This window comes from Clostridium paraputrificum AGR2156, from assembly GCF_000424025.1.
Taxonomy (GTDB): Bacteria; Bacillota; Clostridia; order Clostridiales; family Clostridiaceae; genus Clostridium; species Clostridium paraputrificum.
In genome coordinates this window covers 1-115,343 of the sequence record NZ_AUJC01000010.1, presented here as the reverse complement: position 1 = coordinate 115,343, position 115,343 = coordinate 1, and the positions used below count along the sequence as shown (strand labels likewise).

The following is a 115,343-nucleotide window of genomic DNA, read 5'->3' as shown; positions in this document are numbered from 1 at the left end:
TTACAGCCATAGCACTTGCTAAAAGTTGATGCTTACTAGCAGTAGCCTTAGATTGTGCATCACGCGAAGGTACTCCAGCTGACATCCATGCCCCATGTGATAAACAGTTTATTTCATTAAAAGTTAACCAATACTTCACTTTTCCTTTATATCTTTTTCCTACTGTATCAACATATCTAACAAAGCAATCAATAGTTCTTTCATCAAGCCATGATCCCCATTTATTTGTTAAACTAATTGGTGTTTCATAGTGAGATAATGTAACTAATGGTTCGATTCCATATTTTAGACATTCAGAAAATACAGCATCATAGAACTTTAATCCTTCCTCATTAGGTTTTTCTTCTAATCCTGTAGGGAATATTCTAGTCCAGTTAATACTCATACGAAATGTTTTAAAGCCCATTTCTGCCAATAATGCAATATCCTCTTTATATCTATGATAAAAATCACTAGCAACATGACTTGGATAATCATAACCATCATATACTCCAAATTCCGTATAATTAGCTACATTCATTCCAAATAATCTTTGTTCGCATAGATTATTATCCTTATCCATATATGTTACAACTCTAATTTTATCCTTTGAACCTCTAGTACAGCAGTCTGCACTACTTATACCTTTATTTCCTTCATTCCAACCACCTTCGAATTGGTTAGCAGCAGTAGCGCCACCCCATAGAAAGTCTTTTGGAAAGCCTTTACTCATCTTTGTCATATTGAATATTATGGCTGTCTATAAATAACAGACAGCCTCCCCCTTTCAATTAATAATTAATTAATTTCTTCTTTATAAGAAAAATAAACTAACAAGAATGTAGCTACAAAACCAACTACACAAGCTAAAATTGCATATAAAACATTAGATGCGCCACCTTCTAAATAGGCTGGGAATGCAAATAATCCATTTGTTCCAGCTCCCATAATATAAACATATACTTTTAATAATCCTCCTACAAGAGCTCCAATGAAATTACCAGCTAATATTAAATAGAAAGGTTTTTTTAATCTCAAGTTTATACCGTACATTGCCGGTTCTGATACACCAGCGATAATTGCTGTAGTAGCTGCTGATATAGCAGTACTTTTTAAACTCTTATCCTTTGTTTTTAATGCTACAGCTAGGCTCGCAGCCCCTTGATTAAAATTATTTATTAATGTTCCTATAACGTTTGGCAAGAAACCATATGTCTGGAATGATTGTAATCCATATGGAACCATAGCTACATGCATACCAGTTAACACCATAATTGGTTGTAAGCAAGCAAATACTGCTACACCAAAGCCACCAAAATTAACATAGATAAAATTAATAATTGCACTTAATACTACACCAATATTTGCTCCTAAAGGTGCAATGAAACAAAAAGTAATTGGAATCATAATTAATATAGAAAATAGTGGTACACAAATTGACCTTAAGATTTCTGGAGTATATTTATTCAATACCTTTTCAAGCTTTGATAACACATAAATTGCTAAAATAGATGGAAATACTGCATTAGCATAATTACCTGCTTTAATAGTTAATCCAAATACTGACATTGGAGTTCCTTGCGCTACCATGGAAATAAATGTTGGATGAATTAGCATTGCCCCTAATAGCATACTTATTGCAATATTTGCTCCAAACTTTCTAGAAGCAGTTGCTCCTATAAATACTGGGAAAAAGTAGAAACCAGCATCTGCTACAAAGTTAATTACAATAGATGTTGGTGAATCCATAGAAATCCAACCTAATGATTGACCGACTAGGATGATTACTTTTATCATACCTACACCAATCATTATTGGTAATAATGGAACAATACAAGCTGCGATATTTGTAAAAATATCACTAAGCCCTTTCTTCAAACTAAATGATTCCTTTTTTACATCATCACTAACTGTATCTTCTTGTGCCAAACCCGTTTTTTGACAAATTAATTTGTATACGTCACTTACTGCTTGACCAATAATAATTTGAAATTGATCTCCAACCCATTGACAGCCAATTACACCTTCTATTTTTTCAATTTCTTTAACATTAACTAGTGATTTATCTTTAACTGTAAGTCTTAATCTGGTTACACAATGTGTAAAGAAAGTTATGTTTTCTTTTTCTCCTACTAAACCAATTACACGATTAGATAAATCTTCATACTTATTTTTCTTAGCCATTTTTTCCTCCTAAAAAAATATAATTATATTGCATCCGATATATCAAGATTATATGATATATGGTTATTGCCAAAATAAATCCCTCCACAAATAAGTCTATAAAAAGACTAATTTGTGGAGGGTAATGCCCTTAATGGTAACAATCCTCTCTTGTACATAAACGATTAATATGTAGCATTAGATATAATAGTTCTTCTTTGTTTAAATTCAAATTTATAGTTTTATTTAGATATTCATTAATATGAATAGCACATATACAAATATCTGGGAAGTCTTTGCACATTGAATCATATAATTTAAGATTTTCACTTGATACCTCAATCTCTTTTTCTTTTCTTTTTAAAAGATACTTAAGATGTGAAACAAATCTTGAATAATTAAATTCTAACTTGTTTATATGTAGGTCAAATTCTTTTTCAACAATTTCTGTAATATTTAGAATAAGGTTAGATTCATCTGTAACAAAATGAGTACCTGTTTCTATATTTTCGGCATTAATAAAGTGTAGTGCGATACTTACTGCCTCATTCTCTGGTAAATTAATATTTAAATCTTTTCTTATTTGCTTGACTGCCCATTCACCAACTGACATTTCAGCTTCATAAAGATGATTAATATCATAAGCAAATGGTAATTTTAGATTTATCTTTTTTTCATATCTTTGAATTGCAAAATTAATATGATCTGCAAGAGTAAATACAATATTTGAATTAACTTCATTTTTTATTTTTGTCTTAGAATAATCTACAATTTTTACTGATATTTCAAAAATATTTTCGGGTATTTCGTTAATAAAATTAAAATATAATGAATTAACTCCATAAAATGTTCTCTGAACTTTACTTAAGTCACATAGTTCATATGGGGTAGCCGGAAATCCAATTCCTTTTCCAAAAGCAATTAATTCATTATTATTATTATCTAAACATATAGCAACGTTGTTATTGATTTTCTTTACAACTATCATAATTAATACCACCTTCTTATATTTGGAAACAATATCAGTACTTATTTAGATTACAATTAATGATAATAATTTATTAAATTTGTTGGAACGTATTGTTCAATATAAAAGTTTTTACTAAAAATTGAAATCTACTATTTGTACTTTTGATAAATAAAAAACTCCCTTATTGGCGACACAAAAACAATGATACTATTGTTTTGGTAATGCCTCTAAGAGAGTAACAAACCTATTAGTTAATACAGAAAATATGTTAACACCATATGAAAGCGTTGTCAACAATGTTTTATATAAAAATTAATTTAATATTTTCTTTACCCATAATAGCACCAAGAGGATAATCTATATCATATTTCAATTAGTATATGTTTTTTTGTGAGTGGAATAAGGAGAACATTTCTTCGGGAGTACGTATATAAATATAGCTTCTTATTTCTCTAATTAATTTCAAACTATAAATTGTTACAAAAAACTACAAAATATTCTGATAATAATACAATTTACCAATAAAGTATAATTTTATTTAAAAACATTGATAAAATATTAACTACATGATATCATTGTCATTGTCTAAAAAATAACATAAGATGCGGGGGATAATAATGAAAAAAGTAAAAAGAATAGTTACTTTAGCATTAGCAAGTTTAATGTCAATAGCATTATTTGCTGGATGTAGTGCTGACAAAAAAGAAAGTTTAAAGACTGAAGAGGCTGATTTTGTAGTAGTTGGAGGTGGAGCTGCTGGTCTAATGAGTGCTCTTGAATTAGGTGGTAATGGTAAAGTTGTATTACTTGAAAAAATGCCAGCTTTAGGGGGAACAACTATTAGGTCAAAAGGATACCTATGGTCTGTAGATTCAAAAATAAATAAAGAAGCTAATGTTGGTTTATCTGGAGAAGAATTAACAAAGTTCTATAAAGATATGGCTGGAGAAGAAAATTTTAATGACGAACTATTTAAGAAAATGGTAGAAGTTTCTGGAAGTACAGTTGATGAATTAGTGGAATTAGGAATACCATTTAGTAAAACTAATTTTGCAGGAGGCACTCCTAATTATCCAGAGTTACAAACTTTAACTGTAGAAGGTGAAGGTCCTGCATTAATTAGTGCTTTCAATAAGTTACTTAAAGAAAGAAATGTAGAAATAAGAATGGAATCTTCAGCAGAAGAATTAATAATAGAAAACGGGGAAGTCAAAGGGGTTGTAGTAAAAAAAGGAGATGAAAAATATAATTTAAAATCTCAAAAAGTAATTTTATCTACTGGTGGCTTCACTAGAAATGAAGATATGATGGATCAATATAATAATGAGTTTATTAACAATATTCCATTTAGTGGAGTTGGAAGTACTGGTGATGGAATATTAATGGCTGAAAAAGCAGGAGCGCAATTAATAGGTGATGGTGTTCTAGGTATTTGGGGAATGAATGAAAAGTATGGTTACGTAGGGGATATCGGTAGCTTAGTAAGACAAACAGCTTTTTACATAAATAAAGATGGTAATAGATTTGTTAATGAAAAAAGATATTATGCAGAAGTACATAACGAGCTAAATAAATTAGAAGATAAGCATGCATATGGATTATTAGATTCAAGAGATGAAAAGTTGGTAGAAAACTTAGAAAAAGGTGTTTCTGAAGGATTAGTTGTAAAAGCAAATACAATTGAAGAATTAGCAGATCTATTAAAAGTAAATAAGGATAATTTAGTAGGTACAGTTAATAAGTATAATGAAGCATTCAACTCTGGTAATGATGCAGAATTTGGATTAAAGAATAAACAAATGACACCAATGTTAAAGGCACCATTCTATGCTTATGATGTAAAGCCTACAATAATAGGTACTATAAAGGGTGTAAAGGTTAATGATAATGCACAAGTTTTAGATAAGGATAACAATCCAATAAAGAATCTTTATGCTACAGGGGAAATGATAATAGGTAACTTTATAAACAAAGCATATCCTGCTACAGGTACTGTTGTTGCAACAGGTATATACTCAGGAAAAATTGCAGCCACTCATGCTAAAGAAGGTGTAACACCAAAGTTTGAAAGTGAAGTTAGCAATGAGTCTAGTAATAATGAATCTGAAAAAGTAGAAGCAGATAAAACTGTTTATAAAGATGGTATATATGAAGGACAGGCTAAAGGAATGAACGATGCTGTAAAAGTATCAGTTGAAGTTAAAGAAGGTAAAATTTCAAAAGTAGAAATATTAGATAGTAAGGATACAGCTGGAATATCTGATGCTGCAATAGAAAAATTACCAGAAATGATAGTAAGCAAAAATTCACCTGAAGTTGATAGTATATCAGGTGCTACATCTACAAGTGATGCTATTAAAGAAGCCGTAACAGAAGCTTTAAAACAAGCAAAATAGTATATAGATAATTTATTTAATTAAGAGATATTGCAAAATGGAAATACATTTAGCAATCTCTCTTTTTATTATAATAATGAAAAAATTGAGTTTATGTATATCTCTTATAATGTGGGATAAAATCTTTCATATCAAAGGGAAAACGTATATCTGTTTTTAGAAGATTGTATGAATACTCTAATCATATAAGCTAGTGATTATGTGGATTAGTATAATATTATCTAAATTAGGTTAATGTAATTTTAATAAAAGCTTTATTAGGAGGCATTAAAAATGTGTACAGCATTAACTTTAAGAACAAAAGATGGATATAGCTTGTTTGGAAGAAATATGGATTTGTCATACTCATTTAATCAAGCAGTTACCTTAGTACCTAGAAATTATGAATATAGAGATAGAGTTACTGGAAATATGAAAAAAACTAAATACGCAATATTAGGTATGGCAAGTGTTATAGGAGATTATCCAGCATTTGCAGATGCATTTAATGAGAAGGGGTTAGGGTGTGCAGGCCTTAATTTTCCTGGATATTCTTACATAGAAGAAAAGACAGTTCCAGGAAAAAAAAATTTAGCTCCATACGATTTGATTATATGGATACTATCAAATTTTGAAACTGTAGATGAGGTTTTTAGAGAATTGAGAAATGTAGAATTAGTTGCAGTTCCAATTGATGAAAAAACACCACTTCCAACTCTTCATTGGATTGTTGCAGATAAAAATGGAAAATCTATAGTTATAGAAAAAACAAAAGAAGGTTTAAAATTTTATGAAAATCCAATTGGAGTTATGACTAATTCCCCAACATTTGATTGGCATTTAACTAATTTGAATGAGTATATGAAAACTACTCCAATTCAACCAGAACCTATAAAGTGGGGAGATAAAGAATTAAAACCATTAGGAGTAGGTCTTGGAAGCAATGGATTACCAGGAGGCTTTTCAGGAGTAGATAGATTTGTAAGAATAGCATATTTAAAATCAACTTTTTCAGAAGCAGAAGATTTAATGACTGGGATAAGTCAATTTTTTCATATGCTAAATAATGTAGCAATGCCAAGGGGCGCTGTTATAAGTGATAATTTAGATGATATAACCTTATATACTTCATGTATGTGCCAACAAAAAGGTATCTATTATTATACAACATATAATAATAATGGAATAAGTGCTATAGATATGAATAAAGAAGATTTAGATGCTAAGGAAATTAAGAGATTTGAGTATTTAGATAAATTAAATATTAAATATCAAAATTAAAGCTTATTATTAGATTTTTGTTAATCTATTTTATATAATCATCTTAGAGTTATTTATAAATATAGATTTAGTGGAGGAAAATATGTATTTAGTATCTTTATATTTTGATGATAAAGCAGCAGTAAGAATAGAAAGCTTTATAAATAAAGTATCAGAGAAAAGTGGCAATACTTTTATGACTGATAATAATGTTCCACCACATATAACTATTGCATCATTCCAAACTAATGAGGAAGAAAAAGTTATAAAAATATTAGATGAAAGAATTAGAGAGATTAACAGAGGAATAATAACTTGGGCATCAATAGGAATATTTAAATCATCTGTTATATTTTTGGCACCAATTTTAAATGAATATTTGCATAATCTATCAGTTAATATATATGAAGGTATATCTCTTATAGAAAATATATCTATTAGTAAATATTATCTGCCATTTCAGTGGATGCCACATACAACTATTGCAAAAAAGTTAGCTAAGGAAGAGTTGATCTTAGCATTTGAAGAGTTAGAAAAGAATTTTAATATTTTTAGTGGAGAAATAACTAAAATCGCATTATCTAAGACAAATCCTTATGAAGACATTATTGTATGGAATTTAGATAATAAGTAATACGTATAAAAAAACTGTACTTGTTTTAGTACAGTTTTTCTTATGAAAAAGCAAATAATCTAAGTTTCTTTTCGTTTATCACTTCTACCTTTTTATATCCAAGGGATACTAGTCCTTCTTTTTCAAACTTATTTAAAAACTTAGTTACAGTTACTCTACAGCTACCAATAAGTTGAGCAATTTCCTCATGGGAATAATCAATAATATATGTAGAGTCATTTTGATTTTTCTTAAAATATACCCCAAGGCGTAATAGTAGTTGAGCAAGCTTTTTATCAGAACTTAAAAATGCCATACTATTAACCTGAATGGATAAATTTTGTATGGATAGAGACATAAGATGGAACATTTGAATCATTAACTCAGGATATTTAGTAAGATAGGGATACAGCTCATTTAAATTTATTGAAATTAATTCAACATCTGTAGCAGCACTAACAGAGGTTAATCTAGAGCCATAACAAAAATATGAAGACTCACCTAACAGCTTTCCCTGTCTTAATATTTCAATTGTAAGTTCAGTTCCTTGATCTGATATTAAAAATATTCTAACACGACCAGATTTTATTAAGTAAAAATTATCAGCTCTATCGTCTTGAAAATATATAATCTCATCTTTTTTGTATCTTTGTATTGTACCTGCGCTTTCAAAGACTTCATAAAATTCAGGTGTAATATCTATTGAAGAGCCAGGAAGAAATTTATAGCTTGTACCCATTGTAATCACCATTAATATAAAAAATTTATTTATTAAATTGTAGTATAGACTACAATCTATTTTCAAGTATGTTATTAAAATAAATAATGTTAAAAATAAAGAATGGAGATATAGCGGTGGAAATGAAGGAAAGATTATGGACAAGAAATTTTATTTTAGCTTTAGTTATTACAATAGGAGTGAATCTTGCATGTAACTTGTTATTATCTACAATCTCAATTTATGCAAAGCAAATTACTAGTACTGATGCATATGCAGGTGTTATGACTGGGGCATTTACTTTAGCGGCATTATTTATAAGAATAGTAGCGGGAAAAATGTTAGATAAGATTGGTAGAAGAAAAGTATTGATGTTTGGTGTTGGAATTACAGTATTATCAACTGTTGTATATTTACTTACAAATAATATTTATATAATTATTTTTTTAAGAGTGATGCAAGGAGTTGGTTTTGGTATATCGTCAACAGCAATTGCTACAATTGTAACAGATGTTACTCCAGAATCTAGAATGCTTGAAGGTATTGGTTATTCAGGAGTAGGAATAACTATTACAACAGCAATTGGACCATCTATCGCCTTAGCCTTAGTTGGGGAGAATTATGATAAATTTAATGTATTATTTATAGTAACAGCAGCTGTAGCTTTATTTACTATTTTACTTTCGTTTAAATTATCTTATAAAGAAGTTGTTTCTAAGAAAGAAGAAGGAACTTGTGATGGTGAAGGAATTTCTATTAGTAAAATAATTATTCCATCAATAGTATTATTTATAGCAGCAGTTGCAGAAAGTACAATTTTAGCCTTTGCTGCATTATATGGAATTGAGCTTGGCTTTAGCAATATTGGATTATTTTTCACTATTAATGCTATGGGGATACTTGCATCAAGATTATTTATAAATCAAATAGTTAATAAACTAGGAACTAATGTTGTAGTATCTAGTGGGGTACTTATATTTGCAGCTTCTATATTTGGAATTGCTGTAACTAAAACTTATATAATGTTAATAATCATGGGATTTTTATGTGGTGTTATGGTTGGTTCATTGTTACCTATAGTTAACCTTTTAATTTTAGACTCTGCAAGTAAAAGTAGTAGAGGTATGGCAAATGCTATATATTATGCATTAATAGATGGGGGATACGGTATAGGTTCTATAATGTGGGGGCAAGTTGTTGTATCTTGTGGATATAGATTGATTTATGCATATTCATCCATTTCTCTAGTTGTGGCATTTTTAATATTTGTAACAAGTATAGTTAAGAGTAAAAGAAAAAGTAGCGAAGCTTTAGGGTGTTGATAAAATTTTGACAAAGTTGCAAGCTTAATATAGAATATTTGATAGAATTTAAAATATTACAAAAAAGATATTAAAATGGGAAAGTTGTAGCACGAAATTCAGCAAAAAATAAAGCAAAGGGTGAAAAAATTGAATAAAGCAATTAATTTAACCAAAAGACTAATATTATTTTTTATAGGAATGAGCATTATACAGTTAGGAGTAGCATTATTTCTTAAAACAAATATTGGTTCAGACCCATTTACAGTTTTTACTCAAGGCTTAGCAACTATTTTAAATAGGACAAGCTTAAAGGAACTTTCAATAGTACAGTTAATAGCTGGAAAGACTGAGGTGACTCCAGGAGTTGCTAATATGATAATATTAATAGTTTTATTTACTATTATAATTTTAGTAGATAGAAAGAAAATAAAAATAGGTACTTTAATATGTGTTGTTGGAGTTGGTCCTATAATAGATTTTGGGGTAAGGATAGTTTCTTACTTTCCAGTAGAATCCTATAATTACTTAATAAGGGCTCTATTAGTATTGTTAGGATGTCTTATTATTGCAGTAGGATTTTCAATAATGTCTGAAAGCGATCTAGGAGTAGCACCAAATGATATTGTTCCCTTTATTATTCAAGATAAAACTAAAATAGAATATAGGTGGATAAGAATTATTTTTGATGGAGTATTCCTTTTATTGGGGTTTGTTTTAGGTGGAAAAGTAGGAATAGGGACTATAATTTCAATGTTAAGTACAGGACCTTTTATACAATTCTGTTTACCTTATGGAAGTAAGTTAGTTAAATTCATATTAAATACAAAGAATCATTTAGATAATGAAACAGTTATTGCTGATTAAAAGAAAATAGAATATTTATATGTATTTTTATAGTATTTAGCCTAATAATATTAATAAATAAAATATTTAAGGAAATTTATTATGAGTAAAATAACAAGACGAGGCTATGTACCTACAGATGAGAAAGAATTTAAAAATCAAAACTTATATAAATTATATAAAGCATCAGATGATTTATTGTATTTATTAAATAGAGGATACAAGATTAAGGGAGCTTCAACTTTCGTAGGCAATCATTATCTTTTATCTGAAAGACAAAGGCTTGCATTAGTAAGAGGAATATCTAAATATGATGATGTTATAAAAAGAAAAGCTAAGGAAATTACTAACCTTTCAAATATAGAAGTGGTACATATAGATGGATTTAATACAATAATAACATTAGAAGTTGCTTTATCTAATTCTTTAATTATTAAGTCTATGGATGAAACTATAAGGGATTTAGCAGGACTTAGAGGGACTTATTCAGTTATAGATAAAACTGAGGTTGCAATTAAGTTAATAGGTGAATTTTTATTAGAACATAAAATTAAAAAAGCTATATTTTATTTAGATAGGCCAGTTTCCAATTCTGGTAGGTTAAAAATGAAGATTCTAGAGATGTTTGAAGGTTTAGAACTTCAAATAGAAGTAGAGAATATTGATAATGTAGATAGTGTTTTGAAATCAAAGGAAAATGTAGTATCTAGTGATGCAATAATTCTTGATAATTGCATTAGTTGGGTTAATTTAAATAGAAATATTATAGAAGAAAAGCTATCAAATGAAAATTGTATAGACTTTAGTAAAAAATAGTAGCTTTCACATAATAGGTGAGGCTACTATCTTTTTATTCATTTAAAGGTTTAAGAAATTGATTAGTTTTACCCATATTGTAAGCTAATTTTATCATGCTTATTTCTTCAGAAGTTAGTTTTCTATTATACATTTTTTCAATTTGTATAATTAGACCATCATAATCAATTATTTTTTTAGGCTCCGATTTTATTCTAATAGTGTTATGAGAATAAGTTTTTGCTTCTATTGAATCATTATATAATTTTTTGAAAATCTCAGTTGTATAATAGGCATCATTAAAAGCATCATGAAGTTCATCACTTATAGAGATGTTTAAAAAATCCAGAGCATTTTTTAGTCCAATCCTTTTTCCACTTGGAAGTTTAAAATATTTACTTGCATAGTCTTGAATATCTATATAAAGTTTAGGAAGATTTTCAATTGGAAGCTCAAAGTAAAGAATGTTTTTATACAATTCCTTTAGGTCTACAGTTCCCCAAATAATAAATGTAATATCTTCTTTTCCTATAAAATTCATAAAGTCATAATAAACCTCTATAAAGTTCTGAGAAGTAGAAACCATTTTATCAGTAATCTTTGTTAATTCTTGAATGTAAGGAAGAATATATTTATAAACAGTAGGTTTAATTAATTTATTAAATGTTGAAATAGTTTTAAAGTTTTCATCAAGTTTTAAAGCTCCAATTTGTATTATTTCAAAGGGTAATTGAAGAACTTTATCTTCTTTATTACAACGTTGATTAAACTCCAAATCAAATATAATATATTTCAAATCTACCACCTCGCTTAAGAATAGTATACACAAATTTAAAGGGATAAGTAATTTTTAAGTATTTTATAAAGCTATAGGTATTATAATTATAGGTAGGTATATGCATTAAGTAAAGGAGTAATGTCATTATGAAAAGGAAAGTTAATAATAAGGAAGAAAGAAAGCAAGAACTTCAAAAACTAAATGAACCACCAGTTTTGACTATTCTAGAGGAAGTAGGAAATGCTATAACACATGGTGTTGGAGCAGTATTAGCATTAGTTGGTTTCATATTGCTATTACTAAAATCAGATACTGGGATGAAGGTAATGGCATCTTGTTTTTATGGAATTAGTTTATTTATTTTAATGTTGATGAGTTGTTTATATCATTCATTTAAAAGTGGCTCTAAGGTAAAACGAATATGGAGAAGGTTTGATTATGCATCTATTTATCTTCTTATTGGTGGTACTTTTGCTCCACTATATCTAGTTTATTGGGGGAATACCTTAGGAATTGTACTTTTTTGCATTCAATGGTCATTAATTGTTTTTGGAATTATAATGCTTGCTATCTTTGGTCCAGGAAAGTGGAAATGGATACATTTTACTTTATACTTCACTATAGGATGGAGTGGTCTTATAATGTTACCTGACTTCTTCCATAATAATATACCATTATTATTTATGATTTTAATTGGTGGAATTGTTTATACAGTTGGAATGGTTCCATTTGCAAGAGATAAAAAGTATGATCATTTTATTTGGCACTTTTTTGTGTTAATAGGGGCACTATTGCATTGGTTTGGAATTTATTTATTTGTATATTAATATAAAATGGCATATCTATCTAATTATGATAGTATGCTTTTTTTTAATATATTTTGATGATATAATATTAGGCGCTAATAGTTAGATTATAGGAGGTGAATATATGGAAGAATTACTAAAAAAACAAAATGAAATAATAAAAGATATAGAGTCTAGATATGCAGAAGAAAATTATACAGAATCTAATCCACTTATAGTATTGAATCCATTTGACACTTGTCCATTATCAGCTTTAATGAAATTTCAAACTGAAGAAGAATGCTCAGTAACTATATTTATTGAAGAAGATATTGAGAAAGAGTTTAAAGAATTGAAAAAGGATCATGAAATACCTATATTAGGTTTAATTGAGGATAAGGATAATTGTATAAGAGTTATATGTAATTATGAGGGGAATAGAAAAGAAGAGTTTGTGTATTACATAAAAACTTCAAAGTTACCTGAAGGATATCCTAATATAGAGTTAATTACATGTGATGAAAGTAATATGTATGATGGTATGATGGCTATGTCTTTAGGAAGAGCAGAAGGTGTAAGAACTGTAGAGCATTTATATTCTATCATAGATAATAAAGCACAAGTGAGATGGCTTTATACTGGAGTATCTTGTCACGTGTTTATGAAGCTAAAGAATGGGAATTTAATAGTAGATGCGCCAATATCAAGTGGTATTTGTGGAGCCTATACTGCAGCTGGTTTTATAGAGATTGATATGCTTGGAAGAATTATAAATTTCTTTCCTATAAAATATGGATTACATCATGATGTAATTGAATTACCAAATGGAAACTTCTTAGCTATTACTCAAAGAGAAAATACTAAACAAGATTTATTGGTAGAGATAGATAGAAATACTAAAGAAGTAATAAATGAATGGGATTTTAGAAAGATATTAGATTTTAATAGAGAAACTGTTATTGATAAAATATCTGTAAATCATCTATTGGATTGGTTACATCTAAATTCATTAGTATATGATGAAGAAAGTAATTCTATAATTGCGTCATCAAGAAATCAAAGTACTGTAGTTAAATTTGATAAAGATACATCTGAAATAAAGTGGATATTAGCTCCTCATTATGGATGGAATGATGAACTTAAAAAATATTTACTTAAACCAATAGGGAATGATTTTGAGTGGAGCTATGCTCAACATACACCTTCATTAACTAAAGATGGGAATCTTGTTATATTTGATAACGGAAATTTTAGGAGTTATGAATTAGAAAAGGCAGTTTTAGCACATAATAACTATAGTCGTGCAGTTGAGTATGAAATTGATGAAGAGAATATGACTGTTAATCAAGTGTGGCAATATGGTAAGGAAAGAGGAAATGAGCTATATTGTGCATATTTAGGAGCTGTAAGAATTCTTGAAAATAATAATAGATTAATATGCTTTGGGGGGATAACTAAGGATATATTCGGTAACCCAATAGATGATATGAAAAGTAATAGAATGAAAAATCAAATTACTATAGTAGAAATATCAAAGGGCAAAGTGGTTTTTGAAGTTAAATTAAGAGATACTGATATAACTAAGCCAATAGGTTATAAATGTTATAGAGCAGAAAAAATAAATTTATATTAAAGGAGAAACGTTATGAAGAAGATTAGAAAAAGCTTGTTATTAGTAGCAATGTCATTAGTTATGATCATTTCATTAATAGGGTGTACTTCTAATAAAGGAACACAAGATGAAAACACTACAATTAGATTAGGAGTAATGTCTGCAGCTGATTCAGCACCAATTTTATTAGCACAGGAAAAAGGATACTTTGAAGAAGAAGGGGTAAATCTAGAACTAGAAATTTTTACAAATGGAGCTACAAAGCAAAGTTCAATTCAAGCTGGAGAGCTTGATGCTGCAATGCTTAGTATGATTCAATTTTTAAATAATGTTAAAGGTGGATTACAAGCTAAGATAACTACAACTACTGATGGAATGTTCCCAATTGTATTATCAAAGAACTTCCAAGAAAAGAAGGATGTTAAAGTTGGATTAATGGAAGTTAGTGTAATAAACTTCTTAGCTGATCAATATTTAACTGATTACAATGTAGAAAAAGTATTCATTAATGAAATGCCTTTAAGAATGCAAGCATTAATGGAAAACAAGATAGATATGGCAGTTTTACCAGAACCACTAGCTTCAAATGCTCAACTTAAAGGATTAGAGAAGAGAGTATATGGTAAACCTGATGACTATACTCCAAATGGAATAATCTTTACAGATGAGTTTATAAAGAATAACCCTAACACTGTTAAGGGATTCCATAAAGCTTATAACAGAGCTGTTGAAGATATAATAAATAATCCAGAAGAAGCTAAGGATATATTAGTTTCAAAGTTAGAGTTAAATTCAAAGGTAAAAGATTTAATGGTATTACCAACATATCACAAAACAAGAGTTCCTGATGAAAGCTACTTAAAGGAAATCGAAGATTGGACTGAAAAACTACAAGGAAATGAATTAAACTTAGAATATAAAGATGTAGTAACGAAGGATTTTGTATCTAAATAATGTTAGAAGTAAAAGATCTATATGTTAGTTATGGGGAAAGAGAGATATTGAAGAACATCTCTTTTTCCTTATATAAAGGGGAAACACTTTCAATAATAGGTCCATCAGGATGTGGGAAAAGTACATTGTTATTATCTCTTGCAAATCAAAAGGAAATAAAAACGGGAAATATTTCAAATGAATTTAAGGATACTAATCTCATATTACAAAGCAATGGTCTTTTTCCTTGGAAGACTGTAAAGGAGAATATAAAGTTAGGTCTTATAGTAAAGGGTTCATCAAAAGAAGATATGGAAAAATCCATAGATAAAATAGCTTTAGATTTAAACATAAAACATGTTTTAGATAAATATCCTGCTGAAATAAGTGGAGGAGAAAAGCAGAGAACGGCTTTGGCCAGGGCGTTAGTTTTAAATTCAGATCTTTTATTAATGGATGAGCCTTCATCAGCTTTAGATTCAATAAACAAAGAAAATTTTCAAAATATACTATGTAAAATACAAGAACAATATAATATGTCATACATCATAGTTACTCATAATATAGAAGAGGCTGTGGTGTTAGGTAAAAAGATAGCTGTTGTCATAGATGGTGAGATAAAGAAGGTTATAGATAATGAATTTTATGGACAAGGGAATATAAGAAAAAGTTATAAGTTTTTTGATAAGTGTAATGAAATAAGAGATGTTTTAGAGGGATTTAGCAATGAAAAAGTTTAATAATGTGTACAAATATATTTATGCAATAACAGTAGTATTTATATTTTGGTATCTACTTCACATTATATTAAATTCTTTTGTAATTCCTAATCCAATAGACGTTATATCAAGGCTTTTTAAAGTAGGATATGGTATTATTTCAACTCACCTTATAGCAAGTCTTTTAAGATTACTTATAGCATTATTAATTACAACTATACTAGGATATTCTATAGGAATACTAATTGGGGTTAATGATAAACTGGATAATTTAATAAGCCCTATAGTATATTTGTTTTTTCCAGTTCCAAGAATAGCATTTTTACCAGTATTTATGATCTTATTTGGTCTTGGAAATACTTCTAAAATAGTATTAATTGTAGCAATAGCAATATTTCAAATAATAATATCAGTTAGAGACGGAGCAAAGGAAATACCTAATGAGCTTATATTATCTGCTAAGTCTTTGAAGCTTTCAAAATCTCAAATGATGAAGCATATTTATATTCCAGCAACCTTACCCAGATTATTTACAGCTATGAGAATAGCTTTAGGTTCAAGCATGGCAGCACTATTTTTTGCAGAAAATTATGCCACAAAGTATGGGATAGGATATTATATTATGAATTCTTGGATTAAGGTTGATTATGAAGGAATGTATTGTGGAATAATTATAATAAGCCTTTTAGGTATAGTTATGTTTAAGGTAATAGATATTTTACAAAGTAGAATTTGTAAGTGGCAAATTAAGTAGTTATAAATAGCACAACTATTTTTATGAAAGTAGTTGTGCTTTAATATTTGTTATATAATATTTATATAGTTTTATAGGGGATAGTGGGAGTTATGAAGATAGATAGATTAATTTCTATAATAATGATTTTGAATAATAAGGAACGAGTTACAGCCAAGGAGCTAAGTGAGAGATTTGAGGTTTCTATAAAAACAATTCAAAGGGATATTGAAACTATAGAGATGGCAGGTATACCAATAGTTTCTTATAAAGGTCATGAAGGTGGCTATGAAATAATAGAAGGTTATAGGGTAAACAAAGCGTCTATGACAAAAAATGAAGTGGCTTTATTAAAGAATTTATTAGATGGAATAAATGAAACCTATAGAAATAAAGATGTTTTATCATTAATTAATAAGCTTGAAGTTATAGATAGTAATTCAACTGAAGGGAATAGATTTATTATAGATTTTTCTAGGTGGGGAAATAGTAGTGAATTAACAGATAAAATAAATATTATAGATAATGCTATAAGCCAAAATAGGTGCATTGGATTTAAATATAACAATAGTAATGGCGAAAGTAGTAATAGAAAAATAGAGCCATACAAAATAATTTTTAAGGCTCTTAATTGGTATGTTTATGGGTACTGTACCTTAAAGGGTGATATGAGAGTATTTAAATTAAAAAGAGTTAAGAATTTGGAAATGTTAGAAGAGAAATTTGAATTTAAAGATATAGATATAGGTAATTTATTTAAAGAGTCAGAGTTAGAAACAATAGATGTTATTTTAAGAGTGGCTAAAGAAATAAAAGTAATATTAGAAGACAGCTTACCAACTTATGAAACAATTGAGGAAGGAAATAGTTTTGTTATTATAAAAACAAGTTTGCCATATAACAATTGGGTTGATAGTATGATTTTAGGATTTGGGGACAAAGTAGAGGTTTTAGAACCAAAGTTTCTAAGGGAAAAGATTATAGGAAAAATAAAAGGTATATATGAAATATATAAGTAATAAGACACAGAGATGTCTTATTACTTTTTCTATATTAAAGGTGAAATAATAATTATAAGGAGTGAATTAATTATGGCTACAAAAGTAGATTTAAAAAAGATAAAAAAAGAGTTGTTTAATGTGAAAGTGGGGCAATTTAAGAAGGTGTATTGTGATAAATCATATTATATTGCATTAGATGGAGAAGGAGATCCCAATAATAATGAAGATTATAGTAATAAAGTAGGGGCTTTATATAAGTTAGCTTATGGAGTTAAAATGGTTTATAAAAAAGAAGAAAAAGATTTTGTTGTTATGCCTTTAAATGGTTTATGGTGGTCTGATAACTATGATGATTTTATAGATAATTATAAAGAAGGCTGGAAATGGACTATGATGATTGAGCTTCCAGACTTTGTGAAGCAAGAGAATATAGAAAAGAAAAAGGAAGAGTTATTAAAAGATGAGTTGGGTAAATATATAAAAGAAATAAGGTATATGGAATATACTGAAGGAGATGCCTATGAGACATTATATGTTGGACCATATAGTGAAGAGGGAGAGGTAGTAAAAATGCTTCATAATACTATAAAGGAGAATGGATATAAGTTATCCGGAAAGCACAATGAAATATATTTAAGTGATCCAAGAAAAACAGAACCTTCAAAATTGAAAACAATAATAAGGCAACCTTTTTCTAAATAAATTAATAGCTAAGTAAAAATTTCTATATTTCAATAAATTTATATATTTGTTTTTTATAGATTTGGAGGGGTAAGTGTATTTGGCAAGCATTGACTATTGTCGGACTGGCCGACAATAGTCATCTTGTTTAGGAAAGTTTCCTAAGACCTTTTTAAATAAAATTAATAGGTATAGTGTATTAATTTTTGTTATTTATCGTTAAATTTTATTATATAAGATTAATAAAGTAAAGTATTTTAAATAGATAAATTATAATGTTCATTATAATTCGTTATAAGTAATTATTTATCATTAAAAATACTAAACTAAATTCTTTAATTTTATAAAATTTCATGCCTTACAAATGGCATAAAACCGTTAGGATCTTTGACTTCGCAAAAATTCCATTTAACGAAAAAGTTTAACAATTAAAAAAGTGAAAATACCTCTTTTACTTAGAACTACTATAAAGCAAATATTTAAGAAGTATTTAAGTTAAGTATAACATATCATTGAATAATGAATAGAATATCCCTCCAAGTAGAGGAAAAGCAGTTAAGGAAAGAATTAAGTAAGTTTTATTAAGATCAAAAGTGAAATAAGAAAGAATTCCACAAAGTAATGTTAATATAAATCCTTTCATAAATTTTTTGAAAGAAATTTTTTCTTTTAATTTTTTTAGAATCATAAAAATCACCTCAATAAATATTATAATTTCACATATTTTTATTATAATATTTAGTTTTAATTTTCACTAAAGATACTTTTAACGAAGTTGTTAGGGGATAATATAATATTAATTACGCTTTTGTTAAAAGCAGGATGTAAGACAAATATAAAGAATACTACATAGATTATAACAGAGACTATATATTCTACTTCTACTAAAAGAAACTAAATAAAATTAAGGTGGAGATTAAAAAAATTATAAGTGCTACAGAGCAGATCAGAAATAATTTTTTTAAAAAAAGAATATGAGGATATTAGATGTATTGAATTAACTTATTTAGAATTATGTGTGTATTTAACTCTAACTTATAGAAATATATAATAAAAAAGTATATATAAATGTAGCAATAACACCTATTTTAGTAATAATTTTAAGTTACTTATTATTTGTAAGTGAATAATAGAAAATATATAAAAAGTTAAAAAATATCCATATATACAAAAGAATGAAATAATTGTATTATTATGTATTTTGAGTTGAAATAATCATAAAATTTATTTTTGTAGGAGGTATTTTATGAAATTAAAAAAAATTATTTGTGTTCTAATGAGTGCATTAATATTAAATACTTGTACAATTCCTACAGTAACTCATGCAACAGAAGTTTATAATAATGAGGAAAATGTAGAAGTATTAGATGATGCTAAAGTAGAAGAGGTTGCAGAGATGATTAGATTTTTAGTTCAGGATGCATCAATCTATACAGAAGAAGGAGATTGGAAAAACTATAATTTTGAATTAATTAGAGAAGTTTATGGGAATGATCCATTATTAGATGATTTGGAATCAGCATTAGCACTTAGTGAATATCTAACATCTAAAAATTCTAGTAATATAGAAGAAAGAACGTTAGTAATTGATAGTACATGTGTATTTAATTATTTAACAAGTAAATGGGGAGAAGCTACACTAGATTCAGTTGCATCTAGTAGTCTCATCGCTTTTTTAAAGCAACAATCTTTTAAAGAAGCAGCTAAACTTTTAGTGAAAAATCTTCCTTATACATCAGTAGGAGTTATAGCAGTAGACTTAGCTCGTGCTACAAATAAATGTGGAACTAAGACTACTGAAAAACCTAATTACTGTTCTACTAATCCAATGCATTCACAAGGTGGATGTCATTAAAAAGTAAATAAAAAAAGCCATTAAAACTTGGTTTTAATGGCTTTTTTTATTTACTTTTATTTTGAAGATTCAATAAATTTATCTCTAAGCTTTAAATATAAATAGTATAAGAAAATAAATATAACTGCTAGCTTAATATATCTAATCAGAAAAAATATTATATCAGGATAAAAATTTTTAAATTTTAAATCATCAGGTAAATTTAGCCACTTATTAGTTAAGTCATTAAATACTTTTGATAATATTGTTAATATAATGATGATAGCAGGTTTTATTTTTGTTTTTATTTTCATTTCTCCCCCTTCATACAAAAACATTTTTATCTATTTAATATATAAATTACCATAAATGTCCATCAAAAATAAAGACTATTGTTTGAAAAAAATCCTAATATGGTAAAATATTCAATTATAGAATGTATTATAGGAGGCTTATTTATGAAAAAAGTTATTTGTATGCTAATTAGTGTATTATTATTAAATACTTTTGCCATTTCTACAGTAGTTCATGCAACAGAAGCTTCAAATAATACTGAAAGTGTAAGTGAGGTTGATGAGGCAAAAGTAAAGGAAGTTGAGGAAATACTTAGATTTTTGATTGAGGATGCAGGAATTTATGATGAAGAAGGATATCTAGTTAGCTATGACTTTGATTTAATAAGAGAAGTTTATGGAAATGATCCTTTATTAGATGAGTTAGAAGCTACAGTAGCATTAAATGAGTATTTATCTGGAAAAAATTCTTCTAATAGAATAGAAGACAGAGGTTTTATTCTCGATAGGACATGTGTATTTAATGAATTAACGTCTAAATGGGGAGAATGGGTTAAAAAAGCTTTTGTTACAGGTGGAGTTATGGCTTTATTACAAAAAGCATCTTTTAATGAAGCGGCTAAAATTATTGCAAGCAAACTTCCATTTGCTACAGCTATTCCAGTAGCGTATGATTTATTAGTTGTTGCTAATACATGTGGAACTAGAGTGCCTTTGGAACCAAATTATTGTTTAACTAATCCAATGCACTCACAAGGTGGATGTCATTAGAAAATAAATATAATATAAGAAAGGAGTATCCTTCTGGAATACTCTTTTCTTATATTATAAAACTAATTATTCTTTGATTTTTTTCTTATTTTTAATATTATAGTATTTAAAATAAAATATATTACTAGTAATTTTATTGTGCTAATTATTAAATATATATAATCAATTGGAAAGGTTTTGGGAATAGGATATATATTTAACCAACAATCAGTTATCCCATTAATTATTACAGCTATAAAAAAAATTAAATAAAAGTATTTAGATGAATCAATCTTTTTCGGATTAACTTTATTCATATATTTTTACACCTCTCAATATAGTATATAAATTTTACATTATAGAATTAACACAAAAAAGAATAAAAGTAAATAAATTACTATTCAACTCTAAAACCTTCGTATTTATTTCTTCGTAAAAATTCGATTTAGCGAAATTATAATTATTTAATAATTTTATATTTTAGGACTATATATAAGTTTATAATATGCCACATTATTTTCAATTCTAAATGATTCAAAATAGTTTTCATCTATTTTATTAAAAAATATAAATGAATCTGATGGAAGAGTATTATTAAAATAATTTCTCACATATTCGTTTATTACATTATAATCGATAGTTTCTTTTATAAATGAATTTCTAAATTCATTTAGTTTAGAATCTTTAAAATTAAAGGTTTCATCTATTTGTTGAATTGAAGCTTTATACGAAATGTTTTTAAATAAACTACTAATATTTTCATGTGATGTTAAAGGTATTTCTATATCTACATTAAGAGAATCGCTTTCAGTATAGTAGTGGTTTGATTTTACAGATGATAATGAATTTAATAAGGCAGAATCAGTTTTATTATTTAATAAATCATTCTTGTAGTCATCTATTGAATATTGAAATGTCAAGTTTAGAGAGTTACTATTTGAAAATTTGATTGCTGTTGAAAGATCTTTTTTATATTTAGATGAAAGTTCTGCATTTCTTAAATTAAAATTATTAACTTCTATTTGTGTAACATCTGCAAGTTTATAATTTGATATAATAACATTTTTAAAGTCTGGATTTATAAAATTACTTTCAATAAATGCAGATTCTGTTTTTGTATTAGTCTCCTCATTAGATGATGTATCAGTACATGAAACTAAAAAAAAAGAAACTAAAATAGCAATAAGTGTTAAATTAAATTTTTTCATAAATAAGTACTCCTTATTTTCTAATATATATTTATTTTATACTATAAAGTTTACAATAAACAACTTTTAAGGCTTTAAATATATGAATAAATGAATAAGGAGTGATTTTTATGGGAAATCAACTTGGTGAAAGTTATTTTGCAATTAATATGTCAGGAGCAATAATACCTGTTTATTCTCCAGACAAATGGCCAAGTAAAGTACAGATAGGTGTATTAAATAAAAAAGAAAGGTGCGTAGTTATTCAAGATGGACCTATAGTTAGAAAGATTAAATTTCTTAATTCTGCAGGAAGCTTTGTTGATGGTATACTTGATATGAATGCTCCAATAAAGGATTGGAACGATTATGTGTTTCATGATATTAGTCCACCGTATGTTTTGTTATGAAGCCAAAAAAATCCTATTACAAGACTTGAAAAGAAGAAAATTTTTAAGTCTTGTAATAGGATTTGTAGAAATGTTATGTAGTTTTTATTTTCTATTATATAAAATAGCAGTATAATATCTAAAAGTATTTTTGAGAAAATATATTAGGGGGAAAGATAATGTATAGTAATTATGAGGAGTTTTGGGATAAGGTTTCTACAGTTGAAGAAAATGATTATGATGACGAGAAAGTAAATAGACTATTAAGATGGAAAGCTATTAACGAAAATTTAGGTGGAGTAAGAACGATACTAGATATAGGGGCTGCAACAGGAGCTTTTTCTATCCCACTTTCAAAAATGGGATATGAAGTAACACATTTTGATTTGTCACAAGATATGATAAATAAAGCGATACTTAAATCAAAAGATATGGATAATATTAAATTTGTTAAAGGAAATGCTGTGGATCTTAGTCTTTTCGAAGAAGATGAATTTGATTTAGTTCTATGTTTTGATGGTGCAATATCTTTTTCTGGTAAGAATTCTAATAAAGTAATAAAAGAGAGTTGTAGAGTTGGAAAAAAAGTAATGTTAACTGTATCAAGTAAGAGCTGTATGGTGGCAACTTGGTTAAATTACAGTCTAAGTAAGTTTGGAAGAATTCACCCTTCAGTAAAAGATATGATGGTAACAGGGTATTTCAATAAAGCTAATTATGATGATGTTAGTGAGTTAACAAGTATAGATGAAATTAAGGCATATGATATAAAAGAATTATCTGATATTTTGATATCAAATAATATGAGAGTTATTGAATGCAGGAGTTTAGGTAGTTTGACACACTTATATTTATTACACCTATATAGGCAATATAATTATCAAGAAGTGAACAAAAAGATTAATGAAATTAGTATAGATAATGATTTTATAGAACTATGCGATTATTATGATAAAGAAGTAATGAATTGTGGAATGGGAAGTTTTAGAAGAGCGGGAATAATTGCAATTGCAGATAAAATAAATGATAATAGTATAGAAAAAAGCAAGTAAGGAGTAATGTTATGGCAAAGGTTATTGTTGTTGGAGGAGGTCCAGCTGGTATTATGGCTGCACTGACTGCATCAAAAACAAATGAAGTAATATTAGTAGAAAGAAATAATGAAATTGGTAAGAAATTAAGACTTACAGGTGGTGGTAGATGTAATATCACTAATAATAGAAGTATAGATGAATTCTTTGATAAGGTAGTAACAAATAAAAAGTTTTTATATAGTGCTTTTTATACTTTTAGTAATGATTCTTTACTAGAGTATCTTAAAGAAAATGATTTCGAATATAAAATAGAATATGATAATGATAATAAGGTTTATACAAAGAGTGATAAAGCTGATGACATTATTAGATTATTTATAGATAATTTAGAAAAAAGTAACGTAAAGGTTATGTATGATACTAAAGTTGAAGATTTAATTGTTGAAGATAATATAATAAGAGGTATAGTTACATCTAATGGGAATAAGATTTTGGGTGATAAAGTAATTATATCAACAGGTGGTAAGAGTGTGCCAGCAACAGGATCTGATGGAAGTATGTATGATATTTTAAGTAAATATGGTCATAAAATAGATGCACTTTATCCAGGGTTAGTGCCTTTAGTAATAAAAGAAGGCTTTGTAAAAAATCTTCAAGGGGTATCAATGAAGAATGTTGTATTAAGTGCCAAGGTAAAAAAGAAAAAGTATGAGATTATAGGAGATATGATATTTACTCACTTTGGAATATCAGGCCCTGGAGTTTTAAAATTATCTTCATATATAAATAGAGCTTTAGAAAATGGAGAAGTGGAAGTTACTTTAGATTTCGTACAAGATAAAAGTAAAGATGAAATTTCAAAGTTAATAAAGGAAAATACAAATAAAACAGTTTTAAATAATTTAAAAGGCTTATTGCCAGGTAATTTCTTGAAGGAAATAGTTGGATTACTTAACCTAACAGAAACTAAGCCAAGTGAACTTAAAAAAGAAGATGAAATAAAACTTGTAAATTATATAAAAGAAATGAAACTAACAGCAATAGAAACATTAAGCATTAAGGCAGCTATGGTTACTAGCGGTGGAGTAGCAGTAAAAGAAATAAATGCCTCAACAATGGAATCTAAACTTATAAAAAATCTTTATTTTGCTGGAGAAGTAATTAATGTTGATGCTGAAACTGGTGGATATAATCTTCAAATAGCATTTTCAACTGGATATTTAGCAGGAAGTGATTTTTAAAATGTATGGGTACAATTGACTGATTTTCCTTAAATTTATAAAATGAATTATAAGTTTTATAATTTAAAGGGGGCAATTATTTTGAAAAATGAAATCAGATTTAAAAAGCTAATACAAACAGCATTATTAGCAGCATTATGTTTTGTATCATTTACTTACTTACAAATTAAAATTCCAGTACCAGGCGGAGATGCTACTTCTCTTCATATTGGAAATGCATTTTGTGTTTTAGCAGCATTGTTACTTGGAGGATGGTATGGAGGTATTGCAGGTGCAATAGGAATGACAATTGCAGATTTATTAGATCCTGTATATATATTAGTAGCACCTAAAACATTTATTCTAAAATTATGTATTGGACTAATTACAGGATTAATAGCACATAGAATTGCGAAAATTGGGGATAGCAATGATAAAAAATATATTTTTAAGTGGAGTCTTCTTGCATCAGTTGGAGGGTTAGCCTTTAATGTGGTTGCAGATCCTGTTGTAGGATTCTTTTATAAGCAATATATATTGGGACAACCTCAGGATGCAGCTACTATTTTGGCTAAATTAAGTGCAGTTACTACATTTGTAAATGCAGTTGTTTCTGTGATATTAGTAGTAATTATCTATAATGCAATAAGACCAATATTAAAGAAATCAGGTTTATTACTACCAGTGGCATAAGAATTTTCGAGTGGGTATATTAAAGTGAAAAACTTTAATATACCCACTTTTTCTTATAACGAGAAGTGGAATATAAAATATATTATTAAAAAATATCAATGGTAAAGTTTATATAGAGAGAGGAAATAGATTATGGAGTGGATATAGGATCATTTCATGTATTTCTGGTATTTCTAAATTTTGTAGAGTTAACTTTTTTAATTGTTTTCAGTGTAATAGGGTTAATTTTTATATTATAGCAATGTTATGTTTTAATATTTTTCACTTTTATGCAAAGTTTTTATCATTATTAGTAAAAGGGTTTTAGAGATACAAAAATTAATATAACATATAAATATGGTTTATACAAAATATGTATATTTATTTATATTTTGTTAATTAAATTGGTGGGTGGAAAATGAATATAGAGGAGGGGATAGAGAATAGAGTTATGAATTTAAATTTTAAGGGGAAATTAAATAATGGAGGTTATATAATGAAATCAAAAAAAATTTTGAAGATGTATATTTCATTAGCTTTAAGCTGTAGTATAGTATTCTCTAATACATCAGTTTTGGTAAATGCTATAGAAAGCAGAGACAGAAAAGTTTTTGCTAATATAGGGAAAGATAAAATAAGTATAGGTAATGATTATATCAAAAGAGAATTTTCTATAGATAATGGTAAAGTATTAACTAATCTAATAGAAAATAATAGAGCTAATACTACATTGATTCCTGGTAAGGGATCGGAAGATTTCATAATAAATACTATACAACCCGAAGAAGACACTGATGTAGAAGTTCCAATTGAAGTTATTGATCGTACATCATGGAATGCAACTCTTACAACTAGTTCTAATACTGAATTTTTGCAAGAAAATGTAAAGCTTTTATTTGATGGAGATGCTAATACTTACATTGATCAATATACTATTACAGGATATCCAATTTCTTTAAAAGTTGATTTGGGTGAAGAGAAGAAAGTATCATCTTTTTCATATTTAAAACGTCCAGGGTACGAGGATGCCGCATATGGAATAAATGGAACAATGGGTAAGTACAAGCTATATGTAAGTGATGATGGTGTGAACTGGAAGGAAGCTGGTGAAGGCGAATTTAAAAGGGAAGACTATAATCTACATCAAGAGGGTAAGCTACAAAATGTAGGAGATGTAGTTTATGGAAATTTTAATAAGGAGTATACAACTAGATATATTAGAATTGATCAATTATCTGATTCACTAGGAAACACTCAAGAGTTTTCAGCTTCAGAGATAAATTTATATTCAGACAAATATATGGAAGAAGAAAGTACAGTAGATGATAGCAAGATTGAGTCTAGTGAGTTAACAATAGATAATGAAACAACAAAGATTGAAAATATTGAAAGTGGTAAAAAGCTTACTATTTCATATTTACCTTATAAACTTAATGGAATCGAATACAATATTGATATGGTAACAGTTCTTAAAAGTAATGAGCATTATATGAGATCTTTTCTAGAAATTAAAGCTGATAATAGTAAAGCACAAATTGATTATATTGATTTAGATAAATTTGTTTTAGAAGATGAAATTAGTGATACAGTTTGGTCTCATCCAGATTTAAAAGATGTTTCATCAATGTGGATTGGTAAGAATGAATTAATGCTTGGACAACCTATATATGCAAATGGTATGTTTTTTGGTTCTGAATTCCCAGCAGCTGATACAGATGTAGTAGATGATGAAATACAAATAAGATATTACTCTGGTAAAACATTTGAAAAGTTAGCCGAAGATAATCAATTGACAACTGATGGGAAGTTCGTATCTTGGCAGAATGTTGTAGGAGCAGCTAAAGGTACAGATACGGACGTAGTGCAAACTGATTTTTACGAATATATTTCTGATATTGCTACACCAACTGAGTTTAGAAAGCAATATAATTCTTGGTATGATAATATGCTTGAAATAACTGATGAAAGTATTGCAAAATCTTTCTATGGCTCAGAAAAAGGATTAACTGAGAATGGTGTAGAGCCAGTTGATTCTTATGTTGTAGATGATGGATGGAACAACTATAGAGATGAAAAGTATAATCCAAACATTTCGAGTTCTCAGTCAGGAGAAGGCATGAATCGTACTGGATTTTGGGAGTTTAATAGTAAGTTCCCTAATGAATTGTATACATCTACAGAGCTTACAAATAAGTTCCAATCAAAATTTGGAATTTGGCTTGGACCTCAAGGAGGATATAATTATTTTTCAGGATTTGCAAAGTATATGGAGGAAAGTGGAACAGCTTATGCTCAAAATGATTACTGGACTAATATTTGTGTAGGTTCGGATAAATATGTAAAGAATTTAACATCTATGTTTATTGATAATCAAAAGAGATTTGATGTTGATTACTGGAAGATAGATGGTTTTGCTGTTAGACCTTGTACGAATCAAAAACATGATCATATGACTGGTGGTACTAACAATATGTACTATACAACTGATCTTTGGGAAAAATGGACTGATGCTTGGGAAGAAATGCGTGCAAGTCGTGCAGAAGAAGGTAAAGGATTATTTATTAATGCAACTTGTTATGTAAACTTAAGCCCATGGCTATTACAATGGGTTAACACAATTTGGGTTCAAGACTCTGGCGATACAGGACAAGCTGGAACTGGTGAAAGACATCAACAAAAAATAACTTATAGAGACAATGTGTATTATAACTTATTTAAAGTAAATCAAGTTCAATTTCCATTAAAGAATATTTACAATCATGATCCTATTTATGGGGTATCTGATGGAAGTTCAGCAACTACAGAAGATTTTAGAGATTTTTTATTTTCAAATTCAGTTCGTGGTACAGCATTCTGGGAGTTATATTATTCTCCGTCTATAATGGATGATGAAAAGTGGAAAGTAAATGCAGATGCATTAGAATTTGCTGAAACTAATTCTCATATATTGGAGAAGGCAAAGCTATTTGGTGAACGTCCAACACAAGGTGTATATGGATACTCGTGCTGGGATGGAGATGAAGGAATAGTTTCATTTAGAAATCCAACAGAAGAAGAAAAAGAATATACTTTAGAGTTAACTGATATGGTAGGTGTTCCAAAGTCTGTAAAGGATATTAAAGGAAATCAAGTACTACCATATGTTGTTGGAGATTCTAGCACTGTGTCTTATGGGGATACATTAACTGTTAAATTAGCACCTTACGAAACAAGAATATTCCAATATGGCAAGAATGATAGTACAGGAGCAGAGATTATATCTGCAAAAGTAACTGGAAATAATGAAATCACAGTAAAATATAATGAAAGAGTTGAGAATGGTAAAGAGGTTTACTCCGTAGAGGGTAATAATATAACAGAAACTAAGCTATTAGATGACTATAGAACAGTTGTTATAACTACTAAAAATAGAATTGTAGATAAAGCTAAACTAAATATTACTGGTGAAAGAGATGCTGTAGGAAATAAAATAACAAAGAGTTTAGAAATTCCAGCATATAGCAATGGTAAAGTTGCCAATGTAACTAGTGGGAATAATCTAGTAGATGGAGAAAATATAGAAAAGTCATATAATGGAGATTTGGATATGTTCTTATTAAACTTAGATAAAGATTATACACTAGAAGATAATAAGAGTTTTACTGGAACAAATGATTTTGCAATTTCCATGGCAGTAAAAACTACATCAAATAATGTAAACTTATTATCTCAAGGAGATGATATATCATTATCAATTGATGAAGAAGGATATGTATCATTTAAAGTAAAAGATTTAAAGGTAAATTCTAAATCTGAAGTTACTACAGTAATTGAAAAGGCTCATGGAATTTTTGGCACTGATAAATATGTTCCAACATCTACAAGCAGTAGTTTTGTAGGTAAGGTTAATGATGGTGATTTGCATCAAGTTGTAGCGGTTCGTGAAGTAAATGGAATGCTTAAGATTTATATTGATGGTGAATTATCAAACTCAGTTTATGATGAGAATAGAATTAATCAGTCAATTGAATCAGGTAAGATTGTTGTAGCAGATAATAGCTTTAAAGGAATTTTAGGTGGTATTGAACTTAGAAATAGTTCTATTTATTATGATGAGGCTAAGTCTATGTACGAACCATTTAAAGGATCTGAAATTATTGAAATAGATAGAAGTAATTGGAAGGCAAGTGCATGTTCAGAAATGCCAGCAACATCTGGAGATGGGCAAGCATCTACAGCTATTGATGGTAATGAATCAAGCTGGTGGCATACAAATTATGTTGGGGGAGATAGTCATGAAGGTAACCACTGGATTCAAGTAGATTTTGGAGATGAAACAAGTTTTGATACTATAAATGTATTATCACGTGGAAAAAATTCTAATGGTACAATTAAAGATTACAAGCTAGATGTAAAAGTAAATGGTCAATGGAAAGAAATAAAAACTGGAACATTTGAAAGTGGAATTAATGATTCAATTATTTTTGAAGAAGCTATAACAGCATCTGCTATTAGGATAACAGCACTTTCTACATTTAATGGAAAAGATTTTGCTGCTATAAAAGAAATAACACTTACTAATAAGGACAGATTAGCAACTAAAGAGGAAATAGATGATGCTAAAAAATTAGTAAAGGATATTGACGAAAATAATTATACCATTGTAACAGCAGAGAGATATAATGAAATAGCATTAAAGCTTAACTTAGTATCTGAAATAAATACAATTCCATTAAAGAAATTAATAGCTCAATTAGAAGAAGCATATTCTTCATTATTAGATGCTAAGGAGTTAAATGCTTTGTTAAAAGAAATAAATTCTTTAAATAAAGAAGAGTATACTTTAGAGTCATGGTATAACTTAGAAAATGAAGTGTTAAAAGCAAATGCTGTAGTTAGAGACATTTATTCTACTGAAAAAGATGTAAGCAATTCTTATAAAACTTTAAAAGAAGCATATAACAATCTTAAATTAGTAGGTACGGGGAACAATTCTAATCAAGGAAATGATACAAATAATGGTAGTGGATCTGAAGGTAATAATACTAGTAAACCAACTCAAACTGGAGATTCATCAAAGGGAAGTTTAGCTTTACTTGGTGCATTATTATCGGTAATATCAATATTTATTTTCGGTAAAAAGAGATAAACATTATAAAAAATAAAATGTAGTAGAAATTTTCTGCTACATTTTATTTTATTATATGAATGTAATATATTCAATAAAATGGATTGTTTGGAATAAATATCAATGGTAAAATTTATATATGGGTAAAGGAGGGGGAAAATGAGTGAATTATTAGATAATGCTTTTAGAGGGGCAAATATTATACCTACTTTTTTATTAGGATTTGTCTTATTTTATTGGTTAACTGTAATAATAGGGGTTATAGATTTTGATTTGTTTGACTTTGATATTGATGGGGATTTTGATATTGATGGTGGAGCAGATATAGGCCCATTTCATGCATTTCTAGCATTTCTAAATCTTTCAGAACTACCTTTTATGTTAGTTTTCAGTGTAATAGTTTTAGTTTTTTGGATTTTAGCAATGTTTATGTTTTTACTACCAATAACGCCAGGAGGTTTAACAAATGGTTTATTGCTAATTCCTGCATTTATAGTTAGTTCATTAATTGCAAAGATAATAACCAATCCTCTTAAAAAAATATTTAAGAAAGTATACCAAGAAGAGTTGAATCAAGGTGAACCTATTATTGGACAAATAGTTACCTTAATGTGTGACCTTAAAGATGGTAGATTAGGACAAGGAGAAATAAAAAGGGAGGGGGCTTCAATATTAATAAATGTTAAGCAATATGATGAAGATGAAACCTTTATAAAAGGTGAAGAGGCTTATGTAACAAAGAAAAATGATGAAAAAAATGTTTATTATATTATAAAGATTAAGGAGTGAATAATATGGCGTATTCAACACAAGTTTTATTGTTTAGCGTAGGGGCGGCTTTAGTTATTATTATAGGTTTACTTGCGTTATTTTCAAGATTTTATCACAAAGTAGACCAAGGTAAAGTAATAGTTAGAAATGGTGTAGGTGGACCGGTTGTATGTTTTGGAGGTATTTTTGTAGTTCCTATTATTCATAAACATGAAGTTATGGATATTTCAGTCAAGAGAGTTGAAATAGCTAGAGAAGGAAAAGACGGATTAATATGTAAGGATAATTTAAGAGCTGATATAAGAGTTGCATTCTTCGTTAGAGTTAATCAAACAAAGGAAGATGTACTTAAGGTTGCTCAATTATTAGGTTGTAAAAAGGCATCTGATCCTGCAACTTTAATGGAATTTTTTGATGCTAAATTTTCTGAAGCATTAAAGACAGTTGGTAAAAAGTTTGATTTTGTACAGCTTTATACTGAAAGAGAAACCTTTAAGGATGAAATTCTTCAAATAATAGGAACAGATTTAAATGGTTATGTTCTTGATGATGCAGCTATTGATTATCTTGAACAGACTGATATTAATTTATTAAACAGTAAGAATATTTTAGATTCAGAAGGTATTAAAAAAATTACAGAGCTTACTTCTCAACAACTTATTTTAGCAAATCAAATTGAACAAGATAAGGAAAAGACAATAAAGAAGCAAAATGTATCTGCTAGAGAAGCTATATTAGAGCTTGAAAAACAAAATGCAGAAGCAGAAGCAAAGCAGAAGAGAGAAATTGCTATTATTCATGCAAGGGAAGAGGCAGAAGCAGAAAAAGTTAGACAAGAAGAAAGATATAAGGCTGAAATGGCTAGGGTTAAAGCAGATGAAGAAATTGAAGTTGCAGAACAAAATAAGGAAAGACAAGTTATAATTGCATTGAAATCTAAGGAAAGCACAGAAGCTATTGAATCAGAAAGAGTAGATAAGAAGAGATTACTTGAAAAGACAGATAAAGAAAAGCTTGTAGAGCTTGCTAGTATTGCTAAGGAAAAGGAAGTTGAGGTAGAAAAGAAAAATATTCAACTAATTATAAGAGAGAGAGTAGCTGTAGAGAAAGATACTGTTATTGAAGAAGAAAAGATTAAGGATACTAGAGCTATTGCAGAAGCAGAAAGATTAAAGGCTGTAGCTATTAAGAAGGCAGAAGAAGAGTCTGAAAAGAATCTTATTATTGAAGTTAAAACAGCAGAAGCTTCTAAACAAGCAGCAGAAAAAATTGCAGAGAAAACTATTATTGATGCAGATGCTAAATATAAAGCATCACAAAAAGAAGCAGAAGCAATTAAGATTCTTGTTGATGCTAATGTATTAGAGGAGTCTACTTCAGGTATTGCAGAAGCTAAGGTTATTGAAGCTAAAGCAAGTGCAGAGGCTAAGGCAATTGAGGCTAAGGCTATAGCACAAGTTAAGGGTGACACTGCAATGGTTGATGTTAAGGAGAAAGAAGGTACAGTTGAAGCTGATATCTTAAAGAAAAAATACATGGCAGAAGCTGAAGGAATTAGAGAAAAAGCTAATAGCATGAAGGCTCTTGACGAAGTTGGTAGAGGACATGAAGAATTTAAACTTAAACTTGAAAAAGATAAGGAAATTCAACTTGCTAATATTAATATACAAAAGGAAATTGCAGAATCACAAGCTTCAGTTATTAGAGAAGCTCTTAAGACAGCTAAAATTGATATTGTCGGTGGAGAGACTATGTTCTTTGACCAAATAATTGGTTCTATTTCAAAGGGTAAATCTTATGATAGATTAGTTGAAAATAGTGATGTTCTTACAGATATTAAGGAGACATTTATAACTGGTGACCCTGAATATTTTAAGAAGCAATTACAAGAATTTGTTGGTAGATTCAATTTAACTTCGGAAGATATTAAGAATCTTTCAATAGCAGGTGCTATTAATAAGATGATGGGGAATGCAGATAAAGAAGATAAAGTTGCATTAAGTAAATTATTAGATACAGTAAATAAAGCAGGGGTAGCTAATTTACCAGCAAAAACTATAGAAATTATAAACGAATAAGGAGAATAATTTTGAATAGTATCGATGAAAAAGGCGTAAATAAAAGTTTCCATGATAATAGTAAAGAAGATATGGAGAATGGAACATATGAAGTTATTAAAAATCGTCTTTTAAAAAAAGGTTCTGATTTAAAAGAGAGGGTTGAAAAGCTTAATAAAGAAAGAAAAAGTGTTTTTGGTTCTATTGAAACAAAAGTTCTTGGTAGTGAAAGAATAATTACTGATAATAATTGTATTCCAAGAGATATGGCTCCAGTAGAAGATTACTTTATTTTTGGATATAACGTTCATATTGGACTTAAATCTAAAGTGGAACTAAGTGATGTTTTTTCAATTTATAAATATGAAAATAGGAGTTTTGTAAAACAATCCTTTGATTTGATTAGTGATAAAGACTTTATTAATGACTTTGATGAACTATATAAATATTATAAAAATACTTTTTTTGCTAAGTTTACTATAACAGAGCCTTATTTCTATATGATTTTTCAAACAGGAAAAGATCCTACAGATATTAAAGTATTTAAGTGGGTAATTGAAGGAAATAAGTTAGTTTATGTTGATAGTAGAAGTGAGCATGAAATTAGATTTAAAAATAAAAGTGAATTTAGATTTATTAAGGCCACTAGAGATGATCAAAGAAGTGGTATTCATCCCCATGTTTCAATATTGGACAAGGTTTTTGTTGAAACATTAGAAGGAGATTTAACTATTAAAGTAGAGGATAATACCACAACAGGTAAAGGTATATATTCTGAGCCTGTTGAGTATATGGATCAAACCCTTGATGATGCAGAAATATACTATGCAGATTTAGAGCAAATTATAATTTTGAAAATTAAACCATATAAGGAAGAAGAGTATAGATATTTTATTTTCAATAATAAGTTGAAAAATGTTGTTAGAATAGATTCTATAAAAGATACTTGTATTCTATTACCAGGAAACCATGGGATTATATTTCCAGAGGGATATTATCTTCAAAATGGTGAGTATAAGATTTTTGATGTAGAAGCAGAGAATTCTATTTTTGATAAAAGAGTTTCGTCTACTAATGGAGAGGATTATCAATATATTTTTTATAATACTTATAGCGGGTTGTACTTAATTTATTCATATAATATTATTGAACAGAAAATTGATACACCAATTGTTTGCAGTGGATATTCTCATTTTAATAATGGCGAGATGATTATTTTCAAAAATGAAAGTGAGCCAAGAAAAAATCATATTATACAAATATGGCAAACACCTTATGTTGGAAAGAACTATGTAACTGAAGGCAACAAAGATTCTTTGTTATTTAAGATTGGAAACAAGGATATAGTTAATGCAATGGCTGACTGCAAAGGGGTATGTAAGCTTATCCAAAAGGGTGAAGGATACCAAAGTATATATGTTGATATTGTAAAAGAAAGTGAAAGAATAATAGATTCTTATTTCTGGTTAGATAAAGAAGAGATATTTAATTTAAAAGAGGTACTTATAAATATCAAGGAATCTGCTACTTTTGCCATAGGCGAGTTTGAAAAAGTAACGAGAATAAAAACTTCTACCAAAAAACAGGTTGAAGAAGTTAGCACAAGAGCAGAGGAACTATTGAATAATCTAAAGTATGGTTCCTTTGACTCAATTAATGAATATGTTAAGGCATTAGCAGATATAAGAAACTTAAGGGGAGGGATTTCTTCTCTTAAGGACTTAAGATATGCAGATCTCAATATAGTTAATTCTCTTGATGTAAATGTTAAGGAAAAGTATGAAGAGTTCTCAAAAAAATGTGTTGAATTTTTAGTTGCTCCAGAGGGGTTAAAGCCATATGAAACAAATGTTAATAAGTTAGCTTTGGAAATAAATAAAGTTAATAAATCTAAAGAGGGTAGAGAGCTTGAAAAAAGGATGGACGAAACATCCAGTGAATTAGAGCTTCTTATAGATATAATATCTAACTTCAAAATTGAAGATCCCACTATGACCACACAAATAATAGAGAAAATTTCCTCATTATTTTCTTTAATTAATAATGGTAAAGCTAGGCTAAGCAATAGAGTTGGAGATCTTACTAAAAGTGAAATGACAACTCAGTTTAATGCTCAGTTAAAGTTACTTAGTCAATCAGTTGTAAACTATCTAGATATATCAGATACAGTAGATAAATGTGATGAATATTTAAATAAAATTATGATTATGATTCAAGAACTTGAAGGAAAGTTTGCTGAATTTGATGATTATGTTATTCAATTAAGTGAAAAAAGAGAAGAAGTATATAATGCCTTTGAAAGTAAAAAGCAGACAATTTTAGATAAGTTAAATAAAAGAATACTCTCTTTATTTGGTTCTTCAGAACGTATACTTAATGGAATAAGTAATAGGTTAAAAAGTTTTAATACTGTAGATGAGATTAATGGATATCTGGCTACAGATATAATGGTAGAAAAGGTTAGGGATATTATTTCTAGCTTGAAAGATCTTGGGGATAATGTAAAAGGTGATGAGATTACTTCAAGATTAAAGAAAGTAAAAGAGGAAGCTATCCGACAACTTAAGGATAGACAAGAACTTTATATAAATGGAAAAGATATTATTAAATTAGGGAAACATTATTTCTCTGTTAATAACAAACCTATTGATTTATCTATAGTGCAAAAGGAAGATGGACTAAATTATCATATTACAGGAACTGATTTTTGGGAGAAGGTAGATATTAAAGGAATTGACAAATATAATCATGTATTCTCTCAAAGTGTAGTATCTGAGAATAATGAAGTGTATAAGGGGGAGTACCTAGCTTATTTAGTTTTTGATGCAGCAAAAAGAGGTGAAAATGAGTCTTTAGATAAATTACATTCTATGTCTGAAGGACAACTTATTAAAGTGGTGCAAAAATTTATGGAACCAAGATATCAAGAAGGATACACTAAAGGTGTACATGATATTGATGGGGCAAAAATTTTAAAGGCATTATTAGAGTTGCATTATAAAATAGATTTACTTATATATAGTAGTGAAAGTAGGGCATTAGCAAGGTTATTCTGGAGTTCTTTAGCTAAAAAAGATACAAAGGATTTGTTAAGAAAGAGGTTAAAAGAATTATCAAAAGTTAGTTTGTATTTTAATTCTTCTCCTAATTTAGATAGTTATATTCCATATGTGTCTGAAAAGATTGAAGAAGAAAATAATAAGTTTAATCTATTCCATAAGAGATGTGTAAAAGAAGCATCTGAATACCTATGCTTGGAAATTATGAGAGGAGAAGACTTTGTAGTTAGTAAAGATGGTAAGAGTATATATGATGGATTTATTAACTACCTAAAAGGAAAGGGATTGTTAAGTGAATTTTTAGCATCCATAGAAGAGAGTAAAGTAGATATAGAAGGGCTTTACTATTTCATAAAGGAATGTATTAATGCTTATAAAGAAAGTGTTATAGATGATAATAAAGAACTAAGAGACATTAATGCTACTATATTTGAAAACTTAGATGACTATGAAATAGAAGGATTGCTTAAGGAAGTAATTATTTTATTAATGAATGGTGATAGAAGTTTTGGAAGGGTTATATATGTTGATTCAAAAGTAAATATAGAAGGCCTTATAGGAAGTCATTCTGTAATAGAAAGTGGTAAATATATTCTATCTTATACAAAATTTATGAATAAGTTAAAGTATTTTGGTGAGATTTGTGTTAAAGAGTTTATTGAGTTCCAAGATATAAAGAAGGGTCTTATTAAAAACTTTAAGGATAAAATTCATTTAGATGAATATAAGCCACAAGTACTTACTTCTTTTGTAAGAAATCAATTGATAGATAAGGTGTACTTGCCTTTAATTGGTGATAATCTAGCAAAACAAATTGGTGTTGTTGGAGAGAATAAAAGAACAGATTCAATGGGATTATTATTACTTCTTTCTCCACCTGGATATGGTAAAACAACCTTAATGGAATATATAGCAAGTAGGCTTGGAATTATATTGGTTAAGGTAAATGGACCATCATTAGGTTATGATGTAACTTCATTAGATCCAGATAAAGCTAATAATACAGGATCTAGAGAAGAACTTAAAAAGTTGAATATAGCCTTAAAAATGGGTAACAATGTAATGATATACTTAGATGATATACAACACTGTAATCCTGAGTTTTTACAAAAGTTTATTTCTTTATGTGATGGACAAAGAAAAATTGAAGGTGTATATAATGGAATTGGTGAAACTTATGATTTAAGAGGTAAAAAGGTAGCTGTTGTTATGGCTGGAAATCCTTATACTGAAAGTGGAGAAAAATTTAAGATTCCAGATATGCTTGCTAATAGAGCAGATGTATATAACCTAGGGGATATGCTTATGGAAAATGAAGAAGCATTTAAACTTAGTTATATTGAAAACTGTTTAACTTCAAATCCTATATTATCTAAGCTATCTAATACTAATCAGAAGGATTTATATGGACTTGTTGAAATGGCTAATGGAGTGGAAAGGGAAAATGTAACCCTTGAATATGATTACTCAGTAGATGAACTAAATGAATATATAAGTGTTCTTAATAAGTTAATGAAAGTAAGAGATATAGTAATAAAGGTCAATATGGAGTATATCCATTCAGCAGCTCAAAGCGATGAATATAGAAAAGAGCCACCATTTAAGCTTCAAGGGTCATATAGAAATATGAATAAGATAGCTGAGAAAGTAGTAGCTATAATGAATGATGAGGAATTATTCCAAAGAGTTCTAATTAACTATGAAAATGATGCTCAAACATTAACTTCAGGAGCAGAAGCTAATATGCTTAAATGGAAAGAGTTAGTTGGGTGCATAACTGAAGAAGAAAAGAAAAGATTTGAGGAAATAAAAAATACTTTTATTAAAAATAAGTTAGTTAAAGGTGAAGACAAATTAGGACAAGCAATTCTAGTTTTAAGTAATCTTACAGAAAATATAGAAATGATTAAAGAAATATTAGAAAAAAGATAATTTTAAAATCCATAGCAAAAATGCTATGGATTTTTTGATATGAAATTAAAGTAAATATATTATTCACTTTGTTATTTAAGTAGATAAGAGGATAGAAGGCTGATATAATAACTTTTAGAATGTTTAAGAAGGAGTTATTATATGAGATTTTATTTAGCCCCAATGGAGGGGATTACTGGATATATATATAGAAATGCTTATGAGAAGTTCTTTCACAATATTGATAAATACTTTACGCCATTTATTGTACCCAATAAAAGCAGAAGTCTTAAAACAAAAGAGTTAAGAGATATTTTACCTGAAAATAATGAAGGAATGAACATAGTTCCTCAAATACTTACAAATGATTTTGAGGGATTCATTGTTACTGCTAGAAAGTTACAGCAATTAGGATATAATGAGGTGAATTTAAATTTAGGATGTCCAGCAGGGACAGTTGTTTCAAAAAATAGAGGCTCAGGTTTTCTTGCATTAAGAGAGGAACTAGACAAATTTTTAGAAGAAATATACAAGATTGAAGATATGAAAATTTCAATAAAGACTAGAATTGGAAAGGATACTCCAGAGGAGTTTTATAAACTGATAGAGATATATAACAAATATCCTTTAGAAGAATTAATAATCCATCCAAGAACTAGGCAAGATTTTTATGGAAATAAGCCTAACTTAGAGATTTTTAAGGATGCACTATCATTAAGTAAAAGCCCTGTGTGTTATAATGGAGATATTTTTATAGTTGAAAATTATAATAAATTAGTTAATAGTTTTCCAGAAGTAGACAAAGTTATGCTTGGTAGAGGTGTTTTAGCTAATCCAGGTTTAATTGGAGATATTAAAGGTAATGATTTTATTACTAAAGATACATTAAAAGCCTTCCATGATGAAATTTTTAATAACTATATAGAACTTTTTAATGATGATAAAAATGCAATGTTTAGAATGAAAGAACTTTGGGGGTATATGATATATATGTTTACTGATAATAAGAAGTATGCAAAAAAGATAAAGAAAGCTCAAAAAGTTATAGATTATAAACAAGCTGTTTCAAGTTTATTTATGGAACAAGAGATTGTTAAAGGGGCTGGCTTGTTTAATAGTATATTTTAAAAGAATAATTATTTATAAAAAAACCTTTAGTTACTTATTTAAACAAAATGAACTAAGGTTTTTTTTATTATAGTTAAAAGATTGTTGTAAATGTTTACTAAAGGGGGAGAGTTGTCTGAATTTACTTATTATATATCATTGATGCTGTAAAAATATGGAATTATAATTAGATTAAGGAGTTCAAGGAAGCTTTAATAAGTAATGTCTAATACATATTTTCTTTAAAGAAAATAAAATAATTGGAGGGAGTTAAAATGAAAAAACGACTAAGTCTATTATTATCACTATTTTTAGTTGTTGGAAGTGTAGGTTTAACATCAGGAACAGTAACAACTTCTGCAAAGGAGAATACTGACCAAGCAGTTGTTGCTAGTACAACTTCAGCAGCTACAAACAAAAGAGTTATCACATATTTCCCAAGTTGGGGAATGTATGAGGCGGGACAACAAAATATAACTGTAGATGACATTCCTTGGGATAAAGTATCTCAGGTAAATCATGCTTTCTTTGAAATAACAAATGATTTTAAAATTCAAACTACAGATTCCTATGCAGATTTTGAATGTGCAGATTTTAAACATTCTCCAGAGTGGGGAGAGGGGTTAGCAGGACATTTTGGAGAATATCAGTATTACAAATCAAAATACCCAGATGTAAAAATAGTAATTGCAGTTGGTGGCTGGACTAGGAGTGATAAATTCCATGCAGCAGCTTCTACAGAGCAAAATAGAAAGACATTAGCACAAAGCATGGTTGATACCATGAAAAAGTATCCGTTCATTGATGGTATTGACATAGATTGGGAGTACCCAACAGAAACTAGAGCTCCAGAAGATCAATATGATAGAGGTAGCGTTGGTGGACCAGAGGACAAGCATAATTTTACCTTGCTATTAAAAACAATTAGAGAAACATTTGATCAAAATGGTATGAAGGATAAACTTTTAACAGTTGCAGTATCAGCAGGAGAGTCAAAAATTCACAATACAGAGCCAGATCAATATGCTCAATATGTAGATGCTATTGGAGTTATGACATATGATTTTGCTGGAGATTGGGATGATGTAACTGGTCATTTAGCTGGTTTATATCATAACCCTGAAGATACAACAAGACCTAAATTTGACACAGATGATGCAATGAAGATTTATTCAGAAGAATATAATGTTCCTAAGAGTAAATTGTACGCAGGTTCACCACTATATAGTAGAGGGTGGGGAAATGTAGCTCCAGGTCCAAATGGAGATGGATTATTCCAACCAGGAAATAAGAATTTCACAGGTAACTTAGGTACTGGAGGTCAATACTCTTGGTATGATATTAAAAATATTGAAAAAACAGCTGGATGGGTTAAATATAGAGATCCAATAGCTAAAGTACCTTATTTATATAACTCTTCAACCAAGCAATTCTTGACTTATGAGGATGAAACTTCTCTACAAGATAGAATAAATTATATAAATGACAATGGCTATGGCGGTCTTATTGTTTGGGATTGCAGTGGTGATGACGTTAAGGGTGGATGGCCAATGCACACAATAATGTTTAATGGATTAATAAAAGATGGTTCAGAAACTCCTCCTACACAAAATACACTTAAAGCTGCTAGTTTAACAGCTGGACCAGTTTCTAATGGAAAGTATACTTTAACAGCTATTGTGCCAGCATATAATACAGCAACAAGTTATCAAATATTAGAAGGAAATACTGTGATATCAAGTGGTACATTGAATTCAGGAAGTCAAACACCAATTACTATAAACTATGATATAACAGGTAAAGAGAGTGGAACTTATAATTATACTGTAGTTTTAAGTGATGGTAGTAGTAAAGTTACATCCACAGAAGTAAAGGTTACAGTATCAGCTCCAGTAGAAAACACTTTACAAGCAGCCTCTTTAACTGCAGGACAAGTTAGCGGTGGATCATTTACCCTAAATATTCAAATACCAGCAAATAATACAGCAACAAGTTATCAGATATTAGAAGGAAATACTGTAATATCTACTGGTAGTTTAACTGTAGGTAGTGCATTAAGAAATATAAGCTACAATGTAACAGGAAAAGGAGAAGGAAATTATAATTATACTGTAGTTTTAAGTGATGGTAGTAAAACAGTAACTTCTAATATAGTTTCAGTTTCTGTACAAAAACCATCAAGTTATCCAGCATGGGAAGCATGGGTAAGCTATAAAACAGGTGATATAGTAAGTTATAATGGAAAAAATTATACATGTAGACAAGGACATACATCATTAGTAGGATGGGAACCATCTAATGTACAAGCATTATGGAGCTTAATATAGTAATTTAAATAGAAGGAGTGTTTATTTTATATGAACACTCCTATTTATTTAAGTTTATTTTTATAGAATGTACACATGTAAGAAAAAAATATATTGACTTAGAGTTTACTCCAAGAAGTATACTGATTAATATACTAGTGGAAAGCATAGGAGGAATTTAATATGGTCTTAAATAAAATTAATGAACCTAAAGATTTAAAATCTCTTAGTAAGGATGAATTATCATCTTTAGCTAATGAGATAAGGGAGATTTTAATAAGAAAGGTAAGCACAACTGGCGGTCATTTTGGCCCTAACCTAGGAATGGTGGAAGCGACAATAGCAATGCACTATGTATTTAATTCACCAATAGATAAAATAGTATATGATGTATCTCATCAATCATATACTCATAAAATTTTGACAGGAAGAAAAAATGCATTCATTAATCCAGATGAATATAAAACTGTTACAGGCTATACTGAGCCTAGTGAAAGTGAACATGATTTCTTTATAGTAGGTCATACATCTACTTCTGTTAGTTTAGCATGTGGATTAGCAAAAGCAAGAGATATAAAGGGTGGAAAAGAAAATATTATTGCTGTTATAGGGGATGGTTCTCTAAGTGGTGGTGAAGCATATGAAGGATTAAATAATGCAGCTGCATCAAGGAAAAATATTATAATTTTAGTTAATGATAATGATATGTCTATAGCAGAAAACTATGGTGGGCTTTACAAGAATTTAGAATTGCTACGTGAATCTAATGGAAAGGCTGAAAATAATTTCTTTAAGGCATTAGGATTTGAGTATCATTATATTGATAATGGAAATGATATAGAATCATTAATTGATACATTCTCTAAGGTAAAGGATATAGATCATCCAGTAGTTATTCATATGCATACAATTAAGGGAAAAGGATATAAGGATGCTGAAGAAAACAAGGAGGCATTTCATTGGGTTAGTCCCTTTAATTTAGAAACAAAAGAGCCAGTAAATAAACCAAGTTTTGGAGAATCTTATAGGAGCATTACTGAAGAGTTTTTAATGAAAAAAGCAAGTGAAGATCCTAAAGTGGTAGCAATAACAGCTGGGACCCCATCATCAGTTAGCTTGGGGAACTTTAGAAATAAATTTAAAAGTCAATTTATAGATGTTGGAATAGCAGAGGAGCACGCAGTTGCTCTTGCATCAGGAATAGCATCACAAGGAGGTAAACCTGTAGTTGGATTTTTAAGCTCATTTATCCAAAGAACTTATGATCAGTTATCTCAAGATCTTGCCATAAATAATAATCCAGCATTAATAATGGTTTATGGTGGCGGAATAACAGGGGGAGATGTTACTCACCTTGGAATATTTGATATACCTTTAATAAGTAATATTCCTAATATAGTCTATCTTGCACCAACTAATAAAGAAGAATATATAGCTATGATGGAATGGGGAATTGAGCAAGAGAAATATCCAGTTGCAATACGTGTTCCAAATATAAATGTAGTATCTACTGGGATTTCTATAGAGTCTGATTTTCATAATATAAATACTTATAAAAAAGTTGAAAGTGGGAAAGATATAGCAATAATTGGGCTAGGAGATTTTTATCATCTTGGAAAAAAAGTAAAAGAAAAATTAAAGTCTGAAATAGGGGTTAATGCTACCTTAATAAATCCTAGATTTATAAGTGGTATAGATAAGAAGTTATTATATGAACTTCTGGAAGAACATAAATTAGTAATTACTTTAGAAGATGGAGTTATTAATGGTGGATTTGGTGAAAAGATTTCAAGATTCTATGGTAACAAAAATATTAAGGTATTGAATTTTGGAGCTGATAAGGAATTTACTAATGGGGTTTCTAAAGATGAACTATATGAGCGTTATCATTTAAAAGAGGAGCTAATAGTAGAGGATATAAAAAAAGCATTAGAATAGATAAAACTGTATATAATAGTATTAATTAAATTATAAACAAAGGAGAAAAAAATGAATTGGAAGTATGAAAAAGAGCGTATATATAGTGAGAATGATAAAGGGGAGCTAATGGCTGAAGTAACTTTTAAACGTGAAAAAGGTGAAGAGGTAAATATAGATCATGTTTATGTTAACCCAGTTTTAAGGGGGCAAGGAGTTGCTTCAAAAACAATGCTTATCATGGTAGAGTATTTAAGAAAAGAAAAGCTTAAAGCAACAGCTACATGTTCATATGCTAATGATTGGTTTAAGAAAAATGAAAAACAATATTTAGATGTAGTTTCTGATAATAATATAGATGCTGTTGTTGCCTGTAAAATAGGTGGTAAACATTAGCCCAAAGAGGGTTATGTACTGATAAGTACATAACCTTTTTTTTATAAAAGTATGAAAATAATTTCATAAAAACATAAAAAAAAGAAAGATAATACTAAAGATAGTAAAAATGTTTACATAAACCTTTACAGGTGTAATAATATGAACTGTAAAGAGGAGGTAGAGAGTAATGAATAAAAAAATAGTAGCAGTTACAGCTTGTGCTGCAGGTATAGCACATACTTATATGGCGGCTGAAAGTTTAGAAAAAGCAGCAAAGAAAGCTGGATATAAAATTAAAGTTGAAACTCAAGGTTCTATTGGAGCAGAAAATGTTTTGACAGAAAAAGATATTGAAACAGCAGACGTAGTAATAATAGCAGCAGATATAAATATAGATTTAATGAGATTTTCAGGTAAGAGAGTATTATCAGTAAAATCAATAGATGCAATAAAAGCACCAGAAGCATTAATTAAAAGAGCTTATGACGAAGCTAAAGTCTTTGGAGCAAAGGGAACTAAGGTTGGTAAAGTGACTTTAGGAAAGACAGAAAATAATTTTGTTAAACATATAATGAGTGGAATATCATATATGACTCCAATGGTTATAGCATCAGGTATATTATTAGCAATTGCTAATATATTTGCATTCCAAGCAAATGAACTTGGTCAAATAGTAAATTGGGGATTTGATACATCAACTCAAATGGGATTCTTCATGTCTAAGCTTTTTGAAGTTGGACAAGTTGGATTTAAATTAATGATTCCTTTATTTGCAGCTTTTGTTGCTAACTCAATAGCAGACAAGCCTGCAATAGCACCAGCAATGATAGGTGCATACTTAGTAAATGATGCAACATATTTAGGAACTCAAACAGGTGGTGGTTTCTTAGGAGCAATCTTAGTTGCATTCATAGTTGGATATTTAGTAAAAGGACTAAAGAAGATAAAATGGCCTAAGATATTACAACCATTACTTGCTATTATGATTATTCCTTTAATAGCTACTTTTGCAATAATGGTTATAGTAACATACTTAATTGGTAATCCCATAGCAGGATTAATGGATAGTTTATATAGTGGATTAACAACTTTAAATGAAACATTCGCTGGAGCACCATTTATAATTGGAGCAATTATTGGTGGTATGATTGGATTTGACTTTGGAGGTCCAGTTAATAAGACAGCACTTATATTTGGTACAGCTGTTTATACAGATACAGTGGCTAAGTTTGGTATAGCAAATGCTAACTTTGTACCTCAAACAGCAACACAAGCTGCAATTTCAGTTGCACCATTAGGAATATGGCTTGCATCAGTATTATTTAAGAATAAATTTACAAAGAATGAAAAGATATCAGCTAGTTCAGCATTTGGTATGGGTATGGTTGGAGTTACAGAAGGAGCAATTCCATTTGCAGCATCTAATCCAGTTCAAATGATTACTGCATCTGTTGCTGGTTCAGCATTAGCAGGTGGACTTGCTTCTATAACTGGATGTAAGTTCTACGGTGGTATTGGATCTCCACTTGGAGCAGTTATAGGATATATTGAACAACCAGTTCCATTTATAACTTGGATATTATGTATATTTGCAGGTATTTTAGTAACAGCATTAATCATTGGATTCTGGAGAAAGCCAGTATCTGAAGAAGAGGAAGAATATATAGAAGTAGAGCCTAATGAAATTATTGAGGAATCTATAGTAGAAGCTAAGGAATTATTTAGTGAAGATCACATATACATTGATGAAAATTCAACTACTCAAGATGAAGCATTTAAGTTTATAGCATCAATAGCTAAGAAGCATGGATATGTAAAGAGTGAAGAAGATTTTTATCACGGGTTACAAAAAAGAGAAAAAGAAGCTACAACTGGATTTAATGATGGTATAGCAATACCACATAGTAAAAATTCAACAGTTATTTCACCAGGTGTATTCTTAATTAAATTTAAAAATCCAATAGAATGGGACTCATTAGATGGAAAGAAGATAACTACAGCTTTTGCGCTAACTATTCCTGAGGATGGAGCAGAAAATCACTTAAAGATATTAAGCACAATAGCAAAAGAATTAATAGATGATGATTTCAGAAATACAGTTATCAAAGAAACAGACTCCCAAAAACTATACAATTTAGTTAAGGGTATACAACTATAATTTAAAAATCCACTGGTGATTGTAATAAGAACCAGTGGATTTTTACTATAGAAAAGATTTAATTCATAAAAGGAGATATATAATGAAAAAAATACATGTTTATCCCCACACACACTGGGATTATGAATGGTATTTTACTTCAAATGAATCAATTATACAGCTAGTATATCATATGGATGAAGTAATAAAGGCACTAGAAGATGGAGATTTAGAAACATATTTATTAGATGGACAATTAAGTATTTTAGATGAATATATAAGGTTTATGCCAAGTAACTTTGAAAGAGTAAAAAAACTTGTTGAAGAAGGAAAATTAATAATAGGACCTTGGTATACACAAACTGATGAGCTGATTATAGATGGAGAATCAATAGCTAGAAATCTTTTTTATGGTATAAAAAGTGCATCAAAGTATGGAGATTATTTAAAGGTTGGCTATTTACCAGATTCTTTTGGACAAAGTAAGGATATGCCTAAAATATTAAATGGTTTTGATATTAAGAGAAGTATTTTCTGGAGAGGGGTATCTAAGGATGTCTGTCCCAATAGAGAGTTTATTTGGAAGGGTGAAGATGATAGTTCACTTTTAGTTTACAACATAAAAAATGGATACTTCTATGGTGGAAATTTAATTTATACTGATGATGTAGAAAAAGTAGAAAAAACAATTTTAGATGGATCACAAACTGACAATATTCTTCTACCAGTAGGGGGAGACCAGAGGTTTGTAGATTTCAATTTAAAAGAGAGAATAAAATACTATAATGATAGAACTAAAAATGATTTTGAATATGTTGAAAGCAGTTGCGATAAGTTCTTTGATGAATTAGAAAAGTCAGAAGGGTTAAAAGAAGTAAAAGGTGAATTTGTAAACCCATCTAACTCTAAAATTCATAGATCAATATATTCTTCTAGATATGACCATAAGTATTTAAATGATAAGATTGAAAGAAGATTAATTTATCAATTAGAACCATTAATGGTTATAGCTCAAAATCTTGGATTAGATCCAAAGGTTGAAATGATAGAAGAAATTTGGAAGAAGTTACTTATGAATCATGCTCATGATAGTGCTTGTGGATGTAATAGTGATAAGACAAATAGAAGTATAATTTCAAGGTTAACAGAAGCAGATCAGTTATCTTACTCAGCTTGTGATTATATTATAAGAAAGATAAGTGAATCTATTGAAGGTAAAGAGGAAAATGACATAATTTTATTTAATACTCTTCCTCATAGAAGAGAAGAAGTGGCAAAAGTGATTGTTACAACTAAACTTAAGAATTTTAAAATTACAGATAAAAATGGAAATGTAATTGAGCATGAAGTATTAGATGTAGTTAAAGAGTATGCAGGTAGCATTAAGAAGGATGAGTCTCAATACGATAAAGATCTATACTATTATGTTTCAAAGGTGGCATTAAAATGCAACTTAGAGCCATTAAGTATAGAAGTATTAAAATTAGTTGAAATTGATGAAGAAGTAGAAGCATCAGAAAATAAAAAGGATAATTATATAGAAGATAATTTCTATAAGGTTGAATTCATTGATGGGAAAATTAATATCTTAGATAAAGTTAATAATAGAAAGTTAGAGGATTGCTTATACATTGAAGAAAGTGGAGATGATGGAGATACATATGACTACTCCCCTCCAGAAGAAAAGTATGATTTTAGATATAACTTAAGCTTTGAGAATGGAAATGTAGAAGTAAATAATAGAAAGCTTCATAAAGATATTAAAATATGTGGAGAATTTATTGTACCAGAAAATCTTAAAGAGAGAGAATTAAATAAGAGAAGTACAAGCATACCATATAAATTAAGTTTATCATTGTCCAATAAGGGTGCTATAGAATGTCATTTAGAGTTGGATAATAATGCAGATGATCATAGAATGAGAATAGTTTTAAAAACAGATGTTTTTTCAACAGAAAGCATTTCAGATACTGCTTTTGGGGTAATAAAAAGAGACAATGTTCCTGAACATATTAATGATTGGAGAGAATTAGGATGGAAAGAAGAGCCATCACCAATATATCCAATGCTTCATTTTGTAGGAATTGAAGATGAAAACTCATCAGCTACATTCTTAGCAAAAGGAATAAAGGAATATGAAATATTAGATGATTCTAAGATTGCATTAACTTTATTTAGAGGGGTTGGATTTTTAGGAAAGCCTGATTTAATTAGAAGACCTGGTATAGCATCTGGAAATGAATTTAGATATATAGAAACGCCTGATAGTCAATTAAGGGGAAAAATGAAATTTAAGTTTGCTATATATCTTAGCAATAAAATGGATGCTACAGTAGTGAATAAACTTTGGAAGAACTATAGTATAACTATTCCAAGTTATCAAATACAAGAAATAAACAGGTTTACAAATACCCTTAAATATTTTGTTATGCATCCTTTAAAAGATAGTGTGGAAGCAATAAAGAATATAGTAGATTGTAGCCAATTAAAAGATATTGTAGTTACTTCTATAACACCTGTAGATAAAAAATCATTTACTATTAGATTTGTAAATTATAATGATAAATTAGTTGATGGAGGCAAGCTTAAGACTAATAAAGGGACTAGTTATGAGTGGGTTAATATGAATAATAGGGTTATAGTTAGTGAAGAGAAAATTAACGGACATATAAATCTAGGAAAATTTAAGAATGGTGAAATTAAGACATTAAAAATCAATATATAGTTGAAAAAGATGGGGGAAATATATAGTATTAAATCATAGTAAGATTTGGGAGAGGTAGGAATATGAATAAAGAGATTATATTGAGGATAACTCATGCAAAGTTCAAATTTACCTATGTAGAAGAGCAGATTGCTGAGTATTTTCTAGGAAATAATAAACCAATGTCAATAAATGATTTGGCTGATTTACTATGTGTTTCCCCTGCATCAATCACAAGATTTTGTAAAAAGATAGGACTTAATAACTATAAGGAACTTATATATTTATATAATGAGCATCTTAAAGAAAATGATAAAATTAATATGAATAATATTTCAGTAGATTTACAGAAATCATACTTTAAAATCTTTAATCAAATTGATGGAAGCTTTAACAGAGAGAAGATTGAGGATATTTGCGATTTAATACATAGCTATAGATTTATGCATATTTTTGCATTAGGTTTAAGTGCAACAGCAGCTCAAGATTTTAAATTTAGATTTTCTAGAATGGGGAAATTTATAGAAGTAATTTATGACAAAGATGCTATAGATATGGCTACGGCAGTAATAGAAGAAGGAGACTTGGTATTTATATTTACTTTAAGAGGGAATAAATACCTACAAAAATGTGCAAAAGCCTTAAAGGAAAAGGGAGCTAAACTTGTAGTTATTACAGGAAATGAACATACTAAATTAAATGAATATGCAGATATAATTATAGTTACTGCTAATCTTTCTGGGGAAGAATCAACAGGAATGATATCGGCTCAAATTCCTATTTTAATACAAATAGATTTAATTCACTATTATTATGTAAGGAAATATAAAGAAGTTTTAGAAGCATGGGTTTCAACGGAAAAGGTATTTAATAAAGAGTAATATATGGGGAGGATTTTAGATATGTATGCATGTTTAGATATAGGAGGTACTTCTATAAAAGTAGGTATTTCTGATAAGAATGGTAATTTAACTAATAAAGGTAATTTAAAGATTTCTGATGAGTTTAGTGTTATTATAGATGGAATTGTAAATTGGATTGAAGAAATAAGAAAAAGCTATGATATAGAAGGTATAGCAATTAGTGCTCCAGGAGCTGTAAATAGTAAAACTGGGGTGATTGGGGGAGCAAGTGCACTTCCATGTATTCACGGACCAAATTGGAAGGAAGTTTTATGTGAAAAAACAGGATTACCTATAAGTATTGAAAATGATGCAAACTGTGCAGCTTTAGCAGAGTCTTTTTCAGGTAAGGGAAAAGATTTAAATGATATATTATTTGTGGTATGTGGTACTGGAATTGGTGGCGCAATAATAAAAGATGGGAAAATTCATCATGGCAAACATCTTCATGGGGGAGAAGTTGGATATATGCTTATGGAAGAATCTAATGGTGAATATTTAAACTTTAGTGAAGTTGCATCTACAATGTCTTTTGTTAGAAAGGTAAGAAAGCACTATAATGATGATTCATGGAATGGAGAAAGTATTTTTGAAGCAGCAGAAAAAGGCGACGAAGTATGTAGGGGGGCTATAGATACTTTCTATAAGAATCTAGCAAAAGGAATATTTAATTTACAACATATTTATGATCCAGAGATAATTTTGTTAGGTGGGGCAATTAGTAATAGGGAAGATTTTATTGATAGAATAAATGAAAAGTTATTGATCATAAGAGAAAAGATAAATATAGATACCCTTATGCCAAATATAGATACATGTACTCATAAAAAGGACGCTAATTTAGTTGGAGCTTTAGCTAACTTTTTAATGGAGCATGGAGAATAATAATAAAGCTTCTATGATATAAACTCATAGAAGCTTTATTATTATTCTAATATTTCAAGTATTTCTACAGTATAATTTGTACCAGGAGCATTAACTTCAACTATATCACCAGCTTTTTTACCAGCTAGTGCTTTTCCTAAATCTGATTCTATACTTATCATCATATTTTCAGGATCTAGATCCATTGTAGTAACTAATGTAATTACATCTTCATCATTATCTTCAACAAACTTTATTCTAGCTTTACTGTTAATTCCTAATACAGTTTTATCTACATTTTCATCATCAATAACTGTAGCAGTTGAAATCATAGATAATAAATATTGTATTCTGTTATCATTTTCTCTATAGTTAGCACAAGCTTCTTTATACTCAGCATTTTCAGATCTATCACCATGAGCTGCTGCAATTAACTTTTCTTTTGCTATTTCAGCCCTTTTAACAGTCATTCTATAATCTAATTCTTCTTGTAATTTTTTCATATTTTCGTGAGTAAGTATATTATTCATAGATATAAACCTCCCCTAAATCTATTACCTTAATATTATATAAATATATATAAGAAAATGAAAGGTATTTCTAAATAAGTGTGGTTGAATTAATAGTATATAATTTACAAAGGGTGCTTAAAACCCTTGTGTTAACTTAATATTTTAGGAACTGATATGTTTTTATGTATAGAGAGGAATTTATAGTTTATAATTATAAAAGAATTATTATGTATTGAAGGAGAAATAAATGATTAATTTAGATGAACTAAAGCTGATAACTTCCCAAGAATTATTAGAACAGTTATATGGTAAAAATTTAGAAACAAAGAAAGATGTTTTAGAATATATTGAGAGAACAAAAATACTTAAGGGGGAAGGAGTACCTCAAGAGCTTATTGATGATACTTATAAATTAATTGATGAAAGTATAGATAATATTAAGTCTAAGGTTAAGCCTAATACAATAATGTTCTTAAAGAATACTCTAAAGTCTTCTCTAGGAAAGCTAGTGAAAGAAAAGAAAGAAAATAAACCTGAAAGTGGGTTTATTAAATTCTTTAAAAAAGCATATCCAGAAGGGAAGAGAAATAGGAATTTTACTTATGTATTAATGGATAATAGTAAAATTTCTGCTGAACAAATTTGGACTACTTTAACTTATATAAATAGACAGTATTTAAAAGATAATCTAACTATTTCTAGTGAAGAGAAAAAAGAAATTATAGATATGATTCAAAGAATGTTAGATAAGAGGGATATTAAATATGTAAATCAAATAAAGAGTATGGATAAACTTCTAAAAATGCTTAATATTAAAATAAAAGAAGAAAAAGGAAGTTTTAAAGTAAAGTAGCAAAGGCCGTCAATACTTATTGACGGCTTTTATAATGTTACTAATTAGGAAAAGTATGGTATATTTATAAGAGATATCTTGGAAGTTAGTGGTAGGGGGATTATTATGTTAGACATGACAAAAGGGAATAGTAATAAGCTTATAATTAAGTTTGCATTACCTATGATTTTGGGAAATATATTCCAGCAATTATATAACCTTGTAGATACTATTGTAGTTGGAAGGTTCGTTGGACCAGAGGCATTAGCTGCTGTTGGTTCTTCTTTTGCAATAGTAACTTTTATAACATCAATAATAATTGGCTTATCTATGGGGGTAGGAGTTATACTGGCTCAAAGCTATGGTTCTAAAGAAAATGATAAATTTAAAGAAATATCTATTACCTCTTTTATATTTATTGGGGGTATTACTTTAATATTGATGGTAATTTCTCTAATATCCATAAACTTATTGTTGGATTTATTTAATATGCCATCAGAATTATTAGGGGCAGCTAAAGAATATTTAATAATAATTTTATTAGGACTTGGATTTACTTTTATATATAATTTAGCAACTGCTATTTTAAGAGCAATAGGGGACTCTAAAAGACCTTTATATTTTTTAATTATTGCTTCAGTAATTAACGTAGTGATAGATTTAGTTTTTGTAATAAATTTTAATTTAGGTGTAAAAGGAGTTGCACTTGCAACAATAATTGCTCAAGGGGTTTCAGCAATTCTGAGTATTATATATGTATTTAAGAATATATCCTTTATAAAATTTGAGAGAAAAGATATTAGAATTAAAAAGGATACTTTGAAGCTAGTAGCTAATTATTCTATTCTAACTTCAGTTCAACAATCAATAATGAATTTTGGAATACTTATAGTTCAAGGGCTAGTTAATACATTTGGAGTAACTGTAATGGCAGCTTTTGCAGCAGGAGTAAAAATAGATTCTATAGCTTATATGCCAGTTCAGGATTTTGGAAATGCTTTTTCAACTTATGTGGCACAAAACAAAGGGGCTGGAAAGCCTGAAAGAATAAAAGAAGGTGTTAAAGGAGCAATTAAAATAATAATAGCTTTTTGCTTCTTTGTATCAACTTTGATTTTAGTCTTTTCTAAGAATATAATGCTTCTATTTGTAGATAAAGGTGAGGAAGAAGTTATAAGGCTTGGAGTTGAATATATATCAGTAGTTGCAATTTTTTATGTTCTTATAGGATTTTTATTTATGTTCTATGGTCTTTATAGAGGACTTGGTATGTTAAAAATGTCTATTATTTTAACTATAATCTCTTTAGGAAGTAGGGTTATACTTTCATATATTCTATCTGCAACTACTTTAGGCGCAAATGGAATATGGTGGTCAATACCTATTGGATGGGCATTAGCAGATGGAGTTGGTTTTTATATTTACAGAAAATCACGAACGATATTAAATAAAAAATAAAAATAATTTGTGTATTTGCAGTTGTATATGGTAAAATTGGGGTGAGATTTAAAATAATGTGTTGAAATATAAAGAATATTATAATAAGTAATTAGGGAGAGGTTATATGTTTAATAAATTTAATGTGAAACCATTATGGGAAGTAAGTAAGAAAATTGTTGCTGTATCTCAAGGATATCAATCAGCAGATATAGTAATTACAAATGCAAAGCTTATAAATGTATGCACTAGAGAAGTAATTGATAATACTGATGTTGCAATTAGTGAAGGAAGAATTGCTTTAGTTGGAGATGCAAAGCATTGTGTAGGGGAAGGAACAGAAGTAATTGATGCAAAGGGACAGTATATAGCTCCTGGATTTTTGGATGGTCATATCCATGTTGAATCATCAATGCTTAGTGTTAGTGAATATGCACGTTCAGTAGTACCTCATGGTACTGTAGGAATATATATGGATCCACATGAAATTTGTAATGTACTTGGGTTAAATGGTGTACGTTATATGATAGAAGATGGTAAGGGAACACCACTTAAGAATATGGTAACTACTCCATCATGCGTGCCAGCAGTTCCAGGATTCGAGGATACAGGGGCAGCAGTAGGACCTGAAGATGTTGCAGAAACTATGAAGTGGGATGAAGTTGTTGGTCTTGGAGAAATGATGAATTTCCCAGGAATATTATATTCTACAGATCATGCACATGGAGTAGTAGGAGAAACATTAAAAGCTAACAAGATAGTAACAGGACATTATTCTCTTCCTGAAACAGGGAAGGGGTTAAATGGATATATAGCATCAGGAGTAAGATGTTGTCATGAATCTACAAGAGCAGAAGATGCATTAGCAAAGATGAGACTTGGAATGTATTCAATGTTTAGAGAAGGTTCTGCATGGCATGATTTAAAGGAAGTTAGTAAGTCAATTACTGCAAATGAGGTGGATAGTAGATTTGCAATATTAATATCTGATGATACACATCCACATACTTTACTTAAGGATGGACACTTAGATCATATTATAAGAAGAGCTATTGAAGAAGGAATAGATCCACTAGTAGCAATACAAATGGTTACTATAAATTGTGCTCAATGTTTCCAAATGGATCATGAATTAGGGTCAATAACTCCAGGAAAATGTGCAGATATAGTTTTTATAGATGATTTAAATAAGATTAATATAACAAAGGTTATTATAGATGGTAACGTAGTTGCTGAAAATGGAGTTTTAACAACTGAAATAGCAGAGTACCATTATCCAGAAGATGCAATGAATTCAATGCATATAAAGGAAGAAATAACTCCAAAATCATTTGATATATTAGCTGAAGGTAAAGATAAGGTTAATGCAAGAGTTATAGAAATTATTCCAGCAAGGGTTGGAACATATGAAAGACATATTGAATTAGAAGTTAAAGATGGAAAAGTTCAATGTGATGTAAGTAAAGATGTTCTAAAGGCAGCTGTATTTGAAAGACATCATGAAACAGGTAAAGTTGGATACGGATTTGTAAAAGGCTTTGGAATTAAAGGGGGAGCAATGGCTGCGACAGTTGCTCACGATGCTCATAATTTATTGGTTGTAGGAACAAATGATGAAGATATGGCTTTAGCTGCTAACACATTAGTTGAATGTGGTGGTGGTATGGTAGCTGTTAAAGATGGTAAGGTATTAGGATTAGTTCCACTTCCAATAGCAGGACTTATGAGTGATAGGCCGTTAGCTGAGATGGCTGAAAAGGTTGAAGGTTTAGATAAGGCATGGAAAGAAATTGGATGTGATATTGTATCTCCATTTATGACAATGGCTTTAATTCCACTTGCTTGTTTACCAGAATTAAGACTAACTAACAGAGGATTAGTTGATTGCACAAAGTTTGAACTTGTTCCACTATTCGTAGAAGAATAATAAAAAGTAAGACCAAATAAGAGTGAATAATACTCTTATTTGGTCTTAAAATTTTATATAATTATAATTTTATAAAAAATAGCAAAAAAAGAAAGATGATGGGTACTCATCTTTCAACTATGGTATAAAAGGGTATTGAGAATTTATGAGAGGTTATATGGTCAATAACCAATTACTATGATACGACATTTTGTCGAAAAAGCCAATACCTTTTTTAAAAAAATATGTAGAAATTTTATCCATTACTTAAGGAATAAAGCATCTTTGTACCTTCTGTTATGAATATAGTACTCTTTTAGATAGGAAATAAATACTTTTCTCAATTCTACAAGTTGAGTAATGTCATCAACAATATATATTAATAATCCTTCCCAAATAGGACTTTTAATATAATTTTCATTTTCAATATAAAAATTAAATAACTTAAATAATATATTAGCTAAATCCTTACTTATATGCTCTAAAGATTGAGGAGTATCTAGCTTAGTTATTGAATTCTTTAAATTCTCTTTATCTTCTAAAGTAAAATATATTAAACACTCTATAACTGAATCAGGAATAATCATTCTGTGATCTATTAATCCAGAGTTCTTTTTTAAGTATTTCAAAGAAGTATTATAGTCTTGTATTTTAAAATATGACCAAGCAAGCATTGAATTAATATACTCAATATAATAGGAATTATTAATCTTTTCAGCCATTCTAAGAGACATTTTTAAGTAATTTATGGCATCTGCATGATTATCTAGCATGAAATATACTTCAGCTGTTTTTTCATAACTTTCCATTATACTAATAAAGTTTCCTTCCTCTACATATAAAGCTAATGCCCTTTTTATTGAATCATATGCTTTAATTGGGTTATTTTCCACTCTATAAACATAGGAAAGCCAGTAATAACCATGACCATTTTCTTTATAGTTTAGCGCTTTTTCAATATATCTTTTTCCTTCGGATATATCTCCTGTAATATTTAAGATATCAACACCAATATAGAAGTTATATAATGACTCTTGCTTTGGAGATAATAAATCAAAAGCTGAAAGTATTGATTCTTTGGCACCTTCAAATTTATCTCTCTCTGGAGTACTACAATATCTAGCTAGTTTGACCAAATAATAGTCAAGTATAAGAGGAGATGTAATAAAGTCATCTTCATGCTTTTCTATATCACTGAATATTTTATTTGTATAATCAAATTCATTAAAATTAAGATCATTAAGAAATCTCTCAAATGATTTTAAGCCTTTTTCTATAAATTCAGGACTATCGTTGAATTTTAGGCCAAGTCTTTCAAAAAGAATAGATATAACATCATCACTTGGAAGTAATTCACCATTCTCGATACGGCTTAAGTAGGATGGTACACAGATTCCTTTTGCAAGAGCTTTTTGACTCATATTCTTCTTAATTCTATTTAATCTAACTATTGATCCAATAACTTTCTGATTATTTTTGTATAAAACATCATTCATTTATTAAACCTCTCACTTGTAAAATTTTGTTCATTTCCTTAAGGTTAACATAGCAAAAATATTTAAGTCAATGTTTACATGCTATTTTTAACATAATAAGACTATAAATTGTATGAGAATTTCATAGTGAAATTATATGCTTAAAAAATGATTTTTATATCATATTTCACAAGGGATTATATTTCATAAATCGTTGAAATAGGTGAAGTCACTTTGTTACTATAAAATTAAAATATAGGTAGTTAATAGTTATAAATGATTGTAATTTAAGGAGGAGTTTATGAAGAGTTATATTGTAAATAAAAACGTAGTTAGATATGAGTTTGGAAAGCCTATTGAAACATATTCTGTAATAGAAAAAGGAGTAAGTGAAAGTGACATAGAATTTAAATATTTTCAGTTAAATTTAGGTGAGGAAATTAAACTAAAATATAATATGGGAAAAAAAGATATAGTATATGGATTAGGTGAAAATATAAGGGGAATAAATAAAAGAGGATGGATATATGAAAGTTTTTGTACTGATGATCCAAATCATGCCCCAGATAAAAAATCCTTATATGGGGCGCATAATTTCTTTATTGTTGATGGAGAAAAGAAATTTGGAGTTTATATAGATTTCCCAAGTAAAATTATTTACGATGTAGGATATGAAAAAAAGGACAAGCTAGAGATAACAATTGAGGGCAAGGATGCTGATATTTATATAATTAATGGAGAGACAGTAAAAGAGATAGTGCAAAATTTCTTAAAGATAATAGGAAAAGGATATGTACCTCCAAAGTGGGCTTTTGGTTATATACAAAGTAGATGGAGTTATCCAACAGAAGAGGCAGTAGAAAGTCTAGTTAATGAGTTTATAGAAAGGGATATTCCTTGTGATGGTATATGTCTAGATTTAGATTATATGGATAATTATAAGGATTTTTCTTTAAGTGATGAAAGATTCCCTAATTTTGAAGAAGTAACTAGAAGACTAAAGAGTAAGGGTGTTAAGATAATTCCAATAATAGATGCTGGTGTAAAGATAGAAGATGAATATGATATTTATGAAGAAGGTATAGAGAATGATTATTTTGTCATAGATAAGGATAGAAAACCTTTTGTAGCAGCAGTTTGGCCTGGAAAAGTACATTTTCCAGATTTTTTAAATAAAGATGCAAGAAAATGGTTTGGCAAAAAGTATAAGTGCTTGATTGATAAGGGGATTGAAGGTTTTTGGAATGATATGAATGAACCAGCAATCTTTTATAGTGAAAATGGAATAAATGATGCTTATAGAAATATTGACGAATTAAGAACTAAAGAACTTAATATAGATTCATTCTTCAAATTTAAAGATGTTGTATTAGGTTTAAGCAATAGTATGAATGATTATAAAGGTTTTTATCATAAGACAGAGAATGGAATAGTTAACCATTATGATATTCATAATTTATATGGATTTAATATGACTAAAGCTGCTGCAGAAGGTTTTGAAGAAATAGATAGTAATAAGAGATTCTTGTTGTTTTCAAGGGCATCATTTATTGGAGCACATAGATATGGTGGTATTTGGACTGGAGATAATTGCTCATGGTGGGAGCATCTAATTTTAAACATGAAGATGTTACCTTCTATAAATATGTGTGGATTTATATATAGTGGAGCAGATACTTGTGGTTTTGGAAGCAATGTAGATCCAGAATTAGCTATAAGGTGGAACCAGTTAAGTATATTTGCCCCTTTATATAGAAATCATTCTTCTATGGGGACAAGAAATCAAGAGCCATTTGCATTTGATGAGTATACAGAAAAGACTATAAAAAATATTATTAAGTTTAGATATGCAATGATTCCTTATCTTTATTCAGAATATATGAAGGCTATAAATTCAAGTGATATGCTAATAAAGCCTTTAAGTTTTGAATATAATGATGAATTTGTATCGCAAATAGAAGATCAATTGCTAGTAGGAGATTCTATTATGATTGCCCCAGTTTATGAACCCAATAAGAGTGGAAGATATGTGTATCTACCAGAGGATATGCTTTTATGGAAGGTTAAGAAATATACTAGTAAAGACTTTGATGTAATTAATAAAGGCCATAATTACATTAATTTAGATTTAAATGAATTTGCAGTATTTATAAGAAAGAATAGAATGTTTGTTTATGGTGAGCCTGCACAAAATACAGAATTATTAAATAATGAAACATTAAATGTATTAGCATTTGTAGCAGATAGGGCAGAGTATGATTTATATGATGATGATGGAATAAGTAAGGAATATCTATTAGGAGAGCATTCAAACTTAAATATAACAATTACATTAGAAGAAGATAAGCATACAATAGTAGTAAAGAATAGTGGAAATAATAAGGTGAAAGAACTTTTAGTAACTATTATAACAGCAGAAGGAAAAATAATCACTGAAAAAGTAAATGTATAATTTCTTAAGAGAGGTGCTTATGAAAAAACTAGATATAAAGAAAATAGACAGTCTTCATTATTATGAAAATAATGATTTAGGCTATGAACTTAAAGGGAAACAAAATGTTTTTAAGGTTTGGTCACCTATAGCTGATGAAATGTACCTATGTATATATGATGGGTATGATGATATAGAAGGAAAAGAATATCCTATGGAAAAAGGGCATAAAGGGGTATGGCAAATCACTTTAGATGGAAACTTAGAGAATAAGTTTTATACTTTCATTGCTTTAATAGATGGAGTTAAAAGTGAGGGGGTAGACCCTTATGCAAAAGCTATATCTGTAAATGGAGAAAAAGGTGCAATTATAGATATGAATAAAAGTAATCCAGAAGGATGGAGTACTCATGTCATACCCAATAGGTTATATGGTACAGATTCAATTATATATGAGGTAAGTGTAAGAGATTTATCATCTGATAATGAGTCGGGAATAAGGAATAAGGGTAAGTTTCTAGCCTTAGCAGAGAAAAGTACAAAAGGGCCTAAAGGAATTAAAACAGGAATATCACATATAAAAGATTTAGGAGTAACCCATGTACAACTTTTACCTATATTTGATTTTTCCACTATAAATGAAAGAGAGCCTTATAGTGAAGAAAAATATAATTGGGGGTATGATCCTGCTAATTATAATGTACCAGAAGGTAGTTATTCAACAGATCCATATAATCCAGTTACAAGGATAAGAGAGTTGAAAGAGGCTATTAAGTCTGTACATGAAAGTGGTATGTCTGTAATAATGGATGTAGTTTATAATCATATGTATGATGTAGAAAAATCAGGTTTTAATAAATTAATGCCTGGATATTATTTTAGATATAATAGTGATGGGAAGCTATCTAATGAAAGTATGTGTGGCAATGGAATAGCATCTGAAAATGCTATGGTTAGAAAATTTATAGTAGACTCTATAGTTTACTGGGCTAATGAATATAAAATTGATGGATTTAGATTTGATCTTATGGGATTGCTTGATGTAGAAACTATGAATAAAGTTAGGGAAGAGTTAGATAAGATAGATCCTAATATAATTATTTTAGGTGAAGGTTGGAATATGCCAAGTCTCTTAAGATATGAAGAAAAAGCTGTACAAGGAAATGCTTATAAGTTAAATAACATTGCTTTCTTTAATGATGGAATTAGAGATGGATTAAGAGGCAATCCATTTTCTCATGAAGTTAGAGGATTTCTAAGTGGAGAATATAATAAGGAATGTGATGTAAAGAGAGGAATAGTAGGAGGAATTAAATATTCGGATTATATTCAATCCTGGGGCGATGTATCTCCTAATCAAGTAATAAATTATATTGAATGTCACGATAATCATACTTTATATGATAAATTAAATCTTACAGTAAAAGATGATAATGATTTGAAATATATGAGCAGATTGGGAACTAGTATAATTTTATTATCTCAAGGAATTCCATTTTTACATGCAGGACAAGAATTTTTAAGAACTAAGTATGGTGTTGAGAATTCATATAATTCCTCAGATTCAGTTAATAAGATCGATTGGAGAAGAAAGCTAGAAAATATAGATACATTTAATTATGTTAAAGGATTAATAAGACTAAGAAAAGCTTATCCAGCTTTTAGAATGAGGACTGTAGAAGAAATAAGAAATAAACTCACATTTATAAATACTCCAATGAATTCAGTGGGGTATAAGCTGTTAGATAATATTAATGGAGATATAATAGTTATTCATAATGCAAATAAGAATAGGATACAAGTAGATTTTGATCATTATTATAGATTTAATATTATTGTTAACAAAGAAAAGTCTGGAGTAGAAGTAATAGAAGTAGTAGAAGATAATAAATTATTTGTTGATGGATTATCAACTTTAGTTGTAAAAGTATAAAAGAAATCGCAAAAGCGATTTCTTTTTTGAATATAGAAAAGCAATAATATAACAATATATAAATATAAAAATATATGAATATAAGAATAAATAAATATGTAAATATATATTTATATAAATATGCTGAGATATTTTAAAAATAAAAAATTTAAATTGTTAAATGATAAAATACTCTTAAGATTTCTGATACGCTCCAAGCTTGTGCAAAGCATCCTCTAGATTCATTAGGATTTAATCCATCATATATTTCAGCAATTTGTCCAACGCATCCTTCTCTTAAGCAAGACTCAAAGTATTCTAGTTGTTCACGTACTTTTTCTTTGGCCTTAACAGAATAATCATTTACTTTAAGATAAGATATGAAATATCCTCCAAGAGGAAATGGCCAAACTGTGCCTTGATGATATGACATGTCACGTTTAAAGTGGCTACCGCCATATTCCTTTACAAATTCTTTATCATATTTACTTAATGTTCTAAGTCCATAAGGAGTATATAGTTCTTGATATACTTTATCTACAACTAATTTTGCTTTATCATTGCATAATGGAGAGAAGGGAACCATTACAGCCCAAATCTGATTAGATCTAACTTGATTGTCATAGCTATTTCCGGATACAACATCCTTAAGACATTTTTTTTCTTCATTCCAGAATTTTTCTTCAAATGATTTTTTAACTTTATGGCTTAAGGAATCAAATTCACTTACATTAAAATTTAGTTTAGTGCCAAAAAAAGAAGCTACTTTTAATGCATTATACCAAAATGCATTAACTTCAACAGGTTTTCCATGTCTTGCAGTAGGTAATATATCATTGAATCTTACATCCATCCAAGTTACTTGGTGGAAGCCCTCTCCAGCATTAATTAGATAATCATCATCCATATATATATTAAAATCAGTGCCATGCTTGTACCAATTTATAATATCTAATATAGGTTGAAAAGCTTCTTCCTTGATAAATTTTAAATCATTACTAGCTAAATAATATTCATAAAGTGCATAAATGTATAAAAGGGAGGCATCTACTGTATTATACATTGGCTCAATTCCGCCTTCTGGAAAAAGGTTAGGCATTAGTCCTTTATTAATATGTTTTATAAATGTTCTAAAGATATCTTTAGCATCATCAAATCTTTTTGTACTTATGCAACTACCAAGTACAGCAAACATAGTATCGCGTCCCCAATCCTCAAACCATGGATATCCAGCCAATATAGTTTTTGCGTTAGTAGAGTCTCTATGACTAATGAATTGGTCACTAGCTCTTACTAAGGTTTTTGCTAAATCATCCTCAAAGCCAGCATTATTTATTAATTTTTTTTGTCTATCTATTTCATTACTTATTAAAGTATCAATATCTTTAATACATTCATTTTCTAGAGTGAAAATAAGTTGGTATTCAGATTGGCTTTTTCCATTACATTCAAAATAATAAGAAACTAGTGTTGTTCCTGAACCAACGGCATTTCTACCATCTACTGCATCATATGCAAAGTAATAATCATTAATAAATGTTGGTGTAGATAATTCTTTGCTAGAATAGTTCGAATGGATATTAAGTTCTATATCATTAGCAATAAATGTATCATTTTTAATTGTATAATTATGAGGTGATGATAATATTTCCCCTCTTTTGGCAAATACAAAAACAGGAATAACTTCAAGTTTCACATCTTTATCATTTCTATTATCTATAGAGTATTTTATACCTAAGGTATTTTTACCTTGCTCATATACAATAGTTTTTATAATTTCTACCCCATCATAGAAATATGTCCATTTAGGAAGATATTCTTGGGAAAAAGAATGTATATTGTGAAAACCAGCTATATTTTTGGTATAGCATACATATTCCTGAGAACTTAAATGAACTTCTTTATTATCAATTCTAAGTATCTCTTCAACTTTGCTGATTATATTTTTTCGATTATTTGGAGCTTTAGTACAAGCCATAAATAATGAATGATCATTTCTAGCTAGAGAGTTAATAAGGGTTGTACTAGAAAAACCTCCTAGTCCATTAGTTAGTAAATAGCAATGTTCATTACCAGACTTAAATGATTTAAAGTCATTTTTACCATAGTTAAATTTCATTTGAATCCTCTCCCTTAAATAGATATTTGTATAATTTTGTAGAAAATGCTTTACTATACATTTCATATGGATAAATTTGAGTTGAGTTTAACAAAGAGATATTCCAAAGTCAATATGATTATTACTAGAGATTAAAAAGTGTGAAACTTTTAGGAATTAAATCAAGTTTAAGGAAATGAGCAATAGCAATGCTTACAGCATATATAACCATAAAAAAAGCGACAAAATATCTAAAAAATGAAAAATTTCAAGCTTTAAATAGCTGCTTAAAGGAGATTTTGTAGGGGGACTTTTACACACGTGAAATGGCTCTATTTCATTGACTGTGGGGGTTTTAGATTGATATACTTTAGGTACAAGGAAGAAATCTTTTCGAAAAGAAATAGAATTGTATTTTACATTTCTAAAAACTAATGAGGTTGTAGTATGAGAAAGAGTGGAATAATATTACCTATATTTTCATTACCTTCAAACTATGGAATAGGAACCTTTGGAAAGGAAGCATATAGGTTTGTGGATTTTCTTGAGAAAGCTCAAGTAAACTATTGGCAGATATTACCTGTGGGACCTACTAGTTATGGAGATTCACCATATCAATCTTTTTCAACCTTTGCTGGAAATCCTTACTTTATTGATTTGGATATGTTAGTAGAAGATAAACTATTAAAGCAAGAAGAAATCAATGAGTATGATTTTGGTAATGATGAAAATGATATAGATTATGGAACAATGTACAAGAATAGATATAAGGTTTTAAAATTAGCTCATGAAAGAGCTAAGGTTGATCTTAAAAAAGAATTGGAAGATTTTAATGAAATTAATAAAGGTTGGATTTATGATTATGCCTTATTTATGGCAATTAAAGATTATAAAGATGGAGCACCATGGAAAGAGTGGGACAAGGATATAAGATTTAGAAAGCCACAAGCTATAGTAAAATATTCAAGCTTATTAAAAGATGAAATTGATTTTTATATGTTTTTACAATATATGTTTAGTTCTCAATGGAAAGAGCTAAAGAAGTATGCAAATGATAAAGGCATTAAGATAATAGGAGATATTCCCATATATGTAGCAGAGGATAGTGCAGATATATGGTCTAATCCAGAAATTTTTATGCTAAATGAAGAGTTAATACCTAAAGAGGTTTCAGGATGTCCGCCAGATGCTTTTTCTGATACAGGGCAACTTTGGGGAAATCCAATTTACAATTGGCAGGAACTAAAGAACCAAAATTATAATTGGTGGATTGAAAGAATAAAGTCTTCATTAGAAATATTTGATGTAATAAGAATAGATCATTTTAGGGGATTTGAAAGTTATTGGTCAATTCCTTATGGAGATGAAACTGCTATAAATGGTAAGTGGGAAAAGGGCCCTGGAAAAGATCTTTTTGATGCTATAAAAAATGAGCTTGGAGAGATAGATGTTATCGCAGAGGATTTAGGATATATAACTCCAGAGGTAAGAGAACTATTAGATTATTGTGGTTATCCAGGAATGAAGGTACTTCAATTTGCATTTGACCCAAAAGGAGATAGTGAATATCTCCCACATAATTATGAAAAGAATGTTGTAGTTTATACTGGTACTCATGATAACGATACAATAAAAGGGTGGTTTAATTCACTTAGTAAAGAGGAAAGAGAGTTTTGCAAAAGCTATACAGGAATGAAAGATGAGAATGATAACTGGAAGTTTATAAAGCTTGCAATATCAAGCGTAGCCAATATAGCAATATTACAAATGCAAGATCTTTTAAATCTAGGTGAAGAAGCAAGAATAAATATTCCATCAACATTAGGTACTAACTGGAGATGGAGAATGAGCAAAAGAGACCTTACTGATGAACTGGCAGAGAAGTTAAAAGAACTAAACAAGCTATATAGAAGAATTTAATAAAGGAGTAAGTTTAGATGCAAGTAAATACATTAGTAGATAAAATAAAGAATAATCTTATGAGGGATTATGGGAAAGAAGCTAAAGATGCTTCTATTCATGAAATGCATAACGTTGTAGCACAAGTGGTAATTTCTCAAATAACAGATAGATGGAATGAAGCAAATAAAAACTTTTATAAAAACAGACATGCTTACTATTTATCAGCAGAATTTTTAATGGGGAGAGCAGTCCAAAATAACTTAATATGCATTGGAATTTTTGATGAAGTTAAAGATGCACTAAATGAAATTGGTTTTGATATAAATCAGTTTGAAGAGATTGAAGATATGGCATTAGGAAATGGTGGTCTTGGAAGATTAGCAGCATGTTTCTTAGATAGCGCAGCAACTTGTGATATACCTTTAAATGGATATGGAATTAGGTATAAATTTGGTTTGTTTAAACAAGCTATAGAGGATGGTTTCCAAAAAGAATATGCAGACAATTGGACTGCTTTTGGTGACGAATGGAGCTTAAGAAGATTTGAGGACAGCGTTAAAGTTAAATTTGATGATATGGAAGTTGTAGCTGTGCCATATGATATGCCTATTATAGGATATGGCACAGAGAATATAGGTACATTAAGACTTTGGCAAAGTGAGGCAGTAAACGAATTCAATTTTGAACTATTTAATAATTGTGAATATGATGAGGCTATAAAAGAAAAGACAGAAGCCGAAAATATATCAGCAGGATTATATCCAAATGATAATACAGAAGCAGGAAAAGTATTACGTTATAGACAGCAATATTTCTTTACTAGTGCATCAATTCAAGATTTATTAAAGAAGTATAAAGCAGAGTATGGCAATGATTTTTCAAAGTTGGTTGAACTAAATTCTATTCAATTAAATGATACACATCCAGTAGTTGCTATACCTGAATTTATAAGAATTATGACTACTGAAAATAATGTTAGTTTCGATGAAGCTTTTATAATGGCTAAGGAAGTATTTAATTATACAAATCATACAGTAATGGCTGAAGCTTTAGAGAAATGGAATATTGAATTAGTAGAAAAATATACGCCAGAAGTTTTTGCAGTAATTGAAGAAATTAATAAGAGATTAATAAAAGAGCTTAAAAAGCTAAAGGTTAAGAAAAAAGATATAGCAAAATATGAAATTATATCAGACGGACAAGTTCATATGGCTAGAATGGCTACTTATATAGGAAAGTATGTTAATGGAGTAGCAGAAATACACAGTGAAATACTAAAAAAGGATACTTTAAAAGAATGGTATGATATATATCCAGATAAGTTCCAAAATAAAACTAATGGGATTACTCAAAGAAGATGGTTAGCATGCTGTAATCCAGAATTAACTGAACTATTAACAAGACTTGTAGGAGATGATAGTTTCTTAAAAGACTTGGATAAGTTGAAAAATATAGAAAGATATGCTGATGATGATAGTGTAATTAAAGAGTACATCGAAATAAAGAAGAAGAAAAAACGTCAACTTATTGAGTATATAGAGAAGCATGAAGGTATTAGATTAGAAGAGCATTTCATATTTGATATTCAAATAAAGAGACTACATGAATATAAGAGACAGTTTATGAATGCACTATCAATTTTAGATATTTATTATAGGTTAAAGGCTGGAGAAATAAAAGATTTCACGCCAACAGCATTTATATTTGGTGCAAAGGCAGCTCCTGGGTATGCAAGAGCAAAAGCTATTATTAAGCTAATAAATGAAATATCTAACCTTGTAAATAATGACCCTGAAACAAATGATAGATTAAAAGTTGTTTTTGTTCAAAATTATAATGTGTCTTATGCAGAAAAGTTAATACCAGGTGCAAATGTTTCAGAGCAAATATCAACAGCAGGTACAGAAGCATCAGGTACAGGTAACATGAAGTTCATGCTAAATGGAGCCGTTACTTTAGGTACTTATGATGGAGCTAATATTGAAATTGTTAGAGAAGCAGGAGAGGAAAATAACTATATATTTGGAGCAAGAGAAGAAGAAATCTTAGCAATTAAAGAGGGGTATAACCCAAAAGAAATCTATGAGAATGATGAACACATTAAGAAGGTTATTGATTCTTTAGTGGATGGAACTTTTGATGATGGAATGGAAGATGAAGAAGGAACTATAGAGGGTAGCTTCTTTGAATTATACAATTCATTATTAGAAGGAACAAGCTGGCACAAGCCAGATCACTACTTCATACTTCAAGATTTTAATAGATATTTTGAAGCTAGAATGAAGTTGAATAAAGATTTTAAAGATGAAATGAGCTTTGCTAGAAAATGTTTTATAAATACTGCTAATGCTGGATTCTTTAGTTCAGATAGAACTATAAGAGAATATGCAAAAGATATTTGGAGAATTTAAATTAAAGAGGTAAGTTATTAAAATTTATATAACTTAAAGAAGGGATGGAGGAGATTAATTATGAAGAAAAAGAAACTTATATCAGCTTTATTACTAGGTTGTATGGCATTTAGCCTTACTGCATGTGGTGGATCTGGAGATGATTCTAAGAAAGATGAAGCAGCAACTATTTCAGTTCAAGTAGAAGAAGCATGGCTTCCTTATTATGAACAAGTTAAAGAAAGAGTAATGAAAGAACATCCAAATGCTACTATTAATTTTATTAAAGTAGGTGCATTCGATCATTTAGATGTTATAGATAAGACTGATGTAACTAATAAAGATGTAGCTGATGTTTTTGCATTATCAGCTGATAGACTTTATGACCTAGCTAATAAAAACGTTTTAGCTCCAATGGATGCTAAGGCTATGGCTGAAGAAGTTGGAGGATTTAAAGATTATGACGCAGGTTTAGGCGGAAATCTTAAAATAGGTGATGAATATTTAGCTTTCCCTTATAATATAGAAACATTAGTGGCTTATGTAAATAAGGGAAATGCAGAAAAAGCAGGAATAGATTTAACTAAGAATATAGAATTTAATGATTTAGCATTTGGTAAGATGGTAGTTCCAGTTCATGATGCTTGGTATGGAGTAGGATTTACAAATTCAGCATCATTTGAATTATTATCAAAGAATGGAGATAAATTAACTACAGATGCTACTAAGGAATGGAAGGACTTAACTGCAGACCAACAAAAGTTATTTGAATCTTTATACAATTACTGGAAGCCTAATTATGATAATAAAACAGACCTTTGGGATAAAGATGCAGCTTCTGGTTACTTAGATGCTCAATTCTCAGCTGATAGTGGAGCAGCTATCAGAATAGATGGTCCTTGGGCAACTACAGGATTATCTGATAAGGTTGGAGCAGATAACCTAGAAGTATTACCACTTTCTCAAATTACTGTAAATGGCAAGGCACTTAGCCACTGGAAAGGTGGATGGGGTCTTGGAATAAATGCTAGATGTGAAGAAAACAAAGCTCAAATGGCTCTAGCTGAAGACTTTATTAAAGAAATTGTTAACCCAGAATATGCTAAAGATTTATTTAATGCTACTGGTAAGATATTAGAAAACGTTGAACCATCAGCTTATGATGGAATTGGTGGAATGAATGAAAAAGTTATAAAAGCAACTTATACTTCATATGAAGCATCTATTAATAGACCATTATTCTTAGAATATGGTAAGGTTTGGGATTCATGGCAAAATGCATTATTATCTTGGTCAGCTCAAAAGCCAGCTAATGCAGAAGAAGCTTACAAGCAAGTTAAGGCTTCATTCGATGCTATGATGGGAACTATAAAATAAATAGTAACTAGTGAATAGAAAAGGAGACTGGTTCTCCTTTTCTAACAATTAAGGAGGGAGCAGATGAAAACGACAGTTGAGATGAGCAAAAAGACATTTTATTTGATAGTAGGATTGTGTGCAGTGATTATTATGATGAATTCAATTGAGAGTTTTATTAAAGCAAAAGATACAGGTTTATTTGAAGCATGGCTACAAAATCCAAATTTAAATATAGATAAAAGTCAGACGATAAATGAAATGTATTCAATATATTTGACATCATGTTTATCTGTTTTCTTTATAAGAATAATAACCCCGATAGCACTAAGTTTAAATAGTTATTTCTCTCTTGTAAAAACAGGAGTTAATAAGCTATTTGTAGCTATATGGATGGTACTAACTATAGGATTGTTTTTCTTTACAACTCTTGGAGAAACATACTTTTCAATATTTTTTATAATAAGTATAATTTGCCATATAGGATTACTATGTGTACTAATTTATTTATGGAAAGATATAAACAAACAAAAGATTATACATATTACACAAAAAACGCAGCAAGCATAAAGGGGGAAGAGAAATTTGAAAAGGTTCAATAAATTTGTATATGATAATTTAGATCGTGAATATAAAAGAAAGAATCTTTATTTATATGAAGTAGCTGATCTTCAAGAAAAGATTAAAAATGCAAATGAATCAGAAAAGGTAGAATTAAAAAATAAATTAAAAGAATTACAAAAAAATAAAAAAGATCATCAATACAATAAAGCCCTTGCTGAATTTAAAAATAGGGAAAAGTTATTTTTAAAAGAACTTGATGAAAAAGCAAAATCCTATAAATCAGATAATGGTACAAACAATAAAAAAGTAAATGCACTTGAAATAAGACTTTTTAAAGCAAAAGAAAAATTAGGATTTTATGAAAAATATATTAATCTAACATATGATGCTGAGTTGATTTATGAACAAAGCAAGGTGGAAATAATACAAATACCACCAGTAATTGAATTTGCTAAAGATAGCAAAGAAGAGTTAGATAAGGCACAAAAGGCTTTATCAGAGCTATCAGATGATGATAATAAGAAGTTCCAAGAGGAATATAATAAATTTAAAGAAGAAGAAAATAGAATTTTAAAAGAAGATATTAAAATAGTTAAATCTAGACATAGTGAAGGCCTAATTTCAGAAAAAGCTGAAGGTGAGGCTATTAGAAGATTAAAGAGAAGTAAAAAAGATAGAATTTTAGTTAAATCTTTTGAATCTAAAAAAACTTACTACAATGAAATTGTTAAAAATAAGAAGCATGAGTTAAGTAAGACTCTTAAGCAAAAAATTAATACTGTAAATATAAATGTTGCAGATATTAGAAGAACAGTTCCTGTAGAAGTTGATAAAACTATACCAATAGTTTCTTATCTTACTGTTTTAATACCAGGACTTGGACAATTAATTAATAAACAATATATAAAATCGATAATAATGTTCTTAGCAACAATATATATATATTTAATTGCAATTCCTTATTCACTTGGATTTGGTAATTATAAGGGTGATGGGGTAGCAGGGCTGATAACACTTGCTAAAGGTGCAGGAAAACTTGATAGATCAATTATATTTATGGTTGAGGGGATAGTTGCAATTGCATTCTTAGTCATTGCTTTGGTTCTTTTAGTTCTTTCATTCAAAGATGTAAATAAGGTTGAAAAGGAAGAAATTAAAGGTACTAGAGTAAGGTCATGGTGTGAAACTAGACAAAGTGTTTCAGAAGATGGACTACCTTATCTAGTGTCAATGCCTGCATTAGTTATAATTATTTTTATAGTATTTATACCAATAGTAACAACAATTTTGCTTTCAATAACTGGTATGGACCCAGAACATCAAGCAAAATTTGGTTGGGATATAATTAGTAATTACAAGATGATTGCTCTTGGTGAAGGAATGGCGGGATCAATATTCTGGAAGATCCTTGGATGGACAATTATATGGACCCTAGGAGCAACTACTCTTGCTATATTTATTGGATTTGCATTAGCATTACTTTTAAATAATGAAAGAATAAAAGGTAAGACGTTCTTTAGGTCAGTATATTTATTACCATGGGCTGTACCAGCATTTATTACTATATTATTCTTTAGTATATTGTCTTCTCCAAATGGAGCTTTAACTGAAATATTAAGAGGTGTCTTTGGAGAGGGACTGCAAATTAAGAATGATCCATTTGTATCAAAGGTAGTTCTTATTTGTATACAAGGTTGGCTTGGAAGTTCATATATTTTCTTACTTGCAACTGGGGTACTTCAATCTATAAATAAAGATTTATATGAAGCAGCTGATATCGATGGAGCCTCTTCATTTAAGAAGTTAATAAAAATAACAATTCCATTAGTTTTATTCCAAACAGCTCCACTTTTAGTTGGACAATATACATTTAACTTTAATAACTTCTCTAATATATATCTATTTAATAGTGGTGGACCGTTTAATCCAGTAGTTTACGGAAACTTGGCTGGTGAAACAGATATCTTAATATCTTATATATATAAACTAACTATAGAAAACCAATATCAAGCGTTAGGTGCTGCAATTACTGTAATAATTTCAATTGCATTAATGGTTATAGCTTATATAGGATATAGAAACACCGATGCATTTAGAAAGGAGAAGTAATTATGAAGATATTTAAAAGTAAAAAGAATGATTTGTATTTGTCAGATAGACCACCTCTTACTCCTTTAGGTAAATTAGGATTAGGAATAACTTATGCAATATTAATTACGTGGGCATGTATAGTTTTATGGCCAATAGCACAAATAATTATTTCATCCTTTAATGGTAAACAAGGAAAGTATTTGATATTAAATGATGGATTTGAATTTAGTTTAAAGCACTTTGATTATTTATTTAATAATACTTTATATTTGAAATGGATGGGCAATACACTTTTCATAGGAATAGCCACTGCAATATTAACAGTCGTAGTAATTTCATTTACAGGATATGCATATTCAAGATATAGATTTAAAGGTAAAAAGGCTTCTCTTATGTCAATAATGCTTATTCAAACAATACCAACATTTGTAGGTATAACAGCATATTTTACTATGTACTCTATAATTTCTGATATTACTCCTGTATTTACGCGTCAAATGATGTTAGTTTTAATATACACAGGTGGTGGAATTGCAAGTAATACATTTATTTTAAAAGGATATTTGGATTCAATTTCAACAGAGCTTGATGATGCGGCAAAGATTGATGGATGTTCAGGAATGCAGATATATAGACTTATAATTATGCCAATAGCAAAGCCTATGCTTGCAATAACAGCGTTATGGTCATTTATTGGACCATTCATGGACTTCTTATTACCTAAGGTATTATTAACAACACCAGCAGATTATACATTAGCAGCAGGGTTATTCACTCTAGTTAATGATATTAGAAATATGAATGAACCAGCATTTGCAGCTGGAGGATTACTTACAGCAATTCCAATTGTAATATTATTCTTAGTACTTCAAAAACAATTGGTAGCAGGTCTTTCAAATGGTGCAACAAAAGGATAGGAGAGGTGAACGATGAAGGTAACATTAAACAATATAGGTAAAAAGTATGAAAGTAGAGAAGATTTTACATTAAGAAATATAAATTTAGAGATTGAAGATAAAGATTTTTGTGTAATACTTGGGCCTTCAGGTTGTGGTAAAACTACATTACTACGTATGATAGCTGGATTAAACTCTGTTACAGAGGGAGATTTAGTATTTGATGATAAAAGAGTAAATAAGGTAGCTTCAAAGGATAGGGATATTGCGATGGTATTCCAAAGTTACGCCCTTTATCCACATATGACTGTTTATGATAATATGGCATTTTCTTTAAGTATGAGAAAAGAAAGAAAAAATATTATAAATGATCGTGTAACAGAAGCAGCAAGATTACTACAAATCGAAGAATATTTACATTGCAAACCATCTGATATATCAGGAGGACAAAGACAACGTGTTGCCTTAGGTAGAGCTATTGTTAGAAAGCCAAAGGTATTCTTAATGGATGAACCACTTTCTAACCTAGATGCAAAGCTAAGAGAGCATATGAGAGTAGAGCTTGTTAGAATTCATAAGCAAATGGAAACGACAACTATTTACGTTACTCATGACCAAGTAGAAGCTATGACAATGGCAACAAAAATTGTTCTTATGAATGATGGTAAAATACAACAAGTAGGTAAGCCAACTGAATTCTATGAAAAGCCTCAAAATATGTTTGTTGCAAGATTTATAGGATCACCTACTATTAATATGGTAAAAGGAAAAGTGGTAAAAGGACAGTTTGTTTCTGAAGACAATATAATAAAAATTACACCAAATGAAGCAGATGGAAAAGCTTTAAAAGCTTATGAAGGAAAAGAGGTATTCCTTGGAATTCGTTCTGAAAGATTCTTAAGTGGAGAATGTGAGGAGCAGTTTGAAGGTATAATAGATGTTATTGAAGTCCTTGGTAAAGAAAAAACTTTATTTGTAAAACTTAATAGTGGAAAAGATCTAGTGATAACAGTACCAGGACATTATAAATATGAAGTTGGAGAAAAGCACGTATTTGGATTAGATTCAGAAGCTCTTCATTTCTTTGACGCTGAAACTCAAAATAGAATTAATTAAAGTAGAAGGTTATGGTAATTACCATAACCTTCTACTTCTTTTTTATAACAATCATATTAGGATATATCTTTTTTAAACGTTCATCAGGGTAATGCTTGTCCAAAAAGATATCAATATGATTCCTAGTTTTTTTACCATGTGCACGACTACTTTGTCTTCTGACTGCAAGAGCAGATATTATTAAATCAATAGTTATAAATATTCCAAAAGTAAATGCTATTAATATAGCAAGTTCAGTTGGAATTTCATCTATTTTTATTTCTATGTATGGAAGAGTATGTCTTAAAAAAATTAATCCAAGTACTCCCCAATATAAAGCATATAAACCACTTGTTCTACCACCTAAGTTTAAAGGAGTTTTATTATACTGCCAAGAAATTGTTCCTATAGTTTTTTCTTGTACAAAGGAGCAAATGTATTCAAATATAGCCCCTACAACAGCACTTACTACAAAAATGATAAAAGCATTAAAATGTTCTAGTCTATATAAAAGTATTGTAAAAACAATTGCACCAAATCCATAAACAGGGCTAAAGGGACCATATATAACTCCTTTTCTACTTTCAAAACGACCATTCTTAAGATAACAATATAACATCTCAACAATATATCCTATAAAGGAGCCAATCATAAATATCAAAACTAATTTATATAAATCTGTCAAATAAAAAAATGACAACACTTTTTCAAGCATATTCATAATGTAATATCACCACCTAACTTTAAAAAAAACTATAGCACTAATTTTAAAAGATATCAATAATTGGGGTGTATAATGTATTGTTCTAGTAGTTGACAAAAAGAGCAGTGAGGAATACAATATTTATAACTTAATATTTGCATAACGAAGATTTACATTTTATATGTATTTCGGAGTATAAGATATGAAAAGCTAAGATAAGAAGAAGTAGTAATTAGGAACTCTAACAGAAAGTAACCGGATGATGAGAGGTGCAAGAAAAACTAATTATGAATACATCTTTGAGCTTCACACCGAATGATATTTAATCTAGTAGGCTGTTGACGGATCCCTGCACACGTTATAGTGCTAGAGTATTACCAATTATATGGAGTACTTGAAGAGGTAGGCAATGTAAGTTGTCTATAAACTTAAGGTGGTAACACGAAGATTTAATCTCTCGTCCTTTTGATATAAAGGATGGGAGTTTTTTTATTTTCTTTTAATTTATTATCTTAATTTGAAAGTTATCTTTAAAGAGCATTTCAAAGTCTTATAGATTTTGCTTATATTAAAATTTTAATATAAGGAGAGTTTAAAATGGTTAAAACAGTCGAGGAGCAAATGAAGATTATAAAGAAGGGGGTAGACAAGATAGTTAATGAGGAAGAGCTTATGAATAAATTAGAGAGAGCTAGCAGGAATAATGAATCGTTAACTATAAAATTAGGATTGGATCCTAGTGCACCAGATATACACTTAGGTCATGCTGTTGTTCTTAGAAAGATAAAACAAATGCAAGATTTAGGGCATAATGCTGTAATTGTAATTGGTGACTTTACTGGAAAGATTGGAGATCCAACAGGAAAAGCTAAGGGAAGAAAAGCTTTATCAGAAGAGGAAGTTCAAAGAAATGCACAAACTTATAAGGAACAGATTTTTAAGATTTTAGATGTAGATAAAACCGAAGTAAGATTTAATAGTGAATGGTTAGGCAAAATAACTTTTGATAAGGTTATTGAACTAGCATCTACAATAACAGTTGCACGTATGTTAGAGAGAGATGATTTTCAAAATAGATACAAAAATAATATTCCAATAGGTGTTCATGAATTCTTTTACCCTTTAATGCAAGCATATGATTCAGTAGAATTAAAAGCTGATATAGAGTTAGGAGGAACTGACCAAACATTTAATATTTTAATGGGAAGAACATTACAAAAATATATGGGGCAAGAATCTCAGATTGCTATGTTTATGCCTATATTAGAAGGATTAGATGGAGTTGAAAAAATGAGTAAAAGTCTGGGGAATTACATTGGAGTGAATGAACCTGCTAATATAATGTTTAAAAAAGTTATGGAAATTCCAGATAGTTTAATTATAAAGTATTTTGAACTAGCAACTGATGTTCATCCAGATGAAATAGATAGAATAAAAAAAGATTTAGATAGAGGTAAAAATCCAAGAGATATAAAATTTGAATTATCTAAGATAATAACAGCCCTATATCATTCAGAATTAGAGGTTAAAGAGGCTATTGAGTTTTATGACTTAGCATTTAGAAAAAAGGATATACCAGATAATATACCTGAGATAGAATCAGAAAGTAATATATTAATGGATTTGATTCCTATATTAGTGCAGAATAATATTATATCTAGCAAGAGTGAATTTAAACGACTTATTGCACAAGGTGGAGTAAGAGTAAATCAAGAGAAATTAAATGATATAGATTTTAAGTTAAGTGATAATGATGTAATTAAAATAGGGAAGAAAAAGTTCATTAGAGTGAAGATAAAATAGAGGATATGCCTAAATGGCATATCCCTTATTTATAGGGTCTTATTATTCCACAGGCTAACTTTTTACCAGAATTACCTGCAGGTTGACTTTTTAGGTCATCTGGATTTTCATGTAATATAAAAGATTTTCCAAGAACATCATTAACTGAAAAATAACTTGTATAAACAGATAATATACCGATTCCATTAGATGATAATATAGGGGGAAGGTCTCCTGCATGGAAAGGGTGAGGAGAGTTAGTTGGGTTATCATGGCCACCTGTGCAAGGGAAAGGATTATCAGTTGCACCAAGGCAACAATCACCTTTTTCATGAATGTGAAATCCGTGAAACCTTACTTCTTTTCCTTCAGAATTTTTCATAGGTATACCTGTAATATAAGCTTGAATATAGACTCCATTTTCTACTTGAAATAAGAAAATCTTACCCCGTATATTTGGAGCTAAAACTCCTCCTTCTAAATTAGCAAAAGCATTAGGTTTAGTAGGATTATAAGATTTGAAAATTGAATTTATAGACAAAGTTAAATTGTCCAATATTAATACTCCTTAAAAATCGATATATAAATAACTTATGATAATAAAGAAATTTAGGTGATATAATATCATTGTTAAAAAGTAAGGAGAAAATTATGAAAATATATAAGTTTAATGTTGAAATAAAAAAACATGAAGGAAAAGATGCAACATATATAGAGGTTCCAATAGATGTAGAAAAAGAGTTTGGGGCTAAAAGAGTAAAGGTTAAAGCAAAATTTAATGGTGAAGAATATAGTGGATCAATAGTGAAGATGGGATTACCGTGCTATATCATTGGTATAACCAAAGAAATAAGAAATAAAATAGAAAGAACTTATGGTGATATAATAGAAGTAGAAATTAAGAAGGATAAAGAAGAGAGAGTGGTAGAACTTCCTAAGGAGTTTGCTAATTTATTAGATAATAATATGGAGGCAAAAGAATTTTATGAGAGTTTATCTTACTCTAATAAGAGAAAATACATTCAGTGGATAACATCTGCAAAGAAAGAAGAGACACAAATAAAAAGAATGGATGAGGCAATAATAAAACTTAAAGATAAAATTAAAATTAAATAGAGGTGTTTGAGTTGTATATATTTAATTCAGCAGATGAGATTAAGAAATTAATTGATTCTAATAGAATGGTGGCTATTTATTTTTCTGGAAATTCATGTGGAGCTTGCAAAGTAATAAAAGTTAAAATAGAACATATATTAAAAAAGTATCCTAATATAAAAGCTTGTGAAATAAATGGAGAAGAACATTTAGATATAGCTATATCATATGGGATATTTTCTGTACCTGTATTCTTATTATTTATAGATGGTAAAGAATATATAAGAGTTGGTAGAAATTTAGATTTATTAAAATTAGAGAGAGATATGAATCGATATTACAATATGATTTTTTAATTTTAGAAAACAAAAAAATAGGTAGGAATAATGGGGAGCCTACCTATTTTTGGGGGTACTTATAACCGCATATAAAACTATATTAAGTTATAAAATATTTCGGCACAAATATTAAGTATGTAGAGTTGATAATATAATAGGGTATTTATAATAAACAATCAACTCTTAACTATATTTAAATTATATAATGGATACATCATTTGTTAAAGTACTCAAAATTATACAAAAAGGTATTCATTTTTAATGAAGTATATATGATATTACTCAAAAGTAAGGTATAATAAGAATTAAAATCAATATTTTGTAATTGATGGTTTGTACTTAAGATAGAGGGGATAAAAATGTATAAAGTACTTATAGTAGATGAAGGCTTTAAAAGACAAGAGGATAACTATATACATTTAGAGTGGAAAAAGTATGATCTAAGTGTATGTGATAAAGTAGTAACTAAAGATGCATATAAAGCTATAAAATTTCATAATCCTGATATTATTATATTGAATAATAATTATTATGAAGAAATTTTAGATGTATTAAATGAAACAGGAAATAGTTCAATAAATGCAGAATTTATTATTGTAAGCTCCTATGATAATATCCAGGTTATAAATGAAAGATATAGTGGTAAGAAATTATATTTTTTATTTAATCCATGTAATAGTCTTAATATTATTAAAGAAGTATTAATAGTGAAAAAAGACTTAGAGGATAAAAATAATGAAGATAATATAAGTGTATTTAGAAAGAATATACCTATAGTTAAAGAAAGTATTTTAAGAGAAATGCTTCATGGAAACATTGATGATTTCAATGGAATAATGGAGATTATAAAATTATATACCATTAATATTATAAAGTCCCCAATAGTAACTACAATTATAGATATTGATGATGAGTTTGAAGCAAATAAACTAAATGAGACGTTAGATACCTTAAAGGATTATATATATAGACAGTTTTCAAGCTATAAGCATTATGAAGTAGTAAAAGATAAGAATGTTCTTTTGTTAGTTGTGTGTGTTGAAGAGGGGATAACCTATGATGAAATACTAAATGATTGTAAACTAATAAAAGATAAGATTAAGATATACTTTGATACTTCTGTAACTATGGCTGTAGGAAAAATATTCAATTCATTAAGCGAATTATCCAAATCATATAAATCAGCAAAATCAGTTTTGGAATTTAAAATGATTTATGGAGATGGACAAGTAATAAGTACAAAAAACGTAAGAACTTATTTGGCTGAATTAGATTTTTATCCTGTAGATGAAACTAAGGACATAATAGATTCATTTAAAGCTAATGATGAGGAAGGAATTTATAAGAATGTAGATAGATTTTATTCCTCTCTTATAAATAATGGAGCTTTAAGTAAAATTCATATACAAGAGGCTACAAATAGATTATTAGGAACTATATGCAAGAAGTGCCTTGGTAATAGTAGTATAAAGTCAAAATACTATAATAAGATAATAGTATATGAGAGAATATTGAAGTGTAATACTATAGATAAAATAAAGTGTGAAGTTAATGGATTTTTAAAAGAAATTAAAAGGCAGACAAGTTTCCATACTGATAATGAACTGATTAAGTCAGTAATTTTATATATAGATAAAAACTATAGTGATACTGAATTATCTTTAGCTAAGGTAGCAGATGAAATATTTATAACACCAGTTTATTTAAGTAAGTTATTTAAGCAGGAAACTGGGGTTAACTTCTTAGACTTCATACATAAAGTTAGAATCGATAAGGCTAAAAATTATTTATTAGACAGTAATATAAAAGTTTATGAAGTAAGTTTATTAGTTGGATATTCTAATGAAAAGCATTTTTCAAAGAAATTTAAAAAGTATGTTGGGAAAAGCCCTTCTGAATATAGACAAGATAATGTATAAGTAAGGAATAAATTGGAATGGTGTGAGATGGATAGTGTTCAATTATTTAAAGCATTAGGTGATAAGTCTAGATTAAGAATAGTAAATACATTAAGGATTGAGGGACCTATGTATGTGGAGTTATTATCTCAAAGGTTAGAGTTAGCTCAGTCTACAGTGTCTTTTCATCTTAAGAAACTTGAAGAGTGTGGCATAGTTAAATCAAATAAAGAACAGTATTATGTAGTATTTTCATTAAATACAGAGTTGTTAGAAAGTAAAGTAATAGATTTAATTAGTAGTACTAATAGTGATTTAGACGAACAAAAAGAAAGAGAAATAAAATATAGGAATGAAGTTTTAAAAAACTATTTTAAAAATGAAAGGTTAACTTCTATTCCAGTTCAGAAGGAAAAGAAAAAGATTATATTAGAATATATAGTACGAGGTTTGAATGCAGAAGAATCATATACTATAGGAGCCTTAAATTACATTTTATATAAATATACCATGGATATAGAAAAGCTAAGAGAGGAATTAATTCAAAATTCTTATCTATATAGTAGGGAAGGAATATTTTTTCTAACTAATACTGCTAGAGAAAAGGTAAGAGAATTTTCTATACCTAGCTTATTATCTAAGTATATTTTTAAAAGTGAAGAAGCAGTATTTTATATAAAGGAACAAGTGAGTGTCGATATAAAGAATATTAATGATACTAGCAATATATTAAACTCAGAACTTGTTTTCACAGATAAGGGTAGGATATTGATCCATTTAGTTTTGAAAAATAAGGTGTTTGGGAAATTAGATTATATTTATGCATATACTTATTTTGATAAAAATGATAATGTTATAGATTTCAAATCATATGAGAAAATATTTGGAATAGATATATACGAGAAAGTAAATGGATATGATATTGTTGATAATAAAAAGATAAAATGTTTGAAAAAGGATAACAAGACAATTTGTACTGGTGAAAAATTGAAGGTTGTAGGTGAAAATGGAATTGGTGGTATTCCAACCTATGCAGATATAAGATTTGAGCTATTAAATAGTGAGTTTGAAGATATAGTAAATAGAATAAAGGTAAAACTTTTTGAGATGGATGATTAGTAAAAAACTAATCATCTTTTTTATTTATTAGCATAGAATACAGTGAAAAATTTATTTCGATAAATATAAAAATAGATTGTATTACCCATAAAAAGTAAGTACAATAATAATATGGAATATGGTGAGGTGATTAATATGTCAAATGAAATTAAAAGTGTATTAGAGAAAGAAGAAAAGGTAATTTATAAAGTGATAAGCTCTATAATTGTAAATTCACTTATGAATCATTTAACTAACGATGATGACAAAAGGGAATATAATAATATATGCATCCTGTTGACTAATAAAGGAAGCGTAATATTTACTAATGAAGAAGATGAATTATTATTTTATTTTAAGCAAGGTAAAGATATAAAAAGATTTACCTATTATAAAGATAATGAAAAAGTGATTATTAATATTAATAGGTTACCATGTAAGGTGAAAAAAACAGGTGTTTTTACTCCAATGTCCTTTATAACTTTAAAGTTGTCATTAAGTATTGAAGAATTTAAGTTTATAGAAAATAAGATGGATATAAAAATATTTGATGAGGATGTAACGATAGAAGAGGGTGAAGAATTAGTAGAAAATTTGTTAGTTGGTAAGAACTTATACAAGATATACGGAGAAGGAAAAGAAGAATGTATTGCTTTAAATGGTATTGATATTACTGTGAAAGAAGGCGATTTTACATGTATTATGGGACCATCTGGATCAGGAAAATCTACACTTATAAATGTTATTTCTACTATAGATGAAGTATCAAGAGGAAAAATATTCTTTAAGGGAAAAAATTTGCAATCCATGAAGGAAAGGGAATTAAGTAAATTTAGATATGAGAATCTAGGATTTATTTTTCAGGATTTTAATCTTTTAGATAATTTAACTGTAAAAGAAAATATAGCTATTCCATTAATTTTAGCTTCAAAGCCCAAAAAAGAAATTATAGAACGAGTTAATGAAATTTCAAGTAAATTAGGAATAACCCAGTTGTTAAATAAATATCCAGCACAGTGTTCAGGTGGACAAAGTCAAAGAATTGCATGTGCAAGAGCTTTAGTTAGTAATCCTAGAATAATAATAGCTGATGAGCCAACAGGTAGTTTAGATACTAAAAATTCTCATGAGTTATTGAAAATGTTAAAAGAATTAAATGATGAAGGAATAACCATTATTATGGTTACCCATGATAATATTATTGCAAGCTACTCGAAAAAATTGATTTTCATTAGAGATGGTAAAGTGGAAGCGGTTTTAAATAGAGGAGAAGAAAGTCAAAAAGAATATTTCTATAAGATTGTTGATATTACTTCAAAAGATTCTCAAAATTTAATAGATATGTTATAGGGGGAGCTTATGGGCGTATTTAAGTATATCTTTTTAACAATAAAAAATGATTTAAAAGAAAACTATTTTTATATGATAACAATGACTATGTCTATAGCCATAATATTTGTAAGCTTCAATATAATATATAATGAAGAGATTGTTCCGCAAAGATCATATGAATATACAATTTTATCGATATTAGGAGTTGTAGTTTTAAGTGTATTAATACTATTTATGATATTTGCAAACTCATATTATTTAGAAGATAAGTATAAAGAATATGGAGTTATAACACTATCAGGAAAATCTACATTTGAGATATTTATAATAATTTCAGTGAGAAATCTTATAATGAGTTTAGTTGCTATTTTACTTGGGTGTATTCTAGGATATATTATTAATCCAATTATTATGAGAAAAGTTTTTCAAATGATTAATATAGAAAATCCAACATCCTATGTATGTACACAATCTTTAGCAATAACTATAATAATGACAATTGTAGAATGTTTAGTAGTATTTCTAATAAATTCAGGACAAATATACAAAAAGAAAATTAAGGAATTAATAATAAAAAAGAAAAGTAGCTTTATTCCTAACGTTAAAAGGTCAAAAATGAAGATGTATATATATATAATCTTTTATTTTATTCCTTTGATTTCACTTTTATTGCCTGTATCAAGGAAAGATATAGCATTTGTAATGTTAGCAGCTATAGTAACATCTATTTTTGGTATTCAAGGAGTAGTAAGATATGTAATTCCAAACGCTTTAGCTGATTATAAAAATAAAAATTTTATAACTGATAAGATAAAGTTAATTATTATAAGTAACTTATATACATCAATAAAAAGGTCTACATCCTTAGTATTAATGTATATAATAACTGCAGTAGTTACAATTGTAGTCATAGGTCAGTATCAAGAATATAGTGTAATAAATATCTTTGCTTTAGCGAGTTTTATATTTGTTGTTGTAATATTAAATTTTACAATAATGTATAAGTTCTTTATTGAAGCTTATAGAAGAAAAGAAAATTTTGAACAATTAAGACTTTTAGGATATTCATATAAAGAAATAAGTAAAATAATATTAACTGAAGTAATAGCGTACTATTTTATAGTAAATATCCTTGTATTGATTCAGATAACATTAGTTTTCTTGGCAAGTAACTTAGCTGGTTTTATCAGCATAATGTTTGTGCTAAAGGTTTTAGTACAGTATATATCTATAACAGTATTTTTTGGAATTATATCCTTAGTTGGATATAAGAAGATAGCCTGCAAGAAGACAAGTGTAAGAAGAATAAGTTAAAAAATGAGCTGTATCAAAAACTGATACAGCTCATTTTAAAAATGTACTCTAATTAGCCAGAATTTCATTTTTTTATCACTCCAACCTAAGTCCCAAGGAACGTCACATCTATCTGTATTGTGACATGTTACTAAAGTATATCCTTTAGAATCTGCGCCACTTACAACAGAAATATGTGTAATATCTCCTTTTTTTTCATAGGCTACAAAGTCACCAGGAAGAAGTTTATAAGAATCTTTGTAGACTTTTTCGTAGTTTCCTTTAGCAATTAGAGAAGCTCTTCCGCTGTAAAGCCAATAAGAGGTAAATTTATCTGCATTGACCCAAGAGGCACTAGGACTTCCTTTATCATAATTCCAGGAGGCGTTTTTCTTAAACTTTCCACCCTCATGAAGTATTTGGGAAGCAAAGTTAGCACAGTCTCCGCCTTCGGGATTAAAGTCTCTATAATCTTTATTATATTTAAATTTTGTATCTTCTGTAGAAGCAGCACCACAGTACTTCTTTGCATATTCTATGGCTGATATTCTTCTCTTATCTAAATTAGAAAAGTCTCTAGCCGGCTGAGATTTTATATATTCCTTGATTGAATCAACTTTTATATTTTCTAATTGTAGTGAATCAGCAAAGGGGTCTGTATACCATTCCTTTGTAATTATCCATTCACCATCCTTTTTAGTAAGCTGGAAGGAATGATATGTTCCAATTTTACATCTATTTACCTTAAGGGGTTCATCAGGATATATATAATTATATTCAGTATTACATAGTATATAGAAGGAACACACCTTTTCTCCAACATTTGTTTTTCTAAATACTATTTTAGGTATAATACTTGTTAATTTTATGCCTTGTTTTTGGGCCCAATTATTAATATATTTTACTTTTCTTTCTTCGTATTCATATGCCCATTGTCCATTTCTAGTACTGGTATCATAAAGAGAATGAATAGAATCTAAATCTTCAGTTAATATAGATTTACTTTTTATTAAAAATATATTTTCTACATATTTTTTCATTTCATCTTTAATTGACTCTGTATCTGCACTAATAGTTTTGGGAAAGTATGTGATTATTGTTGAGCATAGTAATATAAAAATAATAAGTTTTGTTACAAAGTGCTTCATGAATATTCCCCCTCTTTAAGTGTATTATCTATTAGTTCAATACATTTTTTTATATGTTCATCATTAGAAAGAACACCATGAAACCAGGGTTTATCTAAATCACTATTACTAAAATATTTAGCTTTTATTATTATTTCAGGTCTATATTCAAAATGTAAGATGTCAAAGTGGCCCCATTTACCGCCCCACACAAAATTATTATTTTCAAATGCCTCAATAAGCTCCCTTGGATACTCTAATAATCTGGATCTACCTTTTTCAGGTGAGGCCCACTTCCAATAATCCCTAGGATCACTTTTTAAATCTATTGCTATTCCGTAAGAGTGAGCACTTAATCTACCAGTTCCAGATATTATTCTATAATTATAAGTACCACTAGCAGGATATAATATTGCTCCAATATCATTTCTACTCTGTGCTAATGGAATAACTTCTTTCAAAGCCTTTTCTAAAGAAATATTTGCATTGTTTTTAGAATTAAATTGATAGTTGGTATACCCATATTTTAAGGGTTTTAAGTTTTTTTCTATAGCAATTTTTGAAGAGCCATATACCTCATTCAATAATTCATAATTTCTTATTCTTCCAGGTTCAAAATTTTTCTCCATAATATTCTCTATTATGTTTAATGGATAGATTTGTTCTAAGGTATCTTGTAAATCAGCATTTGCTAACTTTTCATCATGTGTTTTTTCTTTTTTATCATCATATAAGATTTTCTTCCCAGAGGTCATAACACAATATACCTTATCATTTTCTTTAACAACGCCTTGCACTGACTCTGGATATGCAATCATAAGAGTTAATATATCTTGTTTCATAGTTCGTTCATAATTATTAGTTTCATTAGCTTTAGGAATTATATATATATTAGAAAATATTAATAAAAAGCTTAGAATACCTACTAATATCTTTTTCATACGCATAACCACCTTATTAATTTATATAGGTATAGGTTATCCAAAGAATTATACCAATATGTACTTAGTTTAATATGAAAAAATAAGCAAAAATGTTTTAAAATCTACTAATAAAACATAGTATAAAGTAGCATAAAATAAATGTTTTTATATGATATTTATATAACAATTTAAGGAGTCTTGTACATGGAGGGGCATGGTAAGAAAAAGAGGCAAAATAAAAGGAAGTTGGTGATTTTTACAATACTAGGTACTGCTGTAATATTATATTTAGCTTTTGCAATCTATTTTAAAGATAGATTTTATTTTGGAGCTTCTATTAATAGTATTAGTATATCTGGAAAAACTGTAAATGAAGTAAAAGGGGACCTTTCATTAGATGGTGAAAATTATTATTTAACAATTAAAGAAAGAGGAGGAATTGAGGAAACAATAAGTGGGAAAGATATTGGGCTATATTTTGATATAAATGAAGAAAAAATTGAAGATATAAAAGATAAGCAAAATCCATTAGGGTGGATAAGCTCTTTGTTTTCTAAAGAAGAATATAAAGTAGAAAAATTATTGAAATATGATGAAGAATTATTAGAAAAAAAGATAAATGAATTAAAATGCTTTAAGGAAGAAAATATGATAAAACCTAAAAATCCTAATTTAGTATATAGTAATTATAAGTATGATATTATTCCAGAGGACAACGGTAAATATATAAATAAAGAAATCCTTGTAAAAAGTATAAGTGATGCTCTAAATAATCACAAAAAAGAAATAGATTTAGAGAAAGCAGGTTGCTATACAAAGCCTAATTACAATTCCAATTCTAAAGAGGTAATAGATGCTAAAGCTATAATGGATAAGTATGTATCTTCAAAGATAACATTGAAGATTCTAGATAAAAGCCAATATATAGATGGAAACACAATAAGTCAGTGGCTAACATTAGATGAAAGTTATAATGTTGGATTAGACAAGACTAAAATAACATCCTATATAAACAATTTAACTTCTAGTTATAATACAGTAGGTAAAACTAGAAGTTTTAAGGCATCTTTAGGAAATATAGTTAATGTTTCTGGAGGCGATTATGGTAGAAAAATTAATAATACTGGATATGTAGACGAGGTGGTTTCTGCAATAAAGAATGGACAGACTGTTACAAAGGAATATAGTATCACCCAAAGTACAGTAAATGGAACAAGCTCCGATATTGGAAATACCTATGTAGAGGTTAATTTAACAAAACAGTATATATGGTGTTATAAAGATGGAGATCTAGTTGCTGAAGGGGATATTGTAACAGGTAATGTGAGCAGTGGATGTGCAACTCCACAAGGTGTGTACAAGCTAAAATCTAAAGAAAGAGATAGAATTTTAAGAGGTCCTGGTTATGCATCACCAGTAGCATACTGGATGCCATTCAATGGTGGTATAGGTCTTCATGATGCGACCTGGAGAAATAGTTTTGGAGGAAGTATATATAAAAATAATGGATCTCATGGGTGTATAAACTTACCCTATAATGTAGCAAGTAAAATATATAATAGTATAAAGGTTGGAGATCCAATAGTATGCTATTTTGAATAATTTTTTTAGAAAGCTCTTACCTTGTTAAGAGTTTTCTTTTTTTATATGACTTAGAGCTTTGTAATGGAACAACCAAAATAAATATTCACTCCACTTTTTTATTTAATAGTGATATATTTTTATTGTTAGGGGGGACGGAGATGAATTTTATAAATCATTTTAAAACAATAACAGCACATAAGTTATTAGTAATGAAATATTGCTTTAAACTAGGTTTGTATAAACAAGGGCTATTACATGATTTATCAAAGTATTCTTGGATAGAGTTTTCAGCAGGAATAAAGTACTATAAGGGATATGTAAGTCCTAATGGTATTCAAAAACTAAAAGAAGGGTGTTCACCAGCATGGCTTCATCATAAAGGTAGAAATAAACATCATTTTGAATATTGGATAGACTATGGAATAAGGGAAGAAGATGGATTAATGGGAATGAAGATGCCAACAAAGTATGTAGTGGAAATGTTTGTGGATAGAATGTGTGCATCTAAAAATTACTTGAAGGAAAAATATGAGGACAGTAGTTCATTAGAATATTATGAAGAAAGAAAAGATAATTATTTAATTCACCCTGAAAGTAGAAGATTATTAGAAAATTTGTTGAAAATGTTAGCTGAAAATGGAGAGGAAAAAACTATTCAGCATATAAAGAAAAAAATACTAGTATAATTATTATTTTATATTGATAAAAAATAATAATTTTGATAAGGTCATATATAGTGATATTAGATGTAAGGTGGTAAACATGATTATGAAATATAAAAAACCTGAACTACTTGCACCAGCAGGCAATTTAGAAAAGTTAAAGATAGCATTTCAATATGGAGCAGATGCAGTTTACTTTGGAGGTAGGGCGTTTTCTTTAAGAGCAGCAGCACAAAATTTTTCTTTTGATGATATGAGAGAAGGAGTTAAAATAGCTCGTGAATTAGGGAAAAAGATGTATTGTACAATTAATGTAATGCCTAGAAATGAAGAGATAAAAGAGATGATTCCTTATTTAAAAACTCTTGAAGAAATAGGAATTGATGCAGTTTTAGTATCTGATTTAGGTGTTTTATCAGTAGTAAAAAAGCATACAAATCTTCCTATACACATAAGTACACAAGCTAATACGATAAATTATGAAGCTTGTAACATGTGGGAAACACTTGGAGCAGAACGTGTTGTACTAGCAAGAGAGTGTTCCTTAGAGGAAATAGAGAATATAAGAGGAAATATATCTGAGAAATTAGAATTAGAAGTGTTTGTTCATGGAGCTATGTGTATATCTTATTCTGGAAGATGTCTACTTTCAAGCTATATGACTGGAAGAGATTCTAATAGGGGATCTTGTGCACAATCTTGTAGATGGAAATATTCATTAGTAGAAGAAAAGAGACCAAATGAGTACTTCCCTATAGAAGAAGATTCTAAGGGAACATATATAATGAACTCAAAGGATTTGTGTATGATAGATCATATACCTGAATTAATGAATGCTGGAATTTCATCTCTTAAAATAGAAGGAAGAAATAAAAGTGAATATTATGTAGCTTTAGTTGTAAATGCATATAGGAAAGCCATAGATTTATATTATGAAAATCCAGAAGAATATAAGCTTCCAAAAGAAATTAAAGAAGAATTATATAAAGTAAGCCATAGGGAATATTATACAGGATTCTTTTTTAATGAACCAAAGAGTGAAGGATTAATATATAATACAAATTTCCATGTTAGAGATTATGATGTGGTAGCAATTGTTTTAGATTATGATGAAGAAACAGGAATAGCTACATGTAGACAAAGAAATAAATTCGTACAGGGTGATAAGGTTGAAGTTTTATCTCCTACAGAAATGGGAAAAGAATTTATTGTAAGTGAATTATATAATGGAGATGGAGAAAAAGTAGAAGGATGTCCACATCCAGGAATGATATGTAAGGTAAAGGTTCCATTTAAGGTGGAAAAAAATACATTTATTAGAAAAGAATTATAGATTTAGTTTTTATAAAAAGACAATTATATGTAATATAGTTGTCTTTTTTTAACGTCTAGAAAATTATAAATAGTATATATTCCAAGGTATTAAGAATTTTATAGATACAATTGTAGAAAAAAAAAAACATAAAGTGATAAAATGAAAGTGGTAAAATAGAAAATTAAGTTAGATGTACATTAGAAAGTAGGAGAAGCATGTTAGAAACTATATTGCTAGCTTTTTTGTTTGCAAAAATTAAAAAGCTTGATATAAAACCTATTTTTAAAACATGGCATATATATCCCATAGTTGTTTTAGAAATTATAAGTATAATTGGACAAGTTATGATTTTTAATGAGAACTATCAAATGTTAAGAATAGTATCCTTTTTAAAAACTATATATCTTACATCATATTTATTTTTAGTATTTAAATATGAGATATACAATATAGCATTGATAGGAGCTGCTTGCGTATTTGGTGGGGGAATTTTGAATGATTTAGCAATTAAAGCAAATGGTGGGTTCATGCCGGTATTTCCTTCTATCTCATATATAACTGGATATGTAAAGCCAGAAAGTTTTAATGTTGTAAAGGATATCCATGTTTTAGGTAGTAGTGCTTCTAAATTTAAAATTTTAACTGACTATATAGACTTAGGATATAGCATCTTAAGTGTAGGAGATGTATTTATAAGAGTATTCGTTTTCTTGGTAATTTTTTATTCCATAAAAAAATCTAATGATAAGTATCTGGAGGTGAATATATAATGTTGAGAATAACTTTATTTGAATTCGTTTTTAGAGGAATTCCAGAGTTAGTACTATTTATTCTAGCAGCGTATATTTTTTCAAGAACAAAAATACATAAAAGAGATTTTATAATAGCAATTTTAGTATCCAATGTAGGTGTATTTTTAATAAGAAACCTTCCTATTGGTTATGGGGTACATACTATTTTAAATATAATTTTTCAAAGTGTTGTAGTAATAAGAGTTTGCAAAATTGATCCTATTAAAACTGTAAAAGCATCAATTTTATCAACTATAATATTATTTGGATCAGAATTTTTGAATGTAGGTTTACTTAATATTATCTTTAAAAATGATATTACCATTATGTTTGAGAATATTAAAATAAAGACTATATGTGGATTACCGTCTTTGTTAATTTTTGCTATATGTATATATTTGTATAATTTATATATGAAAAAGAGGGAATATAAATGCTTGGCGTAGAGAAATTATGCAAGAGGTTATCTAGTTTTATTTCAAAAGAATTAGACTTGGAGAAAGATAAAGAAGCTGTAGTTAATTACGGGATTTTTTCATTAATCCAGATATTTATATCAATAGGGTTAGTGATAGTGTTCGGATTAATCTTTGGAGTGCTAATAGAAGCACTTATAGCTTCCTTTACTGGAAGTTTATTAAGGAAAAGCTCTGGCGGGGTACATGCAGATTCACCTGGAAAGTGTACAGCAATAGGAACAGTAATGTGTGTAGGAATAGGGCTAATAAGTAAAAAAATAGATATTTCTATAAGCCTTATGATACTTATAGAAATATGTATATTTATTTGGTCTTACATAATTATATTTAAATATGCACCAATAGACAGTTTGGCCAAGCCTATAAAAAAAGAAGAAAAGAGAATGAAATTAAAAAAAGCTTCAATAGTGATATTAACTATCTATTTAATAATTATCACTTTAAATACTATATTATTCCACTTAAGTGGGGAAGAGAAATACATAGTATACAGTTTGTGTATGTGTTTTTCTATAATTTGGCAGGTATTCTCGCTAACTAAAAGTGCTCATTATTTATTTGGTAAGAATTAGCTATTGGAAATAAAATTAAAGGCAGGTGATAAAATGAAAAAGAAAATTTTAATGTCTTTAGCAGCAATATCAACTTTCATAGCTTCAATAGTTGCTACTTCTGCTTGTACATGGTATTTCTATCAACCAGAAGAACCAGAATGCTTAAGAGACAAATAGCAAGACTAAGCGTAATGAGACCTTAATAGGTCTCATTACAAGTTTAGAGGTATGAGAAGATGAATAAAGTTAAAAATACAAAAGAAACTCAATTAAGAAACATAATAGATATGATAAAGATAATATCATTATTATCTTTAGGAATTATATTATGTAAGTATTTATATGATAGAAATACAATTTCGCAAGAAAATCCATATGAAGTATTTAGCTTAAATATAGTTATTTTACCATTACTATTTTTGCTTATTATTTATGTAATATGGATTAGTTCAATCTCTACAAATTCTAATAAGTGGTACATAAATATATTAAAGAAATATGAAATGGAGATATATATAATTTTATTTTCAGCTATAATTATATTTTTTGGAGGATATGAGAGCGAATATAAGTTCTTGTATTTATTCCTGATTATATCCGCAACTATACAAGATGGTATGAAAAAAGGCCTAGGTGTAGCTGGAATTTCATCCGCTATAATCTTGGTTATAGATTTAATTATTGGATTTAGCGATAAGGTAAATAACAACTTTGAAAAAGATTTGATTTTATCAGCTATTTTTATTGTAACTGCTTGGATATTAGGGATATATGTAAGGATAGAACAGGAGTATATAGAGCATCTAGAAGAGGTAGTAAATAAAGATGGTTTAACAGAAGTGTATAATCATAGATTTTTTTATGATAGTTTAAAGAAAATGATAAGTGAATGTAAGGAAGAAAAGATATCTTTAATATTCTTAGATATTGATTATTTTAAGCATTATAATGATTTGTATGGACATCAAAAGGGAGATGAAATATTAAGAGGTATAGCTAAGCTTATATCTGATAAGGTAAGAGAAGGTGATATAGTAGCAAGGTATGGGGGAGAAGAGTTTGCTGTTATATTACCCAATACAACAGAAGAAGAAGGCTTAAAAGTTGCAGAGAAATTGCGTGAAGAAATTGAGCTTACGTATTTTTATGGAGAAGAGAATCAACCGAATGGGAGAATAACAGTGTCTATAGGTGTATCTGTATATCCTGATAAAGCTAAGGATGATTTAGAACTAATAAAAAGTGCAGATGATGCATTGTACAGAGCAAAGTTTTTTTCTAAGAATAGGGTTGAATCCTATTCTTCAGTTTTAGATGAAATAACTAAAAATATTGAGGGGAAAGATATAGAGCTTGTAACATCAATAAAGACTTTTATTAGTATCATAAATGCTAAAGATAGATATACATATGGACATGTTGAAAGAGTAGTTATATATTGTAGGGCTATTGCGGAGGAATTGAATTTATCTAAAAGTGATAGAGATACTTTAATATATGGTGCTTATATGCATGATATAGGGAAGATTAATATAGATGAAGATATACTTTGTAAGAAAATGAAACTTTCAGATGATGAATGGATGCAGCTTAAAAAGCATCCTGAAAATGGTATCAAGATAATAAAGCCAGTTAAAGCACTTAGAAATGTTATACCATTGATTTTATATCATCATGAAAGGTATGATGGAAAAGGGTATCCTAATAATTTAAAAGGAGAAGAAATTCCATATCTAGCAAGAATACTTACTATAGCTGACAGTTTTGATGCTATGACAACTAATAGACCATATAATGTACGAAAGAGTTTTAAGGAAGCAGTGGAAGAGTTAAGAAGGTGTAGTGGTACTCAATTTGATAAGGAAATAGTAGAGGTATTTATAAAAGCATTAAGTAAAAGTAATACTTTAATAAAATAAAAAGAACTTTGAAATTTCAAAGTTCTTTTTATTTTATGCACAAAGCTCATTGTAGTATATTACATATTTGTATAAAATAGTAATATAGGTGAGAAAGAAGGAGTTGTGTTAACTTGGGGCGAATAATAAAAAAAGTTTTAGTGGCTAACAGAGGGGAAATAGCAATAAGAATTTTTAGGGCATGTCATGAATTAGGCATAAGAACTGTAGCTATATATTCAGAGGAGGATAAATGCTCATTATTTAGGACTAAGGCAAATGAGTCATACTTAATCGGAAAAAATAAAGGACCTGTTGAGGCTTACCTAGATATTGATGGTATTATTTCCTTAGCATTAAAAAAGCATGTAGATGCTATACATCCAGGTTACGGTTTTTTATCTGAAAACCCTGAATTTGCAAGAAAGTGTGAAGAAGCAGGTATTAGATTTATAGGACCTAAGCCAGAAATGATGGATAAACTAGGAGATAAGATAAAATCCAAGGTGGTAGCAAAAAGTGTAGGAGTTCCAGTGATTCCAGGGGTAGAAAAAGCTATATCATCTGAAGAAGAGGCTTTGGGTTTTGCTAGAAAGTGTGAATATCCAGTAATACTAAAAGCTGCTGCAGGTGGTGGCGGAAGAGGCATGAGGATAGTTAAAAAGGAAGAGGATTTAATATCATCATATATTAGTGCAAGAAGTGAGGCTAAAAAGGCCTTTGGTATAGATGATATATTTATTGAAAAGTATATAGAGGGCCCTAAGCATATAGAAATACAAATACTAGGAGATGATTATGGCAATATAGTACATTTATATGAGAGGGATTGTTCAATACAAAGAAGACATCAAAAGGTTGTAGAATTTAGTCCCGCTTTATCTTTATCAGTAGAAAAAAGAAAAGAGATATGTAATGATGCAATTAAAATAGCTAAAGTAGTTAATTATAGAAGTGCAGGAACTATTGAATTCTTGGTAGATAAACATGGGAATCACTACTTTATAGAGATGAATCCAAGAATTCAAGTAGAGCATACCGTAACGGAAATAACAACTGGTATTGATATAGTACAAAGTCAAATACTTATAGCAGAAGGATTTAAATTATCATCAGATGAAATTGGAATTAAGAGTCAGGATGATATTAAGCCAAGAGGATATGCAATTCAATGTAGAATAACCACAGAGGATCCTGCAAATAACTTTTCTCCTGATAATGGTAAGATGGATGTTTATAGGACAGGATCTGGATTTGGTATAAGACTTGATGGTGGTAACGGATTTGAGGGGGCAGTGGTAAGTCCTTATTATGATAGCTTGTTAGTGAAGATAACATCATTTTCTAGAACTTTTGAAGATGCAGTAAGAAAGTCTATTAGATCTATAAAAGAATTAAACATAACAGGAATAAAAACAAATGTAGATTTCCTTATTAATGTTCTTAATAATGATATATTTCAACATGGAGAGTGTGACACAAATTTTATTTCATCTAATCCTCAATTATTTAATATAGAACCTACAACTAATGAAGAGCAAAGGGTTCTTAGAATGATTGGTGAGAAAGTGGTAAATGAAACAAAGGGAGAAAAGAAGGATTATGATTTTCCTATAATTCCTCAACCTAAAATAGATATAAAAACTCTTATAGGGACAAAACAAATACTTGATGAACAGGGAGCTGAAGGTGTTATAAAGTGGATAAAAGATCAAAAGAAGCTTTTATTAACTGATACTACAATGAGAGATGCCCAGCAATCATTGGTTGCAACTAGAGTTAGAAGTAGAGATATGATAAGTATAGCAAAAGCTACAGCAGATTATGGGAAAGACCTATTTTCTCTTGAAATGTGGGGAGGAGCAACATTTGATACAGCATATAGATTTTTAAAGGAAGATCCATGGGAGAGGTTAGATGAGTTAAGAAAAAGAATTCCTAATGTTATGTTTCAAATGCTTATAAGAGGGGCTAACTGTGTAGGTTATAAGAATTATCCTGATAATGTAATAAGGGAATTTATTAGGGAATCATCTAAAAGTGGTATAGATATATTTAGAATATTTGACTCTTTAAATTGGTTGAAAGGTATAGAGGTTTCTTTAGATGAGGTTTTAAGTTGCGGAAAAATAGCAGAAGTAGCATTATGTTATACAGGAGATATTTTAGATACTAATAGAGATAAGTATTCATTACAATACTATGTAAATAAGGCAAAAGAAATAGAGAAAGTGGGAGCACATATTCTTGCTATTAAAGATATGTCTGCTCTACTTAAACCATATTCAGCTAGAAAATTGATAAAGGCATTGAAGAATGAAATATCAATACCAATACATCTTCATACACATGATACAACAGGAACAGGTGTGGCTACAGTTCTAATGGCTGCAGAGGCTGGGGTTGATATTGTTGATACTACTTTCAATGGTATGTCAGGGCTAACAAGTCAACCAGCATTAAATTCCATAGTTGCAGCTTTAGAAAATACAGATAGAGATACTGGAATTGATTTGAATGATATTCAAAAGCTTTCAGATTATTGGGATGGTATAAGACCTATATATAGCAAGTTTGAATCAGGTTTAAAATCTGGAAGTGCTGAAATATATAAATATGAAATACCTGGAGGACAGTATTCTAATTTAAGACCTCAAGTAGAGAGCTTTGGATTAGGTCATAGATTTAAAGAAGTTAAGCTTATGTACAAGAGAGTCAATGAAATGGTTGGGGATATAATTAAGGTTACACCATCTTCTAAGATGGTTGGAGATATGGCTATATTTATGGTTCAAAATGATCTCACTCCTGAAAATGTATATAATAAAGCTAAAAATATGGCTTTTCCAGATTCTGTGGTATCTTATTTTAAAGGTATGATGGGACAACCAGAAGGTGGATTTCCAAAGGATCTTCAAAAGCTAGTTTTAAAAGGAGAGAAACCTATTGATGTAAGACCGGGAGAGTTATTAAAAGATGAAGATTTCCAAGGAATAAAAGGGCATATAAATAAGAGATTCAGTATTAAAGCTACTAATAGGGATGCAATAAGTTATGCATTATATCCAGATGTATATGAAGAATATTTAAAGTTCCTTCAAGAGTTTGGTAATGTAAGCAGGATTAGAAGTGATGTGTTTTTACATGGATTAGCAGAGGGAGAAGTAAGCGAAATAGATTTAGGAGAAGGAAAAACTATAATAGTTAAGCTTGTACAAATAGGAAATATAGATTTAGATGGATATAGAAATGTTGATTTCGAAATAAATGGATATAGAAGGTCTATAAGAATTAAGGATAGAACTCAAACTGTAAGAAGTGTTCTTGGAGAAGACAGTAAATTTAGAATGGCTGATTCAAATAATAAGTCTGATGTTGGTGCAAGTATACCAGGTAATATTATTAAAATTTTAGTGAAAAAAGGAGAAAGAGTTGAAGAGGGTCAAAGCTTAGCTGTAATTGAAGCTATGAAGATGGAAACTAATATAGTAGCAACAATAGAAGGTATAATAGAAGCAGTATATGTTTCAGAAGGACAACAAGTTAAAACTGGAGAATTATTAATGAAAATTTCAAATTAAAGTAGAGAAGCTCGTATTGAATACGAGTTTCTCTTTTTTTATAATGTTAATCTCATTATACTGTTAGCATTAAAGTCTAAGCTACTATTAGCGTAGTATTCTCCTTCATCTCCTGTATTTTTAATAGTAAGAGGTTCAGGGGAGAATAACATGAAAACTAGATTGTCCATATTCCACTTAATACTGTTAGAAGTATCACTAGGAACGTTGAATAATAATTCTAATGTTCTGTTATCTAATAAAGTTCCCTTTAAGGTTATAGCTACATCCGCTGTTGTTTTTTCAGCATCATTTTCTAAGAATAATTTATTTTCTGATGGAGCTTCTTCACGAACATACAATTTTCCGAAGTTGTCTATATTCATATATGGTTTATCTAATGGTGTAGTATTATCCATATCTATGAACTTTAGATTTGTAATTCCTGTATCACTTAATAAATCGCTTGGTAAGGAATTACTATCTATATCATAATTGAATGTCATAGTGAACTTACTATCAGTTACAAGTCCATTAGATACAAATGTTGTATTTAAAATATAGAAATTAGATACAGGAGTATAATCAAAGCTTTCTATTCTATTAGAATTTATATCTACTGTACCGAGTGTAGGATTCATAGCATTTGTTCTAACAAAAAGAGAATGAGAGGTTATTGCTGCACCTCCAGATGCAGGTATATATCCTTTGATTAATAAGGTGTCTTTATTATTTGTTATTGATACAGATTTAATTGGAGTAACTACATAAGGTGAATTTTCTTGAGTATTCTTAAAGGATACTACGAAGTCATTGTTTTGAGTTGCTTTAATATCGTTAGAGAATTTAACAGCTATTTCATAAGGATATCCTATAGCTATAATAGTATCATCACCAATACCTAAAGTATATTTAGTAGGTTCAGTACTTAAGTTACTTAAGCTAATTCCTACTAGATTTGAAGGGATACTATTTAGTATTTCTCTATTAAAGACGTCTTCTGTAATATTTTTTCCGAATATATCTACTATTCCATTTGGAGTTGTTGCGCCTACATATGCATATTTATATCCAGAGTTTAGAGAATTTTCTTCTAATGAGAATATTATACTAGTATTATCCTCAGAAAGTTCAGTATCTAATATTGTTAAAGTTTTTAGTTTATTAAACTCATCTAAATTAGAAGGATCAATTACATTTTCACTAACCTTTATTATAAAATCGCTAGGAGATACTGATAAAAACTCATTTGTATAGGACTTTCCACCAACTGTTACCTTATCTGTATAGTTGTAAGTCATTTTATTATGAGCCTGCATTTCAACATTACCTTTAGACAAATTAATCAAAGGTACTGCAGCATCTATTTTTTCACCCTCACATAATGGATATACATTTCCAGATGCATTACATACATATTTATAATCTGAGAATTTTAATCCTGTATATCCGATATGAATAGAGTAATTGTTGTTAGGTGTTCCATCAGTTGCTCCAAAAGTAGGATATTGAGAATCTAATGGTAAAGTAAATCTTACCCATTTGTTATTTTCCATAACATAAGTTGTAGTATTTTCAGGTAAAGGATTCTTAGTAGATTCATTAGTTGACTTAATGAACTTATAGTTAATTGGAAGGTTTGCAGCACATTGAGAACCACTTGAAGATATAGTCATTGGAGTAGAATATTTTATTATTATAGAATTACTAGTATCATCAATTATATCCTCAGTAGAATTAAGTGCTATAATCTCTACTAGTTCAGGTAATGATAAATCACTAATATTAACTATCCTATTTGTTGATTGTATTCCTTCACCATTTTCATCAACAATAGAATTTTCATTAATAACTAGGCTGTAGTCACCAGTTGGAAGTAATTCTTTTGTTGTAAGGACTACTGTTGTTTTATCAGACCCAAACTCAGCTGATAGAATTTCTTGAGGCAAGTTTTCTGAATTTAATAAAGTATAGTTTGTTTTATTATTAGCGCCAACCCCAGAAACATCATCTTTCATTACTGTTGAGAAAGATAGATTAATAATTGTATTCTTTGGATTTATAATATTCATGTCTTGGCTAGCACTTTTTAGTGTAGGCTTTATACTTTCAATAGTTGCTTGTAATGGAGTAAGAGGTATAGAGTAACCATTGGCATCAAATAAAATAGGTGTATCAGATGGTAAATTACCAACCTTTAAAGTTTGTATTCCTATATTTAATGGACTATCTAAACCTAGCAATAAGGTGTTAAAAGTATTATCAACTCTAGAAACTCTATCTACAGATATAGGGTTATTATTTTCATCGAATAGTATATTACCAGTTAACCCTGTTGAAGGTTTTGGAAGTAATACGTTGTTATCAAACTTAACTATTAATTCATTTCTTGAAATTGCATCTAAGTTAGTTGCTTTTGCTGGAGTATTTGTTACTTGAACAGAAAATGGAACTTCCATTGGAGGTACTATTCTTTGTTCTACTGTTTGATCAACTATTACGGTGGATTTATCTAATGGATTTGTGTGGTAAACTCCATTATTTATTTGTAATATATGATTTTGTATAGTTGTAACAGGAAGTATCTTACTATCTTCTTCGAAAAAGATACTTCTCATGTCTGGGCTAATACTTGCTATATCCTTTTTTAAAGCACCATCCCATTTGGCTATAGAGGTATTTGTGGAGGTATTAGCAAGCCTATTATAGAAAATACCATAAAAATTTGTAAGAATATCATCTGAATTTGCAGATAATAAATTATCTACAGGATATCTAAAAGAAACCTTTAAAATTCTATTGCCTAGAGCTTCAACTTTTACGTCATTAGTTGGGTCTGCTATTGCTGAAATTGAGTCAAAAGAAAAATTGTATGCTTCACTAGTTTCATTATTATCATTAGTTACAGTAATAGAGTATTGTTTATTAGGAATTAGGTTTTCACCTATTAATAAAAAGGTCTTTGTATTTTTGTTGGTAGAATCAAAAGAGTTTGGAACTAATGTTCCATTATACACTTTTGATGGATTATCAGAATCAAACAACTTAATATTATAATTGTTATTAAAATTAGTATTTAGATATATATCTAAACTTTTGTTATTGGGATTTAGAACGCTTTCTATTTGGAAAGCTGCTGAGTTCTCAGCCATAATAAAGCCTCCTTTATTTTTTAAAACGAAAGTTAATATAAATAAAATATATATTCTTCTTATTTATTTTATGTAAAGTAAGTGAATTGTGTTCTATATTTAAGCACTAAAATGATTAAAGTATCATATTGTGTGAATATAGAAATGCTTAAAGAGGATATTAATGAAAGAAAATAACAATAATCAAAAAGAAGTAAACAATGAATCTTCAGTTTCTGAGGAAGAACTTTTTAAGCAATTAAATATATTAAATATTTCATATGATTCTTTATTACTTATTTTACTTGCAATTATTTTGAATATAGAGTTTGTTAGTGGAGAGAGAATTAAGATATTAGATAAACTAAATAATACTAATATGGCTGATTCTTTGCCAGATTTAAGTAAGATACCTAGGATATCTAATGAAATATTTCTTTTAACTACATCAATTTTTTTATTTATAAATTATGATGCTTTTGAAACAGCAATAGAAAATGATGCTTCTAGAAGAGATGAGATTAGGGCATTTAGAGCTTTTATATCAAGTTTTCTTATATTAGTTGCAACATCAATTACTAGCGGTAATCTAGAAGTATAAGAAGGTATTAAAAACGTATTTGTTTTATAATACCTTTTTTTAGTTATAAAGTTTTAAACTTTATTAATTCTATATTTTTAGATATATAACAATCTTTTTCGGGTTCAATATTACATAAGTCTGTTGATAAATATTTCTTATTATCATCAGCGAAAACTGTCACTATAACAGGATTCTTTTTTTGTGATAGTTCATAGGCCTTTATTGCGCCTAGGAAGTTAGCACCAGAAGATATCCCAACTCCTAGCCCTAAAGTTTTAGATAACTTTTGTGCCATAAGTATTGCGTCTCCATCATTAACTCCAATAACATCATTGACTTTAGAAAAATCTAAAATAGGAGGGATAAACTCATCTACAATTCCTTGGATTCTATGGTCATTTACTTGAGTTCCTGTAGATAGAGTGGGTGAATTAGATGGTTCGAGAGGATATATTTTTATATTAGGATTATGTTTTTTTAAATATGTCCCAATTCCCATAACAGTTCCTCCTGTACCTACACCAGCAATAAATGCAGAAGGAGTTAGATTGTGCTTTTTTAATATGTTCAATATTTCTGGTCCAGTAGAGCAGTAGTGTGCTTCTGTGTTATATTTATTAGAAAATTGCTTTGGTAAAAATACATTCTTATTATTTTTAGCAATTTCTTCTGTGATGGATATACATTTTAAGAATCCACCATCCTCCTTGGATACTAAGTTTATTTCTGAACCAAAGCCTCTTAATAATTTCTTTCGTTCATCACTCATCCAGTCAGGCATGTATATTACCACATTATGACCTAAATAAGTACCAATTGAACTGAAAGAAATCCCAGTATTTCCACTTGTAGCTTCGATTATAGTATCATTAGGGTTTAATTCTTTGTTTTCATATGATTTCTTTATGATATGAAGTGCCATTCTATCTTTTATACTTCCTGTATAATTATAGTATTCTAGTTTTGAATAAATTTTTATTTCCTTACCATTATAAACACAGGTTATTTCTACTAGAGGTGTGTTACCAATTAGCTTTTCTAATGATTTTAGTTTTGAATGTATATTTAACATTGTACAACTCCTATATATTGTTTATTTTATTGAAAATGAAGTCTCACATTAATTCTAATGCAAAGACTTTATTTTTTAGAACTAATTAATATTTACATTATGCTATTATAGCCAAGTATTTATTTAGATTACATTATTATTGATAAATCTAACAATACTGCACCTTTTAAGCCCTACAAATCATAAATATGTTTTTTATTTTTATTAGTTACAAATAAAAAACTTAATATTTTATTATAAATAGCTAATTCTATTGCTGTAGGATAATAAAAAAATTATAATAAAAGTGTCATAAATGTTAAAAAAATAATAATTAAGAGAGGTAAATATGAAAGTAAATTGGAATACTAAATATAATACAATATGCGTATATACATTTATTTTAGTGTGTTCTATTATATTATTTTATTTGTCAATATCACAATTAGAAGTGTTGTGGGGGAAGATAGGGAAAGTATTAAGTTTATTACAACCATTTATATTTGGATTTGCTATTGCGTATCTATTAGATTTTTTATTGAGATTTTATGAAAGTAGAATGGAAAATATTAAATGCTTTAAAAAAGTGAGTTTTAGAAGAAAAAGAACTGTAGGGCTAATATTAACTTATATAACTACATTTTTAGTTATAGTTTTATTTATGCAATTTGTTTTACCACAAGTAATAGACAGTCTGGTTGGGTTAATAAATGATATTCCTACATATATAAACAATACAACAAAGTTATTTGAGGAGATTGTTCATAAATTTGATTTAAATGAAGAGGTATTTAATTTTATAAATACGAATTTTAATGATGTAACTAATTATATAATAAAGCAAGTAACAAATATGTTACCTGTATTGGGTGGGGTAGTAACTTCTACAGCTGCAGGATTATGGAATGTAGTGCTTGGAATAATAATTTCAATATACATTTTAATTGATAAGGAAAAGTTCTGTGCATTAGCTAAGAAAGTTAGCTATGCTATTTTACCACAAAGAGCTGCAAATAAGACTATAGAAATAACTCATAGAAGTAGTGATACTTTTGGAAAGTTTTTAAGTGGAAAGATACTTGATTCGTTAATAATTGGTATATTAACATTTGTTGTTTTAACAATATTTAAAATGCCATATACCTTATTAGTATCTGTAATAGTTGGTATAACTAATATAATTCCATTCTTCGGACCGTTTATTGGTGCTATACCTTCAGTAATAATAATATTATTTGTATCTCCAGTTAAAGCTTTATGGTTTTTACTTATAATTCTTGTGATACAACAAATTGATGGTAATATAATAGGGCCTAAGATTTTAGGAGACTCTATAGGTATATCAGCATTTTGGATATTGTTTTCTATATTAGTGGCTGGTAAATTCTTAGGGTTAGTAGGAATGGTAATAGGTGTACCTTTATTTGCAGTAATATACTCTATAATAAAAGAGGTAGTAGAAAGTCAATTAGATAAGAAAGGTATGAAGACAAAAACAGAAGATTATATGTAATATATTAAAGGAGGAGTATTGATGATTAGAGAAGAATTATTAGAAAGATTTTTAAGGTATGTTAAGGTGAATACAAAATCTGATGAAAGAAGTGAAACTACTCCAAGTACAGCTTGTCAATTAGATTTAGCCAGAATCTTAAAGGATGAATGTGAAAAGATGGGGTTAAAAGAAGTAACTCTTGATGATAAAGGATATGTAATGGCAACTTTACCTAGCAATATTAAGGAAAACGTTCCGGTTATAGGTTTTATAGCTCACATGGATACATCTCCAGATTTTAAAGGAGAATGTGTAAATCCTCAAATAGTAGAATACAATGGTGGAAATATATATTTAAATAAAGATATACATTTAAGTGAATCTAGTTATCCTGTTTTAAAGAAGTTAATTGGAGAAACTATAATTACAACTGATGGAACAACTCTTCTTGGAGCTGATGATAAAAATGGTATTGCAGAAATAATGACTGCAATGAGCTATTTAATAAAACATCCAGAGATTTCTCATGGAAAGATAAGAATAGCATTTACCCCTGATGAAGAGGTAGGTAGAGGTGCAGATTTCTTCGATGTAGAAAAGTTTGGAGCAGATTTTGCTTATACAATAGATGGTGGAGCGTTAGGAGAATTAGAGTGTGAAAACTTTAATGCCTCTTCTGCTATAGTTAAGGTAAATGGCAGCAACATTCATCCAGGATATGCTAAGGACAAAATGAAAAATAGTATTCTTATAGCATATGAATTCCATAATGAGTTACCACAAAATGAATCACCACAACATACAAGTGGATATGAAGGATTCTATCATTTAAATGATATTGAAGGTTCAGTAGAAAGTACAACTTTAACTTATATATTGAGAGATTTTGAAACTGATGGAATAGATAATAGAAAGAATAAATTAAATGATATTAAAGAGAAGCTAAATTCAAAATATGGAGATGGAACAGTAGAAATTATTCTAAAAGATCAATATAAAAATATGAAGGAAATAATTGATGAGTATCCAGAAGTAATGGAGAGAGCGAAAAAAGCTATGGAAGCTTTAGATATAGTTCCTAAATTAGTTCCAATTAGAGGAGGAACAGACGGATCAAGGTTATCTTTTATGGGGTTACCTTGTCCTAATATATTTACTGGTGGATATAATTTTCATGGTAAATATGAATTTACTGTAGTTTCATATATGGAATTAGCTTGCAAAACAATAATCGAAATATGTAAATGTTAAAAGAAGTCCAATATTGGACTTCTTTTTATTTGTAAATATTTTGATTGGTGAAAGACTTAATTATATTTGTTTAGTTAGGAAGTTATCAATTATATAGAAAAATAAGTTTAAATATAAATGAATGATATAAAGTGTAAATGCACAAAATAAATATAGTTATAACAAGAATATTGTTAAAAAAACTACATACATAGCTATATAAATGTTTTTGTGGAACCTAAAAATATATAAGTTTGACAAAATATTTACAAAAAATCAATTATTTGATGGGTAAGTTAGATAAAAATTAAAAAAGTTAACAAAAAACATTGACAAAAAATAAACAATAAAATAAAATAAAAGTGTGGAAAGAATGATAAAAAAATCACAAATGATTATTATATAAATTTTAGGAGGAACTAAAGATGGCAGTTACTAATGCACAAGAATTAACTAAAAGAATTCAAGAATTAAAAGAGGCGCAAAAGATATTCGCAACTTATACTCAAGAACAAGTAGATGAAATTTTCAGACAAGCAGCTTTGGCAGCAAATAATGCAAGAATTAAGCTTGCAAAGATGGCTGTTGAAGAAACAGGAATGGGTATTGTTGAAGATAAAGTTATAAAGAATCATTTTGCAGCTGAATATATATATAATCAATATAAAGATATGAAAACTTGTGGAGTTTTAGAAGAAGATAAAACTTTTGGGGTTACAAAAATTGCAGAACCAATAGGAGTTATAGCTGCTATAGTTCCAACTACAAATCCAACATCAACAGCTATATTTAAAACATTAATAGCTTTAAAAACTAGAAATGCAATAATAATAAGTCCGCATCCAAGAGCTAAGAAAGCTACAATAGCAGCAGCAAAGGTCGTTTTAGATGCAGCAGTTAAAGCTGGTGCTCCAGAAGGAATTATCGGATGGATAGATGAACCTTCAGTTGAACTATCAGGAAATGTTATGAGAGAATCAGATATAATACTAGCTACAGGTGGCCCAGCGATGGTTAAGGCTGCTTACTCATCAGGAAGACCAGCTTTAGGAGTTGGTGCAGGAAATACTCCAGCCATTATAGATGAAACAGCTCACATAAAAATGGCTGTAAACTCAATTTTATTATCTAAGACATTTGATAATGGGGTTATATGCGCATCAGAACAATCAATAGTTGTTTTAGAAGAAGTTTATGATGAAGTTAAGAGAGAATTAGCAGATAGAGGAGCTTACATCCTTAAGGGTGAAGAAATAGATAAGGTTAGAAAAGTAATCTTAAATGATAGAGGTGGCCTAAATGCAGATATTGTTGGTCAATCAGCATATAAGATTGCACAAATGGCAGGAGTGAATGTTCCAGAATCAGCTAAGGTTTTAGTTGGAGAAGTAACTTCAGTTGAATTAGAAGAACCATTCTCGCATGAAAAGTTATCACCAGTATTAGCTATGTATAAAGCTAAATCATTCGAAGAAGCTTTAGATAAGGCTGATAGATTAATTGAATTAGGTGGTATGGGACACACTTCAATACTATATACAGATCAAATAAAGTCAAAAGATAGAATATTAACATTTGGTGAAAGAATGAAGACTGCTAGAACTCTAATTAATATGCCAGCAGCACAAGGAGCTATCGGAGATTTATTTAACTTTAAGTTAGCACCATCATTAACACTAGGATGTGGATCATGGGGTGGAAACTCAGTTTCAGAAAACGTTGGTCCTAAGCACTTAATTAACATTAAGAGCATTGCTGAGAGGAGAGAAAATATGCTTTGGTTTAGAGTTCCAGAAAAGACTTATTTCAAATATGGTTGTTTACCAGTAGCTCTTGAAGAATTACACGATATGGGCAAAAAGAAAGCCTTCATCGTAACAGATAAAGTATTATTCCAAATGGGATACACAAATAAAGTAACAGAAGTACTAGAAAAGAACGGAATACAATATAAAATATTCTCAGATGTTGAACCAGATCCAACATTAAGATGTGCAAGAGCTGGTGCTAAGGAAATGCTAGATTTCAATCCAGATGTAATTATCTCTCTTGGTGGTGGATCAGCTATGGATGCTGCTAAGATTATGTGGGTTATGTATGAACATCCAGAAGTTAACTTCCATGATTTAGCTATGACATTTATGGATATTAGAAAAAGAATTTACAAGTTCCCAACAATGGGTCAAAAGGCTATGATGGTTTCAATAGCTACATCAGCAGGAACAGGATCAGAAGTTACTCCGTTCGCAGTTATAACTGATGAAACTACAGGGGTTAAATATCCATTAGCTGACTATGAATTAACTCCAGATATGGCTATAGTTGATGCTGAGTTAATGATGACTTCACCTAAAGGGTTAACAGCTTGTGCAGGTATAGACGTATTGGTTCACTCTATAGAAGCATATGTTTCAATTATGGCGTCTGAATACACTAATGGATTAGCTTTAGAAGCTATTAGATTAGTATTTAAATATTTACCAGATGCTTATAATGAAGGAACAACAAATGTTAAAGCTAGAGAAAAAATGGCTCATGCTTCATGTATGGCTGGTATGGCATTCTCAAATGCTTTCTTAGGAATAAACCACTCATTAGCTCATAAGCTAGGTGCATTCCACCACTTACCACATGGTATGGCAAACTCTCTAGTAATGAACGAAGTTATAAGATTCAATGCTACAGATGCACCAACTAAGCAAGCAGCATTTGCTCAATATAAATATCCAAATGCATCATGGAGATATGCTAGAATTGCAGATCATCTAGGATTAGGAGGATCTACTAATGAGGAAAAAGTAGAATTATTAATCAAAGCTATAGAGGAATTACAAGCTAAGGTTAATATGCCAAAGACAATTAAAGAAGCTGGTATAAGTGAAGATGCATTCTATGCAACACTTGATGAAATGGTAGAGCAAGCATTTGATGACCAATGTACAGGTGCTAATCCAAGATACCCATTAATGAGTGAATTAAAGGAAATTTATATAAAATCTTATGAAGTTAAGAAAGAAGCTTCAAAAGAAGTAAAAAAGCCTAAGAAAAAATAACATTTATATAAAACTACAAAAGTTGATTTCGCAAAAAAGGATCGTATCAAATAAGATACGGTCCTTTTTGTAATGATTAAAATTTATTTTTACTAATTATTTAAGTTTTAGCTATTAATCAAACATTTTTTTATTATATTTAAACCATTAATAATATCCTTTGTACTGACGCTAGATATACTAAGCCTTATTCCTTTTTTGTAAAATGAATTATCTATAAAACAGCGTTTACCAGGTCCTACAATAACTTTGTTATTTCTTAATTCTTTAATTAATATGTCTTCGTTTATATGGTCGGGAAGAAATATATAACTATAAAAACCTGATATGTCAATAAAATAATTTATACCTAGATTTTTCAAAATTAGAAGTTTATTTAAAAGAATTTCATGTTTCCTTTTTAAATCATTAGTTATAACATCGCTATGTTTTTTTAAAATATTACTTCTTATATATATTTCAAGAGTAGCTTGAGATAATAATGATGGTGATATGTAATATCTTATATCTAATTTTTTTATATGATTTTTAAAGGAGTTAATTAAGTTGTTAGGTATAACTGAAACTCCAACTCTCATCCAAGGCATAATTTTTGAAAAACTTTTGAGATATATGACGTGAGTGAAGTCTGAATATGAATAAATAGGGTCGTATTTTTCGTCTAAATAAATATCTGAAAAATAATCATCTTCTACAACATAAACGTCATATTTGGCTGCTAATTTAGCAATTGCTTTCCTTTGAGATTTTTTTAAAGTAGTTCCTAAAGGGTTGTGGTGACGCGGGATTGTATAGAAGAATTTAATAGGCTCTTCTTTAAAAATTTTTTCTAGTTTATCTAAATTAATACCATCTTCGTTTCTCTCAATTCCCATTATATCTATGTTTAGCATTTTTAGGTTATCTAAAAAGTGTCCATAACTTGGCTGTTCTAATAATATCTTTGTTTTATTATTCGGAAAGTTCATATCTATTAATAGGTTAAGAGTTTGAACTGTTCCCATAGTAATAAATAAGTTTTCTTTTTTAGTGAAAACTTGAAAGTTTGATAAATACCTAAGTGAGGCATCTTTTAAAGAATCTACTCCAGTATGATTCGAGTCTAGAGAATTATTTTTGTAAAGGTCTCCTGCCCAATTTAGACAGTGTTTTAAATCAGGTATATTCATATCTCCAATTAAAGTGTTACCGCTATAAAAGTTAATTGTATCTGATGTGCAGATGTTAATTTTATTTATGTTTTCTACAATATAATATCCGCTTTTAGGATTAGCGTATATAACATGATTATTTTTTAAAGTATCATAAGCTTTTATTACTGTGTTTATTGAACAGTTATACATTTTACTAAGCTCACGGACAGAAGGTATTTTTTTACCTACTGTATATATTCCTTTTTCTATTCCTTCTTCTATATCCTTGATTATTTTTTCGTATAATTTACTAATGATAAACACCTTCTTAACTGTTATGGTACAGTTTTAGAATATCATAAGTAAATTTTATTTTCTAGAAGTGAGATAAGCATTAATTAGTATTGCAAGAAATTTATTATAATAATATCAATCGATACGAAAAATAAATTGTTTGACAAAATAAAGGTTCGGAAAAAGTAGAAAAAAGTCTTGACCTGACGAATAATATTATATATATTATAAATATAGTTCGTTATTAGTTCGAAGGAAGGATAGGACATGAAGGTTAATATACATAGAGTAATGAAGGGGATTGAGAGGCTTAGCGAATTTAACTCTACCCCTGAAAAAGGTTGTACAAGATATTCTTACAGCAAAGAGGACCTGCTTGCTAGGAAATATTTAATTAATCAAATGAAAGAGGCAGGGTTTGAGGTACGCGTTGATAATATAGGTAATATAAAAGGGGTATTAAAAGGAACAGAGGAAAAGTTACCAGTGGTTATAAGCGGCTCACATATTGATACTGTTAAACACGGTGGTAATTATGATGGGATACTTGGTGTTGTTGCGGCTATAGAAGTTGGAAGAGTTATAAAAGAGAATAATCTAAAGCATAGAAGAGGATATCAAGTAGTGATTTTTACTGAAGAAGAAGGGTCTAATTTTTCTGTTAATCTTCTTGGAAGCAAAGCCATTGCTGGTAAGATTGAATTTGAAGATATAAAGGATCTTAAAGATAATATGGGTATTTCTATGGTGGATATGATAGAGAAATTAGGAGTTAATTCTAGAAGAGTATCTGAATGTAGGATTCCAAAGGAAGAAATCTATTCTATGATAGAGCTTCATATAGAACAAGGAAGAGTTTTAGATGAAGAAAATATTTCAGTGGGAATAGTTAAAGGAATAAACGCTTTAAATTGGTATGAGGTAAGGATAGAAGGGGAAGCTAATCATGCAGGTGCAACTCCTATGAAGTATAGGAAGGATGCCTTGATTGAAGCTTCAAAATTAATTTCTAAAATACCAACTATAGTTGAAAAGTTTGGAGATGAATCAAATGTAGCAACTGTAGGTGTTATAGAGTGTAAACCTAATTTGCCAAATGTAATTCCAAAAGAAGTAAAGTTCACAATAGATTTAAGAGGTATCGAACCTGATACAAATAGAAGGATTTTAGAAGAAATAAAAAATGAACTTAAAAAGATAGAGAATGGTGGAGTTAAGACTTCTATAAAAGAACTGACTAAGGCTAAGGAAACTAAGTCGAAGGAAGAAATATTAAAAATTATAGAAGAAAAGGCTTTAAAAAGAAAAATAAGTTATAAGTTTATGTATAGTGGTTCAAACCATGATACAAGCATTATTAGTGAAATATGTGATGTGGCTATGATATTTGTACCTAGTGTAAATGGAAGTAGTCATTGCCCAGAAGAGTATACAAAAGAAATAGATATTCAAAATGGATGTCAGTTGTTATTAGATACAGTAGAAGAATTAATTAAGTAAACATTAGGGGGACAAAATGTTAGAAAAACTATTCAAATTAAAGGAACACAATACAAATCCAAAAACTGAAATATCAGCAGGTATAGTTACGTTTATGACTATGGCTTACATTTTAGTTGTACAACCATCCTTTATGGGAGCAGCAGGAATGGATGTTGGAGCAGTAACAGTGGTTACAGCAATTCTTTCAGCGATATTCTCATTATTTATGGGATTATACACTAACTTACCTTTTGCTTTAGCTCCAGCTATGGGAAGTAATGCTTTCTTTGCATTCACACTTGTTGCTGGGGGAGTTGTTTCTTGGCAAACAGGATTAGGAATGGTATTTATTTCAGGAGTTATTTTCTTACTACTTTCTGTTTTAGGATTAAGAGAAGTTATAGTTAAGTTAATTCCTAAGAATGTAAAGCTTGCTATAGGGGCAGCAGTTGGATTCTATATAGTTTCACTTGGATTCAAGAATGGTGGAATTATGCAAGTAGATGGCTCTATTTCTATGGGGGATATTAAAACACCAGCAGTATTACTTACAATTATGGGGTTATGTTTACTGGTTTTCTTAATGTCAAGAAAAGTTAAGGGAGCTGTATTTATAGGAATTATAGCTACTACAATTATAGGGATTCCAATGGGAATTACACAAGTTCCAGAAACTTTAGTATCAATGCCGCCATCAATTGAGCCAATATTTATGAAGCTTGATATTATGGGTGCGTTAAAGTGGAGTTTCTTCCCATTAATATTCACATTCTTTGTTGGAGATTTCTTCTCAACTTTAGGTACATTAATAGGGGTTTCTGCTAAGGCGGATCTTTTGGACGAAGAAGGGAACTTACCAAATATTGAAAAGCCATTCTTAGTAGACTCAATTGCAACAATAGTAGGAGCATTATTTGGTTCAACAGTAGTAACAACTTATATTGAATCAGCTTCAGGTGTTGAAGAAGGTGGAAGAACTGGTTTAACAGCTGTATCAACAGCGGTATGTTTTGCTCTTGCAATATTCATAACACCAATAGTTGGGATGATACCAAATCAAGCTACAGCACCAGCATTAATAATTATAGGATTAATGATGTTATCAGGACTTAAGGATATAGATTTTAGTGATTTCACAGAATCATTCCCAGCGTTCGCTACAATTGCATTTACAATCTTCACAAACAGTATTTCAAATGGTATAAGTATGGGGATTATAGCTTATACATTTACAAAATTAGTTTCGGGTAGATATAAAGAATTAAATTGGGGAATTTATATCTTATCAATACCGTTGATTTTATACTTCTTAATATAGAAATAATAGAGCTGTGGTAATAGAGAAGAAAACTTATTCTCTATTGCCACGGCAACTTTTTATTAAAGTAAAAAGGATGTATCATAATTTTAAATTTTATATGCAGTTCTTAAATGTTTAAAAAGTTTAAAAGTTATAGTAAAAGTGCGTTGTTGAATGGATTTTTGTGAGGTGAACTTTAATTGAAAATAATTTACTTTAAGAATAAAAAATAATAATTATAGTTCCACCACAGAACACCTAAATTATATAGTGAAAGGATGAGTTTTATGTGGATTTTACCTAATGATAAAAAAGGATTAATAGAAGCAGCAAATGGAAAAAGAGAATATGATTTAGTTATTAAGAACGGAAAAATAGTTAATGTATTCACTGGAGAAATATATGAAGGTGAAGTTGGTATATATGAAAAGCATATTGGAGACGTTACATGTAGCATAGATGAGGAAAGAGAGCCTCTTAAAGGGAAAAAATATTATGATGCAGAAGGAAAGTATGTAATTCCAGGATTAATAGATGCACATATTCATATTGAAAGTACTTTACTTACTCCAAGAAATTTTGCAAAGGCAGTTACTGCACACGGGACAACTACGGTTGTTACAGACCCTCATGAAATAGGAAATGTCCATGGAATTAGAGGCGTTAAGTATATGCATGATTCTAGTGAAGGGCTTCCAATGAGACAATACATATTAGCACCATCATGTGTTCCAGCAGTACAAGGTTTAGAAAATGCAGGGGCTGAGTTTGATGAAAAAGATATAGAAGAAATGTTAGATTTAGAAAGAGTTATTGGTATTGGGGAAGTGATGGACTTCATCGGAGTAATTGATAATGATGAAAGGATGGTAAAGATTGTTGAAGCAGCTGAAAAGAGAAATATGTTTATTCAAGGGCATGCTCCATCTTTGACAGGAAAACAATTATCTTCTTATCTTTGTGCAGGAATATTAAGTTGCCATGAAAGTAGAAATGAAATTGAAGCTAGAGATAAGATGAGAAAAGGCATGTATGTTGATGCTAGAGAAAGTTCTATTTCTAAGGATGTAACCAAAATAGTAAAGGGAGTTAAGGATTTTAGATATTTAACAAATCTTACCTTATGTACTGATGATAGAGAAGTGGATGAAATATTAACTAGTGGTCATATGAATGATGTTGTAAAAACAGCAGTTAAGGCAGGATTAAATCCAATTGATGCTATAAGATGTGCAACATTAAATAATGCAAGAGAGTTAGGAATAAGAAATTTAGGTGCATTAGCTCCAGGATATTTAGCAGATATAGTTGTATTGGAGGATTTTGAGAGTTTTAAGGTTAATGCTGTAGTCTTCGAAGGAGAAATAGTGGCTGAAGAGGGAAAACTATTAAAGGAAATAGAAGATATAAAATATGATATTGAAGAAGAAAACTCAGTTCATGTAAAAGAGTTAAAAATTGAAGATTTTATGTTAAAAGCTCCTATAGAAGAAGGTAAGATAAAAACAAAGATAATTCAATATAGAAGTCAAATATCATCAGTTACAGATTTTATAGAAAAAGAATTAAGTGTTAAAGATGGATATATAGATTTATCAGGGGAAGAGGATTTAAAGTTTGTAATTGTTATTAATAGACATGGTAAAGATGAGAACAAATCAATAGCAGTGGTAAAGAATTTTGGGTTAACTAAGGGTGCGTTAGGAAGTACTATATCACATGATAGTCATAATCTAACAATAGTATATGAGGATCCTAAAGAAGCTTTACTAGTAGCAAATGACTTGATTCAAATGGGTGGTGGATTAAGCTGTGTGGAAAATGGTGAATTAAAAGAGCATTTACAACTAAAAGTTGCAGGGCTGATGTCAAATAAAGAAGCAGAAGAGTTATCTAAGGCTGCTAACAAGATGAAGAAAGCTATAAGAGAATTAGGTATTACTGAGATGCCCAACCCATTATTGAGAGTTGTAACGCTTGCACTTCCTGTAATTCCTTGTGCTAAGATGTCTGACTGTGGTGTTGTAGATGTATTGAACAAAAAGTTAGTAAATATATTTGAATGCTAAAAGCTTGATAAAAATATCAATAAATGGTATATTAGTGTAAAAGAATATAGTGAATTAGCTAGGGGTGCCGTAAGGCTGAGAAGGATTTTCCTAACTCTTGTACCTGATATGGATAATACCATCGTAGGGAAGCTTATAATTTGAAAATTTAAGCTTGCATATGCAAGCTTTTGTTTTTAAAAGTGGTTATAACCTAGCAAATTAATTTGCTAGGTTTTTTATTTATTTTAGAGGAGGGTTATTATGAGTTATACAACACAAATGGATGCAGCTAAAAAAGGTATTATAACAAGTGAAATGGAAATAGTAGCTGCAAAGGAAGATATTTCGGTGGAAAAGTTGAGAGGATTAGTGGCAGAGGGGAAAATTGTTATACCAGCTAATAGGAATCATAAGACTCTAAGTCCAGAGGGGGTAGGCCAAGGTCTTAAAACTAAGATAAATGTAAATTTAGGGATATCTAAGGATTGTCCTGAATGTGAGAAGGAGTTTGAAAAGGTAAAAGTAGCATTAGATATGAAGGCGGAAGCAATAATGGATCTTTCTAACTATGGTAAAACTGAAGGAATGAGAAGAAAAATAGTAGATATGTCTACTGCTATGATTGGGACTGTACCTATATATGATGCTGTTGGTTTTTATGATAAGGAATTAAAAGATATAACAGCAGAGGAGTTTCTTAAAGTTGTAGAGAAACATGGACAAGATGGAGTTGACTTTATAACAATACATGCAGGATTAAATAGAGAGGCTGTGGAAACAGTTAAGAGAAATAAGAGACTTACCCACATAGTGTCAAGAGGTGGTTCATTATTATTTGCATGGATGGAATTGAATAATAAAGAAAATCCTTTTTTTGAATATTATGATGAATTGCTAGATATTTGTGCTAAGTATGATATGACAATTTCTCTTGGAGATGCATTAAGACCGGGAAGTATTAATGATTCTACAGATGCTAATCAAATAAAGGAACTTATAGCACTAGGAGAATTAACTAAAAGGGCTTGGAAAAAGAATGTACAAGTTATAATTGAAGGACCTGGCCATATGGCACTTAATGAGATAGAAGCTAATATGCTTTTGCAAAAGAAATTATGCCATGGAGCACCATTTTATGTTTTAGGGCCTTTGGTAACAGATGTTGCTCCTGGGTATGATCATATAACATCTGCTATTGGAGGAGCTATTGCAGCAACATATGGAGCGGATTTCTTATGTTATGTTACTCCAGCTGAACATTTAAGACTACCTAACTTAGAAGATATGAAAGAGGGAATTGTAGCAACCAAAATTGCAGCACATGCAGCGGATATAGCTAAAGGAATAAAGGGAGCGAGAGAATGGGATAACAAAATGAGTAAAGCTAGAGCAGATATTGATTGGGATACTATGTTTGCTTTAGCTTTAGAACCAGAAAAAGCAAGAAGATATAGAGCTGAGTCAAAACCACATGATGAAGAGAGTTGTACAATGTGTGGAAAGATGTGCTCTATGAGAACTATGAAGAAAATATTGAATGGTGAGGATTTAAATATATTAAGGGATTAATTCTAAATAAAAAAGAAAATGAAAATAAGAATTATGAAAGAAGGAGAAAGAAGCGCCATTACAATTGGTGTTTCTTTTTGTATATTAGTGATAAATTGGGTTGTTAAAGTAAAGATTTTTAGTACTAATTTGATGGAAAGAAGGAGTAAAAGGAGATAAATAATATAAACTTATCCTGGAGTATCTCTATAAGAAAAACATAGAAAATAAAAGAAAAAATATGAAATAATAGGTATTATTTTAAATAGAAAGGATATAGTGTTTAATTATATTATAGAATTATGTTAAGATAAATCTCGTCGCTGACGGAAACAAGTCGCAACGAAATGAAAAGAGAAAAAAGTTGTTGACAAGATTTCGACAAGGTGATAAGATAAGAAAGTCGCTTGAGTGCGACATACAAATTGGTCTTTGAAAATTGAACAGAATATAAAGTAAAAAACCAGCAATTCTTTTTACGAGTAAACTTGAGAAATCAAGTAGCAAGATTAAACTTTTTATTGAGAGTTTGATCCTGGCTCAGGACGAACGCTGGCGGCGTGCCTAACACATGCAAGTCGAGCGATGAAGTTCCTTCGGGAACGGATTAGCGGCGGACGGGTGAGTAACACGTGGGCAACCTGCCTTATAGAGGGGAATAGCCTTCCGAAAGGAAGATTAATACCGCATAAGATTGTAGCTTCGCATGAAGTAGCAATTAAAGGAGCAATCCGCTATAAGATGGGCCCGCGGCGCATTAGCTAGTTGGTGAGGTAACGGCTCACCAAGGCGACGATGCGTA

General features: G+C 29.1%; 84 protein-coding genes, 1 rRNA gene, 1 riboswitch and 1 other annotated feature (1 of these 87 running past the window's edge). Of the genes, 68 read left to right on the top strand and 17 right to left on the bottom strand.

What is annotated here, in order from left to right; genetic code table 11:
* The 3 genes from G594_RS0111530 to G594_RS0111520 all read right to left on the bottom strand — a co-directional run.
* Nucleotides 1-721, bottom strand: partial view of a glycoside hydrolase family 1 protein gene (locus G594_RS0111530; protein WP_027098726.1) — the beginning only. The gene continues 767 nt to the left of window position 1, outside the view; 721 of the gene's 1,488 nt are visible here — the first part of the coding sequence; it begins with the start codon at nucleotides 719-721; the stop codon falls past the left edge of the window.
* Nucleotides 722-777: 56 nt separating this feature from the next.
* Nucleotides 778-2,163: a PTS transporter subunit EIIC gene (locus G594_RS0111525; RefSeq protein WP_027098725.1), complete on the bottom strand. Its 1,386-nt coding sequence runs from the start codon at nucleotides 2,161-2,163 to the stop codon at nucleotides 778-780.
* Between the two features lie 130 nt (nucleotides 2,164-2,293).
* Nucleotides 2,294-3,130: a PRD domain-containing protein gene (locus G594_RS0111520; RefSeq protein ID WP_027098724.1), complete on the bottom strand. Its 837-nt coding sequence runs from the start codon at nucleotides 3,128-3,130 to the stop codon at nucleotides 2,294-2,296.
* A gap of 599 nt (nucleotides 3,131-3,729) precedes the next feature.
* Here G594_RS0111520 and G594_RS0111515 point away from each other — a divergent pair.
* From G594_RS0111515 to G594_RS0111505, 3 genes are all read left to right on the top strand, one after another.
* Nucleotides 3,730-5,508: an FAD-dependent oxidoreductase gene (locus tag G594_RS0111515; protein ID WP_027098723.1), complete on the top strand. Its 1,779-nt coding sequence runs from the start codon at nucleotides 3,730-3,732 to the stop codon at nucleotides 5,506-5,508.
* 273 nt (nucleotides 5,509-5,781) lie between these two features.
* Complete coding sequence (gene bsh / locus G594_RS0111510) at nucleotides 5,782-6,768, top strand: choloylglycine hydrolase (protein WP_027098722.1); 987 nt, start codon at nucleotides 5,782-5,784, stop codon at nucleotides 6,766-6,768.
* Nucleotides 6,769-6,850: 82 nt separating this feature from the next.
* Entirely contained in the window at nucleotides 6,851-7,381 is a 531-nt protein-coding gene (locus tag G594_RS0111505; protein WP_027098721.1) for a 2'-5' RNA ligase family protein, read from the top strand.
* 40 nt (nucleotides 7,382-7,421) lie between these two features.
* On the opposite strand, the gene G594_RS0111500 is transcribed toward G594_RS0111505, so the two are convergent.
* Complete coding sequence (locus G594_RS0111500) at nucleotides 7,422-8,099, bottom strand: Crp/Fnr family transcriptional regulator (protein WP_027098720.1); 678 nt, start codon at nucleotides 8,097-8,099, stop codon at nucleotides 7,422-7,424.
* 116 nt (nucleotides 8,100-8,215) lie between these two features.
* Here G594_RS0111500 and G594_RS0111495 point away from each other — a divergent pair, with 116 nt between their 5' ends.
* From G594_RS0111495 to G594_RS0111485, 3 genes are all read left to right on the top strand, one after another.
* Nucleotides 8,216-9,400 carry an MFS transporter gene (locus G594_RS0111495; RefSeq protein ID WP_027098719.1) on the top strand — a complete coding sequence of 395 codons (1,185 nt, stop codon included), beginning with the start codon at nucleotides 8,216-8,218 and terminating at the stop codon, nucleotides 9,398-9,400.
* 129 nt (nucleotides 9,401-9,529) lie between these two features.
* Nucleotides 9,530-10,246 carry a YczE/YyaS/YitT family protein gene (locus G594_RS0111490; protein ID WP_027098718.1) on the top strand — a complete coding sequence of 239 codons (717 nt, stop codon included), beginning with the start codon at nucleotides 9,530-9,532 and terminating at the stop codon, nucleotides 10,244-10,246.
* An 81-nt stretch (nucleotides 10,247-10,327) separates the two neighbouring features.
* Nucleotides 10,328-11,041: a DUF434 domain-containing protein gene (locus G594_RS0111485; protein ID WP_027098717.1), complete on the top strand. Its 714-nt coding sequence runs from the start codon at nucleotides 10,328-10,330 to the stop codon at nucleotides 11,039-11,041.
* 34 nt (nucleotides 11,042-11,075) lie between these two features.
* On the opposite strand, the gene G594_RS0111480 is transcribed toward G594_RS0111485, so the two are convergent.
* Nucleotides 11,076-11,816, bottom strand: a complete 741-nt coding sequence (locus tag G594_RS0111480; RefSeq protein WP_027098716.1) for a 3'-5' exonuclease — start codon at nucleotides 11,814-11,816, stop codon at nucleotides 11,076-11,078.
* Nucleotides 11,817-11,944: 128 nt separating this feature from the next.
* Here G594_RS0111480 and trhA point away from each other — a divergent pair, with 128 nt between their 5' ends.
* The 8 genes from trhA (at nucleotide 11,945) to G594_RS0111435 (ending at nucleotide 20,117) form a co-directional block, all read left to right on the top strand.
* Nucleotides 11,945-12,625, top strand: a complete 681-nt coding sequence (gene trhA, locus G594_RS0111475) for a PAQR family membrane homeostasis protein TrhA (RefSeq protein WP_051195991.1) — start codon at nucleotides 11,945-11,947, stop codon at nucleotides 12,623-12,625.
* A 103-nt stretch (nucleotides 12,626-12,728) separates the two neighbouring features.
* On the top strand, nucleotides 12,729-14,216 hold the full coding sequence (locus G594_RS0111470; protein ID WP_027098714.1) for an aryl-sulfate sulfotransferase: 1,488 nt from the start codon (nucleotides 12,729-12,731) through the stop codon (nucleotides 14,214-14,216).
* Between the two features lie 12 nt (nucleotides 14,217-14,228).
* Nucleotides 14,229-15,149 (top strand): ABC transporter substrate-binding protein, encoded by a 921-nt coding sequence (locus G594_RS0111465; protein ID WP_027098713.1) that lies wholly within the window; start codon nucleotides 14,229-14,231, stop codon nucleotides 15,147-15,149.
* Nucleotides 15,149-15,868, top strand: coding sequence for an ABC transporter ATP-binding protein (locus G594_RS0111460; RefSeq protein ID WP_027098712.1), 720 nt, complete (start codon nucleotides 15,149-15,151; stop codon nucleotides 15,866-15,868). Before G594_RS0111465 ends, G594_RS0111460 begins: the two co-directional genes overlap by 1 nt.
* On the top strand, nucleotides 15,855-16,601 hold the full coding sequence (locus G594_RS0111455) for an ABC transporter permease (RefSeq protein WP_027098711.1): 747 nt from the start codon (nucleotides 15,855-15,857) through the stop codon (nucleotides 16,599-16,601). The genes G594_RS0111460 and G594_RS0111455 overlap by 14 nt, the downstream gene beginning before the upstream one ends.
* A gap of 92 nt (nucleotides 16,602-16,693) precedes the next feature.
* Complete coding sequence (locus G594_RS0111450; RefSeq protein ID WP_027098710.1) at nucleotides 16,694-17,599, top strand: helix-turn-helix transcriptional regulator; 906 nt, start codon at nucleotides 16,694-16,696, stop codon at nucleotides 17,597-17,599.
* Nucleotides 17,600-17,671: 72 nt separating this feature from the next.
* On the top strand, nucleotides 17,672-18,283 hold the full coding sequence (locus G594_RS0111445; protein WP_034866524.1) for a GyrI-like domain-containing protein: 612 nt from the start codon (nucleotides 17,672-17,674) through the stop codon (nucleotides 18,281-18,283).
* Between the two features lie 1,225 nt (nucleotides 18,284-19,508).
* The gene (locus G594_RS0111435) at nucleotides 19,509-20,117 is read left to right on the top strand and encodes a hypothetical protein (RefSeq protein ID WP_027098707.1); all 609 of its coding nucleotides are present in this window, start codon (nucleotides 19,509-19,511) and stop codon (nucleotides 20,115-20,117) included.
* Between the two features lie 56 nt (nucleotides 20,118-20,173).
* Here the strand turns inward: G594_RS0111435 and G594_RS0111430 are convergent, their stop codons facing one another.
* A complete protein-coding gene (locus G594_RS0111430; protein WP_027098706.1) occupies nucleotides 20,174-20,410 on the bottom strand; it encodes a hypothetical protein in 237 nt (78 codons plus the stop codon).
* Between the two features lie 144 nt (nucleotides 20,411-20,554).
* On the opposite strand from G594_RS0111430, the gene G594_RS0111425 reads away from it, so the two are divergent.
* On the top strand, nucleotides 20,555-21,160 hold the full coding sequence (locus G594_RS0111425) for a hypothetical protein (RefSeq protein WP_027098705.1): 606 nt from the start codon (nucleotides 20,555-20,557) through the stop codon (nucleotides 21,158-21,160).
* 452 nt (nucleotides 21,161-21,612) lie between these two features.
* On the opposite strand, the gene G594_RS0111410 is transcribed toward G594_RS0111425, so the two are convergent.
* Nucleotides 21,613-22,347 carry a hypothetical protein gene (locus G594_RS0111410; protein WP_027098703.1) on the bottom strand — a complete coding sequence of 245 codons (735 nt, stop codon included), beginning with the start codon at nucleotides 22,345-22,347 and terminating at the stop codon, nucleotides 21,613-21,615.
* A 110-nt stretch (nucleotides 22,348-22,457) separates the two neighbouring features.
* Between G594_RS0111410 and G594_RS18835 the strand changes: the two genes are divergently transcribed.
* The 16 genes from G594_RS18835 (at nucleotide 22,458) to G594_RS0111330 (ending at nucleotide 50,882) form a co-directional block, all read left to right on the top strand.
* Complete coding sequence (locus G594_RS18835) at nucleotides 22,458-22,736, top strand: hypothetical protein (protein ID WP_051195990.1); 279 nt, start codon at nucleotides 22,458-22,460, stop codon at nucleotides 22,734-22,736.
* 158 nt (nucleotides 22,737-22,894) lie between these two features.
* Nucleotides 22,895-23,767: a class I SAM-dependent DNA methyltransferase gene (locus G594_RS19660; protein ID WP_027098702.1), complete on the top strand. Its 873-nt coding sequence runs from the start codon at nucleotides 22,895-22,897 to the stop codon at nucleotides 23,765-23,767.
* Between the two features lie 11 nt (nucleotides 23,768-23,778).
* Complete coding sequence (locus G594_RS0111395; RefSeq protein WP_027098701.1) at nucleotides 23,779-24,990, top strand: BaiN/RdsA family NAD(P)/FAD-dependent oxidoreductase; 1,212 nt, start codon at nucleotides 23,779-23,781, stop codon at nucleotides 24,988-24,990.
* Between the two features lie 81 nt (nucleotides 24,991-25,071).
* Nucleotides 25,072-25,662: an ECF transporter S component gene (locus G594_RS0111390; protein ID WP_027098700.1), complete on the top strand. Its 591-nt coding sequence runs from the start codon at nucleotides 25,072-25,074 to the stop codon at nucleotides 25,660-25,662.
* 475 nt (nucleotides 25,663-26,137) lie between these two features.
* On the top strand, nucleotides 26,138-30,769 hold the full coding sequence (locus tag G594_RS18825; RefSeq protein WP_081663694.1) for a discoidin domain-containing protein: 4,632 nt from the start codon (nucleotides 26,138-26,140) through the stop codon (nucleotides 30,767-30,769).
* A gap of 138 nt (nucleotides 30,770-30,907) precedes the next feature.
* On the top strand, nucleotides 30,908-31,537 hold the full coding sequence (locus tag G594_RS0111380; RefSeq protein ID WP_027098699.1) for an OB-fold-containig protein: 630 nt from the start codon (nucleotides 30,908-30,910) through the stop codon (nucleotides 31,535-31,537).
* A gap of 5 nt (nucleotides 31,538-31,542) precedes the next feature.
* Nucleotides 31,543-33,597 carry a flotillin family protein gene (locus G594_RS0111375; protein WP_034866520.1) on the top strand — a complete coding sequence of 685 codons (2,055 nt, stop codon included), beginning with the start codon at nucleotides 31,543-31,545 and terminating at the stop codon, nucleotides 33,595-33,597.
* Nucleotides 33,598-33,608: 11 nt separating this feature from the next.
* The gene (locus G594_RS0111370) at nucleotides 33,609-38,567 is read left to right on the top strand and encodes a DNA repair ATPase (RefSeq protein WP_051195987.1); all 4,959 of its coding nucleotides are present in this window, start codon (nucleotides 33,609-33,611) and stop codon (nucleotides 38,565-38,567) included.
* A 141-nt stretch (nucleotides 38,568-38,708) separates the two neighbouring features.
* Nucleotides 38,709-39,674 carry a tRNA dihydrouridine synthase gene (locus tag G594_RS0111365; protein ID WP_027098696.1) on the top strand — a complete coding sequence of 322 codons (966 nt, stop codon included), beginning with the start codon at nucleotides 38,709-38,711 and terminating at the stop codon, nucleotides 39,672-39,674.
* Between the two features lie 254 nt (nucleotides 39,675-39,928).
* Nucleotides 39,929-41,980 (top strand): glycosyl hydrolase family 18 protein, encoded by a 2,052-nt coding sequence (locus G594_RS19655; protein WP_051195986.1) that lies wholly within the window; start codon nucleotides 39,929-39,931, stop codon nucleotides 41,978-41,980.
* 162 nt (nucleotides 41,981-42,142) lie between these two features.
* Complete coding sequence (locus G594_RS0111355) at nucleotides 42,143-43,897, top strand: 1-deoxy-D-xylulose-5-phosphate synthase (RefSeq protein WP_027098695.1); 1,755 nt, start codon at nucleotides 42,143-42,145, stop codon at nucleotides 43,895-43,897.
* Between the two features lie 51 nt (nucleotides 43,898-43,948).
* Nucleotides 43,949-44,272: a GNAT family N-acetyltransferase gene (locus G594_RS0111350; RefSeq protein WP_027098694.1), complete on the top strand. Its 324-nt coding sequence runs from the start codon at nucleotides 43,949-43,951 to the stop codon at nucleotides 44,270-44,272.
* 169 nt (nucleotides 44,273-44,441) lie between these two features.
* Complete coding sequence (locus G594_RS0111345; RefSeq protein ID WP_027098693.1) at nucleotides 44,442-46,412, top strand: fructose-specific PTS transporter subunit EIIC; 1,971 nt, start codon at nucleotides 44,442-44,444, stop codon at nucleotides 46,410-46,412.
* Nucleotides 46,413-46,494: 82 nt separating this feature from the next.
* Nucleotides 46,495-49,116, top strand: a complete 2,622-nt coding sequence (locus tag G594_RS0111340; RefSeq protein WP_027098692.1) for a glycoside hydrolase family 38 N-terminal domain-containing protein — start codon at nucleotides 46,495-46,497, stop codon at nucleotides 49,114-49,116.
* Nucleotides 49,117-49,178: 62 nt separating this feature from the next.
* The gene (locus G594_RS0111335; RefSeq protein ID WP_027098691.1) at nucleotides 49,179-49,976 is read left to right on the top strand and encodes a MurR/RpiR family transcriptional regulator; all 798 of its coding nucleotides are present in this window, start codon (nucleotides 49,179-49,181) and stop codon (nucleotides 49,974-49,976) included.
* A gap of 21 nt (nucleotides 49,977-49,997) precedes the next feature.
* A complete protein-coding gene (locus G594_RS0111330; protein ID WP_027098690.1) occupies nucleotides 49,998-50,882 on the top strand; it encodes an ROK family protein in 885 nt (294 codons plus the stop codon).
* A gap of 41 nt (nucleotides 50,883-50,923) precedes the next feature.
* Here the strand turns inward: G594_RS0111330 and G594_RS0111325 are convergent, their stop codons facing one another.
* Nucleotides 50,924-51,391 carry a GreA/GreB family elongation factor gene (locus G594_RS0111325; protein ID WP_027098689.1) on the bottom strand — a complete coding sequence of 156 codons (468 nt, stop codon included), beginning with the start codon at nucleotides 51,389-51,391 and terminating at the stop codon, nucleotides 50,924-50,926.
* Nucleotides 51,392-51,620: 229 nt separating this feature from the next.
* Between G594_RS0111325 and G594_RS0111320 the strand changes: the two genes are divergently transcribed.
* The 3 genes from G594_RS0111320 (at nucleotide 51,621) to ade (G594_RS0111310) (ending at nucleotide 55,569) form a co-directional block, all read left to right on the top strand.
* Entirely contained in the window at nucleotides 51,621-52,226 is a 606-nt protein-coding gene (locus G594_RS0111320) for a hypothetical protein (protein WP_027098688.1), read from the top strand.
* A 105-nt stretch (nucleotides 52,227-52,331) separates the two neighbouring features.
* On the top strand, nucleotides 52,332-53,663 hold the full coding sequence (locus G594_RS0111315) for an MATE family efflux transporter (RefSeq protein ID WP_027098687.1): 1,332 nt from the start codon (nucleotides 52,332-52,334) through the stop codon (nucleotides 53,661-53,663).
* 106 nt (nucleotides 53,664-53,769) lie between these two features.
* Nucleotides 53,770-55,569 carry an adenine deaminase gene (ade, locus tag G594_RS0111310; protein ID WP_027098686.1) on the top strand — a complete coding sequence of 600 codons (1,800 nt, stop codon included), beginning with the start codon at nucleotides 53,770-53,772 and terminating at the stop codon, nucleotides 55,567-55,569.
* 242 nt (nucleotides 55,570-55,811) lie between these two features.
* On the opposite strand, the gene G594_RS0111305 is transcribed toward ade (G594_RS0111310), so the two are convergent.
* Nucleotides 55,812-57,044 (bottom strand): helix-turn-helix transcriptional regulator, encoded by a 1,233-nt coding sequence (locus G594_RS0111305; protein WP_027098685.1) that lies wholly within the window; start codon nucleotides 57,042-57,044, stop codon nucleotides 55,812-55,814.
* Between the two features lie 280 nt (nucleotides 57,045-57,324).
* Between G594_RS0111305 and G594_RS0111300 the strand changes: the two genes are divergently transcribed.
* Both G594_RS0111300 and pulA read left to right on the top strand, forming a co-directional pair.
* Nucleotides 57,325-59,475, top strand: coding sequence for a TIM-barrel domain-containing protein (locus G594_RS0111300; protein WP_027098684.1), 2,151 nt, complete (start codon nucleotides 57,325-57,327; stop codon nucleotides 59,473-59,475).
* 19 nt (nucleotides 59,476-59,494) lie between these two features.
* Entirely contained in the window at nucleotides 59,495-61,387 is a 1,893-nt protein-coding gene (pulA, locus tag G594_RS18815; protein WP_055183986.1) for a type I pullulanase, read from the top strand.
* A gap of 148 nt (nucleotides 61,388-61,535) precedes the next feature.
* On the opposite strand, the gene G594_RS0111290 is transcribed toward pulA, so the two are convergent.
* A complete protein-coding gene (locus G594_RS0111290) occupies nucleotides 61,536-63,485 on the bottom strand; it encodes an amylo-alpha-1,6-glucosidase (protein ID WP_027098683.1) in 1,950 nt (649 codons plus the stop codon).
* 426 nt (nucleotides 63,486-63,911) lie between these two features.
* Here G594_RS0111290 and malQ point away from each other — a divergent pair, with 426 nt between their 5' ends.
* The 7 genes from malQ (at nucleotide 63,912) to G594_RS0111255 (ending at nucleotide 73,779) form a co-directional block, all read left to right on the top strand.
* On the top strand, nucleotides 63,912-65,384 hold the full coding sequence (gene malQ, locus G594_RS0111285) for a 4-alpha-glucanotransferase (protein WP_027098682.1): 1,473 nt from the start codon (nucleotides 63,912-63,914) through the stop codon (nucleotides 65,382-65,384).
* A 17-nt stretch (nucleotides 65,385-65,401) separates the two neighbouring features.
* Entirely contained in the window at nucleotides 65,402-67,777 is a 2,376-nt protein-coding gene (locus G594_RS0111280) for a glycogen/starch/alpha-glucan phosphorylase (RefSeq protein ID WP_027098681.1), read from the top strand.
* A 60-nt stretch (nucleotides 67,778-67,837) separates the two neighbouring features.
* Nucleotides 67,838-69,133, top strand: a complete 1,296-nt coding sequence (locus G594_RS20540) for a sugar ABC transporter substrate-binding protein (RefSeq protein ID WP_027098680.1) — start codon at nucleotides 67,838-67,840, stop codon at nucleotides 69,131-69,133.
* A 63-nt stretch (nucleotides 69,134-69,196) separates the two neighbouring features.
* Nucleotides 69,197-69,682 (top strand): hypothetical protein, encoded by a 486-nt coding sequence (locus G594_RS0111270; RefSeq protein WP_027098679.1) that lies wholly within the window; start codon nucleotides 69,197-69,199, stop codon nucleotides 69,680-69,682.
* Nucleotides 69,683-69,697: 15 nt separating this feature from the next.
* Nucleotides 69,698-71,785, top strand: coding sequence for an ABC transporter permease subunit (locus G594_RS0111265; protein WP_027098678.1), 2,088 nt, complete (start codon nucleotides 69,698-69,700; stop codon nucleotides 71,783-71,785).
* Between the two features lie 2 nt (nucleotides 71,786-71,787).
* Complete coding sequence (locus G594_RS0111260) at nucleotides 71,788-72,684, top strand: sugar ABC transporter permease (protein WP_172458925.1); 897 nt, start codon at nucleotides 71,788-71,790, stop codon at nucleotides 72,682-72,684.
* 12 nt (nucleotides 72,685-72,696) lie between these two features.
* Nucleotides 72,697-73,779, top strand: a complete 1,083-nt coding sequence (locus G594_RS0111255) for an ABC transporter ATP-binding protein (protein ID WP_027098676.1) — start codon at nucleotides 72,697-72,699, stop codon at nucleotides 73,777-73,779.
* A gap of 31 nt (nucleotides 73,780-73,810) precedes the next feature.
* On the opposite strand, the gene G594_RS0111250 is transcribed toward G594_RS0111255, so the two are convergent.
* On the bottom strand, nucleotides 73,811-74,479 hold the full coding sequence (locus G594_RS0111250) for a putative ABC transporter permease (protein ID WP_242829723.1): 669 nt from the start codon (nucleotides 74,477-74,479) through the stop codon (nucleotides 73,811-73,813).
* Between the two features lie 185 nt (nucleotides 74,480-74,664).
* Nucleotides 74,665-74,929: a binding site (T-box leader), on the top strand.
* A gap of 129 nt (nucleotides 74,930-75,058) precedes the next feature.
* Between G594_RS0111250 and tyrS the strand changes: the two genes are divergently transcribed.
* Nucleotides 75,059-76,264 carry a tyrosine--tRNA ligase gene (tyrS, locus tag G594_RS0111245; RefSeq protein ID WP_027098674.1) on the top strand — a complete coding sequence of 402 codons (1,206 nt, stop codon included), beginning with the start codon at nucleotides 75,059-75,061 and terminating at the stop codon, nucleotides 76,262-76,264.
* Nucleotides 76,265-76,289: 25 nt separating this feature from the next.
* On the opposite strand, the gene G594_RS0111240 is transcribed toward tyrS, so the two are convergent.
* Nucleotides 76,290-76,799: a superoxide dismutase family protein gene (locus G594_RS0111240; RefSeq protein ID WP_207734688.1), complete on the bottom strand. Its 510-nt coding sequence runs from the start codon at nucleotides 76,797-76,799 to the stop codon at nucleotides 76,290-76,292.
* A 95-nt stretch (nucleotides 76,800-76,894) separates the two neighbouring features.
* Here G594_RS0111240 and G594_RS0111235 point away from each other — a divergent pair, with 95 nt between their 5' ends.
* From G594_RS0111235 to G594_RS0111210, 6 genes are all read left to right on the top strand, one after another.
* Nucleotides 76,895-77,359 carry a YdeI/OmpD-associated family protein gene (locus G594_RS0111235; RefSeq protein WP_027098672.1) on the top strand — a complete coding sequence of 155 codons (465 nt, stop codon included), beginning with the start codon at nucleotides 76,895-76,897 and terminating at the stop codon, nucleotides 77,357-77,359.
* A gap of 11 nt (nucleotides 77,360-77,370) precedes the next feature.
* Nucleotides 77,371-77,694, top strand: a complete 324-nt coding sequence (locus G594_RS0111230) for a thioredoxin family protein (RefSeq protein ID WP_034866516.1) — start codon at nucleotides 77,371-77,373, stop codon at nucleotides 77,692-77,694.
* 341 nt (nucleotides 77,695-78,035) lie between these two features.
* Complete coding sequence (locus G594_RS0111225) at nucleotides 78,036-79,595, top strand: helix-turn-helix domain-containing protein (RefSeq protein WP_027098670.1); 1,560 nt, start codon at nucleotides 78,036-78,038, stop codon at nucleotides 79,593-79,595.
* 27 nt (nucleotides 79,596-79,622) lie between these two features.
* Nucleotides 79,623-80,693 (top strand): metalloregulator ArsR/SmtB family transcription factor, encoded by a 1,071-nt coding sequence (locus G594_RS19650; protein WP_051195984.1) that lies wholly within the window; start codon nucleotides 79,623-79,625, stop codon nucleotides 80,691-80,693.
* Nucleotides 80,694-81,203: 510 nt separating this feature from the next.
* Nucleotides 81,204-82,022 (top strand): ABC transporter ATP-binding protein, encoded by an 819-nt coding sequence (locus tag G594_RS0111215; protein WP_081663688.1) that lies wholly within the window; start codon nucleotides 81,204-81,206, stop codon nucleotides 82,020-82,022.
* A 9-nt stretch (nucleotides 82,023-82,031) separates the two neighbouring features.
* Nucleotides 82,032-83,318, top strand: coding sequence for an FtsX-like permease family protein (locus G594_RS0111210; RefSeq protein ID WP_027098668.1), 1,287 nt, complete (start codon nucleotides 82,032-82,034; stop codon nucleotides 83,316-83,318).
* Nucleotides 83,319-83,353: 35 nt separating this feature from the next.
* Here G594_RS0111210 and G594_RS0111205 read toward each other — a convergent pair whose 3' ends face one another.
* Nucleotides 83,354-84,445 (bottom strand): amidase domain-containing protein, encoded by a 1,092-nt coding sequence (locus G594_RS0111205; RefSeq protein ID WP_027098667.1) that lies wholly within the window; start codon nucleotides 84,443-84,445, stop codon nucleotides 83,354-83,356.
* Complete coding sequence (locus tag G594_RS0111200) at nucleotides 84,442-85,365, bottom strand: M15 family metallopeptidase (protein ID WP_027098666.1); 924 nt, start codon at nucleotides 85,363-85,365, stop codon at nucleotides 84,442-84,444. Before G594_RS0111200 ends, G594_RS0111205 begins: the two co-directional genes overlap by 4 nt.
* Nucleotides 85,366-85,551: 186 nt before the next feature.
* Between G594_RS0111200 and G594_RS0111195 the strand changes: the two genes are divergently transcribed.
* The 9 genes from G594_RS0111195 (at nucleotide 85,552) to G594_RS0111155 (ending at nucleotide 96,211) form a co-directional block, all read left to right on the top strand.
* Nucleotides 85,552-86,949, top strand: coding sequence for a L,D-transpeptidase family protein (locus G594_RS0111195; RefSeq protein WP_027098665.1), 1,398 nt, complete (start codon nucleotides 85,552-85,554; stop codon nucleotides 86,947-86,949).
* Between the two features lie 140 nt (nucleotides 86,950-87,089).
* Entirely contained in the window at nucleotides 87,090-87,617 is a 528-nt protein-coding gene (locus G594_RS0111190; protein ID WP_027098664.1) for a DUF5662 family protein, read from the top strand.
* 76 nt (nucleotides 87,618-87,693) lie between these two features.
* Nucleotides 87,694-88,926: a peptidase U32 family protein gene (locus tag G594_RS0111185; protein ID WP_027098663.1), complete on the top strand. Its 1,233-nt coding sequence runs from the start codon at nucleotides 87,694-87,696 to the stop codon at nucleotides 88,924-88,926.
* Nucleotides 88,927-89,123: 197 nt separating this feature from the next.
* Nucleotides 89,124-89,678 (top strand): DUF5317 family protein, encoded by a 555-nt coding sequence (locus G594_RS0111180; RefSeq protein WP_027098662.1) that lies wholly within the window; start codon nucleotides 89,124-89,126, stop codon nucleotides 89,676-89,678.
* Nucleotides 89,678-90,145, top strand: coding sequence for a hypothetical protein (locus G594_RS0111175; protein ID WP_027098661.1), 468 nt, complete (start codon nucleotides 89,678-89,680; stop codon nucleotides 90,143-90,145). The genes G594_RS0111180 and G594_RS0111175 overlap by 1 nt, the downstream gene beginning before the upstream one ends.
* The gene (locus G594_RS0111170; protein WP_027098660.1) at nucleotides 90,133-90,750 is read left to right on the top strand and encodes an accessory gene regulator ArgB-like protein; all 618 of its coding nucleotides are present in this window, start codon (nucleotides 90,133-90,135) and stop codon (nucleotides 90,748-90,750) included. The genes G594_RS0111175 and G594_RS0111170 overlap by 13 nt, the downstream gene beginning before the upstream one ends.
* A 33-nt stretch (nucleotides 90,751-90,783) precedes the next feature.
* Nucleotides 90,784-90,909: a cyclic lactone autoinducer peptide gene (locus G594_RS18805; RefSeq protein ID WP_034866511.1), complete on the top strand. Its 126-nt coding sequence runs from the start codon at nucleotides 90,784-90,786 to the stop codon at nucleotides 90,907-90,909.
* Nucleotides 90,910-90,968: 59 nt separating this feature from the next.
* On the top strand, nucleotides 90,969-92,651 hold the full coding sequence (locus G594_RS0111160) for a bifunctional diguanylate cyclase/phosphohydrolase (RefSeq protein WP_027098659.1): 1,683 nt from the start codon (nucleotides 90,969-90,971) through the stop codon (nucleotides 92,649-92,651).
* A 113-nt stretch (nucleotides 92,652-92,764) separates the two neighbouring features.
* On the top strand, nucleotides 92,765-96,211 hold the full coding sequence (locus G594_RS0111155) for a pyruvate carboxylase (RefSeq protein ID WP_027098658.1): 3,447 nt from the start codon (nucleotides 92,765-92,767) through the stop codon (nucleotides 96,209-96,211).
* A gap of 38 nt (nucleotides 96,212-96,249) precedes the next feature.
* On the opposite strand, the gene G594_RS0111150 is transcribed toward G594_RS0111155, so the two are convergent.
* Nucleotides 96,250-99,342 (bottom strand): hypothetical protein, encoded by a 3,093-nt coding sequence (locus G594_RS0111150; RefSeq protein WP_027098657.1) that lies wholly within the window; start codon nucleotides 99,340-99,342, stop codon nucleotides 96,250-96,252.
* Between the two features lie 163 nt (nucleotides 99,343-99,505).
* Here G594_RS0111150 and G594_RS0111145 point away from each other — a divergent pair, with 163 nt between their 5' ends.
* The gene (locus G594_RS0111145; RefSeq protein WP_027098656.1) at nucleotides 99,506-99,922 is read left to right on the top strand and encodes a hypothetical protein; all 417 of its coding nucleotides are present in this window, start codon (nucleotides 99,506-99,508) and stop codon (nucleotides 99,920-99,922) included.
* Nucleotides 99,923-99,965: 43 nt separating this feature from the next.
* On the opposite strand, the gene G594_RS0111140 is transcribed toward G594_RS0111145, so the two are convergent.
* Nucleotides 99,966-100,976 (bottom strand): PLP-dependent cysteine synthase family protein, encoded by a 1,011-nt coding sequence (locus G594_RS0111140; protein WP_027098655.1) that lies wholly within the window; start codon nucleotides 100,974-100,976, stop codon nucleotides 99,966-99,968.
* Nucleotides 100,977-101,304: 328 nt separating this feature from the next.
* Between G594_RS0111140 and G594_RS0111135 the strand changes: the two genes are divergently transcribed.
* The 3 genes from G594_RS0111135 (at nucleotide 101,305) to adhE (ending at nucleotide 106,733) form a co-directional block, all read left to right on the top strand.
* Nucleotides 101,305-102,468 (top strand): AI-2E family transporter, encoded by a 1,164-nt coding sequence (locus G594_RS0111135; protein ID WP_027098654.1) that lies wholly within the window; start codon nucleotides 101,305-101,307, stop codon nucleotides 102,466-102,468.
* 21 nt (nucleotides 102,469-102,489) lie between these two features.
* Nucleotides 102,490-103,701 carry a peptidase T gene (pepT, locus tag G594_RS0111130; protein WP_034866507.1) on the top strand — a complete coding sequence of 404 codons (1,212 nt, stop codon included), beginning with the start codon at nucleotides 102,490-102,492 and terminating at the stop codon, nucleotides 103,699-103,701.
* Between the two features lie 404 nt (nucleotides 103,702-104,105).
* A complete protein-coding gene (gene adhE / locus G594_RS0111125) occupies nucleotides 104,106-106,733 on the top strand; it encodes a bifunctional acetaldehyde-CoA/alcohol dehydrogenase (RefSeq protein WP_027098652.1) in 2,628 nt (875 codons plus the stop codon).
* Nucleotides 106,734-106,840: 107 nt separating this feature from the next.
* On the opposite strand, the gene G594_RS0111120 is transcribed toward adhE, so the two are convergent.
* Entirely contained in the window at nucleotides 106,841-108,190 is a 1,350-nt protein-coding gene (locus G594_RS0111120; protein WP_051195983.1) for an aminotransferase-like domain-containing protein, read from the bottom strand.
* 237 nt (nucleotides 108,191-108,427) lie between these two features.
* Between G594_RS0111120 and G594_RS0111115 the strand changes: the two genes are divergently transcribed.
* From G594_RS0111115 to G594_RS0111095, 5 genes are all read left to right on the top strand, one after another.
* Complete coding sequence (locus G594_RS0111115) at nucleotides 108,428-109,660, top strand: M20 family metallo-hydrolase (protein WP_027098650.1); 1,233 nt, start codon at nucleotides 108,428-108,430, stop codon at nucleotides 109,658-109,660.
* A gap of 16 nt (nucleotides 109,661-109,676) precedes the next feature.
* Entirely contained in the window at nucleotides 109,677-110,960 is a 1,284-nt protein-coding gene (locus G594_RS0111110) for an NCS2 family permease (protein WP_027098649.1), read from the top strand.
* A 269-nt stretch (nucleotides 110,961-111,229) separates the two neighbouring features.
* Nucleotides 111,230-113,011: an adenine deaminase gene (gene ade, locus G594_RS0111105; RefSeq protein WP_027098648.1), complete on the top strand. Its 1,782-nt coding sequence runs from the start codon at nucleotides 111,230-111,232 to the stop codon at nucleotides 113,009-113,011.
* A gap of 50 nt (nucleotides 113,012-113,061) precedes the next feature.
* Nucleotides 113,062-113,158: riboswitch (TPP riboswitch) on the top strand.
* Nucleotides 113,159-113,254: 96 nt separating this feature from the next.
* Nucleotides 113,255-114,562, top strand: a complete 1,308-nt coding sequence (gene thiC, locus G594_RS0111100) for a phosphomethylpyrimidine synthase ThiC (RefSeq protein WP_027098647.1) — start codon at nucleotides 113,255-113,257, stop codon at nucleotides 114,560-114,562.
* 496 nt (nucleotides 114,563-115,058) lie between these two features.
* Nucleotides 115,059-115,343 (top strand): 16S ribosomal RNA (locus G594_RS0111095); the annotation flags it as partial.

Bases quoted from the DNA above. Each gene is read 5' to 3' on its own strand.
- G594_RS18825 (WP_081663694.1), top strand. From the start codon at position 26,138: ATGAAATCAAAAAAAATTTTGAAGATGTATATTTCATTAGCTTTAAGC.
- G594_RS0111110 (WP_027098649.1), top strand. From the start codon at position 109,677: ATGTTAGAAAAACTATTCAAATTAAAGGAACACAATACAAATCCAAAA.
- adhE (WP_027098652.1), top strand. From the start codon at position 104,106: ATGGCAGTTACTAATGCACAAGAATTAACTAAAAGAATTCAAGAATTA.
- G594_RS0111320 (WP_027098688.1), top strand. From the start codon at position 51,621: ATGATTAATTTAGATGAACTAAAGCTGATAACTTCCCAAGAATTATTA.
- G594_RS18835 (WP_051195990.1), top strand. From the start codon at position 22,458: ATGGGAAATCAACTTGGTGAAAGTTATTTTGCAATTAATATGTCAGGA.
- G594_RS0111150 (WP_027098657.1), bottom strand. From the start codon at position 99,342: ATGGCTGAGAACTCAGCAGCTTTCCAAATAGAAAGCGTTCTAAATCCC.
- G594_RS0111380 (WP_027098699.1), top strand. From the start codon at position 30,908: ATGAGTGAATTATTAGATAATGCTTTTAGAGGGGCAAATATTATACCT.
- ade (WP_027098648.1), top strand. From the start codon at position 111,230: ATGTGGATTTTACCTAATGATAAAAAAGGATTAATAGAAGCAGCAAAT.
- thiC (WP_027098647.1), top strand. From the start codon at position 113,255: ATGAGTTATACAACACAAATGGATGCAGCTAAAAAAGGTATTATAACA.
- pepT (WP_034866507.1), top strand. From the start codon at position 102,490: ATGATTAGAGAAGAATTATTAGAAAGATTTTTAAGGTATGTTAAGGTG.
- G594_RS0111190 (WP_027098664.1), top strand. From the start codon at position 87,090: ATGAATTTTATAAATCATTTTAAAACAATAACAGCACATAAGTTATTA.
- G594_RS0111225 (WP_027098670.1), top strand. From the start codon at position 78,036: ATGTATAAAGTACTTATAGTAGATGAAGGCTTTAAAAGACAAGAGGAT.
- G594_RS0111520 (WP_027098724.1), bottom strand. From the start codon at position 3,130: ATGATAGTTGTAAAGAAAATCAATAACAACGTTGCTATATGTTTAGAT.
- G594_RS0111200 (WP_027098666.1), bottom strand. From the start codon at position 85,365: ATGAAAAAGATATTAGTAGGTATTCTAAGCTTTTTATTAATATTTTCT.
- G594_RS0111445 (WP_034866524.1), top strand. From the start codon at position 17,672: ATGGCTACAAAAGTAGATTTAAAAAAGATAAAAAAAGAGTTGTTTAAT.
- G594_RS0111350 (WP_027098694.1), top strand. From the start codon at position 43,949: ATGAATTGGAAGTATGAAAAAGAGCGTATATATAGTGAGAATGATAAA.
- G594_RS0111210 (WP_027098668.1), top strand. From the start codon at position 82,032: ATGGGCGTATTTAAGTATATCTTTTTAACAATAAAAAATGATTTAAAA.
- G594_RS0111145 (WP_027098656.1), top strand. From the start codon at position 99,506: ATGAAAGAAAATAACAATAATCAAAAAGAAGTAAACAATGAATCTTCA.
- G594_RS0111460 (WP_027098712.1), top strand. From the start codon at position 15,149: ATGTTAGAAGTAAAAGATCTATATGTTAGTTATGGGGAAAGAGAGATA.
- G594_RS0111260 (WP_172458925.1), top strand. From the start codon at position 71,788: ATGAAGATATTTAAAAGTAAAAAGAATGATTTGTATTTGTCAGATAGA.
- G594_RS0111345 (WP_027098693.1), top strand. From the start codon at position 44,442: ATGAATAAAAAAATAGTAGCAGTTACAGCTTGTGCTGCAGGTATAGCA.
- tyrS (WP_027098674.1), top strand. From the start codon at position 75,059: ATGGTTAAAACAGTCGAGGAGCAAATGAAGATTATAAAGAAGGGGGTA.
- G594_RS19655 (WP_051195986.1), top strand. From the start codon at position 39,929: ATGAAAAAACGACTAAGTCTATTATTATCACTATTTTTAGTTGTTGGA.
- G594_RS0111500 (WP_027098720.1), bottom strand. From the start codon at position 8,099: ATGGGTACAAGCTATAAATTTCTTCCTGGCTCTTCAATAGATATTACA.
- G594_RS0111330 (WP_027098690.1), top strand. From the start codon at position 49,998: ATGTATGCATGTTTAGATATAGGAGGTACTTCTATAAAAGTAGGTATT.
- G594_RS0111305 (WP_027098685.1), bottom strand. From the start codon at position 57,044: ATGAATGATGTTTTATACAAAAATAATCAGAAAGTTATTGGATCAATA.
- G594_RS0111140 (WP_027098655.1), bottom strand. From the start codon at position 100,976: ATGTTAAATATACATTCAAAACTAAAATCATTAGAAAAGCTAATTGGT.
- G594_RS0111505 (WP_027098721.1), top strand. From the start codon at position 6,851: ATGTATTTAGTATCTTTATATTTTGATGATAAAGCAGCAGTAAGAATA.
- G594_RS0111485 (WP_027098717.1), top strand. From the start codon at position 10,328: ATGAGTAAAATAACAAGACGAGGCTATGTACCTACAGATGAGAAAGAA.
- G594_RS19660 (WP_027098702.1), top strand. From the start codon at position 22,895: ATGTATAGTAATTATGAGGAGTTTTGGGATAAGGTTTCTACAGTTGAA.
- G594_RS0111450 (WP_027098710.1), top strand. From the start codon at position 16,694: ATGAAGATAGATAGATTAATTTCTATAATAATGATTTTGAATAATAAG.
- G594_RS0111175 (WP_027098661.1), top strand. From the start codon at position 89,678: ATGTTGAGAATAACTTTATTTGAATTCGTTTTTAGAGGAATTCCAGAG.
- G594_RS0111435 (WP_027098707.1), top strand. From the start codon at position 19,509: ATGAAATTAAAAAAAATTATTTGTGTTCTAATGAGTGCATTAATATTA.
- G594_RS0111365 (WP_027098696.1), top strand. From the start codon at position 38,709: ATGAGATTTTATTTAGCCCCAATGGAGGGGATTACTGGATATATATAT.
- G594_RS0111525 (WP_027098725.1), bottom strand. From the start codon at position 2,163: ATGGCTAAGAAAAATAAGTATGAAGATTTATCTAATCGTGTAATTGGT.
- G594_RS0111255 (WP_027098676.1), top strand. From the start codon at position 72,697: ATGAAGGTAACATTAAACAATATAGGTAAAAAGTATGAAAGTAGAGAA.
- G594_RS0111115 (WP_027098650.1), top strand. From the start codon at position 108,428: ATGAAGGTTAATATACATAGAGTAATGAAGGGGATTGAGAGGCTTAGC.
- G594_RS0111410 (WP_027098703.1), bottom strand. From the start codon at position 22,347: ATGAAAAAATTTAATTTAACACTTATTGCTATTTTAGTTTCTTTTTTT.
- G594_RS0111335 (WP_027098691.1), top strand. From the start codon at position 49,179: ATGAATAAAGAGATTATATTGAGGATAACTCATGCAAAGTTCAAATTT.
- G594_RS0111430 (WP_027098706.1), bottom strand. From the start codon at position 20,410: ATGAAAATAAAAACAAAAATAAAACCTGCTATCATCATTATATTAACA.
- G594_RS0111465 (WP_027098713.1), top strand. From the start codon at position 14,229: ATGAAGAAGATTAGAAAAAGCTTGTTATTAGTAGCAATGTCATTAGTT.
- G594_RS0111250 (WP_242829723.1), bottom strand. From the start codon at position 74,479: ATGAATATGCTTGAAAAAGTGTTGTCATTTTTTTATTTGACAGATTTA.
- G594_RS0111170 (WP_027098660.1), top strand. From the start codon at position 90,133: ATGCTTGGCGTAGAGAAATTATGCAAGAGGTTATCTAGTTTTATTTCA.
- G594_RS18805 (WP_034866511.1), top strand. From the start codon at position 90,784: ATGAAAAAGAAAATTTTAATGTCTTTAGCAGCAATATCAACTTTCATA.
- ade (WP_027098686.1), top strand. From the start codon at position 53,770: ATGTTTAATAAATTTAATGTGAAACCATTATGGGAAGTAAGTAAGAAA.
- G594_RS0111205 (WP_027098667.1), bottom strand. From the start codon at position 84,445: ATGAAGCACTTTGTAACAAAACTTATTATTTTTATATTACTATGCTCA.
- G594_RS20540 (WP_027098680.1), top strand. From the start codon at position 67,838: ATGAAGAAAAAGAAACTTATATCAGCTTTATTACTAGGTTGTATGGCA.
- G594_RS0111270 (WP_027098679.1), top strand. From the start codon at position 69,197: ATGAAAACGACAGTTGAGATGAGCAAAAAGACATTTTATTTGATAGTA.
- G594_RS0111395 (WP_027098701.1), top strand. From the start codon at position 23,779: ATGGCAAAGGTTATTGTTGTTGGAGGAGGTCCAGCTGGTATTATGGCT.
- G594_RS0111300 (WP_027098684.1), top strand. From the start codon at position 57,325: ATGAAGAGTTATATTGTAAATAAAAACGTAGTTAGATATGAGTTTGGA.
- malQ (WP_027098682.1), top strand. From the start codon at position 63,912: ATGAGAAAGAGTGGAATAATATTACCTATATTTTCATTACCTTCAAAC.
- G594_RS0111425 (WP_027098705.1), top strand. From the start codon at position 20,555: ATGAAAAAAGTTATTTGTATGCTAATTAGTGTATTATTATTAAATACT.
- G594_RS0111340 (WP_027098692.1), top strand. From the start codon at position 46,495: ATGAAAAAAATACATGTTTATCCCCACACACACTGGGATTATGAATGG.
- G594_RS0111470 (WP_027098714.1), top strand. From the start codon at position 12,729: ATGGAAGAATTACTAAAAAAACAAAATGAAATAATAAAAGATATAGAG.
- G594_RS0111315 (WP_027098687.1), top strand. From the start codon at position 52,332: ATGTTAGACATGACAAAAGGGAATAGTAATAAGCTTATAATTAAGTTT.
- G594_RS0111290 (WP_027098683.1), bottom strand. From the start codon at position 63,485: ATGAAATTTAACTATGGTAAAAATGACTTTAAATCATTTAAGTCTGGT.
- G594_RS0111160 (WP_027098659.1), top strand. From the start codon at position 90,969: ATGAATAAAGTTAAAAATACAAAAGAAACTCAATTAAGAAACATAATA.
- G594_RS0111195 (WP_027098665.1), top strand. From the start codon at position 85,552: ATGGAGGGGCATGGTAAGAAAAAGAGGCAAAATAAAAGGAAGTTGGTG.
- G594_RS0111215 (WP_081663688.1), top strand. From the start codon at position 81,204: ATGGATATAAAAATATTTGATGAGGATGTAACGATAGAAGAGGGTGAA.
- G594_RS0111455 (WP_027098711.1), top strand. From the start codon at position 15,855: ATGAAAAAGTTTAATAATGTGTACAAATATATTTATGCAATAACAGTA.
- G594_RS19650 (WP_051195984.1), top strand. From the start codon at position 79,623: ATGGATAGTGTTCAATTATTTAAAGCATTAGGTGATAAGTCTAGATTA.
- G594_RS0111280 (WP_027098681.1), top strand. From the start codon at position 65,402: ATGCAAGTAAATACATTAGTAGATAAAATAAAGAATAATCTTATGAGG.
- G594_RS0111325 (WP_027098689.1), bottom strand. From the start codon at position 51,391: ATGAATAATATACTTACTCACGAAAATATGAAAAAATTACAAGAAGAA.
- G594_RS0111135 (WP_027098654.1), top strand. From the start codon at position 101,305: ATGAAAGTAAATTGGAATACTAAATATAATACAATATGCGTATATACA.
- G594_RS0111180 (WP_027098662.1), top strand. From the start codon at position 89,124: ATGTTAGAAACTATATTGCTAGCTTTTTTGTTTGCAAAAATTAAAAAG.
- G594_RS0111515 (WP_027098723.1), top strand. From the start codon at position 3,730: ATGAAAAAAGTAAAAAGAATAGTTACTTTAGCATTAGCAAGTTTAATG.
- G594_RS0111375 (WP_034866520.1), top strand. From the start codon at position 31,543: ATGGCGTATTCAACACAAGTTTTATTGTTTAGCGTAGGGGCGGCTTTA.
- trhA (WP_051195991.1), top strand. From the start codon at position 11,945: ATGAAAAGGAAAGTTAATAATAAGGAAGAAAGAAAGCAAGAACTTCAA.
- G594_RS0111185 (WP_027098663.1), top strand. From the start codon at position 87,694: ATGATTATGAAATATAAAAAACCTGAACTACTTGCACCAGCAGGCAAT.
- G594_RS0111355 (WP_027098695.1), top strand. From the start codon at position 42,143: ATGGTCTTAAATAAAATTAATGAACCTAAAGATTTAAAATCTCTTAGT.
- G594_RS0111235 (WP_027098672.1), top strand. From the start codon at position 76,895: ATGAAAATATATAAGTTTAATGTTGAAATAAAAAAACATGAAGGAAAA.
- bsh (WP_027098722.1), top strand. From the start codon at position 5,782: ATGTGTACAGCATTAACTTTAAGAACAAAAGATGGATATAGCTTGTTT.
- pulA (WP_055183986.1), top strand. From the start codon at position 59,495: ATGAAAAAACTAGATATAAAGAAAATAGACAGTCTTCATTATTATGAA.